The sequence below is a fragment of the Moraxella cuniculi DSM 21768 genome, from assembly GCF_900156515.1.
GTDB lineage: Bacteria > Pseudomonadota > Gammaproteobacteria > Pseudomonadales > Moraxellaceae > Moraxella > Moraxella cuniculi.
Genome location: NZ_FTNU01000001.1, coordinates 114274 through 229616 on the forward strand (window position 1 = coordinate 114274; position 115343 = coordinate 229616).

Consider the following 115343-nt stretch of genomic DNA (forward strand, 5'->3'; position numbering starts at 1 on the left):
GGTACAAAGCCAAGAGGCGTCAAGACGCACCGTCATGGAGAATATCCAGACGCAGTATCAGCAGTTCATCAGTGCCAGAGATCAGGAATTGTCCCTGACGGCAGCGGTGGCGGGTGCACAAATTGTCCTAAATTCTTATCGCCGACAATTTATTGCAGGTCGCAAAAGCTGGCTTGAGGTGCTAAATGCCGTGCGAGAGCAATCGCAATACGAGCAGCAGTTGCGGCAGGTTCAGGCACAGATGGTGGCAAATTTTTATAAACTGCAAGTGGATTTTGCCTTGATGCCATGGCAGCAGCAGGGCATTGAATTTGTGCAGCAACCTGTGGTTGAGTTTAGCCCATTTAGCTATCTAAAAAATGAATTAAGCCATTTTGTACCAAATACACCTATTGATAATTTATCAAATCAAGCAGGCGATGATGCGTCAGATGGTGCAGCCTATCCTGCTTCGGTATTGCCAACCGATGAGCCGATGATTAGACAATTACCGCTGGCAGAAGGCGAGTGGGTATTTGCCGATGAGTCAGATGAGGCATCGGCCGATTTGCCTGTGCCATCAAATGAGCTAGGCCAGCCTTATGTCGCAGGTGAGCAGCGTACAATCACCCAAACAATCAAGGCAGTGGCACAAAATCAGCAGTGTCAAAATGCAGAAATCTGCCCCAAACCTGTGTCTACAGATGACACGCCAAGCCAATGAATTTGGTGATTGTTGAGATATTTAATATTAAGTATTAATAATTTTGTAGTAAAGTTTTGATGAATTATCATCAGCCCTAAGGAAACAAACCATGTCGCTCCCATCAAATGCGGTGCAAACCAATCAAGGCAGCAACCCTCAAGAATTGGCGTATGCTGTCAGCATTCTCTTAAAAGAGCAGGGATACCCTGTGGACAAAAATCGCTTGCAGTCCAGTCTTGAGACGGTATTGACAGCCCCTACGCCAGATGCTGCTGTTTTTAATATGTTAAAGGCTCTGGGTATTGATGGTGGCATAGAGATTTTGCAAGCACCTGATGCTGCATTTATGCCATTGATTGCTCATCATAAATCCTTGGGTTTTGGGCGAATTGTACAATTTGAACAAGACAACTGGTCTTTTGTTCAGCAGGAAAATACGCATCGCTGCCGCAGTGGCGATTTTGATTTGGTGGCAAAAATTGACATTCATGCCAAGACTGATGAGCGACAAAACATCACCTTTACCAAGTTGCTACGCGAGAGTATTATTGAGCATAAGGGCATTGTCATTGAAGCGATGATTGCTTCTTTTATCATCAACTTATTGGCATTGGCGGTGTCGCTGTTTTCGATGCAGGTGTATGATCGCGTCATTCCAACACGCAGTGAATATACGCTGATTATTCTAAGCTCGGGCGTGGCGTTGATGATTTTGTTTGAGACTTTTATGAAATTTGCTCGCTCACGGGTGATGGATCGCATGGTGGTGGGCATGGATCAGGATTTGTCTCGCTCGGTGTTTGAGCGATTGCTCAAGGTTCGTGTTGATAGAATGCCAAATTCTGTTGGCTCGTTGGCGGCACAGCTAAGGGGTTATGAGCAGGTGCGAGGATTTTTTACTGCCAGCACACTGTTTACTTTGGTAGATATTCCGATGAGTTTGATATTTGTCTTTCTTATCGCTGTCATTGCCTCGCCGCTGGTTGCAGCTGTACCGCTAATTGCTGCGATTATTGGGCTGCTGCTTGGGTTTTATAGTCGCAAAAAAATCAACCAAGCCGCTCAAGAAGGTGCGCAGGCTTCTTATCTAAAAACAGGGATTTTGGTTGAGGCGGTTGAGGGCATTGAGACCATCAAGGCAGGGTCGGGCAATTGGAAATTTTTGTCCAAATGGCTAAATATCATGAATATCACCACCCAAAACGACCTAAAGATGCGTCATGCCAATGACAACCTTAACTACACAGTGCAGATGCTACAACAGATTAGCTATATCAGCATTGTTATTACAGGTGCTTATGTGGTAATGCAGGGCGATATGACCATGGGTGGCTTGATTGCATCGACCATTTTGGGCGGTCGTGTGCTGGCTCCGATTATGAATGCACCAAATATGTTGGTGCAGTATTCGCACGCCAAAGCAGCTCAAATGAATATTGAGAATTTGTTTAAGCTTGAGCAGGACAATCAGGGCGTAAGCTATCCTTTGTCGCCATCAAAAATTTATGGCAATTATCAGTGCAACCAATTGACATTTAATTATCCTGATAATGACAGACCTGCGTTACAAGTGCCAAATTTGACCATCAGAGCAGGCGAGCGAGTGGCGATTTTGGGTGCGATTGGTTCTGGCAAATCAACGCTGCTAAAATTACTATCAGGGTTGTACGCACCAAGTTCTGGGCATATCTTGCTTGACGGCTTGGACATTTCTCAAATCAGCCGTGAGAGCCTAAGTGATCAGGTTGGATATTTGCAACAAGACCATCGTCTATTTCAGGGAACGCTTCGGGATAATTTGCTTATCGGTATGCCGACTCCGTCTGATGATGTGCTGAGCCGAGCATTGCACAGAACGGGGCTGATTCGGTTGGTGTCAGGGCATTCAAGCGGTCTGGATTTGAACATCAGCGAGGGCGGCAAAGGCTTGTCAGGTGGACAAAAACAACTGGTGGCATTTACTCGGCTGGTGCTGACCCAGCCATCGGTGTGGTTGCTTGATGAACCGACCGCTTCTATGGATAATGCCCAAGAACAGCAGTGTATTCAGGTGCTGGCACAAGAGTTTCAAGATCCCCAAAAGACTTTGGTGCTATCCACGCACAAGCCTGCATTGCTTGCTTTGGTAAATCGTATTATCATCATGGACGACAGCAAAGTGGTGATGGATGGGCCAAAGCAGGCGGTGCTTGACCAACTTCGCAAAAATGAAGAAGCTGCCATTGCCAGACGACAGGCACAGCTTGAGCAGGCGAAGCAACAAGCTGCCCAGCAAGCTGATGCGGCTGATAATGACAAACAGCCACCACAGGCCTAATTTTAATTTTTGTTTTGGGATTTATAATGTCAAATTCATATCGTTATCAGCCACACAAGCCCAGCTCTAAGCGGGCACGGATTATTATTTGGACGGCACTGGTTACGGTGGTTGTGCTTTTAACTTGGGCATATTTTGCCAAGATTGATCAGGTTACTCGAGCATCAGCGACCGTCATTGCCAGCTCTCGCACGCAAGAAATCCAAGCCTCTGATGGCGGCGTTTTGTCATCAATGCTTGTCAAAGAGGGTGAAGATGTGAAGCGTGGGCAGCTTTTGCTTGTGCTAGAAGAGGAGCGTGCACAGGCAGCGGTGGATAATTCGGCGGTAAAGGTTGCTGCACTGCAAGCAAAAGTGATTCGCCTAGAGGCAGAAATCTTAAATCGCCCATTGCAATTTCCCGAAAGTGTCAAACGATATCCTGAATATGTACAGAACCAGACAGAACTGTACAATCGCCGCCGCCAAGCGATTTCGCAAGAGATTGCCTCGCTTGAGCAGATGTTGTCGCTTGCCGAGCAGGAATTGTCGCTCAATGAGCCATTGCTGGCTTATGGTGATGTCAGTCAGGCTGATGTCATTCGTCTGCGTCGCCAAGTTGCTGATATCAAGGCACAGATTACCAACAAACGCAACAAGTATTTTGAGGACGCTCAAGCCGAGATGACCAAGGCTCAAGAAGAACTGCAGTCTGAACAAGAGCAGCTTCGTGATCGCAGTCAAGTATTGCAAGAAAAACGCCTATTTGCCCCAACTGAAGGCAAAGTGAAAAATATCCGTGTTACTACCATTGGTGGTGTGGTTAAGCCCGGTGAAGTGATTTTGGAGATTTTGCCGACCGACAGTGATTTGGTTGTTGAGGCAAAAGTGCGTCCTGCCGATATTGCCTATGTTAAAGAGGGTCAAACCGCCAGCGTCAAGCTAGATGCTTATGATTATTCAATCTTTGGTGCGATGAATGGGGAAGTTTTCTACATCAGTCCAGACACTTTGACAGAGCAGACACCGCAGGGCGAGCAGCCGTATTATCGCGTGCAGATTCGTATATCGGGAGCGGAGTTTGATGGGCGTGCTGAAGATATTGTCATTCGTCCTGGTATGACTGCCAGTGTTGATATTAAGGCAATGGAGCGTAGCGTCCTGTCTTATCTGACCAAGCCAATTACCAAAACCTTGTCAGAGGGCTTGGGTGAGCGTTAAGCCATGAATGCTGTGCATCCAAAGCGGACAGTTGCCATTTTAACCACTGCCATTGTCATTGCTGGCATGGCGGTTGGTTTAAGTGCCTGTCAGCAATCTGCACCAAAATCGGCATTGTGTAATAATCAGCAGATTGAGCAAAGTTTTGCCAAGCAGCAATCAGATGTACAAGTGCGTGGCTGTGGTGTGGTAAAATCAGTGCTAAAAGACGACACAAAAGGCAGTCGCCATCAGCGATTTATTGTTCGCTTGGAGGGTGTGCAGCAAACAGTATTGATGGCACACAATATTGATTTGGCACCACGCATTGACACACTCAAACAAGGCGATTGGGTGGATTTTTATGGTGAATATGAATACACCAAACAAGGCGGTGTGGTGCATTGGACGCACAAAGACCCAGCGGCACGCCGTCAAGATGGCTACATTGATCACCAAGGACAGCGATATCAATAGTATATAAGCTGGCTTATTTGCTTTTATTTGTTGTTAATTTATTATCATAAATGTAATATAGAGTGGTTATGATGAAAATTTCACTTTCTACCTTATCAGCGTCTGTTTTGGCGGGTTTTGGCATAGTGCCGATGGCGTATGCTGTACCAAATCCGATGGGGCTGCCTACAGAGACGGTGCAAAATAAACCATTTGTTTTGCTGACAGAGCAGGCAACAAGCGAGCCTCTTGTGTCAGCTGAACAAATTGAGCAAGCACAGCAGCCAACTGCCAAGCAGACAGCTATCAGCGTGCCTGAGCCATTGGTTGAGGCGGTCAGTGCAGATGTTGGCTCGCCAGCGGATATGCAGACGATGTTGATAAATTGTGCCTCATTGACGCAAGATGCCATGCGTTTGGCGTGCTATGACACCCTGATGCAGGGCGATATACCAACTGCCACTCAAGCAAAACGACCAATCAAACTTGGCGATACGCTGTGGCAGACCATCAAGGGCAATCCGCAGGTTGTGTACAGCGAGACCGAGACGGTTACTTTGCTTGATGGGCAACAAAATGGTCAGTTGTCGGACAAGCAAACCGAGCAGCTGGAACAAATTGCCAAAAAATTCACGCCACTAAGCTTGGCATTTGACCTTGATCGCAACAATACACCATTGTGGACAACGCGTCCGCATAACCCCATGTATATTTTGCCATTATATTTAAATGCCAAACCAAACCGAGACCCCAGCACGCCAACACAAAGCACTCAACATTTTAGCACCAATGATATGCGAGCCATGGAACTAAAATTCCAGCTGTCGTTTAAGGTTAAGGCGGCAGAGGATTTGTTGGGTACAGATGCTGATTTGTGGTTTGGTTACACCCAGCAATCGCATTGGCAGGTGTATAATGAGGATAACTCGCGACCATTTCGCTCTCATGATTACCAGCCAGAGCTGTTTTTGACACAGCCTGTGTACTCCAATCTGCCTTTTGGGGGTAAGCTGCGTATGCTGGGTGTTGGTGGCGTGCATCACTCAAATGGTGAGGACAATCCATTGTCCCGCTCGTGGAATCGTGCTTATCTGATGGCGGGTATGGAGTGGGGTAAATTGACTGTCATGCCACGCCTTTGGGCTCGCGTTGCCAAAGGCAGTGATGGACAAGTTGATGACAATCCAGATATCTTGGATTATTATGGCTATGGCGATGTTAGATTCTTGTATCAATTGCCAAATAAGAGCAATATCTCAGGCTTGATGCGTTATAACCCATCAACCAGCAAAGGTGCATTGCAGCTTGACTATGTGCGTCCACTGGGCAAAGGTGTCAGTGGCTATGTGCAGTTGTTCAAGGGCTATGGACAGTCGCTGATTGATTACAATCATAACGCAACCAGCATTGGCATAGGCTTGATGTTAAATGACTGGATGGGCTTGTAATTTGATATAACCTAAACAAAGGCGGCTTGCATGATGGATTATAAAAGCCCAATTTGGCAAAAATCTGCACCAGACAACCCTGTGGTTTGGACGGTGCAGTATGTGCATTATCAAATGGCGGTTTGGCTACACAGACTGCATCGTCATTGCAGTATCTGTGGTCAGCGTCAGTCTGTAGCTCAGCTGATTTGTCAGCATTGCATGGCACGGATTGCCACCAAACTTGCTCCAGAATCCATACCGCTTGACATGGTTGGTGATTTGGACGGTCGGCCATCTGCCAATCAATCTGACAATGTTGCGGCGACATGGCTGCGAGTTTATCCCATCAGTTATTATCAATATCCTATCAATTTTCTTATTAAAAAATTTAAAGAAAATGAGCAATTAACCGCCTTATTGGCACTGTATGGGCTGATTATGACTCTGCCCAAGCCAATCGGGTGCCATGCAAAAAACACAGTCATTTTGCCCATACCTACCACCACAAGCCGCATTCGTAGGCGTGGATTCAACCCTGTGCTGACACTTGCCAAATGTCTGGCAAAACACTGGGGCCTACCGATTTGGCAAGGCGTAGCACGGCATGACGATAGCCAAAGCCAGCGAGGGCTGGATCGCAAGCAGCGACTAAATAACACAATGGATTTTTATTTGTGCCAAGCAATTCCTGCTTGTCAGGTGATTATCTTTGATGATGTATTAACCACAGGGGCGACGATGGCGTCTGTTGCACGACTGCTTCGTGGGCAAAATGACAAGGTTCGCCTGCTTGGAGTTTGTTTGGCACATGGCACGCCCAAGCATGGAGCCAAGCGATGAGTGCAAGAATTTATCAGCAAATCTACAAAAAATCGGCAGGCAGCAGTTTGCTTGAGATGCTGATGGCTTTGTTGTTATTGTCTGTGGTGGCTTTGGGGCTGTTGTTGGTTCAGGGTAGGTTGTTGATTAGTAGCAGCTCGGCGGACTTACAAGCTCAAGCAGTGCAGTTGATTAGCAATGATTATCATGCGTTGCGTAATTTTGACGATAATCAAAAACGCAGTTATCGGCTTGCCCTGTCGCAAATTGCCAGCAGTGCCACGACATTGCAAGAATATCGCAGGGCAGCACAAGCACCTCGCATGGATTGTTATCAGGGCTGCTCGGCTGATGCCTATGCTCAATCATTGGCAATTCAGACTGCCAATGCCGCTGCACAAGCCAATGTGGTCATCACAGCGATAACCTGCCCTTCGGGCTATTGTTGGGTGGCGATGTGGGGCAGTGCCGCTTTTACTGGGTATGATTGTCAAGCTCGTCTGGCGAGTACAGCCAGTGCAGATTGCTTAATCATGGGTGGCTTATGAATGCTGAACGAGGACTGACACTGCTTGAGTTGGTTGTGGCTTTGGCGATTGGCACATTGGTGGTGCTGACGGCAGCAGCAATGTATGCACAGAGCCTAAAAATTGCCACTAGGACTGATAACACTGCCATATTAATGGATAAGCAGCTTTATGGAGTAGCAGGTTTGGTTGAGCAGCTGCGTTTGGCAGGGCTTGGCATAGATGATGATTATGCCCAAGCTGTGCTGATAGACCCTGCACAGCTGACAGGGCTGACACAGGGCGGCAGTGCATTGTCCACACGATTTTTGACCCAATCCAATCATGGGCAGGCAACCCAAGGCATGACGGCATCGGATAAGCTGACGATACGCTATGTTGCACCGATGGATATGTATGATTGCGAGGGTGATTTGGTGCTTGGGCCAAGACGGGTGCGATTAACCAATGGTGAGCTTGTGATGGTTGATGGGCAGGTGGTTATCGAGCGTTATTTTGTCAGCAGCGATGATGATGGCTTGGCATTGCGTTGTGATGCGGCTCGCTATATCACCGATTCAATTGAGAGAGATGGCAGTCGGGATAGGCGTGGCAGTATGTATACCAATGCGGTGATTGATGAGCAGGTAAAAAGCCACCTAAAAAATCAGCCAGCGATACGCAAACCCTATCAACTCAAAGGTGCTGGCACACAAAATAGAGCAGGCACGGTGATTATGTCAGATATTGATGGTTTTTGGGTGCAGTTATTAACCATGCAAGCGGGGCAAATTCGCCAAATGTCCATTGATGATTATCGCAATCAACCAACCAAAACTCCTATTATTGGGATAAAATTTGCCATCATCAGCCGTGCCAGGAGTGATTTATCTGTTGATCAATCAAGCAAGTTGGTGCAGATTTTTGCCAAGCCTGTTCGCTTGCCAGCAGATGGTATCGCACGCCGCTTACATACAGCAGATGTAATGTTTGTCAATGTCAAACAGCAGGTGCCATGATGGGATATTATCAGAAGCAATCGGGGTTTGTACTGCTCGTTGTGCTGATTGTCTTGCTGCTCATGAGCGTGCTGGCAACTTGGCTTATCAATCAAAATGCTGTAAATACAAGCAGTGCTTGGTTAAATTGGCGTCAGCAGTCGCTATTTGTCAGTGCTGATACGATGGTTCAGAGTTTTTGGCGATTATCACCAGATGAGTTGGTCAATGAGGCGAAAAGTCCGCAAACTTGGCTAAATGCCATTATCACGACCGATGATGAAATGGTTGAGATGACCTCGTGCGATGGGCTGTTGAATTTTGGCAGTAGGCAGGTGGACATACGGCAGAATTTGACTGGTCAGCAGTCGGCACCTTGTGGCGGTGATACGGTAATAACAAAGCAATGGCTATATGCCAAGAGACTGCCGCAGACGCATTTTTTGGTTCGGCAGTGGCAGGCTGCCAATATAACACCGCCAACAGCCGAACAGCCTGATGATATCACAGCCCAGCCAAGCACATGGCAATATATCCATGTTCAGCTGTTTGTGGTGGCAATGCCAGCAAACAACGGGCGGTTTTGCCAAACGCAGCCCATGTATCAGCACCAAGCGATAAAATGCCTAACGGACAACAGTGTCGCCAATGCAGCATCGACTGCCGAATGGCTTATGGTGGTGCAGGCTGATAATAGTGATTCAGAGCCTGCTACTGATAGTGCCTTATTTATCAAGCCATTACGCAGTTATGATATTCGTCTGGTGCGAGAATAGCTGGCATGAACCAAGCATTCACAAAAAATCGGCTGACTGGCTGGATTTTTTGCCAAATTATGGTAAAATGCCACAGTTTTTGGTTGAATTGTGGGCGTTGCGGTGAAATTGTAATAAATTGTAACAATACTCACAGCAATTTGTCTGATAGAAAAATGATTGAACAATAAGCAATCATTTTTTACACAATTACATAAAAATACCATAAAAACACTGGTGCATTGAGCGAGCAATCGTATTAAAATGTAACCATCAATAACAAGATGTGCCTTCGGTACATCGTTTTAGGAGAAAGCAAATGAAAGCTGTAAAATTGTCTGTAATTTCTGCTGCAGTACTACTATCAACTTCTGCGATGGCAAATGTTATCACTAACACTGGCACCGCTGTTGCTAATGGTACTCGCACAGTTTTCAAAACACTAACCAAGCCAGCAGCAGTAAGTGCTGAAGTTGGTACTTTGGGTTATGGTGCAAACATCGCTTGGGCGGTAAACGACACTACCGAACTACAAGCTGGTTGGGCAGGTGGCGATATCGCCAAAAGCATCAACGACAACTTTGATGCGAACGGTGTAAACTACCAACTTGACACTGATTTTTCAAACCCATACATCGGCGTACAAATGCGTCCTGCAGCCAACTGGTTCACCGTTGGTGCTGGTATCATCGTACCTGATAACGACATCAAAGTTCGTGCAAATTCTTATGACCAAGGCGTATATCGTGTTGGCGGTAAAGAGTACAATCAAGCAGATGTGGGCGTACTAGAAGGTACTTTGGAGCATCGCAACAAGCTAGCACCTTACCTAACCATCGGTTTCCGTCCAAACATCAACAACAACTGGGGTGTATTCGGTGAAATCGGTGCAACTTACCTAGGTAAAGTTGATGCTCAAATCACTGCTGACGAAACTGGTTTGGTTAGAGCGACTGATGGCACTGTAACCAGCAAGCGTGCAATCGCTGTGCAAGCTGAACGCGACATCGAAGCGAAAAAATATGCAAACTGGTTCCCAATTGCAAAAGTTGGCGTAACTTATCGCTTCTAATCGCTAAATCAGAAATCTTCTGATAAATAGCAAAGGCAGTGCAATCGCACTGTCTTTTTTTTGGCTTTGTGCAAGCTCTTAATGGCAATGGCATTGATTGTATTTTGGTGCGATATTTACTGATTAAGCTGTAAAAATTTATAGATAAATTAAGAATTATCATCAGGCAAAGTAGTATGGCAAATGGCAGTTATATTGCCATCAAGCAGTCAATTTTAGAATAAAAAAGCAAAATAAGATAAATATTAAAAAATAATTAAGATATTTTTAATAAAAACACCAATTAATATTAATCAAAGGCGACATTATCATCGGCAAAAATCGCATTCAGCTGCAATCTGGGCTGATGATAAACCCAATGCCCAGCTGCTACACTTGTCCGCACCAGTTGTAACTGCGTGCTGGTATCAGGCAAAGTCATTGCCGAAAAATCAACACCAAGACCTGCGTGCAAGCGACCGTGATACAGTTTAATCCAACATTCTTTGATTCGCCATAATGCAGCAATCAGTGATTGTTTGGCGATGGCTTGGTTGATGAGCATAAGCTCATTGGGGTGATAATAGCGATTGGCAATGGCAGGGCTGACTGGGTGGATTTCGATATCAATGGCACAGGGCGTGGGGCTAATAATAAGTGCGACCTGATTGCCAGAATGGCTAAAGCTCACAAAACCATGCCGACCGCCGATAAGCCGATAGGGCAGATGCGTGTCTTGCAGCTTGGCGGTGATATTAAATTTGCATAAAGTTTTTGATAATAAAGCACGCACGCAAGCAGATTGTTGGCGTTTGTGTTGTGCTTTGTTGGTGTTTGGTGTGGCGATATAGGCATGGGCGATAATGACTGCCTTGTCATGCAACAAGGTAAAGGTAGGGTTGTGCAAACTACACGCAGTCATGCAGAGCGGTAGCCAAATTTATGCAGATACTTGCTCGATGGATATGCCACCAAGCAAGTATTGCGTTAGCTGTTTAGTATGATAGCTCGGCACGGCGGTTTTGCGACCATGCTTCTTCGGTTGAGCCAGTGGCAACGGGGCGTTCTTCGCCAAAGCTGACAATCTCAACATTGGCATCGCTGACCCCTTTGCTGGTCAAATAGCTACGCACGGCAGCAGCACGACGCTCACCCAACGACATATTGTACTCACGACCACCTCGCTCATCGGTATGACCTGCAACCAACACACGAGCGGTTTGATTGGCGGTTAATAGCTTAATATGCTCATCTAGGATTGCTGCAGCTTGTGGCTTGATGACATCAGAGTCAAAATCAAAATGCACAAGGCTTGGCAGGGCTGCTGCTGCAGTTTTAACCGCTTCGCTATTTTCGACCAAAGGTTTGCTTGGGTTGTATACAGCACCTGTATAGCCTGTTGGGGCGTTTGGTGCAACAACGACATTGCCAGTTGGCTTATGGGCACAACCTGTGCTTGTCATCACGGCCACCAAGGCAAGGCCTGCAAGAGCAAATTTTAAATGTGGCATAAAAACACCTTTTGTATTTATTAACAAATATTAATCGTTATACGCACAATTGTGCAAAGTTGTTTCAGATGGCTATATAATGACAAATTTATAACAAATTTACAAGATATTTTTGCATTTGTGAGACTTTGATTGTGGTGATTTTATATTTTTAGTGATTCGTCCATTTGTTGCCGAAATTTCAAAAGTCTGTTACCATAGGTCATTTGGCACATAATCGTGTCAAAATCACTGTTTATTGATAAATTTTATTAAATTATATATTTATAAATTGGATAACACTATGAGTCAAGCAACCACACCCCAAAAAATCTACCTAAAGGATTATACGCCACCTGCCTATGCGGTTAAGAAAGTGGATTTGGACATTTGTCTATATGAGCAACAGGCGATTGTTAGTAGTCGCCTTGAGATGACAAGGCAGGCAGCAGGTGAGCTGGTACTGCTTGGGCGAGATTTGCAATTGCAGCAGGTTTCGGTCAATGGTGAGGTGCTTAGTTCTGCACAGTTTCGCTTGGATTCGGAGAGTTTGACTCTGATTGATGCTCCCGATAGAGCGATTGTTGAGACCAAAGTTATCATCAAGCCACAGACCAACACCACGCTTGAGGGTTTGTATCAGTCAGGCTTAGATGATGAGATGATGTTTGTTACACAATGTGAGCCTGAAGGGTTTCGAAAGATTACCTTTTTTCCAGATCGCCCCGATGTGCTAAGCGAGTATACCACGCGTCTAGAAGCACCAAAAACATTCAAAACCTTGTTGGCGAACGGCAATCTGGTGGAGGCAGGCGAGGTTGGCGATGACCGCCATTATACCATCTGGCATGATCCAACCAAAAAACCAAGTTATTTATTTGCAGCGGTGATTGCCAATTTGCAGGTGCTACAAGACCATTATACAACCAGCGAGGGTCGCAAGGTCTTGCTGGAACTTTATGCGGTTTCTCAGGATATTGACAAGTGTCATGTTGCCATGCAAGCACTCAAAGATTCGATGAAGTGGGATGAGGATAATTATGGGCGTGCCTATGATTTGGATCGCTATATGATTGTGGCGACCAGCCAGTTTAATATGGGGGCGATGGAAAATAAGGGCTTGAATATTTTCAATACCAGCTGCGTGTTATCAAGCCCTGAGACAGCAACCGATGAACGAAGCTTTAATGTCAAAGCGGTGATTGCTCATGAATATTTCCACAACTGGACGGGCAATCGTATCACTTGCCGCGATTGGTTTCAGCTGTGCCTAAAAGAAGGCTTTACGGTTTTTCGTGATCAGAGTTTTTCGGGGGATTTTCGCTCAAAGGCGGTGCAACGCATTGAAGATGTGGCGATATTGCGTTCGGCACAGTTTGCCGAAGATGCTGGCACATTGGCTCACCCTGTGCGCCCAGAGAGCTTTGTGGAGATTAATAATTTTTATACCGCGACGGTCTATGAAAAAGGTGCAGAGATTGTGCGTATGCTTGCCAATTTGCTGGGCAAAGAAAAATTCAGACAAGGCACCGATGAGTATTTTGCCCGTTATGATGGACAAGCGGTAACTGTGGAGGATTTTTTGTCGGCGTTGTCGGTGGCGGACGAGCGAGTTTTGGCATTTATGCCGTGGTATCGCCAGCCAGGTACGCCAGTGCTGTCAGGTGGTGTGCAATATGAGCAAGATAAGGTGGTGGTTCGTCTTGCCCAAAAAACTCGCCATGTACCAAATTATGACGCACCAGTTGCCTTGCCAATTCCTGTGGATACGGCAATTTTTGACAGCAATACAGGGCAGTTGCTTGCCGAAAAAATGTTGCTACTGACCACCGATAGTGCTGAGTTTGTCTTTGATGGGATACAGCTGTCCGAAGGTGGCCACCCTGTCGTGTCTGTTTTGCGTAATTTTTCCGCACCTGTACGACTGGAGTTTGATTATAGTGATGAGGATTTGGTGCGTTTGGTGTCGTTTGAAACCGAAGGATTTAACCGTTGGCAAGCCATGCAAACTCTGGTAAATCGTTGGTTGTTTGGCAGCTTTGATAATGTTGATAGCATTGCAGGGCTGTTAAAAACGGTAACAGATGAACTGCTTGATTGTGATCCGATGTTGGCAGCCAGATTGTTTGATGTGCCAAGTCAAAAAGAGTTGGCGATGGCATATGACAGCGATTATGATCCTGTGGCGGTCAAGGCTCGCCGTGATGAATTTATTAAATTGATTGCGTGTGCGTTGGCGGATAAGACGACAACATGGTATCAAGCCTTGCCAATACAGGCCTACGAAGACACACCATTGGCACGAGGTCGCCGTCTGTTACGCAATGTGTTGCTTGATTTGCGTCTGCTGGCAGGCGATGCTGCCGCTGAACAAGATGTCTATTACCAATATGATAATGCAACTTGCATGAGTGAGCGACTGGGGGCGTTTACCGCCATCATCAATCATGATTTGGGCAAAAAATCGCTATACATTGCTAATTTTTATGAAAAATTTGCCAATGAGGACTTGGTGATTGATGCTTGGTTTAATGCACAGGCGTTGTCAAGCCGTACCAGCATTGATGATATTGCTGCCTTGATGCAGCGTCAAGATTATGACTGGAATACGCCAAACCGTGTGCGTACCACTTTGGGAGCATTGGCTGCCAAACCTGTGCAGTTATGGACACAGCAGGGCATGGCGTTATACCTATCGGCGGTTGAGCGGCTTGATGGTTCAAATCCACTTTTGGCGGCACGATTGTTGTCGGCACTGGCTCGCTGGTATACGCTTGGTGATGATACCAAGGCAATGGCACAGTCCAATCTTGAGCAATTAAAACAAAAAGTACAGTCAAAAAATGTACTGGAATTTTTGGATAATATGCTGACCGTTTGATGTGTTTTTATTGATAATCAACAAGTGGCAAACTCGCTTGTTGATTATTATTTGTTGCATAAATTTTAATTTTTCCAATTTTTCTGATTTTTCTGATTTTTCTGATTTTTCTGATTTTTCTGATTTTTCTGATTTTTCTGATTTTTCTGATTTTTCTGATTTTTCTGATTTTTAAAATATATTATCTATCTATATATTTTTAATTAATTATTGGGCAAGTTTAAAGAAAAATGCTACAATTGCTTTTTTGTCAAACTTTGGAGCGTCCATGTCAATCGCCACCAAGCCACCTGTGTATTATCGTGCTGCCATTGCGATGTTATCTCCCCTGTATCGCCTGTGGGTTGCATATAAATCCAAATCACGATTGACACGCCAAAGGGAGCTTGATGAGCGATTTGCGGTGCGGTATTTGCCTGCCCCTGTGGCTGATAAGGGGGTGATTTGGTGCCATGCGGTCTCTTTGGGCGAGCTAAATACGGCATATCCGCTTTTGGTGAAGTTGCTGGAGCATGGTTTTGGGCTGTGGATTAGCAGCACAACGCAGACAGGATTTGAGCGTGCTAAGCGGTTGTTTGCTGAGCAGATAGCAGCAGGTAGTGTGTCGCACAGTTTTGTTCCTGTGGATAGACCTGTGATACTGGAGCGATTTTTGGCACATACAAATCCTGTTGTCGCACTGTTTGTTGAGACCGAGCTGTGGGCAAATACACTGTATGCTTGCCGCCGCCGTGGTATCGCAACTGTGATGATAAATGCTCGCTTGACCGAAAAATCATATCAAGGCTATGCCAAATTTGCCCAAGTAAGCAAGACCATGATGGCAAATCTGGACAGTGTAATCGCACAAGATAAGGATTCTGCCGAGCGATTTTTGGCACTGGGAGCCAAGAAAGTGGCGGTGGCTGATTCTTTAAAATGGGCAAGTGTCAGTCAGCTGACCTATGCCCAGCAGCTGCTTGCCGAACAAAAAGCACAGGAGTTTGGGCGTGCTGGCAAGACGCATATTTGGGTAATGGCAAGTACGCATGAGGGTGAGGAGGCGTTGGCGATTGCCGCCCATCAAGCACTCATCAAACAATTGCCCAATGCTTTGTTGATTTTGGTGCCACGCCACCCAGAGCGATTTGAGGCGGTGTATCAGCTGTGCCAGCAATCAGGGGTTGAAACGATACGCCGATCGCAGCAGGCAAGCATCAATGAGCATACGCAGGTCTATTTGGCAGATAGTATGGGCGAGCTTTTGGCTTGGTATCAACTTGCAGATATTGCCGTTGTTGGCGGCTCGTTTGTGCCGATGGGTGGGCATAATCCGATAGAGCCAGCCAGCCTTGGCAAGCCTGTGATTATTGGCAGTTATGATACCAATTGCTATGAATTGGTGAGGGCATTAAAACGCGTTGGTGCGTTGGCACAGCTTGATGCAACAGATGATAAAGTGGCGATAAGGCTGTTTGAGGCAATCATGCAAGCGTATCTGTATCGCTGGACGGGAGAGAGCGGAGCGGAGTTGGTTGCAAGCAAGCAACAAGCGGTCTTCGAGCAACTGTCCTTGGTGCTACAAGCCATAAAAGAGCAAGGCAATGATGATTGATATTTTCGCCCAACGAATAAGCTGCGTTGTTAATTTATGAATGTTATTTTATTAAACTCTGAAAATTTTATTAATAAAAATGCAGAAAACACTTACCAGCCACAGGCTTGTATTTATGATGAAAAAATCATTCATCATGTCATCTCGGTGCTGGGGGCTAAGGCTGGTGATGAGCTAAAAGTTGGTGAAATTGGTGGCAATCTGGGTGTGGCAACAATTGAGCGAATTGATAATAAGCAATTGATTTTAAAAGATATTTATCTTGACACACCACCTCCACCAAAACTTGAGATGACTGTTGTTTTGGCACTGCCACGCCCCAAGGTATTAAGGCGGTTGATGATGGATATGGCGGCGATTGGCGTTCGGCATATTGTGCTGGTTAATAGCTTTCGCACTGACAAATCCTACTGGTCATCGCCACATTTGGCACGGCTTGATGAGTATCTTATCGAGGGGCTGCAGCAAGGTGTGGATACGGTATTGCCAACTTTGACACTGGCTAGGCGATTCAAGCCTTTTGTGGAGGATCAATTGCCTGCCTTGATTGGTGATGGGCAGGCGGTGGTGGCACATCCGTATGCACAGGTTGGTTTTGGGCAGTTTGTCAGTTCTTGTGTGCCGAGCGTTATATTGGTTGGGGCTGAAGGGGGATTTATCCCTTATGAGATTGAGCTGCTTGCCAGTGTTGGGGTGGTGGCTGCAAGTTTGGGCAGGCGTATTTTACGCACCGAGGCGGCGGTAAATGCTTTGCTGGGGCGGTTTTTGTCAGCTTGTTAATCTACTTTATAAGCGGTTATGATTTATGTAAAAAACGGCAATTGCTATGTGCAACTGCCGTTTTTTGAGATTATTTATTATCCAGTTGGCGATAGTTGATGTAGGGAACTGGCTGAATGGTTTTGTTGTTTGGCGTGGTGTATGACAGTGCCTTGATGTCCTCTGCCAGCTGATTGCCCAGCTCGCTGTAACCCTTGTGGGTAAAATGCACGCCGTCTTTGGCAGCTTTGCCACTGCGAATCCAGTTCATCATTGAGCAGCTACCTCCCATTGCTGCTTGCCAATCCCAAAACAAAGTTTGTTCATCTTGGGCGGTTTGTCGCTGAATCTGCTGAATGGCAGACAATCCACTTGGGCGTGTGCCACAGCCACCACCAGTGCTTCGCAGTGCTTCGGGTGCAGAGACAATCATGATGGCTGCATTGGGTGCGGCGCGGCGAATTTGGCGAATGCGTTCGCTTAGCACCGCTTGCACACGCTCTGCTGATACGCTGTTGTAGCCTTCGTTGGTGCCATAGGCTAAAATAATCAAATCAGGGGCAATTTCTCCCAATTCATTTTGCCAAGCGGTGTCATTCCAACGATTCCAGTGGGACAGTTCAGCTCCGTTAATGCCCAGTGCTGATACGATGGCTCCTGTTTGGGTTTTTGATTTGCCCCACCAGCCACCGATGGCAGTGCCAGAGACGCTGCCTTGTGCAGTGATGGTAAAGGGTAATTTGGCATCAAAACTGACCTGTTGCCAAGTGCTATTTTTGATGGGAGCGGCGATACTAAAGTGGTTGCCATCGCTGTCAATACCAATAAGCTCACCATCATTGGCTGCTTGGCGAATGCTGACTGTCATGGTTTGGGTTGGTTCATAGCCCTTGGACTTAATGGTTAGGCTGCTGCCTGTGTGATTGGGCTTGGCAATCAGACCGCCAAGTGTGTAATTTTCGTTTTGATTGCGGCGACTAGAAATGGCTGTCCATTGGTTGTTGTCATAGCCATAGCGAGCCAATCTTTGACCACTAAAGTACATGGGCATTGCCCAGCCCATGCCACCATTGCCATAGCGTTCCTGAAGATTGTTGCGTAGAGCGTCCGTCATGCTATCGCCTGCAGTATGCGAGTCGCCAAGCTGGACGATGTGGATATTATTGCTTGCCAGTGCGTTCAATAATTTGTTGGTATTTGGCTCATTATAGTTGGTCAAAAAACCACCCCAAGCAGCCATATTTGTCAGCGATAAGGCACAAAGTGCAAACAGTTTTTTCATAAATTTACTCGGTTAATCTGTGATAATGGTCAGCTCATCTTGTAGGGCTTTTGCAATCAGTTTTTGCCCTTGTACGCTAAAATGAATGCCATCGGAGCTACGCATTTTAATTGATTTTCCATCTTTTACAAGATAATCATTGTAAATATCGTTGCTGGTACCTAACAGTTCGCGTGCGTCCAAAACCTTGACATCGTGGCGTTGCAGCTCGGTTTTCATGACGGCAGTTAAATAAATCATCTGTTCATTTAGTTTTGCTTTTTTCATATTTGGTGGTGTGATCCAGATGACTTTTACGCCGTAGTTTTTGGCAGTATTAAGAATGCTTGCCATGCGAGCTTGATAGCCCGCTTCCCATTGTGGGGTCTGAAATTTCAACTGACCGCCATTGGTTAGGTCGGGCATATCCCATGGATCATTTGGCCCCAAAAATACCGCCAAAATCTTGATATTGGCATTATTTGCCAAAGTTTCTTCGATGGTTTTTGGCCAGTTAAATAGGCTTGGATAAGCAAGTCCTGTGCTTTGTTTGGATAGATTTACTGATTTTATATTGTAATTTTTTTGAAGATATTGCTGCACATGCGGTGCAACGCCTTGCATCATAGAGTCTCCAGCAAAAAAGATTTCATCACCAGTCCGCAGAATATACGCATCTGTAGTGGATGCTTGTATGTTAGATGCTTGGTCTTGTGCTTTGGGGGCTTGATTGGACTGTATCAGCTGCTGCTTGGCAAGATATTGCGGAGTATAGGCAAAATTTTTATTAAAATAATCAACCACTTGTTGATTTTTATTCACGATATTATCGGTGAGTTGACCATGCCAAGCGTATAATTGATTGCCGATTTCGCCGCCTTTTTTCCATGCGTTAAATTTGTTTAGGTACAACAAGGGGCTGTCTTTGTGGTAGGTTTGCAGATAATAGGCATTGACCGAGTTTTGCATGACCCATAGGCACAATGCCGCAAAAAAGCACAGCACCGCCAAAAGATAGCTGTAGCTTTTTGAGTGCATATAATCCACAGGATAGTCATCTAGATTGATATGCTTGGCTGTGGGGTATGTTGGCAGATTGTTGTCCGTTGATGGTTGCTTAGAAATTGGCATAAATAAACCCCGGAATCCCTGATGGTGCAAAGATAATGACTGTTAATAACCCAATGAGCAATAGGCCGATGATGACAACCTTTGGCAGGTAGGAGAAAAAACGCACAATGGCAGGCGTGTGGCGTGTGTACCACGGATAAATAAGCCACGCAACCACAAAAATCGCCAGCATATACAAAGGATTGGCACTCCATGCGATGTTTTGACAATTAAATGCCAATGCCTGAAAAATCTGCGTAGCGTCATTCCAGCTGCTTGCTCGAAAAAACACAAAGCAAAATGCCACAAAATTGATGGTGAAAAAAATACCCAGCATTTTGCCCAGCCAGCCTTGCCGATAAAGGGCATTGCGTGCGGTTTTTGGGGTGCTTTTGTAGAGGATTTGGTGCAGCTTGTCGGTGCAGTTTAGCAGTACAATCGCCAAGCCGTGCAACAATCCCCACAGCAAAAAATTAATGCTTGAGCCGTGCCAAATGCCAGATAATCCCATGGCAATCATCAGATTGATTTGTGTTTTGGCAAAGCCGCCACGGCTACCACCCAAGGGAATATAAATATAATCACGAATCCATGTGGATAGACTGATGTGCCATCTGTCCCAAAAAACACGAATATTATGGGCGATGAGTGGCGCTTTGAAGTTTATGGGCAAACGAAAACCGAGCAATAAACCAAACGCCACCATCATCTCGCTATAGCCCGAAAAGTCCAAAAATAACTGCAAAGTGTAGGCATAAATCGCCACCAGTACTTCTAGGCTATGGTATTGCATGGGGTTGGCAAAGATTGGATTGACCCAATTGTCAGCCAACCAACCTGCCAGCCACCATTTTTTGATTAATGCCAACAAAATCAGTGCCAGAGCCACAGTCGGCAACAAAATCCGCCGTGGTGCGATGGTGCGGATTTGTTCGCTCATGCCACAGGGTTTGCCCTGTATGTCGGTCAATCCTGCTGCTGATTTGGCACGAGCGATGGGGCCTGCACTGATGGTGGCAAAAAATGACAAATGCTGTAGCAGCTCCATAAAGCCAAAGCGTGGCGTTTGTTCGTCCTGCTGATAGCGACCGACCATGTAGCTTATGCCCTGAAATGAATAATAAGAAATGCCCAGCGGAAAGATGATATTTGCCATCAAGCCTGACGAATCAAGCTGCAGGGCATCTAGGCTTAGCTGAATTGTTTGTTTGAAAAAATCATAATATTTAAATACGCTAAGGTTGAGTAGGGTGAAAATTACACCAAGGGCGAGCCATCGCTTTTTAAACTGACTGCGATCCATCATGTTGGTGATAAAAAATACCAAAACGGTGTAGATAAATAATATTAAGACGGCTTGCCAGCCTGCCATCAGATAGACAATCAAGTAACTTAGGCAGCTAAGTAGCAGATTTTGGTATTTGGGTCTATGGCGAAACAACCAATAAATCGCCAAAAAACCAATAAATAATAACGAAAATTCTATGGATAGAAATGAAAACATGGGTTGATTTCACTCCGCATCAGAGCGTATAAATATGGATAAATTTTGAACTATTTTATCATATTGTTGTTTTATTGTTAATATGTATGGTTTAAAAATTGCACGCATTTTGAGCAACTTTTTAATATTTTATCAATATAATTTTTATTTATTAACAATAAAAAAGCAGGCAAAACCTGCTTGATGATCGGATTGATAAGACTGGCTAATCACTAAGTTTATTTGCCAGTAAATGCAAATACCGACCCATTTGCCGAAATGGCATCATGCGTGCGTATTTTAGCTCCATTTGCACCACAGCATCAGGGTTATTCAGTCCACCTCGTTTTAGCGGTGCATAATCAGAAAAAACACGAATCCCTGAACACAGTATGATTTGATAGCCATGTTGATTTAGCCAGTTTTCGACAGTGTCGGCAGCCACAGGGTGATTGGGTGTGAGGCTTTTGTTGTCGGCTGGGCGTGGCGTATCCAGCTGATAAAAATTCCCCATCACCAGATTGCGATAAATTTTACTGGCAGGGTTATAAAAGCACAGCGAAAGTATGCCATCTTTTGCCAAAAATTGATCAAAAAATGCCATGATTTTTTCGGGTTCGCCAAGCCACTCAAGCAAGGCATGGCACAAGATTAGGTCAAATTTTTCACCTGCAAGTTGCTCGCTTAGCTGCTGATAGGGGCAGTTAATGATACGCAGTTTTTGCTCAACGCCGAGTGCTTTGGCGTTATCTTTTGCCATCTGGAGCATATTGGCAGAGATGTCGTTGATGGTAACTTGATGATTTTTGGCGAGCATGAGGCTCAATTGTGCCAATCCTGCTCCGACATCCAGTACACGCAGGCTATCTTTTGGGTGGTTGGTGATGGCTTCGTCAATATCCTGCCAAAGTACGGCAAGGCGAATGCGGCCTTTGATGCCGCCATAGACTTTTTTGGCAAAATGCTCACTGATGTCGTCAAAATTTCTATCGCTGATGTGCTTGGTCATGTTAATCTTTTGTAAAAGTTGAACGGATAAATGTATCTGTGCATTTTGTTGGGTTTATTTTGATTATTTGTTGGCTAAGCTGTGCTATAATGAGCTGGTTTATCAAGTAGATTAATGCCTTATTATAGCACAGCCAGATGAGTATGGGCTTATTTTATGGCTGACATAAGGGCAGGTTGCTTGAACAGAAAAACTAAATAGCGATGAGTATCACGATGAAAAAATCTACCATCAAAGTTATTGGCGTGTCAGCAGCATTGGCATGGGCATTGGCAGGTTGTGATGAGCAGCCAAAAACACAAGATGTCGCAGTTGCTGAACCTGTGGTGCAAAAGCTGGATTCGGTATGCGAGGACAGTGCCTTAAAGAGTCGATTGGATTTGTCTATCAAAAATGCCATCTTGTCAGCGGCAATGAATCGTTTGGTAGGGTTATCGCCAGAGCAAAATTTGGCAACCCAAACCGCATTAAATCAGCGACTAAATACAGTGCGTATTGACAGTCAAAATCCGACAAATTTTGCTGACAGTTGCATGGTTGATGTTGCAATTGCCATTGATAATCAAGATTTGGTCGCAGCGGAGTATGCTTTTGCTCAGTCAGGGGCGACTTTGTTGCAACGAGCCACTCAAGATCAGGTTGAGTTAAATAATGGCACAATTGTCGCCAAGCAAGTTACTTATCAGCTGGTTGGTGGCGATGTGGTTATGTATAACAACAATCACAATGCCATTAATTTGATTGCTGATATTTTGTTGGCAGCGGTGGGCAATACGCAGGTTGATATGAGCAATGCGACTTATGGCGTAAGCAAGCCTCAGGTGGTTGAGCGTATGCCATCGCAACCAGCACAGATAAACAGTGATGCTCAAATCACCACTCGAATCGAACGCCAAAACTCTGCTGCAGATGCAGCTCATGACAATCAAGCGGTACGCACGCCAACAGGCAATCGCACGCCATCACATGAGTTGCCCAGAACCAGACAGCCAGAACAAAAAGCACCTGCCAAAGTAGCCGAGCCTACCGAGTCCGCCAAGGCTCAAGCGAGCAACCAGCAGCCAGCAATTATCAGCAAACGCAGCACTCAAGCTCAGGCTCAGATAAACTCTGCCAAAACAGCAGAGGCTGCCGAAAAAGCACAAGCCAAGCCAAAGCCTGCCGAAGCTCGCTCTGCCGATACATCGTCTGCCAAATCACCAGCCGAGCCAAAGCAAACCGAACAAACAAGCGATGGTATTACCATTGTTGAGACCAATGAAACCTACTAAGTTTGTCAAAGTGTGGTGATGTCAAATAAAGCCTTGTAAAGGGGCTTTATTTGTTTTGTTACAGTATTATCAAAAATACCCCTTTTTGTTGATTTTGTGTTACAATCAGGTGATATTTAATCATTGATGATTTGGAGACTGTGATGAATTTGCCCCGTAATAAGTTTGCTCAAGTGATGCCAGCGATGATTGCAGTGGCGTTGATGGGCTGTAATGATTCTGCTAAGAGTACCGATACTGCTGAAAAATCCAGCAATCAGGCGGTCAAAACCCAAGAAAAAGCCAACAAAAAGGTGGCAATTTCGGCAATTGTTGAGCATCCTTCGCTAAACGATATTCGCTTGGGTGTGATTGATGGTTTGGCGAGTTTGGGCTATAAAACTGGCGAAAATCTGACAATTAATTTTCAGTCTGCACAGGGCAGTATGGCAACCGCAGGACAGATTGCCAAGCAGTTTGTCGCTGACAATCCTGATGCAATCGTTGCCATCACCACACCAACTGCCCAAAGTCTTGCGGCAGCAACCAGCAGCATTCCTTTGGTTTATACGGCGGTATCAGACCCTGTGGCTGCCAAATTGATTGATGAAAATAATCAAGCCAAGCAAGCCAACATTACAGGTCTGTCAAGCCAATTACCTCTGGAGCCACAGATTGAATTGTTCAGCAAAGTCAAGCCAGAAGCCAAACGCATTGGCTTTGTATATAGCCCAGGCGAGGCAAATTCGGTGGCAATAAAAAATCAGCTGCTTGAGCTTTTGCCAAAATACGGCATGACTTTGGTGGATGTGCCAGCAAATCGCTCAAGCGATGTTGGTGATGCGACCCGTTCTTTGGCTGGCAAGGTTGATTTGCTATACACATCACTGGATAATGGCGTAGCATCAGCGATGGAATCAATGGTGCAGGTGGCAAATGAGCTAAAAATTCCTGTCATCACCTCTGATGAATTTTCGGTGCGTCGTGGAGCAACGGCTGCTTTGGGCGTGAATGATTATGACTTTGGTTTGGCAACCGCTAAGTTGGTCGCCCAAGTATTAGATGGCAAAAAAGCCAATGAAATCAGCCCAGCGGTAATGAACGAGCTGACCTTGTTTATCAGCCCAAAACACGCTGCAGCACAAGGGGTTACTGTTGATTTAACCAAACTGCAAGACAGTATTAATGTAGATACCATGCCTGCTCGCCAAGCACAAAACTAACCGCCAATCAGTGGGTTAGCCAGCCCAAAGCAGGCTTGGTGTTTTGGTGTGATTGTAAATATCACTCACCACAAACAAAGCAAGTCTGCCTAGGTGATTAATTGTATATTAAGAGAGTATTATGAAAAAGTTATTAAAAACCACTTTATGTGCCAGCCTTGCAGCACTGCTGCTAAGTGCCTGTGGCGATAAGACCACCAACGAAACCGCCGACAAGGCAGCTGATGATGCCAAGCGTGTTGCCATTACCGCCATTGTTGAGCATCCTGCTTTGGACGCGGCTCGTCAAGGTGCGTTGGAGCAGCTGGCTGCCGAAGGCTTTAAAGAAGGCGAAAACTTAACGGTGAATTTCCAGTCAGCACAGGGCAACATGGCAACTGCAGGACAAATTGCCAAGCAGTTTGTCGCTGACAATCCTGATGCGATTTATGCCATCGCCACACCATCAGCCCAAGCGATCGCCGCTGCCACTTCAACGATTCCTGTGGTATTTTCGGCGGTTACCGACCCTGTGGAGGCAAAGCTGGTGAATAATTTACAATCATCTGGCAATAACATTACAGGTGCTTCTGATGTTTTGCCTTATGAGCCACAAATTGAGCTGATTCGTCAGCTGATTCCAACGGTAAAAAATGTTGGCTATGTTTATAGCCCAGGCGAGGTTAATTCAACCGTTGTCTTAAAAAATCTCAAAGAAAAACTTGCTCCGCTTGGCATTGCAGTTATCGAGGCACCAGCCCAAAAATCCAGCGACATTACACAGGCGGCAAACAGCTTGGTTGGCAAGGTTGATGTTATCTATACCTCAACTGACAATAATGTCATCAATGCTTATGAGGCACTGTATCAAGTGGCAAAACAGGCAAAAATCCCCTTGATTTCGGCGGATACCAGCACTGTTGAGCGAGGGGCGGTGGCAGCCATGGGTGTGAACTATACTGATTTGGGCAAACAGGCGGGCAAAATCATCGCTCGTGTGCTAAAGGGTGAAAAACCTGCCGATATTCCTGTCTATATTTCAGAGAATTTGGATTTGTACATTAGCAAAAAACACGCCGCCGAACAAGGCGTACAGTTGCCACAAGAAGTGCTGGACAGAGCAACCAAAGTCATTGATTGATTTTGTCGTGTGGATTTTTGGTTAATTTTGTGGCATATTTTCTTTTGTGCTACAAACTTCAAGCCCAAGCGGTATCAACTGCTTGGGTTTTGTACAAATGATAATTCTATTGTGCCAGTGATTTTGGTATAATAAGCATTTTTTGATGGCGAGTAATGCCCATGAGTTTGATTGCGTTATTTGGGGCGCTAGAAAGCGGTCTGATTTATGCCTTGATGGCACTTGGTGTGCTGATTTCTTTTCGGATTTTGGATTTTCCAGATTTGACAGCGGACGGCAGTTTTCCTTTGGGGGGTGCGGTTGCAGGCGTGGCGATTATTGCTGGATTTAATCCGTGGCTTGCCTGTCTGTTTGGCATGGTGGCAGGCATGGTGGCAGGCATGATAACTGCTTGGCTGCATGTCAAATTGGGTATCTTGCATCTTTTGGCAGGTATTTTGATGATGACTGCCTTGTATTCAATTAATCTTAGAATCATGAACGCTCCCAATTTATCACTGCTTGGCGAGCCGACCGTATTTGATGCAGTGTCGCAATTTGGTACGCCTGCCAAAATTGCCGTGGTCGTTGCCATTGTGATTGTTGTCAAACTGCTTTTGGACTGGTTTTTTTCAACCGAGACAGGGCTTGCGATGCGTGCTACAGGCTCAAACTTACGCATGGCACAGGCTCAAGGCATCAACACTTCAGGGATTATTATTCTGGGCATGGCAATCTCCAATGGACTGATTGCGTTGTCAGGTGCGTTATTTGTGCAGACGCAGGGCTTTGCTGATGTGTCTATGGGTATCGGAACCATCATCATCGGTCTGGCGGCGGTGATTATTGGCGAGGCGGTATTGTCAGCCAAACGCATTTTTTGGATTACTTTGTCGGTATTATTAGGTTCGGTGATTTATAAGTTGTTTGTGCAATTGGCGATGTCTAGCGAGCTGTTGCGTGATGTGGGCTTTCGCTCGCAAGATTTGAATCTCATCACTGCTATTTTGGTGATTATTCTGCTTGTGTTGTCAGGTTATAAGCACAAGCTGGTTGGCAAACGCAAGACAAAACAATAGGAGTGCCACTTATGATGCAAGCAACTGATTTACGCCTGACATTTAATGCAGGTACACCAATTGAAAACCCTGCCTTGCAAGGACTGTCTTTATCAATCGCCAAAGGGGAATTTGTTACCGTCATTGGCACCAATGGTGCGGGCAAATCCACTTTTTTAAACGCCATCAGTGGTGCGGTGCGTGTTGATAGTGGCAGCATAAAAATCGACGGGCAAGAGGTGAGTCATTTGCCCACCCATCGCCGTGCAGGGCAAGTGGCACGAGTATTCCAAGACCCGATGGCTGGCACTTGCGAGGCTCTCACCATCGAAGAAAATATGGCATTGGCATTTAAGCGTGGCGGTGTGCGTGGCGTGTCAGGAGCATTAAATGCCAAAAATCGCGAGCTGTTCCGTGAAAAATTAGCCATCTTAAAACTCGGTCTAGAAAATCGCCTCACCGACCGCATGGGGCTGCTGTCAGGAGGCCAAAGGCAGGCGGTGAGCTTATTGATGGCAAGTTTGCAACCATCAAAGATTTTGTTGCTTGATGAGCATACAGCGGCACTCGACCCAAAGACGGCAGCTTTTGTGCTGGATTTGACCGACCGAATCATCAGTCAGGGGCAGCTGACCGCAATGATGGTAACGCATTCAATGCAGCAGGCATTGGCACACGGCACACGCACTGTGATGCTGCATCAAGGCAAGGTGCTGCTTGATGTCTCAGGCGAGGCTCGTAAGGGCATGACGGTGCAGGATTTGTTAGACTTATTTACTCAAACTCGTGGCGAAAAGATTAGTGATGATAGTTTGATACTGGGCTGATATCCATAGCCCATCAAGCACTTAGGCAAAAGCTTAAGTGCTTTTTTATTATTAAGAAAATTTGTTTTGTCAAAAATTTTTGTTGCTATGGGGTATTTTTTATAAATTACAAGGAAAGAAAATAAATTTAAATTTTTATAATAAAAACAATATCTTACAAATAAATATTGAGACAAATTTGTTTTTTTATTGAAAAATTATCCAATGCCTACCATATAATCGCTAACAATGCAATAAGATAATTTTAAGTATTAATTTTTAATTAAACTTAATAAATTATCTGACAAAAATTTTGAGGACGATAATGAATTTTGACAAATACACACGCACATTGCAAGAGCTGTTGCAAAAAGCTCAGAGCTTGGCTGGCGATCAGCAGCATACAGCGATTGCCCCTGTGCATTTATTAACGGTGGCGAGTGAGCATCAGACGGCAGTGGCGATATTGCAGGCGGCACAGGCGAATATGCCAGTGCTAAGCAATCAAGCCAAAACATTGTTATCGCACCAAGCCATCATTACTGGTGCAGCACAAGTGGGCATTTCGCCCGAGACCGTAAGAGTGTTGGAGGCAGCCGAAAAATACGCAGCCGAAGCAGGCGATGATTATGTGGCGGTTGAATGGTTGCTGCTTGCGTTGTTCTATGACAAAACAACGCACAAAGCACTGGTGGCAGCAGAGGTGAATGAGCAGCAGTTAAAACAAACAATTATGAAAATCAGAGGAGATGAAACAGTGAATAATCAAAACAGCGAACAAAACAGACAAGCACTCGAAAAATACACCATTAACTTGACCGAGCGAGCGGCAGCTGGCAAACTTGACCCTGTTATTGGTCGTGATGACGAGATTCGCCGTACGGTGCAGGTGCTTTCACGCCGTACCAAAAACAATCCTGTATTGATTGGCGAGGCAGGTGTTGGTAAGACCGCCATTGTTGAGGGCTTGGCACAACGCATCGTCAATGGTGAAGTGCCAGAGAGCCTACGAAACAAGACGGTACTGTCTTTGGACATGGGGTCGCTCATCGCAGGGGCAAAATATCATGGCGAGTTTGAGGAGCGGCTAAAAGCTGTGCTAAATGAGCTATCTAAGCAAGACGGCAATGTGATTTTGTTCATTGATGAGCTGCACACCATGGTTGGTGCGGGCAAAACCAGCGGTGCGATGGACGCGGGCAATATGTTAAAGCCTGCCTTGGCACGAGGTGAATTACGCTGTGTGGGTGCGACAACGCTTGACGAATATCGCCAATATATTGAAAAAGATCCAGCACTGGAGCGTAGATTTCAAAAGGTATTGGTTGATGAGCCGAGTGTTGAGGACACCATTGCGATTTTGCGTGGTTTAAAAGAGCGTTATGAGCTGCATCATGGGGTGAAAATTCTGGATTCGGCAATCATCGCTGCTGCCAGGATGAGTCATCGTTATATTACCGATCGCCAATTGCCAGATAAGGCAATTGATTTGATTGATGAGGCTGCCAGCCGCATCAAGATGGAGCTAGACAGCAAGCCTGAAAGTCTGGATAAATTAGATCGCCGTATCATTGCTCTAAAAATGCAGTTAGAAGCGGTAAAGCACGAACAAGACGCAGGGGCAAAATCGCAAGTAAATTCATTGCAGGCACAGATTGACGATGCCCAAAAGCAGTACGATGAGCTTGAGCAAGTCTGGCGAGCCGAAAAAGCAGGCGTGGAAAAAAGCAAGACTTTGCAAGCCAAACTTGATGCAGCACGCATCACGCTGGATAAGGCACTAAGAGAGGGTGATTATGCTCGAGCGTCCCAGTTGCAGTACGGTGAAATTATTGAGCTGCAAAAACAGTTAGAAGAGCAAAGTGATGAAGGTCAGACGCCAAAATTGTTACGCAACAAAGTCAGCGATAACGAAATTGCTGAAGTGGTATCGGCAGCGACAGGCATTCCTGTTGCCAAAATGCTGCAAGGTGAGCGTGATAAATTGTTGGCAATGGAAGCGGTGCTGCATGAGCGAGTGATTGGGCAAAATGAGGCGGTCGTTGCCGTGGCGAATGCCGTTCGCCGCAGTCGCTCTGGTCTGTCAGACCCGAATAAACCAAGCGGATCGTTCTTATTTTTGGGGCCGACTGGCGTTGGCAAGACCGAACTTACCAAAGCACTTGCCAATTTCTTATTTGACTCCGAAGAGGCGATGGTGCGTATTGACATGAGTGAGTTTATGGAAAAGCATAGCGTTTCTCGTCTTGTGGGTGCGCCTCCGGGCTATGTGGGCTATGAAGAGGGTGGTATCTTGACCGAAGCGGTACGCCGCAAGCCATACAGTGTGGTATTGTTTGACGAGGTGGAAAAGGCACACCCAGATGTGTTTAATATCTTGTTGCAGGTGCTTGATGATGGCCGTCTGACTGACAGTCAGGGTCGTGTGGTGAATTTCAAAAACACCGTCATCATCATGACTAGCAATTTGGGTAGCCAAGCAATCTCTGCAGCACCTGATGCTCCTTATCAGACGCTAAAATCAGCGGTCATGGAGTCGGTAACGGCACATTTTCGCCCAGAATTTATCAATCGCATTGATGAGATTGTTGTATTTCATGGCTTGGGTCAGGAGCAGATGGCTGGCATTGCAGAGATTCAGCTGGAAAGATTACGCAGTCGCCTAAAAGAGCGTGAGCTTGGGCTGGTGCTAAGCGATGAGGCGATGCAACACTTGGTGGCGGTGGGCTATGATCCTGTATTTGGTGCCAGACCGCTCAAGCGTGCCATCACCCAAGAAATCGAAAATCCACTGGCACAGCTTTTGTTGTCAGGTGCATTCGTGGCAGGCGAGGTGATTTCTGTTGAATGGCGTGAGGGCAAATTCGCTTTTGAGAAGTTGCGTTTTAGCTGATTTGATAGCTGGACATGACTTCCCGTGTGATGGGTTTTGCCCGCTCAAGCGTGCAAAACGGAGAAACCATTATGGTAGAGATTTTACCATGAACGGTTTTTCCTAATTGCAAGGCTTCGTAGGAAGCTGTTAAGCTGCTCATTGATGGGCAGCTTTTTTCCGTTATTTGCTAATAATAACCAACAACGGTTGATATGCCAATCCCAGCAAAATGAGCTAGGGTGAGATTGCAAAAGTTATGCTTGTGAAAAGCACATTTTATTTGGCATAAACTGCTCATGATGCTAATCTAAGATACGCAGTGTTGGTTTATTATCAGTGGGCTTGTCGTTATCTTTGGGTGAGGGCTGATATCCGTCATATTCACTGGGGTCAAAAAATGTGATTTGTTCAGAATTTTCCTTGGGATAAATAGCCATAACCGCCTGCATGGGAATCCACAATTTGTGCGAAACGCCACCAAAGCGAGCCTCAAAGCTGATGGCATCATTGTCAATGTGTAGATTTTGGGTGGCTGCATAAGAGATTGCCAGCACCAAGCGTTCATCAATTGCATACTCAAGCGGTGCCACAAGCTCGGCATGGCTAGCATCAACCAAGAGATAAGCGGTATAATCGTTATCCTCAATCCATTCGTGCATGGCTCGTATGATGTAAGGGCGTTTTGGAGTCATGATATGTCCTCAAAATTGATACTGGATAAAAAACTTTTGCGAGAAAATTGCTCGGTCTGATAGTCAAGTAGTGGCTTAACCAAATGCGTGGGCAGGCTGATGTTCATTTGTGGCAATCGCCAAAGCAGCGGCAAGAGCAATACATCGCACCAGCCAAAATCATCTGACATAAAATAAGGCCGATAACCAAACAAGGGGGCGAGAGTTACCAAAGAATCGCACAGGGATTTTTTGGCATGGTGTGCCTGTATTTCATCAAAGCTATCAGGGTGGGTAAGTAGCGTATACCCCTGACTGAGCCAATCTTTTTGGATTCGCCAAGCCAATTGCCGCATTTTGGCACGCTCACTGGGCATGGCAGGCAACAAGCGAGGTGCTTGATGGCGTTCTTCCAAATATTCAAAAATAACATTAATTTCATACAAAGCGACATCGCGATTGACCAAAATCGGCAAAGTATGATAGGGATTGAGTTCAATCAGCTCTTCGGGTCGTTCGTCTTCGATAACAATCAACCGATAATCCAGCTGTTTTTCTTCAAGCAATAAGCGAACCACATGGCTGTTTAGCCCATGGTCGGCATAGAGTGTAAATTGTGTTGAGAAACAATGTGCTGAATTTGCCATGATGATTCATGATATGGTTTAAGTTACTAGTTTAGCAAAATTTTTATTTAAAGTCTGTATTTTCTTAAAAAAATCCAAATCTTAAAATTGTGTGATTGATGGCAAAATGTCAAGCTGCATTGGTGCTGCACTAAGGTCAATAAAAATGACCGATGGTTGGCATCGGTCATTAATGGTACGGCTTGGCAATTTATTTGACATCTTTCCAGAATTCTTTGTTGAGCAGATAAACTGGAATCAACAAGATTAGTAGAAATAAGATGACATATGCACCATAGATTTTGCGTTGATGACGCACAGGCTCAGCCATCCATGCCATGAAGTTTACCAAGTCGCCAACGCGTGATTCGTACTCTTGTTTGCCCAACTCTTGTTGCAAATTCATCAGCACATGAGGCATGGCAGCGTTTGCAAGGACAAGGTTGTTTGCTCCCCAAGGACGGCTTGGGTCTTCATAAAAAGACAGCAAGTAGGTATATACCCAATCATCACCACGCAGACGAGTCTCAAGCGACAAATCTGGCGGAGCTGCACCGAACCACTGCCCTTGTACTTCAGGGTCAATGCCAGCGGTGATGTGATCGCCAATTGACTTGCTGGTAACCATCAAGTATTTTTCGACCAATTCAGGTGGAATGTCCAAATCTTTGGCGATGCGTGAATGACGAACATATTGTGCTGAATGGCAGCCTGCACAATAGTTCATGAACATTGCTGCACCTCGTTGTAGCGAGCCTTTGTTGGTCAAATCAATCGGTGCTTTGCTACATTCTAGGGTAACGGTTGTGCCATCAGCTTCGGTATAAGTGCCACAGCCTTTGGCAGCGGCAGCCATGGCATTGGTGCTAGCAAAAGCACCAGCGGCGACCAATACTGCACCTGCACCAAATTTAATCAAAGAATTAAGTGCTTTCATTAGTGGCCTCCTGTAACGCGTTCTGGTGGTTGTTTGCATTTTTCAATTGATGTATAAATCGGCATCAATAAGAAATACAAGAAGTACAGTATTGTACAGATACGACCAATAATGGTTGCTGTTGGGGTAGAGGCTGTACCGCCCAAGTAACCCAGAATGATAAAGCTAATAACAAAGATGGCCAAAGCGATTTTTGACAAAATGCCCTTGTAGCGGATTGAGCGAACAGGCGAACGATCAAGCCATGGCAGGACAAATAGTACGGCAATCGCTGCACCCATTGCAATGACTCCACCCAGTTTGTGCGGTACGGCACGCAAGATTGCATAAAATGGCATATAGTACCACACAGGGGCAATCAGGGGCGGTGTTTTTAGAGCATTGGCAACTTCAAAGTTTGGTTTTTCTAAGAAATAGCCACCGCCTTCAGGGACGAAAAATACCACAGCAAAGAAGCAGATAAAGAATACCACGATACCAACCATATCATGTACGGTGTAGTAAGGGTGGAATGGTACGCCGTCAAGTGGTACGCCGTTTTTGTCTTTGAGTTTTTTGATGTCAATGCCGTCAGGGTTGTTTGAGCCAACATGGTGCAAGGCAACCAAATGCATAAATACCAAACCAACCAACACCAGCGGAATGGCAATGACATGCAGAGCAAAGAAACGGTTCAGAGTAATGCCAGAGATTAGATAATCACCACGCACCCATTCTGACAGACCATCACCGATAAACGGAATGGCAGCAGGTAGGTTTAGGATAACTTGAGCACCCCAAAACGACATATTGCCCCAAGGTAGCAAGTAGCCAAAGAAGCCTTCTGCCATCAAGCATAGATAGATGGCCATACCAATAAGCCAAACTAACTCACGCGGCTTTTTGTATGAGCCATACATCAGACCACGGAACATATGTAGGTAAACTACGATAAAAAACGCCGAAGCACCTGTTGAGTGCATATAGCGAATTAACCAACCACCTTGAACATCACGCATGATATACTCAAGCGAAGCAAATGCCCCTTCGGCACTTGGGTTGAACATCATGGTCAGCCAGATACCTGTTACCAGCTGGTTTACCAAAACGACCATCGACAGCACACCGAAAAAATACCAAAAATTGAAATTTTTTGGTGCGTAGTATTTGGACATATGGTATTCATAAGTTTCGGTTGCAGGGTAGCGTGCATCCACCCAGCTCATGAACTTTTTCGCGATACTCATGATTAAGCCTCCCCAACGGTCAAGATTGTACCTTCGATGCTATAGATTGGCACTGGTAGGTTTGTAGGGGCAGGTACGCCACTATAAACGCGTCCAGCCAAGTCATATAGCGAGCCATGGCAAGGACAAAAGAAGCCACCAAACCAGTCAGCACCGCCCAAATCTGCCGCACCGACCTCAGGGCGGAATGTTGGTGCACAACCAAGATGCGTACACACACCCTCTACAACCAAGATTTCAGGTTGGATTGAGCGAGTTTCATTTTTGCAGTCTTCGGGCTGAACGGAGGCTTCAGAATTTGGATCGCTAAGTTTGGGTGTAACTTTGCTTAGATTTGCCACCATTTCTTCGGTGCGTTTGACGACAAAGATTGGCTTGCCACGATATTTTAGGGTAACCATTTGACCTTGCTCAATGCCAGCGATGTCTTGGGTAACAGCTGCACCCGCTGCTTCGGCTTTGGCACTTGGGTACCAAGATTTGACAAATGGAGTGGCAATCGCACCAACACCAACCGCACCGATGGCGGCGGTGGTTGCGATAAGGACTCTACGGCGTTTCACATTCACGCCTTCGGCATGGCTCATTAAAATTTCCTCCAGAGAAAGAATGGGGATATTCCCATACTGGGTGTGTGGCTATTATGAGAAACAATTTATCACAACAACCACATTTGCTGTGCCTATGTTTATTTAATATGACTATTTTAAGCTATTTTTGTAATAAAAGAAATTGTTCAGCGACAAAGTTGGCAAAAAAAGTCATAAAATTTTTGTTGATTTGATAAAAAAGTCAATTTTATAAAATAATATTAACTTATCAATTTATAAAATCTATAAAAAGCAACTATTTTGCTAAAAATTTATCGCTACAATGTTACCATATTTTAAGAAATTTTTCTGCATTGTTTGATGAAAAATTGCACAAAAGTACAAAATTTTCTTAGAATATTAGCTAGGCTTGGCGGAAGTGATAAGGTGCTATTTAAATTGTGAGGGTGATTGGTGTAATAAAGAGGGCGGTGAGGCTTGTGTGTTTTGATTAAAAAAACAAAAACCCTCAAATGAGGGCTTTTGTACAACCAAAACGGTATTAACGCTTTGAGAACTGTGGACGACGGCGTGCTTTGCGTAGACCAAGTTTTTTACGCTCAACTTCACGAGCATCACGAGTAACGAAGCCAGCTGCTTTTAGTGCAGGTTTGTAGCTTTCGTCAGACTCAATCAATGCACGAGTGATACCGTGGCGAATTGCACCTGCTTGACCGTTAATACCACCACCAACAACAGTGATATACAAATCAACACTGTTGGTTAGTTCAAGTAGCTCTAGTGGCTGACGAACAACCATGCGAGAAGTTTCGCGACCGAAGTATTCGTCCAATGATTTACCGTTTACAACAATGTTACCTGTGCCTTTAGACAAGAAAACACGAGCGGTAGAAGTCTTGCGGCGACCAGTGCCGTAATTGCGTTCCATAATGTCTCCTTAGATGTCTAGTACTTGAGGTTGCTGAGCTGTGTGCGGGTGTTCGCTACCTGCATACAGTTTTAGCTTTTTAATCATTGCATAACCCAAAGGACCTTTTGGTAGCATACCTTTGACGGCTTTGAACAATACATCTTCAGGCTTGTGAGCAAGCAGTTTGGTGAAATTGGTTTCTTTGATGCCGCCTGGGTAGCCAGTGTGGCGATAGTATTTTTTGTCCTGAGCTTTTTTGCCAGTTACAGCAATTTTGTCAGCGTTGATAACAACGATATAATCGCCAGTATCTACATGCGGTGTGTATGATGGCTTGTGTTTGCCACGCAGACGAGAAGCAATTTCAGAAGCTAGGCGACCTAGAGTTTTGCCTTCAGCGTCCACGACATACCAGTCATGTACAACTTCAGCAGGCTTGGCACTGATAGTAGTAGTCATATAAAACCTATTTAGTTGAGTTTGAGAGTAATACAAATAAAAATCTCAAGCATGGCTTGATTTTATTTGTTTTTGGAGTTGGGAAACGAAGGGCTCTCAAAAAACAGCGACCATTTTACCAAATTATGCTGGCATTGTGCAACTGTTTTTTAAATTTTTAAAATTGACTGCTATTTTATTATTGGCAGGGCAATCACAATCGGCAAGCTGGTGAGTTCAAATAATCCTTGTGTGCGGTGGATTATTCTTTGTCGTTTTCTTTTTTGTCTTGCTTGTCTTTTTTGCCTGTGATGGCTTTGCCGACAGCGATGCCGCCTTTGACGACACCTTTGGTGGTTTTGTAGGCGATTTTGGCAGGGGTGGTAACAACTTTATGCACGCAGGCAGACAGCAATAAACAGGTGGCTGTGATAATAAGCAGGCGAATAATTTTCATGATAATATCAATAAGCAAAAGACTTATAATAAGCGATAATGACAAAAAATGCAATTGGCAAGGTTTGTTTATCAGTGGGCGAATTTGTCATAAAACTGTGCTAAAATAACGCCAAATTTATTTGGCTTTATGTCGCTGACAAATTTAACAAGCGATAAAAATCGGAAATCTTGAATGAATACAAGCACTTATACTTATCCTAAGACTTATGATGTGATTGTCATTGGTGGTGGTCATGCTGGCACGGAGGCGGCACTTGCAGCAGCTCGCATGGGCGTGGCGACTTTGCTAATTACGCATAATATTGAAACTTTGGGTCAGATGAGCTGCAACCCTGCCATTGGCGGCATTGGCAAATCGCATTTGGTGCGTGAGGTTGATGCCTTGGGAGGTGCGATGGCACTGGCAACGGACAAGGCAGGCATTCAGTTTCGTGTGTTAAATAGCCGAAAAGGAGCAGCGGTGCGTGCCACACGGGCTCAAGCCGACCGTATTTTGTACAAGGCAGCAATTCGCCATGTGCTAGAAAATCAACCAAATCTGGATCTGTTTCAACAAGCGGTTGATGATGTCATTGTCGAAAATGGCCGAGCGGTCGCTGTGGTAACTGCAACTGGCGTGCGTTTTAACACGCATACGGTGGTGCTGACTTCTGGGACTTTTTTGGGTGGGGTGATTCATATTGGCTTGCAGCACCAAAGCGGCGGTCGGGCAGGGGATATGCCAGCGATTCGCTTGGCAGATCGTTTGCGTGAGTTAAAGCTGCCAGTCGGTCGGCTAAAGACGGGCACGCCAGCACGCATTGATGCACGCACGGTGGATTTTTCGGTCATGCAAGTCCAAGAGGGCGATACGCCTTTGCCTGTGATGAGTTATTTGGGTGATGTATCCATGCACCCTAGACAAATTCCTTGTTATATTACGCACACCAATGAGCGTACGCATGAGATTATCCGTGCCAATTTGGACAGAAGTCCGATGTTTAGTGGCAAAATCGAAGGCGTTGGACCAAGATATTGTCCTTCTATTGAGGATAAGATTCACCGCTTTGCTGACAAAGATAGCCATCAGATTTTTATTGAGCCTGAAGGGCTGACAACGCATGAATTGTACCCAAATGGCATCTCAACAAGCCTGCCATTTGATGTGCAGGTGGCATTTATCCGTAGTATGCGTGGGCTTGAAAATGCTCATATCACAAGACCGGGTTATGCCATTGAATATGATTATTTTGATCCACAAAATCTCAAGCCAACACTTGAGACCAAATCAATTGATGGGCTGTATTTTGCAGGGCAAATCAATGGCACAACAGGTTATGAAGAGGCGGCAGCACAGGGTTTGTTGGCTGGGGCGAATGCAGCCTTGGCGGTGCAGCAAAAAGAGGCATGGACACCAAAACGACACGAGGCTTATTTGGGCGTGTTGGTTGATGATTTAATCACGCATGGCACCAATGAACCATACCGTATGTTTACCAGCCGTGCCGAGCATCGCCTGCTGTTGCGTGAGGATAATGCCGATGAGCGTCTGACAGCCATCGGATACAAATTGGGTCTGGTGGATGAAATACGCTGGGCAAAATTTAACCAAAAAATGGAAGATATTGCCAGCGAAACTGCTCGCTTGACAGAGATTTGGGCAACGCCAAACAACGCCATCGGCAAGGCGTTCATGGCAAATACAGGCGAGATGCTAAGCAAAGAAAATACACTGCTGGATTTATTAAAGCGTCCAAATATCGGCTTTGCTGACATTGCCAAAGTGTCAGACAGCACGGTTGCTGCCGAAGTTGGTGAGCAAATTGAGATTGCTGTAAAATATGCAGGATACATTGAGCGGCAAAATGACGAAATTGAGCAAATCAAACGCCTTGAAAACACGCCTTTGCCGATGGATTTTGATTATCAGGCAGTATCTGGGCTTTCTAATGAAATTGTCCAAAAACTTAGCCATATCAGACCTGCCACACTTGGGCAGGCAAGCCGTATCAGTGGCGTTACCCCTGCGGCGGTGAGCCTGCTTGCCATGACGATTAAGAAGTTACAAAAAATGCAAGCCTTAAAATAATCAGTCATGTTGCTTGCTTTGATTGACTTGAATTGGTAGTTTATTTGGGGTATTGTTATGTTGGCGGCCGTCATCTTTGCTGTATCAATCACCATGCCAAACTTGCTATTAATGGCTTTGGGATTTTTTATGCAAAGACGAATGCAAGTCAGCGATGGTTTTGTTGAGACAGCCTCAAACCTTGTTTTTAATTACTGTTTGCCTTGTTTGCTGTTTTTTAGCGTCATTGGCAGCGAGGCACAAATTGCCAGCCAATCGGTGCTATTAACCGCAGGGACGATTAGCACTTTGCTGTTGTTTATTTTGGCAGAATTGTACGCCAAATGCTTCGTGCCAAATGTTGCTGATAAAGGGGTGTTTGTGCAGGGCGTATTTCGCTCCAACATGGCAATCATTAGTCTGGCAACCGTTGCCAATGCTTATGGCAAAACAGGGCTTGGCATCGGTGCGGTTTATATGGGCGTGATTACCATTTTGTATAATGTGCTGGCGGTGATTACGCTATCACGCACCAAAAAAACCACAGGCGGTCTGATGGTGCAAATAAAAAATATCGCCATAACCATCGCCAAAAATCCTTTAATCATCGCTTTGGTTGCTGCGTTTATTTATAAGGGGCTTGCTCTGCCAGCTTTGCCAGAATTTATCCAAAAAACAGGCAGTCTGCTCGGGGCGGTGGCATTGCCATTGGCGTTGATTTGTGCAGGGGCAACTTTGGATATGAAATCGATGCTCAGTCCATCAGGGTTGTCGATGCAGGCAAGTCTTGGGCGAATTGTTATCGCTCCTTTGACGGCGGTGCTGATTGGTTGGCTATTTGCTTTATCGCCAATGCAAATGGGCGTGCTGTTTTTGATGGTGGCAAGTCCTGCAGCGGCAGCAAGCTATGTCATGGCAAAAGCAATGGGCGGCAACGATGTGTTGGCGGCAAATATTTTGGGTTTTACCACCGTTTTTGGCATGATTGGCATGGCGGTGGGTATGGCGGTCTTAAGAATGCTTGGCTGGGCATAAATTGATTGATAGACGCTGCCTAGCTTTGCCCGCCACTTATCACAATCTACAAACGCCAGCACCAGAGAGCGTACTGTTACCACCTGCCTGTTTTTCTACGGTAATTTCGGTATCAATGCGCTCTTTTAGGCTGGCAACATGGCTAATGATGCCGATGCTTTTGCCACTTTGTTGCAGCTCAAACAAGGTATTTAGTGCCAAATCAAGTGCTGCCTCGTCCAGCGTACCAAATCCTTCGTCCAAAAACAGCGATTCAATTTGTACATTTTGGCTATTTATTTGTGCCAGACCCAGTGCCAACGCCAGCGAGATGATAAAACTTTCGCCGCCAGAGAGGTTTTTGCTGCTACGCACCGCATCGCCTTGATGTTTGTCAATCACCAGAATTTCCAATGACTTACTATGGTCGCCGTCAAAACTAAGTAGATAGCGATCGGTCATTTTACTCAAGACAATATTGGCATGGTGCAGCACCATATCAAGCGTCAGCCCTTGTACAAAATTGCGATATTTCTTGCCATCGGCTGAGCCAATCAGCAGATCTAATTTTTCCCAAATACTGTTTTCTTGTTGCTGATTGTTAATCTTTAATAATAAATCTTGTTGTTGATTTCGGTTTTTATTTTCCAGTTCTTGGCTTGCAAGCAGCGTGCCGATTTGCTGGTTGGTAATGGCAAGATGCTGTTGAATTTCTTGTATTTTTTCTTGAATATTATTAATGTTTAATTTATCAATATGCGGATAATCCTGTTTGATTTTTGATAGCTTTTCTGTGTTATCTGCCAAAAATATCTCCGCTTGATTCAATTGATTGTGCAGATTTTCTGAATGGTTTTGTAATGATAGTAACTCTGTATCGGGTAATTGCGCTGCCAAAAACGCATTCTCGTCAGTCAGCTGTAGCTGATTTAATGCTTCAGCAAATCGCTGCTTGGTGTCATGAAGTTTTGTACCAAGGTCTGTCAGTGCCTTTTCGTTGCTGCTGATGTACGCCTGATTTGCCTGTAGGTTTGTGGTATCGTGATGTAGCTTTTGTAAAATCTGCTCTTTTTCGCTGCGTTTATTGTTAATTTTTGATTGATAATCATCGTCCACCTTGTCAGCATTTTGAGCATTTAATAATTGCTTTCGCTGCTCAATAAGCACAGTTAGATTCTGAGCGGTAGAATTAACAAGCAATTGATGTTTGTCATAAGTTGATTTGCTTACAGCTAATTGATTTTCTAGTGTTTTTATCTTAGCATTTAGATAACTTAGCTTATTTTTTTGTTGGTTTAGTAGTTGATTTAATGTTTCGGAATCTACGAGCTTGGCATTAAGTTCGGCATGGGTTTTTTCAAAATATTGTTTTGTTTTACTTAATAAATAATTATCAATATCCGAAGGTAGGTTAATGATATCAGACAGCGGCTGATTGGGTGATATTGTATCGATATCAACTGGCAAATCCTTAGGCGTGATGTCATTTAGATGTATCTTTAGTGCTTGTAGTAGCTCGGTGGAATCGTTTTTTTCTGCCTGATGTTCGTGGTGAAATTGCCAAATTTGTTGCACAAGTTGCAACAAGCTCGGCATTGTGTTATTGCTAAGCTCAAAGTGGTTTTGATTGGTTTGCTTAAGCAACATATCAGTATCTTGCTTAAGCGTTTCACCATTTTGCTGAATATTTGCCAGATTTGTCAGCAGTTTTGTCAGTTCGTTATTTTGCTCATAGAGTTCATCAAAGTGCATTTTTGCCTTATTGAGCATCAATTCGGTTTGTTTGATGTCATTGCTTGTTTGTTCAAGTAGTCGCTCAATACCATCTTTGTCCGCCTGATGTTTCGTTGTAAATTGCTGATGAATTTTCTCCCAAATTTTATCACTTTCTTGGGTGCTTGTTGTTAGTTTATTGATTAGATTTTCTAATTTATTATAATTATTTTCTAGGTGGATTGTGATGCTGTGCAACTCTTGAGATTGTTCGCCATGCAGCGTGCTGATTTCCTCAAATTCTCTGGTGTGTGCGTGTAATTGCTGCTCGGCAACTTCGGCTTTTAAGTCATTAACACGCTCTGGCTGTGATTTGTAAGGGTGATCGGTGCTACCGCACAAAGGGCAACGATCCCCTTGCTTTAGCTGTTCAAGCTGCTTTTTCATTGCCAGAATTTGCTTGCAAAGGTCAAAATTTGCTTGGCTCATCTGCCATAACTCTTTGGATTTTTTTAATTTTTCCTTACTTACAGCCAAAGCATTGGTAATCTCTTGCTCCTTTTGCTTTAGTCTTGTTTGTTCTAGCTTGGCTTGATTGATTTCATCTTGCATGCTTGCTTGCTGTTGATACAGTTGATAAATTTGCTCAAGCAGGTATAGCTTGTGAGTGCTTGTCTTAAGCTCTTCTTGTTTTTCTGTGAATATTTGGCGCAGCTTACCATCTGCGTAGTCCTTATTATTAAGTTTTAGTAAATTAATGATTTTTGTTTTTGTTTGATGACTTTGTTCAAGCTGGCCTAGTTTTGCTTGCTTGGTTTTTTGATAATCGCTGCGTAATTGATTTAACTTGGCTAGATTTTCTTGCAGTTTTTTGCGATCAATGAGCTGCTGCGTATGCGTGTGTTGCAAGGTATTAATTAAAGTGGTGTATTGAGAGCGATATTGATTGTAAGTATTTAATTTTTCTGATAAATTTTCTGATTGCAGTTGGTTAATTTGCTGTTTGGTATCTTGTGTTTTTTCTGTCAGTTGGGCTTGCTCTGCCAGTGCTTGCTGCAATTGGTCGTCAATATTTGTTTGCTGATATTGATAATCTGTTAAGATTTTTTGTTGGCTGGCTTGCTCATGCTGTAGTGCTGTTATCTCTTTATCCAGTGAGCGAGCCTGTGCCAGCATGGGTTTGGCTTGTTCGTATGCTGCCATTAGCTGTGCGAGCTGTTGCTGGCTGTTTTGGTAATCTTGCTGATTTTTGTTTAGATTTTCTTGTAAGTTTTTTAGTTCATTATTAAGAATAATAAGTTCAGCATTTTTTTGCTCGCACGCTTGTTGGTATTCTTGCAATGCTTGATAGATTGGCGTATATTCCTTAACTTTTTTGGCAAGGTTGAGCCTTGATTGATTGGGAGAAAATTCCTCAAGCTCTTGCTGAATTTTATTAACTTTATCTTTATAAACCGCCACTTGATTTTGTAAATTGTCATATTCTTCGACAAGTTTTAACGAATCGCTTAGCTTGCTTAATTCTGCCTCAAGTTTGCTTTTATTTTGCTGATTTTCTTGCAGGGCGTTACTGAGCTTTTGATACTCTTCTTCGCTCAAAATATCAATATCGCCAAGTTTTTCTTGTAGATTTTTTAAAATATTTACTTGCTGTTTGTGTTTTTCAAAGGCGGCTTGACTGATTTTGGCATAGATTTGAGTGCCAGTGATTTGCTCAAGAATCTGCCCTCGTTCACTGGCATCGGATTGCAAAAATGCAGCAAACTCTCCTTGTACCAGCATGACAGAGCGGGTGAATTGCATTTTATTCATGCCCAAAATCTGTTCAATTTTTTTGCCAACCAGACTTGCTCTTTCTTCTAAAATTTTGCCCTTGTTGTCTTGACTGTGGCTTAACTCACTGATTTCACGATGGATATTTTGCAGCTTGCCATCGCTTTTTTGTTTGGCACGACGCTGCGACCAGCTGGCTTGGTAGATTTTGCCATTGGCACGAAAAATTACCGTGCTTGAGGCTGTGGCAGTACCGATGCTCATCAGTTCATTTTGGTTTGCTGAGATATTCAGGCGAGGGGTTTCGCCATATAGAGCAAGGCAGATTGCGTCCAAGATGGTGGTTTTGCCAGCACCTGTCGGCCCTGTGATGGCAAATAAAGCATGGTTGTTGAAGGCTTCATCTTCAAAATCGATTTGCCATTTGCCTTTTATTGAGTTGATATTCTCAAAAATTAATTTTAAAATTTTCATCAATAACCACCAGTGTCAAGCATTTCCGTCTTGTTCGTGTAATGATTTTAGTAAACTTTGATAAGCTAAAATTAACTGTTCTTTGTCTTCATTTGTTATTTTTTCTTTATTAAGTCGCTTAAGAAAAATATCCATTTCATCGAGATTTTTTGGGTTATCAATCCATACTGCTGCTTGTAAGCTGCCTTGGTGGCGTGCTTTATTTTTTATGCTGATGGCAACCAGTTTGCTATCATCAAGCAGGGTATCAATTTGTTGCTTTAGGTTGCCGATTAATGTTTCGCCTGTATATTCTATCTCCAGCCAAACCTCTTGCTGGGTGGCTTTTAGCTTATCAAGACAGTTTTGGATAAAGGTCATATCACCTGCAATTTTGGCAAGTCCCTGAAAAATTGGCACGGGCAAGCTGTTTATAGATAGTTGTTTTTTATCATTATTTTCTTTATGTATGTCAATAATTAAAACTTGTTTTTGCCGACCAATTTCACCAAAACCCATCGCAATCGGCGAGCCGCAATAGCGGATACGCTCCTGCTTGCCAACTTTTTGGGCGGCGTGAATATGTCCAAGTGCCACATAGTCTATTGTATCGTCAAAGATGCTAGCACTGATTTGTCCCAATGTGCCAATCTGAATATCTCTCATACCATCATCAGCCGATGAGACCGATGCACCTGCGGCATACAGATGACCTGTGGCGATGATTGGTACGGATATTTGATAAGTTTTTTTTAATTCATCTTGTCTTTTTTTGGCAAGTTTTGCTAATGAATGATAATAATCAGCAACCGCAGATAGGAGTAATTTATCATGATGTTCGACTTGCTCAGGGTCGATGCTGCCACGCACATCACGATCCCTAAGATAAGGAACTGTCATCACAATGGCAAGTGGCGTGTCATCATCGTACAGAGTGATGATATCGTCCGCCATGTTTTGACTGATACTGCCAACAACATGGGTATTTAACACACCCAAGACTTCTTTGGTTTTTTGTAGGCTGGTCGGTGAATCGTGATTGCCAGCGACAATAATTATGTGCTTAATGTGTCTTTTAAAGGCAGTTGCCAAAAACTGATGATACAGATGCTCGGCACGATTGCTTGGGGCCATGGTGTCAAAAATATCACCAGCAACAATCAGAACATCAACCTCGAACTCCACCAAGGAATCTTGTAGCCAATCTAAAAAATTGGCAAATTCATGATAACGGGGCTGATTGTATAATAATTTGCCCAAATGCCAATCTGAAGTGTGCAAAATACGCAGTGCATCTTTGGGCTTGGGTGGTAAAGCTGGCGTTTGGCTTTGTTGAACGAGGTGGGTTTTAAAGACATTCATAATGGTAAAAAAGACCGCATAAACACGGTCTTGACTTGATTTTAAACAACGGTACGCACGGTTTTTGCTTTGTCCAAAGCGGTGTATAAGCGATTGACCTCATCGGCAGATTGCAAGTGTAGATTGACTCGTAGCGAGTGAAATCTGCCCGTACGAGAGGGGCGGACTTGAATGGTTGCATGGTCAAAGCTGGGGAAAATCTCTGCCAGAATCAGTTTGACTTCATTAAGCAAATCTTCATGATGACCCTCATGACCGATAATGCTCATTGGATAGTCCATCGGAAAATGCCACAGTTCTGGATTTTGGATTTCGGTGCGTGTTGGCACGGCGGTATTGTTATCTTGCATAAATATTCCTAGCTGTTTGTGAGTGCCAAAACTGGCAAAGTTATCGGTTAAATGGGGTGGATTTTTGGAATTTAAAGAGCCTTGCTTAGTTAAGTAAAAATTCAATGACCGCCTTTGAGCCAATAAAACCAACCGCCAGCAAAACAAAGCCGTACATGGCAAAATTCGCCGCACGCTTGCCACGCCAGCCATAGCGATAATGCCCAAAAATCAACACGCCAAAAACCAACCAGCTGGCAATGCTAAATGACAGCTTGTGTGCCAAATGCTGATTTAAAATATCATAAGTTGCCACAAAGCCCAGCCCTAAAGCAATGCTTAGGATAACAAAACCTGTCAGCACCATATCAAACAGCAAACTTTCCATGCTTTGCAATGAAGGCAGGCGACTTACCCAAAAACGGTGAATGCTTTGATGCTTTAGTTCGCGGATTTGCAAACGCAGCAACAAACCCTGTACTGCCGCCATCAAAAGCACGCAATAAGCAGCAAATGACAATAAAATATGCACCTGCAAACTGGTGGATAAATTGGTCAAAGGCTCATAGGCAACTTTGCCAAAATAACCCAAACTCACCCCCGCCAACGCAGCAGGCACTGCCAAAATCCCAAGGCTTAAAATCGGACGATATAAAGCAAATAACACATAAAACAGCACAAAGAATAAGCCAGTCAGGCTAAGCGTATTAAACAGGTTAAAATTTAGCCCATAAAGCGTGATAATCTCTGGATACAGCACATAGCCATGTAACAAAATGGCAACGACAAGCAGTCCCAGTATGCCTTGGTGAATCGGCGTGTCCTGAATCAGTGCATGAGCCAAATATAAGCCAACACCTGTATAAATACCAAGACACAGTAAAAAAATCAGCAGCACAATCGCCCCTTTGGTTGTGAAATGATGGCAAGAACAGCAAGCAACATGATAAAATAACTCAATTAATAACCAGTTATGGTTAAAATAAAGATTTTTGTCAGCAATCATGCAATTAAATTGGAATATTTGCCTAATTTAGCATAAAATAGCAGGTATTTGTAGCCAAGTTTTGTCAAATGCGATAAGTTTTTGTCAATTATCTCAAAAACCGCAATCAATTTGACAAATCATCAAACTTATTATCATGGAAAAATTATGTTTGACACTTTAACCGAACGACTTTCGACCAGCCTTCGTAATATCGCAGGCACAGGGCAGCTGACCGAGGATAATATCAAAGATACCTTGCGTGAGGTGCGTATGGCACTGCTTGAGGCGGATGTTGCCTTGCCAGTTGCACGAGATTTTGTGGCAAAGGTTAAGCAAGAGGCTTTGGGGCAGCAAGTGCTAAAAGAATTGGCACCCGGTCAGGCATTTGTCAAAATCGTCTATGATGAGCTAAGCGAAATGATGGGCAGTGCCAATCAGAGCCTTGAAATGACAGCCAAGCCACCGATGGTATATCTGTTGGCAGGCCTACAAGGAGCGGGTAAAACAACCACAGCAGGTAAGTTGGCGAAGTTTTTGCAAGACAAGCACAACAAAAAGGTGATGTTGGTATCGGCTGATATTTATCGTCCTGCAGCAATCAAGCAGTTGGAGCAAGTGGCGGTGCAAGTCGGAGCAAGTTTTGTACCATCGCAAAGTGATGAAAATCCGCTTGATATCGCTCGCCGTGCCATTGAACAGGCGAGGCTACAATATCAGGATATTTTGATTATTGATACGGCAGGTCGCCTGCACATCGATGATGAGATGATGGCAGAGATTAAGGCATTGACAGCAGCGGTAGAGCCTGTTGAGACCTTATTTGTGGTTGATAGTATGACAGGTCAAGATGCGGCAAATACCGCCAAGGCGTTCAATGATGCTTTGCCTTTGACAGGGGTAATTTTGACCAAAACTGACGGCGATGCTCGTGGCGGTGCGGCGTTGTCGGTGCGTGCAATCACAGGCAAGCCGATTAAATTTTTGGGTCGTGGCGAGAAGCTAGACGCTTTGGAGCTGTTCCACCCTGAACGCATTGCCCAGCGAATCCTTGGCATGGGTGATGTGCTAAGTTTGGTTGAGGAAGTTGAGCAAAAAATTGACCGCGAACAAGCCGAAAAAATGGCGAAAAAAATCCAAAAAGGCGGGGAATTTGACCTTGAGGATTTGTTAAACCAATTTCAGCAAATGAAAAATTTGGGCGGCATGGCAGGATTTTTGGACAAAATGCCGGGGCTTGGCGGCGCGGATATCCAAAAAGCCATGCAAGAGGCGAAGCCTGAAGAGAAGGTTAAGGAAATGGAGGCACTGATTCACTCAATGACTCCGTTTGAGCGACAAAATCCTGACAAAATCACCCCAAGCCGCAAACGCCGCATTGCTGCAGGCTCTGGCAAGCAGATTCAAGATGTCAATCGTCTGCTCAAGCAGCACAAACAGATGGCAAAAATGATGAAAATGATCAGCCGCCCTGATGGTATCAGCAAAATGATGAAAGCGGTGCAGGGCTTGGCAAAAGGTATGTCAGGCGGCCCATTATTTGGTAACAAAGATGCCACAGCGACCGATATGGCACAGATGCAACAGTCAATGCAGCAAATGGGGCTGGATCCAAATAATTTGCCAAGTATGGAAGAAATGCAACAAAAAATGCAGCAGCTACAAGGGCAAATGCCGCCAAATTTTAAAAAACGATTCTAAGTATTATCAGAATAAGTTAATAAATCTGTATTTTGATTTGTCGTTGTGCGAGTAATTGGCGGAAATTATGGCGATTTTTATGGCATTTGACACGGTCTTTGGGCAGTGTTCTGTGGCAATTTGTGATGATGAGCAGGTGTTGTACCAACAGACACTGCCAACAGATCGTGGGCAGACAGAGGTGATTTTGCCGATGATAGAGGCTGCACTTTCTGCCACGGGTTTATCTTTGTCAGCGATTGATTGCTTGGCATTTAATCGTGGGCCGGGGGCGTTTAGCGGCATTCGCATTAACACAGCGGTGGTGCAGGCATTGTCTGTGGCAGCACAGTTGCCATGCGTTGGTGTTTCAAGCCTTGCCGTGCTTGCTGATACGGCACAACAAGCAGCAAGTTATGCTGACGGCAGTCGTATTGTGGCACTGATTGATGCACGACAAAATCAGCTCTATGCTGGACAGTTTATTATCCAAGATGGCAAAATCAATGCCATAAACGAGGATAACAACCCGCATGGCAACGAGTATTTATTGGATTATGGCGAACAGGTAGCGGCTGATGTCATTGTTGGTGATGGTGGCGAGTTGGTGCGTGCCGATGCACAGCGTGTCAGCATTCACCCAACCGCAGTAGATATCGCTCGCCAAGCTGTTGGCATTTATCAACAAGGTGGTGCAACCACTGCTGCACAAGCCTTGCCTGTCTATCTTCGGGACAATGCTTGGAAAACACTAACCGAGCAGGGCAAAGTGTAGTTTTTTGCGGCAATCACAGCATGATGGCATAAGCCAGTGCGAGCAATAAAAGGTGTTTATGGATATTGTATTACTCATCAAAACCATTATTATGGGCATCGTTGAAGGTGTGGCAGAATTTTTGCCCATCTCAAGCACTGGCTATTTGATTTTGTCAGCTGATTTGATGAATTTTTTGCAGGGTGATTTGCGTAATTTGTTCATCGTATTTATTCAGCTGGGTGCGATTTTGGCGGTAATTTATGACTACTGGGGTAGGCTGTGGCATGCTTTTATGGGACTGCTTACTGGGCGTGCCGAAGGGCTTGCCAATCCCAGACAGCTTGGCATATCGCTGATAATCGCAACCATTCCTGTGATGTTGGTGGGGTTTTTGGCGGCTGATTTTATCACCAAAACATTGTTTCATCCGTTGGTGGTGGCGGCCATGCTGATTATCGGGGCATTGATTATCATCTATGCAGAAAAAAACCCTCGCATCGTTCGTGCAGCCGAAGCAGAAAATATCAGCTTTAAGACTGCATTGGCAATCGGCTTGTGTCAATGTTTGGCATTGATACCTGGCACTTCTCGTTCTGGTGCTACCATCATTGGTGCATTGCTGCTTGGTGCATCTCGCAAGGCAGCAACAGAGTTTTCGTTCTTTTTGGGTGTTCCTGTAATCATCGGGGCGGCTTTGATTGACTTGTTAAAATACAAAGACAGCTTGACCAGTACCAGTGATTGGGTGGTGCTGGGCTTGGGAACGGTGGTGTCTTTTGTGGTTGCTTTGCTGTGTATTCGCCTGATGGTATCGTGGGTCAGTCGCAAAGGTTTTATGATTTTTGCTTATTTGCGTATCTTGACGGGCGTGGTGGTGCTCGTTGCGTTTTTTGGCTTTAATTATCAAATTCAAAGCTGAGAAGCTGCTTAGAAGATACGACCGTGTTGATACCTATTATTACCAACGAGCATTGTGCTGCCATTGATACATTGTGGCAGTTGAATGATAAGCACGCACTGGGATTGCAGTTGGGCGTTGAGAGGGTTGATAATATTAAGATTAATGATAAAATATTATCAAGATATTATGAAAATTATAACACGCCTTTTCTTGCTATTATCAAAAATACACCAATGCTGATTAAAAGTGCTGATGGTGAGGTTGTCAAATCATCGCTCAATTGGCAGTCATTGACGCATCGCATTGTCAGTGCTGGACGCAAATCAGAATTGCTGCTACAAGCGTGCAAGATAACACAGCAGATGAGCGTGCTTGATGGCACGGCAGGTTTTGGGCATGATGGTTTGCTATTGGCAAGTGCGGCGGCACGGACTACTTTGTGCGAATCACACCCTGTGATGGCGTTGCTGCTTCTTTATGAATATCATCTGATGCTGGCGGTACAAAATTGGCAAGGGCTACTTGGTCGCATTCAGATCATTCACCAAGACAGCACACAGCTATCGGGTGAGTATGATTGCGTGTATCTTGACCCCATGTTCCCAAAGGACAGCTACAAAGCAAAAGTCGGCAAGCAAATGCAGCTTCTGCACGATTTGGCAAAACCGCCGACAGCCGATGATGAAGAAGTGCTATTTTGTCGTGCCATGCAGCAGTTGTCGGCAACGGGTCGCTTGATTGTCAAACGCCCAATCCATGCACCGTATTTGGCAGGGCGAACGCCAACCCAAAGCGTACAAAATGCAGCAATCCGCTTTGATAGATATGAATCATCATGCTGCTGATGGGGCGATGGGTGCTGATATGATAAGTTTATTGAAAACATAAAAAAGGTGATTAATGAATAATTGGATTATCTGGGCATATCTTGTCGTAACTTTATTGATTTTATTGCAAAATTTTAGCTATAAAAAACGCATTCGCAAACTTGAAGATAGCTTATTTGCTCTAAAAAAAGACGAATGGCTGCCTTTTGCCAAAGCACAATTGCATCTGCCAAAAATCCAAGCGATTAAGCAAATCCGTCAGCAGTACCCTGAGCTAAGCCTACAGCAGGCAATGCAACTGTATCTGTTGGCTGCTGGTAAATAGTATGAAAAATCACCATACCAAGCTGCCGATGAGCCTGCAAGAGAAATGTGTGGCGTGGTTGCAGCTGATTCGCTTTGACAAGCCTGTTGGCACGGAGCTGTTGTTATATCCGACGCTGTGGGCGGTGATTTTGGCATTTGTTGGTATTGGTAGGGTGCCTGATGTTAAGATTGTGCTGATTTTTGCCTTGGGGGCGGTACTGATGCGTGCTGCAGGCTGTGCCATCAATGATTTTGCCGATCGCAAGGTTGATGGCAAGGTTAAACGAACGCTAGGCAGACCATTGGCTGATGGGCGACTGGCGGCAACAACGGCAGTATATACTTTTGTTGCTTTGTCATTGCTGGCGGCTTGTTTGCTGGTATTTTTGCCAGTGGCGGTTTTTTATTGGGCATTGGTGGCGGTGCTGTTGGCATTTGTTTATCCTTTTGTAAAACGCTTTAGTAATCTGCCACAATTGGTGCTGGCGGCGGCTTTTGGCTGGGCGATACCGATGGCCTATGTGGCAGTGCAAGGACATACAGATGCTAATACTTGGCTGCTGTTTATTGCATATATGTGCTGGACGGTGGCGTATGATACCGCCTATGCCATGTGCGATCGCGATGATGACGAAAAAATTGGCGTCAAATCCACGGCAATTTTGTTTGGTCGCCATGATGTATTAATCATTGTGCTATTAAATACTGCGTTTGTGGTGCTGATGACCGTGGTATTTTGGCGGTATTTTGCAGGCATTATCAGCAAGCTGCAGTTGCTGTGGCTGATGGTACCTCTGATGCTGATGTTTTTTGGGCAGTATCGCGCAATTGCCACTCGTGAGCGGCTGGCGTGTTTTCGTGCCTTTCGCCAAAATGCTTGGGTGGGGCGATATGTTTTTTGTGTTACGCTGATATTGCTGATTAAATGGCTGTTGCAAAATTAATTAATAAAACTTACCTTTAGCCACGCACAAGAAAACTTTTGTAACTGTGGCAAAATGTCATTAAACTGTCATATTGCCAACTTATAATTGGCACAAAACCAATCATGTCAGCTGTGTTTTGGGTTTGATGATTACAGTTGGCTTTTTATAAACTTTGGCGGATTTATGGTAAATTCAACAAAACAAACAACACCGATGGCGGCAAATGCTTTTTTTGCATTGCTGCTGATTGGTATGAGTATTTATTTTATTCAGTGGGGACTTGGTTATACGCTATACCAACAAGTTGGGCTGTTTATGGTCGCCAGCTTTTTTGGTATTTTTATGGCGTTTAACATTGGCGGTAATGATGTTGCCAACTCATTTGGCACTTCTGTTGGTGCAGGCACTCTGACCGTTACGCAAGCACTGGCGATTGCAGCTATTTTTGAGGTTTCAGGAGCGGTGCTGGCAGGTGCGGCGGTAACAGATACTATCCGTAGTGGCATTGTTGATATCGGCAAGCTGGGTGTTTCGCCGAGTCAGTTTATCTACCTGATGTTGTCAGCATTGATTGCGGCGGCATTTTGGTTATTATTCGCAACCAAGCGTGGTCTGCCTGTATCCACCACACACGCCATCATTGGCGGCATTGTCGGCAGCTCAATCGTACTGGGGATTAGTATCGGCGGTACCGAGCTTGCTTTTTCGACCGTCAAATGGTCAAAAATCCGTGATATTGCCATCTCTTGGGTGGTCTCTCCTGTGCTGGGCGGTGCATTGTCTTATGTGCTGTATAGCATTATCAAGAAAAATATCTTGGCGTACAATGATAAGGTTGAGGTGGTTGTCAAGGCGATTAAAGCCCAGAAAAAAAATCTCAAGCGTGAACAAAAAGAGTATTTTGAAAAATTGGGCGAGGTGGAAAAACTGCCATATACCAATGCCATGCTACGAGATCAGGAAGTTTACAAAGACAGCGATTGTCAGCGTGAGGATTTGGAAACCGAATACTACCGCTCATTGTATGATTTGGAGCGTAAGCGAGAAAATATTGACACCCTAAAAGCACTAAAAACATGGGTGCCATTGATTGCGGCTTTGGGTGCTGTGATTATGACTGCGATGGTGGTGTTTAAGGGCTTGGCAAATACAGGGCTGACATTATCAACCTTGCAAGCAGGGCTGGTGATGGGTATGCTGGGTGCGATGGTATGGCTGACGGCATTTATCTATACCAAGACCATTCGTGGCAAGCACAAAGAAGATTTGGGCAAGGCAACATTTGTGATGTTTAGCTGGATGCAGGTATTTACTGCGTGTGCATTTGCGTTCAGCCATGGTTCAAATGACATTGCCAACGCTGTCGGCCCCTTTGTTGCCATCATGGATGTCATCAAAAATAATGCCATTGAGGCACAAGCGAGTGTACCCGGCCCTGTGATGGTAACTTTTGGCGTGGCATTGATTGTTGGTCTGTGGTTTATTGGCAAAGAGGTCATTCAGACGGTTGGCACCAACCTGACCGAAATGCACCCAGCATCAGGGTTTGCTGCCGAGCTTGCCGCCGCTGCGGTGGTGATGGGAGCCTCAAGTCTGGGCATTCCTGTATCAAGTACCCATATTTTGGTTGGGGCGGTACTGGGCATTGGCTTGGTGAACAAAAATACCAACTGGCGACTGATGCGACCCATTGGCTTGGCGTGGGTTATCACCTTGCCAGCTGCCGCAGGTATCAGTGCGATTTCATTTATGCTTCTGACCAAATTTTTATAAATGGTTTGTGATAAAAGCTCTGAAAATCAGGGCTTTTATTTTGCGTCAAGAAAAGTTATGTATGGTAGGTGGGCTTGAGTCAGACGGATAATTTTATCACTATTTATGACAAGCAATCATCAATAAATAAAAACACGCTCAAATCAATGACTTGAGCGTGTCTGGAATAGTGGCATCCCATAGGGGATTCGAACCCCTGTTACCGCCGTGAAAGGGCGGTGTCCTAGGCCTCTAGACGAATGGGACACAGTATGTAAAGTCAATTGCTTGCTTTACCAACTTTCGACGCTTTCACCGTTTAACCGAAAGTGGCGTTATTATAGCAAATTTTTAAAAATCGTCAAGCAGCTAAAGAAAAAAATCAACAAAAATATTATAAGTCATTGAATTTAAATAATTTTTATATCATTGCTGCTTGGCGTTTTAGTCTTTAAAATTATTAAATTGCAACGGCACGCCAAACTGTTTTTGTTTTAATAATGCCATCGCAAGTTGCAGATTGTCTTTTTTCTTATCGCTAACACGCACTTTGTCGCCTTGAATGCTGGTAGCAACCTTCAAATCAGATTCTTTGAGGGCTTTGGCAATCTTTTTGGCACTGTCAGCATCCAGACCGTCTTTTAGATTAATCAGTTGCTTGATGTGTTTGCCTGATTGGGTTTTTTCTTGTGGGTCAAGCGATTGCAAATCTACATTGCGTTTGATGAGCTGCTTTTCTAAGATGGCATACACATTATCTGCCTGCAAGTCATTATCAGTGGTGATGGTGATGGTTTTTGCTTTTTCGTTCAGCTCAATTTGAATATCGCTGCCCTTAAAATCAAAGCGAGTGGCGATTTCTTTTTCGGCATTTTGTACGGCGTGCTTGACTTCAAAGGTCTGTAATTCTGATACAACATCAAAAGATGGCATGGTTATCTCCTTGGTGCTGCTACATGGCAGCGGTATCGTTGGTTTGTTCGGATAAATTGTCTGCTATGGGTAATAGGGTGCTGTGATTGACAATGTGGCAAAATAATTCAGCGGTTTTTTGGGTGTCGTAGACTGCCGAATGTGCATGACTGTTGTCAAATTCAATGCCTGCCATCATGCAGCTGCGTGCCAGCACCGTATGCCCATACGCCAAAGCGGCAAAACTTGCGGTATCCAGCACGCTAAAGGCATGAAAGGGTGAGTGGTTTTTGCTGTTGGTGCGTGTAATGGCAGCATTCAAAAAACCCAAATCAAAATGTGCGTTATGCCCCACCAAAATACACTGACGGCAGCCGTGTTGTTTTTTGATGGCTTTTAATGCCTTAAAAATACGGCGTAAGGCAGTTTTTTCGTCCTCGCTGATTGCTTTGCGAATGGGGCTGTCTGGATTGATGCCTGTGAATTTTAAGGCGGCAGGCTCAAGGTTCGCCCCTGCAAATGGTTCAATATGGGCATTTAGCACCTCGCCTTGATACAGTTTGCCTGTCTCGTCCATCAAAATCGGCACGCAAGCAATCTCAAGCAGGGCATCAGTTTGGGCGTTAAATCCCGCGGTTTCGACATCGACAACCACAGGCAAAAATCCACGAAAACGATTGGCGATGCCAAGGGGGGCTGTGTCATTCATTGGGCAACCTGCCAAGCAATTGTTTCACCTGCAAGCAGTGGCGTGAGCGTCTGAGTCTCCAGATATGGATAGCTTGCCGCAATGGTTTGTGGTTTTTTGATTAGGGTGATGGTGCTGGTGTTTGTTGGTAAGCCGTAGAATTTGGCACCATAAACACTGGCAAAGTTCTCTAGCTTATCAAGTGCGTCTACGCTCTCAAAAGCAGCTGCATACAGCGGCAGTGCGTGCGTGGCGGTATAGCAACCAGCACAACCGCAAGCGGCTTCTTTGGTGCTGGTGGCGTGTGGTGCTGAATCTGTGCCTAAGAAAAATTTCGGATTGCCACTGGTGGCAACTTCCAGCAGTCGTTTTTGGTGCACGGCACGCTTTAAAATAGGCAAGCAGTAATAATGAGGCTTAACACCGCCAACAAGCAGATGATTGCGATTAAACAATAAATGCTGCGGTGTAATGGTGGCAGCAATATGATTACCCTGAGCCAGACAAAAGTCCGCTGCATCAGCGGTTGTGATATGCTCCATGACAATTCTTAGCTCGGCAAAAGTGCTGATGATTTTTTGTAGCACTTCGTCCAAAAAACGCTTTTCGCGATCAAAAATATCTATGGATTCGCGGGTGATTTCACCGTGTACCAGCAGCGGCAGTCCGTGTTTTTGCATGGCGTCAAAAACTTCTGCCCGTGCCAGAATATCAGTTACCCCATCGGCTGAATTGGTGGTTGCACCAGCAGGATAGAGCTTGACGGCGGAGATAATGCCTGTGGCGACAGCATCGTCAATATCACTTGCGGTTGTATGATCGGTCAGATACAGCACCATGCGTGGATCAAAAGCTGCTTTGCGTGCCTTGTCAATATCACTGTCTGCCAAAGCCTGCATAATGCGTTCACGATAAGAGATGGCTTGGGCGGCGGTTTTGACAGGGGGTGTAAGATTTGGCATACAAATCACACGGTTAAAGCTTGTCGCCGCATGCGGTACTGTGGTGGCAAGTGCAGCACCATCACGCAGATGAATATGCCAATCATCTGGCTGAATGATTGTTAATGTGGTTGTCATGAGTAAACTTGTTCCAAGATAAATAAATCAATTGCCAAGTCCTTAATTATTCTAGCAATTGCCATCTTTGTCAAGTGCCGATGATGATTTGTTGGCTTGATACTGCCCCTTACCATGCCGATTTGATTGGCATGATGATAATAAATAAGGGGCAAACCAAGCCCAAGCGTTGTATTTTTAAAAATTACCGCAAAGCCAAATTTATAAATTTATTCAGCTCAAATCACCATTAAAATAAATTTAAATTTCAAAAAATTTTAATAAAATTATCATTATTGCAAAAATCTTAAATACCGCACAGTCAGTGATTTGTGCAATTATTGTCATTTTGGGCTGTATGCTATTATTTTTGTATAAACTTAATAATTTGCACAAAAAAATTCCCAATCGGTTGATTGGGAATGTGGCATGGGTTTATTTGTTGTTTTGTTCAAGTCTTGGCACGGTATTGCCTTCGCCAAGCCCCAGCAGCCCTGATTGAGCATACAGCCCAAGTTTTTGGCGAGTGTCTGCAATGTCAAGATTACGCATGGTAAGCTGACCGATACGATCAAGCGGTGTAAAGGCAGCATCTTCCACTTTTTCCATAGACAGACGATCGGCTTCGTAAGTTAGGTTTGGTGATTCGGTGTTTAGAATGCTGTAGTCATTGCCACGACGCAACTCAAGCGTAACCGTACCTGTGATGGCACGAGCCACCCAACGCTGAGAAGTTTCACGCAGCATTAGGGCTTGAGAATCAAACCAGCGACCTTGATACAGCAAGCGACCCAAACGCAGGCCATTGATGCGATATTGCTCAATGGTATCTTCATTATGAATGCCTGTTACCAATCGCTCATAGCAGATGTGCAGCAGTGCCATGCCGGGGGCTTCATAGATGCCGCGAGATTTTGCCTCAATGATGCGATTTTCGATTTGATCTGTCATGCCAAGTCCATGACGACCACCGATTTCGTTGGCCTTTAAAATCAACGCCACCAAATCATCAAAACGCTCACCATTGATGGCGACAGGCATGCCTTCTTCAAAACTTAGGCTGACGGTTTCGGCTGCAATTGCGACCGATTCGTCCCAATAACGCACGCCCATGATTGGCTCAACGATTTTATGGCTGGCATCCAGATGCTCCAAATCTTTTGCTTCGTGAGTTGCACCGAGCATATTAGAATCGGTTGAGTAGGCTTTTTCTTTGCTCATTTTATAATCAAAGCCATTGTCAATCAAAAATTGACTCATCTCGGCACGACCACCCAATTCATCAATAAAGGTCTGATCCAGCCAAGGTTTGTAGATTTTTAATTCAGGATTGGCGAGCAAGCCATAGCGATAGAATCGCTCAATGTCATTGCCTTTGTAGGTTGAGCCATCGCCCCAGATGTGGACATCATCTTCACGCATTGCCGATACCAGCATCGTGCCTGTTACCGCACGACCAAGAGGCGTGGTGTTAAAATATGGCATACCGCCTGTGCTGACATGAAACGCACCGCATTGAATGGCGGCAATGCCTTCTTGGGCAAGTTGTTGGCGACAGTCAATTAACCGTGCTTTTACCGCACCGTATGCTGTGGCTTTGGCTGGAATGGCATTGTAATCATCTTCATCTGGCTGACCCAAATTGGCAGTATAGGCGTAGGGGGCGGCACCTTTTTGTTTCATCCATAAAAGGGCGGCAGAAGTATCCAAACCGCCAGAGAAAGCGATGCCAACTTTTTTGCCGACAGGTAAGTGTTGCAAGATGGTTGCGTTTGTCATGATATACCCTTGATTAACAATGAAAATAAATATCGCAAATTATAGCATTTTTTGGCCACTTGTCATGAGTTTGCGTGGATATTTTATAAAAAATGCAATAATAAAGACAGGAGCTAACAATTTTTTGCACCCAACTGCTGATTTTGCTATACTATTATTTATTAAATGAATGATAGTTATAATTCTGACAAATTGACAAAATCACGCAGGGTTGGAGTGCCATCAGCTATTTTTGGCCGCGTTTATGCGGTATATACGACTGGCATGGTTGATGGCATTTGGTGATTTTGGCAGTTTTGGCTTATCGGTGAAATCATGACGCAGACAATAACGACTGAGCAAGCACAGCTGATTGTTGATTGCCAAGCTCAGACTTTGCAATTGTGGCAAAACCAGCAATTGGTACGAACTTTTAGCATCTCAACCGCCAAAAACGGCACAGGGCAACTGTCAGGATCGGGCTGTACGCCACTTGGACGGCATAAAATAAGTGAAAAATTTGGTGAAGGCTTGCCGATAAATGCGGTATTTGTTGCACGGCAGTTCACAGGTGAGTTATATGATGAGGCGTTGGCAGAGCGATTTGCCAATCGTGATTGGATTTTGGCTCGAATATTGTGGCTGGAGGGCTTGGAGGAAGGGTATAATCGCGGTGAGAATGCACAAGGGATTTGTGTTGATAGTAAGTCTCGTTATATTTATATTCATGGTACGCCAGATACAGAGCCAATGGGCGTGCCATTATCACATGGCTGTATCAGAATGCGTAACCAAGAGATACTTTGGCTGTTTGAGCAAGTTGAAGTTGGTACGCAGGTTGTGATTCGCTAAGCTGTGCAATAACATGACCATGAATTACCAAGCGGTGTTATTTTGTCAAGCAAAGCTGTTTTTGTTGTTGATGAAAATTTATACTACTGTACTTTGTGTGGTTTTGGGTTATTTGCCAGATGGCTGATTGGGTGGGGTGTGTTTATGAATTTGCAAAAAGTTGATTTGAATTTATTGTTTTATCTTGATGTTTTGTTGCGTGAAAAAAATGTAACACGAGCGTCAGAGCAATTGGGCATTACTCAGCCTGCGATGAGTAATATTTTGCGGCGATTGCGATCGCTGTTTAATGATCCGCTGTTGGTGCGTTCATCAGAGGGTATGACGCCGACCGAACGAGCATTTGAGCTACAGCCTCGTATTCGTGAAGTGTTGTCGGATATCAGTGTACTGCTTGAGCCACGCACCGAATTTCGCCCTTATAGCACCTCAAGGGTGTTTCGCATCATGACCAGTGATTATGCCGAAGCAACTTTGGTGCCTCGTTTGGTGAAGGCGTTGCGTAGCGAGGCACCGAATGTGATTTTGGATTTTTTGACACCTTCGGATGTTTCGTATCGCGATATGGAGCAAGGTAGGGTGGATTTGGCGATTAATCGCTTTAATGAAATTCCGCAGAGTTTTCATCAGGTGCTGGTTTGGCGTGATACTTTTAGCTGCTTGTTGTCCGCCGAAAGTCCTTATGCACACAGATTTAACCTAAAAAACTACCTAAAAGCACAGCATGTCTGGGTGTCAAAAACAGGCATGGGGGTGGGCTTTGGGGTCAATCCCGAAAAATCAGGCGGGCTTGGTTCAATCGATCAGGCATTGCAGCGATTGGGACAAAAACGGCAAATCAGCGTATTTACTCGCCATTATCAGATGCCTGCCATGCTTGCTGCGAATAAAGATTTGATTGCAACCTTGCCTACGCGTGTGGCACGCCTACAGGCGGATAATAACTCACAAATCATTGTCAAAGAACCGCCATTTTTTATCCCAGAGTTTGAGCTGACGATGGCTTGGTCGCCACTGCTACAGCACCACCCCGCCCATCGCTGGTTGCGGCAGTTAATTCTGCATGTGGCTCGTCAAGTGATTGCCGAAGAAGAGCAAGTAACAAGGGCAGAGCAGGCATCAATCATATAAATGGCGATTGTATCGTTCAGCTTGCGGCGGATTATGATGATATAATCCGCCATTATTTTATCAGCGGTTGCTATTACGGCAGTAAGAGTGATAGGTATTGTGTGGCGGATTTGAAGTGAAAATCAAGGGGGTTATCCCTTGATTATTGATGTTCTACAATATTTCTGGTAGGGACATTTTACTGTGTTCCTGCTGATATAATTCCAGAATTTTCCCTTTTTGCTCATCACTATAAAAGTGTTCACTAGTATTAGATTGAAGTTTCAAATATCTTAATGCTTCTACAATCTCATATTCTGAATTTTCATCATATTTTTCAATCATATAAGTAATAAATTGCTTTAAGATATTAAATGCTTCATAACTTTCCAAAACCTTAATATGTTCATCTATAAAATTAGACATATACCATTCATCGGTAACTGGATTGTTATTTAAATCATCTAAAAAAGCATCAAATTCATCAAAGAACATAACTAATCCTTAAGTTTAAAATCTGTTTTTTCACCAGTTTTGGTATTTTCAATATAATGTATCTCAACACCATTCACATTTTGAACACGCTTAACCCAACCGTCCTTTGCAAACCAACCATTTTTTGCATCAGACATTGCGGGCATTCTTGCAGGTGTAGTACCGCGTGGATTGGCTTTAACTTCTTCCATTGCCAATTTTTCTTTTAAATTCTTTGGCACAGTTCTACCAGTAGATTTTTCAGAATTTGGCTTTGTAGCTTGGGTTTGAGGTGCTGTTGTTGTAACTTTTGGCGTTTTAGGCGTTGTTTTCTTTGGTGGTACTGCGACAACAGTTGTTGCCAAAGAAAATAGGGCTAAAAACCACAAATAAATTGACAAAAAACTTTTTTATAATCAATTATCCTAAATATTTTCCCCATTCTAACTACTTTTTTTAAGCAAAAACAAGCTAGTTTTTAACAATTTGCCATCTGGGCTGATGTATGGCTGACTTTTTTGATGATTATTTGCCAGCGTTTTGTGATGTGGCAGATGATGGTCTTTTGTCTCGCTGGTCGGGCAAGTTATTTTGAGTGGCATTAAAACTTGTCAATGGCAAAAAGACAATGTTGTTTTTTGGTAGATTTTCGGGCTGGAGCAGTCGCCAGTTGTGCGTACCAGCATTGCTGACTTGTAGATAATATTTGGCAGGCGTGGCATCTAGCACCACCTTGCCTGTGTAGCGATTGGCGGTTTGGTGTGTGATGACAAAATCGCGGTCTTTTGATTTATCAGTGGCGTGCGAGATGCTAACACTTAGGGTTTTTGGGTAATTAAGCGGCGTGCCATCACTAAGTTTGCCACTTGCCAAAGACTCTTTTGGATAGTTAAGCTCAAAAACCACCTGCGTGCTATCACCGCTTTTATTTAGTCGCATGACCCCTGATACACCTAAGTCATAAGCCAGCTGGTCTCGTGAGGCATCTTGGTAGAGCGTTTTGCCGTCCATGTACCAATCATCACGCACGGTCGCATCTTGAATTTTGATAGAATAAAACACAAAAAAAATGCAAGCAATCACCACAAATGCAGGCAGACCAATGACAAAAATTAGCATCAATGGGTTGGTGTACCAAGTGTCGTGGGATTGTTGGTTGTTGTGCGGTGGTGTTGTGTTGCTCATGATGATAAAAAGATAACCAAGATTGACCCTCATTGTATCACAAGAGGGTCGTCTTTTTAAGGCAATAACTGGGTTATTTTTGCTCTTTTGCTTCGTAGATGAACATATTTTGTGCAGAAGTGCTGTATTTGCCATCGGTGCTGTACACGGTAATGGTAATAGGCGTGCTGCCTGCCTTGATGATGGCTGGGTCGCCAATGACACTGACGGGTAGGTCGTATGGCTCATTGGCCTGTAGTGGCAATTGCTTAAAGCGAGAGCGTAGTGTCAGCCCTTTGGTGTCGCCGTCCAGACGCACTTTGTAGATTTGTTTTTCGTTGGTTTTATTGACGATTTTTAGCACATAGCTGTTTTCAACCATGCCATCACGGCCAATGCTGGAGAGCTGTTTGCGGTCGTGGCGAATCTCAAGCTCAAGTGGCGAGCGTCCAACAACAATCAAGGCTGCCGCCACGATACAAGCACTAAGCACGCCAATATAGGCAAAAATACGCCAGCCGATGATTTTGGTTTTTTGTTTATCAACCAGCTGTCTTTCGGTGGTGTAGCGAATCAAGCCACGCGGCGAGCCGACCTTGTCCATGATTTCATTACAAGCATCAATACAGGCAGCACACTGAATACATTCAACTTGCAAACCATCACGGATATCGATGCCTGTTGGGCAAACTTGTACGCACAAAGTACAATCAACGCAATCGCCATATTGATGAGTGTTGTCTTTTTTGCGAGCACCTCGTGGCTCACCTCGCTCATAATCATAAGATACAATTAAGGTATCCTTATCAAACATAACCGATTGAAAGCGACCATAGGGGCAGATATAGACACACATATGCTCACGCATATAACCGCCATTGGTCTGGGTAACAAAAGTGATGAGTAGGAAAAAAATCCAAGTCATCTTGCCCCAACCCATAAAAAATAACGGCTCGCCATTAAAGAATAAATAATCAGTACCAACAATAAAGGCGATAAAAGTCAGAGCGGTAACGGCAGAAAAAATTCCCCAAATGCTATGGACCGCCAAGGTTTTTAGAATTTTTTCGGCATTCCAAGGGGCTTTGTCAAATTTGATGCGTTTATTGCGATCGCCAATGATTATTTTTTCTACATATTGATATAAATGAACATAAATTGTTTGTGGACAAGCATAACCACACCAAACCCGCCCTGCATAGACCGTTACCATAAAAAGTAGCAAAGCGGCAATGATAAACACAAAAGCAAAAAAGTAAAAATCCTGCGGCATAAATACCGCACCAAAAATATAAAACTTCGGTTCAATAACATCAAACAATAAAGCCTGACGAGAATCCCAACGCAACCATGGTGCGAGCAAAAAGCCCAGCAAAATCGTGTACATACTTATCAGGCGAATTTTTTGATATTTGCCTTTGGCAAATCTGGGGTGGACACGCTGTTTGGTTGCGTCCATATCTTTGGAATGTGGAATGATTTTTTCGGGAGCTGGACGGGGTTTTTTTGGTTTTTGTTGTTCTGACATGGCAGATACCTTGGCTGATTGCTTGCAACAAGATGGTACAAGCGATGGCTTGGTCTTTTATTGGTTAAACTTTGGCTGATTGAACAAATACCATAGAGTTTAATTTTGCTGATTATATTACCATGATTTGTAGGGTTTTGGTATGGGCAGTTTGTGTTAATTTATGCACGCTTGAGTTTATTTGGCAAACCAGCCATCAGTCTAATGGCTGGCGAGGCGGGAATTAAAATTCAGTCATTGCCAAAATTTGCTTAAATAATGCTTTTTGTTCTTGGCTTGGTTTGGCAGATTGCAGTGCCATCACCTGTGTCATGTCGCCATCAATGCGAATTTTGCCGAGCATAAATGCCTCAATGGCATGATTGATGTCGCCATCTGTGATGATTTGTTGCAAGGTGGTGCGATCGATGGTCAGCGTGGTTGTGGCAGTATCAATCAAGCCTTGTGCGATTTTGCCTGCCTGCAAGTGCAAAGCGGTGTCGGTTTCGCCTGTGATTTTAGCATTTAAGGTAACATTGGCAAGATTGGGTGGTAGGTTTAGTTCACCTGCGGCGTTGTTTAGTTTGCTTACTTCATCAAACCATGCCGAGCTTAAAAATTGTGCCATAAGATTCCTTAGGATAAGCTATGATAATGTGGCATGACCATCGTTGCCAAAGTTGTGGCAGTCTGTCGGTCATTGCAGTTCTTATTATAAGGGATAAAGCAGGCTTTGTCGATTGTAACAAGGCATTAGCGATATAATTGAATAATTTTTGATAAGAAATATTAATATTTTTAAAATAAAGCCATCAAATCTATAGAATATTACCAAAAAATTTCAAGATTTTTACAAAATATACCCAAAAATTACATTTGTGTTGTATAATAAAGGGGAGAGACCGCTGGCAATACCATATTGTCAGTAAGGATATAGATGGTGTGCTTAAGCCACGCCATCAACGCAAGCCAAGCACTGTAGCAAGCCAAGCTAGCATGGAATAAAGCACCAAATATACAAATTTGCTGGTATTCCATAGAAAAAATAAGGATTTTTTCGTTTTTGCTGGTCTGACTTGATGATATTTGCCCGACTTTGCGTTACAATAGACATAAAATATCAAAGCAAGTGTGGTTTTTTATGCGTTATTTGCATCAGACCGCATTGCGACATAAATCAGGCTGCACAGGAAATATCCAATGATTAGTCTAAATAAATCAGCAGTAGCCCCAGTTTCTGTCGATCATGAATATGAAATCACCATTGTGAGATTTTTCACCATCATGACGGTTGTATGGGGCATTATTGGCATGACTGTTGGTGTATTGATTGCATCGCAGTTGGCATGGCCAGCATTGAATTTTGACACCTCGTGGTTGTCTTTTGGGCGACTAAGACCATTGCACACCAATGCGGTGATTTTTGCATTTGGCGGCTCGGCACTTTTTGCCACTTCTTATTATATTGTCCAGCGTACTTGTAAGACCAGATTATTCGCTCCATATTTGGCATGGTTTACTTTTTGGGGTTGGCAGGCAATTATTGTTGCGGCGGTAATCACGCTGCCGCTTGGGCTAACTTCAGCTAAAGAATATGCCGAATTAGAATGGCCGATTGATATCGCCATTGCTTTGGTGTGGGTATCTTATGCCATCGTATTTTTTGGTACGATTATCAAGCGTAAGACCTCGCATATCTATGTGGCGAACTGGTTCTTTGCGGCATTTATCATCACCATTGCATTGCTACACATTGTCAATAGCCTTGCAATTCCTGTTAGTGCGATGAAATCATACTCACTGTTTGGTGGTGCAACCGATGCCATGGTTCAGTGGTGGTATGGACATAATGCTGTTGGATTTTATCTTACTGCTGCCTTTTTGGGCATGATGTATTATTTCATTCCTGTGCAAGTAGGTCGTCCTGTATATTCATATCGTCTGTCAATTGTTCACTTTTGGGCATTGATTGCCTCGTATATGTGGGCAGGCGGGCATCATCTGCACTATTCAGCACTGCCTGATTGGACTCAATCTTTGGGCATGGTATTCTCGTTGATTTTGTTTGCACCTTCTTGGGGTGGTATGATTAACGGCGTACTGACTTTGTCAGGCAGCTGGGATAAGTTGCGTACAGACCCGATTATCCGCTTCTTGATTGTTGCCTTGTCGTTCTATGCGATGAGTACCTTTGAAGGACCAATGCTGTCAATCAAAGCTGTGAACGCCATCAGTCATAACACAGACTGGACAGTTGGCCATGTGCATTCAGGTGCATTGGGCTGGGTTGGTATGATTACCATTGGTTCGGTGTATGTGCTGTTGCCACGCATCTGGAATAAGGCAAAAATGTACTCAACAGGATTAATCACTGTGCATTTTTGGTTGGCAACCACAGGTACGGTACTGTATATTGTGGCGTTGTGGATTTCTGGTATTACGCAGGGTATGATGTGGCGTGCCACCAACCCAGACGGTACTTTGGCTTATGACTTTATTCAGACAGTTGTTGTATCGCATTGGCCATATGTTGTGCGTACACTGGGTGGGGCGTTGTATGTGGCAGGTATGTTTGTGATGGCGTATAACTGCTATCGCACCATCAAGATGCCAAGTGTGCCTGAGCATATCGCTGAGCCAGATGAAGTGAATACTGGCAGCGATCAGGTTACAGCACAAGCATAAGGGGTAAACTCATGTCAAAAATCACTCATGAATTAGTAGAAAAAAACACGGGTTTGCTCGTCATTTTTATCGTGATTGCAATCAGCTTTGCAACTTTGGTGGAGATTGTGCCATTGATTTATGATGGCACAGCTGCCGAAGATGGTGGTGTGAATAAACCACTGCCAAATATGCGTCCATGGACAGCACTTGAGCTTGAGGGTCGTGATATTTATATCCGTGAAGGTTGTCATGTTTGCCATACCCAAATGGTTCGTCCGTTGCGTGCCGAGGTGGAGCGTTATGGACCATATAGCCGTGCAGCTGAATCAGCTTGGGATCATCCGTTTTTGTGGGGCTCTAAGCGTACAGGTCCAGACTTGGCACGCGTTGGTGGGCGTTACTCGGATCAGTGGCATGTGGATCACTTGACCAACCCTCGCTCTGTCGTGCCAGAATCGGTAATGCCAGCCTATCCTTGGCTTGCCAAAAATGAAGTTGATGGCACAAAAGTACAACAAAAAATGCGTCTATTCAGAGATCGTTTTGGTCTGCCATATACTGAAGAAGACATTGCAGCAGCACCTGACCAAGTTCAGGGTGCGACCGAAATGGACGCACTGGTTGCTTATTTGCAACAGCTGGGCATTGCAATGCAAGGTCAGCGATAATGGATTGGGGTTTTTTGCATAGCGTCGCAACCGTATCAGCCGTTTTGGCATTTATTGCGATTGCATGGTGGGCATATTCACCAAAAAACAAAAAACGCTTTGAAGATGATGCACAACTTGCGCTAGATGATAAGCAACAAACGCTATCATCACATGAGCGCACTAAGGATACACAATGAGCTTTTTTTGGGGTTCTTGGATTACCATCTTGTCATTGGGCTGCTGGCTATTCATTTTTGCGGTGCTGGTTTGGACATTGAGATCTAAGCCAGTATTGGACGAAGATGAGACAACAGGGCATTCTTATGACGGCATCCGAGAGTTTGACAAACCGCTACCAAAGTGGTGGCTGGTGATTTTCTTTGGCACGATGATTTGGGGCTTGGGCTATTTTGTGCTTTTCCCAGCCATTCAGCCAAATGTCTGGAAGGGTGTTACAACGGTTGAAGTGGACGGTCAGCAAGTACCGTGGACTTCTGCCAATGAGCTAAACAGCCAGCTACAAGCAAACAATCGTGTTTTTATTGAGAATTTTGAACAAAATATTTTGGCAAATGCAGGTGCCAGTGAGGCAACAGCAATTTTGGCAAAATTGAGCGATTTGCAAGCACAACGCAAGACAAATGAAAAAAATGAAGATTTGCAAAAACAAATTGATGAGCAAATCACCTTGCTTGCTCCTTATGTAGATAAACTGGCTGCCGACCCTGAAGCACAAAAGGCTGGCAACCGCTTGTTTTTGCAAAACTGTGCTTTGTGCCATGGCTCTAATGCCAAAGGTTCGGTCGGTTATCCTAATTTGACGGACAATGACTGGCTCTATGGCGGTACGGCAGATCAGATCTTACTTACCATTCATAATGGTCGAGTGGGTGCGATGGCAGCATGGCAAAAGCAATTGGGTGAATCAGGTGTGCGAGCTGCTGCCGAATATGTGCTAAAAATCTCTGGCAATCAAAATGATTATACGCTTGATGAAGCAAAAGTGGCTCAAGGTAAAGCAATTTTTGAACAAAACTGCGTCCTGTGCCATGGTGCTGATGCCAAGGGCTTGACTGCAATGGGTGCACCAAATCTAACCGATGATATTTGGTTGTTTGGTGGCGATCGCGAAACCATTCGCACAACCATTCGTCATGGTCGCTCTGGTGTGATGCCAGAATGGCAGAGTAAGCTGGGCAATGAGCGAGTCATGCTACTTGCTGCCTATGTGCGTTCATTATCGCAATCTGCTGAATAATGTTTTTAGACCAAAGAGCTGCCAAGTTGGTGGCTCTTTTTTCATGCCATGATGCAGCCATTGGTATGTTATTGGTTAAATAAAGCAATTTCTGCCTTAAAAATTAACCCAAATTAAAAAGCACCAGCAATTTGTGATGATGATAAAGAAAGCCCACTCAACATATTGCCAATCACAAACTTGACGCATAAGAAGAGCAAAACGCACAAGATGATGCCTTAATGACAAGAAAAAATTTGCCCAACCCCCTATATTTTTTTGACGATTTTTAGTAAAATTTGACTTTACCAGCAACCGATTTGATTATTATGACGACTAAATTTATCTTTGTAACTGGCGGTGTTGTATCATCACTTGGCAAGGGCATCGCTGCAGCTTCTCTTGCCGCTGTCTTGGAGGCTCGTGGGCTAAAAGTAACCATGACCAAGATGGATCCTTATATCAATGTCGATCCGGGCACGATGAGTCCATTTCAGCATGGTGAGGTGTTTGTTACCGAAGATGGTGCAGAAACCGACCTTGATTTGGGGTATTATGAGCGGTTTTTGCGTCGCTCAAAGATGAGCAAGGCAAATAATTTTACCAGTGGTCGCATTTATCAAACTGTGCTTGCCAAAGAACGCCGTGGTGATTATTTGGGCGGTACGGTGCAGGTGATTCCGCACATTACTGATGAAATCAAGCACAAAATCCGTGCCAGTGGCGAAGGTTATGACATTGCCATTATTGAGATTGGTGGCACAGTGGGCGATATTGAGAGCCTGCCATTCATGGAAGCGGTGCGTCAATTGCAAGTTGAGCTGGGGCGTAGCAATTCGCTATTAATGCATTTAACACTGGTGCCATACATTGCCTCGGCTGGCGAATCAAAAACCAAGCCAACGCAGCATTCGGTCAAGGAGTTGCGTTCTATTGGTTTGCAGCCAGATGTATTAATCTGTCGTTCGGAACAAACCATTTCTGAAGAAAATCGCCAAAAAATCGCTCTGTTTACCAATGTTGAGACTCGTGGTGTGATTTTGTGCGAAGATGCCAAATCCATTTATCAGATTCCACGCCGTTTTTATGAGCAAGATTTGGACGATTTGATTTGTGAGCGATTTGGGCTGACCGTCCCAGAGGCGGATTTGTCCGACTGGGATTTGGTGGTGCAAGATTTGTTCAATGCACAAGGCGAAGTTGTTGTGGCGATGGTTGGTAAATATGTTGAGCTGCCAGATGCCTATAAGTCGGTTAATGAAGCCTTGTTGCACGCAGGTATCCACAACAAAACCAAAGTGCGTATCAATTATATCAATGCCGAGACGCTAGAACATGACAATGCTGCCTTTGATGAATTGAAGCAAGCCGATGCCATTTTGGTGCCGGGGGGATTTGGTGAGCGAGGCACGCTTGGCAAGATGAAGGCGATTGAATATGCTCGCACGCATAACAAGCCATTTTTAGGCATATGTCTAGGTATGCAGTTGGCGGTGATTGAGTTTGCTCGCAATGTTCTGGGGCTTCAAGCAAATTCAACGGAATTTGACCGCAAGACTGCCCACCCGATTATCGGCCTGATTACCGAATGGTTTGATGAAAAAGGTGAATTGCAGATTCGCTCTGATGATAGTGATTTGGGTGGCACGATGCGACTTGGGGCACAGCAAGCAGAGCTGGTTGCAGGCTCAAAACTTGCCAAAATCTACGGTGCCAATAACATCACCGAACGCCATCGCCATCGCTATGAAATGAACAATCGCTATATTGAGCCACTGGAGCAAGCGGGCATGAAAATTTCTGGCTATTCTGCCAAGCAGCACTTGGTTGAGGCGATAGAAATTGATCATCACCCATGGTTCGTGGCAGTGCAGTATCACCCAGAGTTTACCAGTTCGCCACGCGGTGGGCATCCGCTATTTAATAGCTTTATTAAAGCAGCGATGGCTGATAGCTAGCACAAACAGCACATCAAGCAAGTTTGGTGTGCTTTTTATTTTCAGTGTTTTTGTTGCTTGGTTGAGATATAATAACAAAAACACATTTATTTAAGCCAAATTGACTTAGGTCTAAGGATATTAAGATGACGCAGCCGCAAGCAACTGCACAATCAGTGATTAATATTGCAGGGATTGAAATTGCCAATGATAAGCCATTTGTGCTGTTTGGTGGCATGAATGTGCTTGAAAGTCGCGAGTTGGCTTTTGAGATTGCCGAGCAATATATTGCCATTTGCCAAAAATTACAGATAGGCTATGTGTTTAAGGCAAGTTTTGACAAGGCAAATCGCTCAAGCCTGCATTCTTTTCGTGGCCCAAGTCTCGAGACGGGGCTGACTTGGCTAAATGACATCAAAGAGGCGTACAATGTGCCGATTATTACCGATGTGCATGAGCCATATCAAGCAGCACCAGTTGCCAAAGTTGCCGATGTTTTGCAGCTGCCTGCGTTTTTGTCGCGTCAGACAGACTTGGTCAATGCCATTGCTCGTACAGGCAAGGTGGTTAATATCAAAAAAGCACAATTTTTGGCACCGCATGAGATGCGTCATATCATTAACAAATGCCTAGAATCTGGCAATGATCAGGTGATATTGTGCGAAAGGGGTTCTGCCTTTGGTTATAACAACTTGGTGGTTGATATGCTTGGTTTTGACACCATGAAGGCGATGAATGTTCCTGTGTTTTTTGATGTAACGCACGCTTTGCAAGAACCGGGGGCAAGGGCGGATAGTGCAGGTGGTCGCCGTCATCAGATTGCCACTTTGGCTCGTGCTGGCATGGCAACAGGATTGGCAGGGCTGTTTTTGGAAGCTCATCCAGACCCTGATAAGGCAAAATGCGATGGGCCAAGTGCCTTGCGACTTGACCAGCTTGAACCATTTTTAACCCAAATAAAACAGCTTGACACATTGGTGAAGGGCTTTTCGGTGCTGGATACGCATTAAGTAGCAGAGATATTTATTAAATAAATTTAAGACTGTTTGTTTTTAAGATAAAAAGGAGTGATTATGTACGCTGAAGATACCAAAAATGTTGTAGAAATTAAAGACATTGTTGCACGCGAGATTTTGGACTCTCGTGGCAACCCAACCATTGAGGCTGATGTTATTTTGGCAAATGGTATTTGTGGTCGTGCTGCTGCACCAAGTGGGGCATCTACTGGTTCACGCGAAGCGTTGGAGCTGCGTGATGGCGATGCCACCCGTTATCTAGGCAAAGGGGTAAAAAAAGCCGTTGCCAATGCCAACAGCCAAATTCGCAGCGTATTGCTTGATAAAGATGTTACGCAGCAAGCTGAGATTGACAAATTGTTGATAGAGCTTGATGGTACTGAAAATAAAGCAAATATGGGTGCAAATGCCATGCTGGCGGTATCTTTGGCAGCTGCCAAGGCGGCAGCACAGTCGCAATCATTGCCACTTCATCAATATATCGCCAATTTGCGTGGACAAACTTCTTTGACCATGCCTGTGCCGATGATGAACATTCTAAATGGTGGAGCCCATGCGGACAACACGGTTGATATTCAGGAATTTATGATTGAGCCAGTTGGCTTTTCGTCATTTTCAGAAAGTCTGCGCGCAGGGACGGAGATTTTTCATGCACTAAAATCAGTGCTAAAATCGCAAGGCTTGAATACAGCGGTTGGTGATGAAGGTGGTTTTGCACCAAATTTACGCTCAAACGAAGAAGCAATCACTGTTATCATGCAGGCAATCGAAAAAGCAGGTTATCAGGCTGGTAAGGATATTTTCTTGGCACTGGACTGTGCTTCGTCAGAGTTTTATAAAAATGGTCAATATGTGCTGGCTGGCGAGGGCAATAAGGCGTTTGACAGTCAAGGATTTAGTGATTATCTGACCGCTTTGTGCAAGCAATATCCAATCATCTCAATTGAAGATGGTCTTGATGAGAGCGATTGGGAAGGCTGGGCGTATCTAACCAAGCAATTGGGCGATAAGGTGCAGTTGGTTGGCGATGATTTGTTCGTAACCAATCCAAAAATTTTGCAAGAAGGCATTGATAAGCATATCGCCAATGCGATTTTGATTAAGTTTAATCAAATTGGCACATTGACAGAAACGCTTGATGCGATTTATTTGGCAAAACAGCATGGCTATGCGACAATCATCAGCCATCGCTCGGGCGAGACTGAAGATTCTACCATTGCTGATTTGGCGGTGGGTACGGCTGCAGGTCAGATTAAGACAGGGTCATTGTGCCGCTCTGACCGTGTTGCCAAATACAACCAACTGCTGCGTATCGAACAACAAGTGCGTGCCGCATATCGTGGTCGTGAAGAATTCATCGGCTTGCGTGGCTGAGGCTATGGCAGTTTTGGCTTTGGAGATGGGCTGTGGCAAGCGATAAAATAACCAAATTAAAACCATATCGGTTGTATGTAGTTGCGATCGCATTTGCTACAGTGGTGCTATTGTTGATGCAATATCAATATTGGTATGGCGAATATGGTCATGGCAACTTTGTACAGGTACAAAAGCAGCTGCAAGAACAAAGTAAACTCAATGAAGAACAGTCTTACAAAAACGCCATTTTGCTTGCCGATGTCAAGGACTTAAAATCAGGCTTGTCTGCCATTGAAGAGCATGCACGGCTGGATTTGGGTTTGATTAAGGCTGGCGAGACTTTTGTTCAATTGTCCAACGCACCCATCACCTATTCACGCTCCATGCTAACTGATGATGAGCAGGTGGTGGAGACGGTTGATGCCGTGCCTGAACCTTCCGCCCAGTAACAAAGCCATTGTGATAAAATCGCCCAGTTTATCGACTGTGGCGATTTTTATTTATGTGTTATTTTGATGGCAATCCAATGCCCAAATGTACTACAATTAACCAACAAGAACATCAAAAATCACTTAAAAATAGCGGCAGATACAGCATGATGGCGGCTTTGTGGTTTGTTATTAAGTATTGCGATTTGCTGTAACTGTAGATTGTGCTTTTTAAGCTTAAAAAAGGGTTGTGGCAATAAGAAGTAAGCTGGAGAAAGAAATGCAATTGCCTGAATGGCTTAAAATATGCGATACTATAGCAGGATAAGCGGTGATTGCCAGTATTGATGGGATTTTGTCAGTCTGCAATCTGGCGGCTGCTTGCATTGTCCGCTTTATATAAATACAAATAACAAGAGGTCGTTGTGATTTATCCAATGATTGTTGCTGCAGGGGTGGGTAGGCGTTTTGGGGCGGCAACGCCCAAGCAGTACTTGACAGTGGTAGGCAAAACCATACTTGAGCATAGTGCAGCTTGCCTTGTTCACCCTGCTTTTGCCACACTTACCTTGGTGGTGGCGAGAACGGATTCGTATATCGATGAGCTGCTGCCACGCTTAACCACTCTGCACCCAACAATATATCGTGCTGTCGGTGGCGATGAGCGGTGGCAATCGGTGCTTTCTGGCATTGAGGAGATTTGCAGGCAGGGTGGTCAAGATGATGACTGGGTGCTGATTCATGATGCGGCACGACCTTGCTTGCCAAGAGCAGATCTGGATAAGTTGCTTGATCATCTACAGACAACCCAAGCATCGGCGGTGATTTTGGCAACAGCGGTGGTGGATACGCTCAAATATGCCACATCGGGGCAAATCAATCATACCGTCAGCCGTGAGAATCTCTGGCAAGCCTTGACACCGCAGGCATTTCGTATCGGCGTGCTAAAGCGTGCTTTTGCTCATGCCAGCCAGCAGAATCTTAGCATCACCGATGAGGCCACTGTGTGCGAGGCATTGGGCATACCAGTGCAAATTATCCCAGCCTCACGCAGTAATATCAAGCTGACCCATGCTGATGACTTGCCTTTGATTGAGCGGTTGATTGTGGATTTGGATTGACAAAAGACAATAGGGAAGGAGCTTAAGGGAATAAGATGGCAGCGTGGCTATTTGCAATTGTCAGTCTGGTGGTGCTGGTATTGCTTGGCAGTGTTGAGCAGTTCATAATTGGCGAAGGCCTAAGTGCTTGGCTGTCCGTGGCGTGGCTTGCACCGCTGTTGTCGGTTGCTTTGGTGGTATCATTGTTGCTGTGGTTATTTACCCCTGTGGTAAGTCGCCATCGTGCCTATATCCTATCGCTACAGATGGTAAGTTTTGTGGCGATTGTTGCGTTGTTTGTTATCAAGAGCTTGTATGCTTATCATCAGCTTGAGCGACAAACGCCCCAATCACGCACGCTTATTAATGCAACCGCAACAATATATCAAATCAGCGACAGTGTCTATGATAAAGTTTTGGCGACGCCATTTCGCCAAGTGGCTGTCTTGTCAAACATAGAGCCGCTTAATCCGAAGCAAAATTCCCGCCTGATTCACAATCCTTTTGCCAATGATGATGACTTTGCTGCTGGTCAGGCGGTAGATTTGCAATCGTTTGAGGGCATGACGGTGCTATTAACCGCAGACCCAAAGTTTGCCAAAAGCGATTTGCAGGCACTTGAGTCGGCACAACCTGCCAGTATTTTGCAGGTTCAGTTATTGCTAGAGCCAATTAAGGATGGGGCTTTGGCATCAGGGTTTGACAACAAGGCTTGGTTGCGTACTCGCCAAGTGCAGGCGACGGCACAAATTTTGGCGGCAACACACATTGGCACAGCACAGGCTGACACATGGGCGCAGCAATTTAGGCTACAGCTTGAGCGATTGCGTTGGCAGTTGCGGCAGCATTTTTATAAAAACTGGCACACGCTTGATGGCAAGCAGGCACAGGCAAGGGCGGTAACGCTTAGCTTGCTCACAGGCGATAGAGCATTGATAGATAGGGATACTAAAGATCTGTACCAGCTGGCAGGGATTTCGCATTTGTTGGCAATATCAGGCACTCATGTGTTGTTTTTGGCGATTGTGCTGGCAGCGATGATTACTGCCATTACCGACAGATTTGCGTTGCTTATTTATCAAAAAATCCCCCGTTGGCAAATTCGCATGGCAATCATGGTGGCTGCTGCGTTGATTTATGCGGTATTTACAGGGTTTGAGGTGCCTGCGGTGCGTACAGTATATATGCTGATGGCGGCTTGGCTGATTCGTTATTTTGCCTTACCAACCTCTATCATCTCAGCGTTATTTGTTGTGGCATTATTGATGGTGTGGGCTGACCCTTATGTGTTGTGGCAGGCGGGATTTTGGTTGTCATTTGTTGCGGTGGTTTTGTTGATTCGCTACGAAAACAGCCATGTGCAAGCAGCAGACCTGCATATTTATGGGTGGCTTGGCAGATTGTGGCAAAAATTATCAGCGACAGTGTCATTGCAGTTGTGGTTGTTTTTGACCATGTTGCCTGTGTCAATTTTGCTGTTTGGCAAAGTCTCTTTGTGGGGATTATTGGTAAATTTATTTGCCATTGGGCTGTTTGGTTTTGTTGTTGTGCCAATAAACTTGTTGGCAGGCGTGGTTTTTTGGGTATCGCCTTGGCTTGCTGATTTGCTCTGGAGTATTTCTGTCGCGATATTGTATGGATTGCATCAATCACTGTCGGTTACATTGACAACAAAATTGCCAGCAGTCTCGGCATGGCTATACGCACCATTTGGCATGGCGGGTTTTGTCTTGGCGTTTTTGTTGGTGATTTGGTTGATATTGCCCAAAGTGCTGCCAAGATTTCTGCTGTTGTTGCCGATTATGGCATTGATTTTTTTAACAAAGCCTGTTAAAAACCCTCGCCTTGAGATTGTGTCGTTGCCCAGCGATACGCCCAATGTCAGCCAATTATTATTAACCCAATACGGCAAAGATGGCACAAGCCACTGGCTGATTTTAAATGATTTGGGGGTAAAATCACTCAGAAAAAATCATGCACAGATTTTGACAGACCAGCTGTATCGGCGTGGGGTTGCTGCCATGGGGCTTGATGGGGTGATTGTGCAGACACCGAGCGATATTTTTATTCCGATGGTTGGGCAATTGGCAGACAATTTACCCATTTCTCGCTACTGGCAAGCGGGCAATCATCAACAGCTTGTCAGCATACGCCAACAAAGTTGTCGTGCTGGCATGGCTTGGCAGCAGGAAGGCTTTGTAATCCGAGCATTGACAGGGTGGAGCGAGATTAATGATGAGCGTGTGCAATATTGTGCCATTGAGGTGTTAAGCGACTATCCATTTTCTTGGCAGGGTAATGCAGCACAGACGACTGAAGCGGACGCTGTCGATGATTGGGCTGATGATGACAGTCAGCCATCAGACAGTAAGCCATCAACGAAAGCCAAGAGTCAGCTGGTCATCAGCACCAGTGCCGAACCGCTGCTTTGGCAGCTGTGGCAGAGTTTGTGCGTATCGAACAATCGCCTTGATGTGCTTGCCAAAGAAGGGTATTATCCTGTCTGGCTAACTTCGTGGCGTGCCGATGAGGCGACAGTTGCCAAACAGCGATTATCACCTGCCAAGATATATATGCTTGATGAGTGATTGCTTGCACGGTTGCCAAAGGAGAAATTTTGCTGGCGAAATTAGGCACTGTGCCATGCTTGTGCTGTGGTCGCATTGTATTCATAGGCACATTCATTAGCGAATGATTGCTGATTGTGGTGATAAATATGATTTTAAAAACCATCAGACTTGATTAGTTGATAATGTTAAAGCACTGCACCATTATGCCAGTATGTCGGCAGAAAATAAGCAAAGCATGATTTTTGCTATCACTTGGCTTGATTTTCAGGTAGAATAGGGGGCTGTTTTTATACACAAAGGACAAAAACCATGGCATGGCCACCAAACCCCAACAAAGCACCCAGCTCACCAAATCCACAGTCGCAGGTCAATACACCACCTTCGGATCAAAGCTGGCGTGTTATCGAAAAAACCTTGCTTGCCAGCATTGAGGAACAAAAATCCTCTCGCCGCTGGTCTATCTTTTTTAAGCTTTTAACCTTTGCATATCTGCTGATGATGTTTGTGGCATTTGGCTATGGTTGTAGCGACAGTGTCTCATCGCAGCGTATCGGTAGCAGCCAGCCGCATATTGCTGTGGTGAATGTGGCAGGCGTGATTGCGGCAAATACAGATACCAATGCCGAAAACATCAGCGACTCGCTCATCGATGCTTTTGATAATGCCAATGCCCAAGCTGTGGTGCTGAATATCAACTCGCCCGGCGGTTCGCCTGTGCAGTCAGATGAGATTTGGCAGACGGCAATGATGCTAAAACAACAATACCCCGACAAAAAACTCTATGCTATCATCGGTGATATCGGAGCGTCAGGGGCGTATTATATCGCTTCGGCTGCCGATGAAATTTGGGTCAATCCATCAAGTCTGGTCGGCTCAATCGGTGTGATTATGTCGGGATATAATATTGAAGAGTTGCTAAAGAAAATCGGCGTCAAAGACCGCACCATGACCTCAGGAGAATATAAGGATATCTTGAGCATGAATCGTGAAATGACCGCCAGTGAGCAGGCTCATGTACAAAGATTGCTAGACACCACGCACCAAAATTTTATCGATGCGGTAAAAAAAGGTCGTGGCGATAAACTAAAAAATACCGAACAAAATCAGATATTTAGCGGATTATTCTGGACAGGTAAAGATGCGTTGGCATTGGGTTTGGCGGATAAAACAGGCGGTATTATCCAGCTAAAAAAACAGCTAGACCTACCAACGGTGGATTATACCTATAACGACCCGATGAACAAGATTTTTGATAGATTTGGTGTGCAAGTCGGCAAAGGTTTGGGAGAAGGTGTTAAGTTTGGCTTAACAGATAGCACCAGCACCCGCTTGCAATAATGATGTTTTGATTTCATACCCAAACTCGATGATAATGAAGTTTGGGTATTTTTTGGGTTTTTAAAAACACTTAGATGATGATTTTGGATTGGCTTAGTCCAAATCGCATTTTTGATTAACATCGGTCAATGCTTCATCGATGATTTTTTGGCTTACGCCTTTTTTGCGTAATTTTTCGATAAACAGCACATCTTGAGCTAGGCTATAGTTGCAGTTATCACGATCCAGTCCTTGTCTTACATATAGGCGAATCAATCCTTGAATGCGTTCAAAGCCATGTGCTTTAGCGGTTTCTTCCAAATGCTCGATAATCTCTTCAGACAGACGCAGATGCACAGGACGCATGATGGTCTGTGGGTGGTTGAGATAGCGATTTTTTAGGCGTGGCGGTATCATGACTGTCTATCCAATGAGAATGTAGGTAGATTATAGCATGACAGCTTGCGTTGTCAAATCCAAGATGCAGCGGAGATGGCATGGTATTTTTTATAAAATAAAAACCCCTGCGATTAAACAGGGGTTTTTGAATTTGGCTCCCCAACCTGGGCTCGAACCAGGGACACACGGATTAACAGTCCGATGCTCTACCGACTGAGCTATTGGGGAATGGTGGTGGGTCGTGCAGGATTCGAACCTGCGACCAATTGATTAAAAGTCAACTGCTCTACCAACTGAGCTAACGACCCTTAGCGATACTTAATAAGCTGTGGATAAATGGTGGGTCGTGCAGGATTCGAACCTGCGACCAATTGATTAAAAGTCAACTGCTCTACCAACTGAGCTAACGACCCATCTATCCTAGGATACGGTATCCCATATCGCTAATGTGGTGCATATTATACGCAAAAATTTTATAATTGCAAGCGTTTATTTGCAAATTTTGCAAATTTTTGCTGAAAAAATCACTGCCAGCATGATGACTGTGCAATTATTGAGCAGTTTTATTAATATTGCCAAATTTGTTTGGCAAGCAAGAATGTCTGACAGTGGGCGGTGATGATGTCGCCAAGATTGGGGCTATAACCACCGCCCATGACAACCACAACAGGTATGCCGTGCTGATGTGCGGTGCGTAATACGATTTCATCTCGGCGTTCACAGCCTGCCATGCTAAGCGATAATTTACCCAAAGCATCTGTGGCAAGCACATCAACACCTGCTTGATAAAATATCATATCAGGACAAAATGAATCAATAATCGTAGGCAGGGTGTGGCTTAGCTGATGCAGATAAGTGGTATCATCTGTACCATCATCAAGCTCAATATCTAGGTCTGATGGTGGTTTGATAAAAGGGTAGTTTTTCTTGCCGTGCATACTAAACACAAAGACTTTGGGATTGTCTGCCATGATGGCAGCGTTGCCATTGCCTTGATGCACATCTAGGTCGATGATTAAAATTCGCTCAGCTTGCTTGCGATGAATGAGCAGGTTGCTGGCGATACAGATGTCATTTAGAATACAAAATCCTTCACCATGCCCAGCAAAAGCATGGTGCGTACCGCCTGAGGTTGAAAGTGAGATGCCGTAATTTTTGGCATATAAGGCACATTCATAAGTGCCATGGGCAATGTAGCGTTCTCGCTTAATGAGTTCGGCAGACATCGGCAGTCCGATTTTGCGTGCGTCTTTGGCAGCAAGTGTGAGCGTCTTTAATTCGTGCCAATATTTGGCGGTATGGGTGCTTAGAATTTCTGCCTCACTTGCCAAAATGGGGTGAAACAGATTGTCATGACAAATCACGCCTTGGCTTATGAGCCGTTCGGGGATTTGTTGATATTTTGCCATCGGAAAGCGATGATTGGCAGGCAAAGGGTGGCAAAATAGGGGTGAATGGGCGATTTTTAGCATGATGATTGATTTGGCTTGGCTGTATTTTGGCGTGATTATTGGTATTGCTCGGTCGGCACAAAAAAGCTGTCCTGCTTGCCATCATCAGTAGCGGTCAAATCGTTATAATGTAAATAATCAAGCAAAATTGGGCTTGGTTCGCTTTCGTTCATGACTTCATCATAGAGATTCTGGGCAAGCTCGCTTAAGGTTGTCGCTGCGTGTAAATAACAATCAAGCAGTCTGTCCGTCAGTGGTGCAAACTCGACATCAAAACTTAGTTTGGCGTGTATGATGCCATCTGCTGGGCTGAACTCAATACTGCCAAAATCCACGCCGCGATTGGCATTGGCAATTGCCATAATCATCGGTGCAAAATGACTGTGCGGCACAATGTCTGGCAAGATGGCAAAAAGCCCAACAAGCTGATTTTTTTCATTTATCCGAAATATACAAGTCCATTCTCGCTGTCTGTCGGTTAGATTCAGTGAAATATGATGCAGCTCATGCAGAGCTTGTTCGTTGTTGGCGGGGTGATATTCATACTGCCATTTGCGAGCGTCCAGATAGTGCATGATTTGTCGGCTAATTGGAGCTGGTTCGTCCGTGGCGGTTTGGTGATTTTTGCTGAATAGATTTTTGAGTTTGCTTAGCAGTTTCATCGTTGTGCCGAACTTGGTTTTAATTTTATGTATTGTAACACCAAATGATGATTTTTGAAAAATTTTGCAAAGTTTGTGCCAATAAAAATGGGTAATTTGCTACTTTTGTGCAAAAGGTGCGTTGTGTTGGCTTGGATTTTGGTGCGTTTTGTAATTTGTTTCGGTAAATGTGGCGAAATTTTGGTATGATATGACAAATTTAACCGATTAAGATTGCATGGGTATAGATGTAAGAATGATGGGAAATGCCGATTGCACAGATAGCACGCACACACAGCTGATATTCACCGCACAAGGGGTGAATGTGCAGCGAGGGGAGTTTTTGTTGTGCCAAGGGGTGGATTTGGCATTGCGTGCTGGTGATGTGTGCCATCTGATTGGTGAGAATGGCTTGGGCAAGACCACGCTTATTTTGCAGATTGCAGGACTGTTGCCTGTGATGACAGGGCGGATTACCTGTAAAACTGGCATGGTGTATGTGTCGCATCAGTTGGGCATTAGCAGTGCATTGACCGTGCAGCAGAATTTGCAGTTTTTGCTGGCATTGCATGGCGTGGCGGCAGATGATGAGCTGATAAGTATGGCATTGGAAAAGGTGGGGCTTGATGGTTTGCAAGATGTGCCAGCAGCACAGCTGTCAGCAGGGCAGATGCGGCGAGTTGGCTTGGCGAAACTGTTCGTGCTAACGCCAGCACAGGCAGGATTTTGGTTGCTTGATGAGCCATTGACAGCACTGGATATGCAGATGGTTGATTTGCTTGAGCGGCAGATTGCGACATTTGCAGCTGCAGGCGGTGCGGTGCTGATGACCAGTCATCAGGCGATAAATGTGGCAAATTGCCAGTTGGATTTGGCGGAGTATGCGGTATGAATCATGCGTTCTTGACCATGCTTAAGCGAGAGTGGCAAATCAAGTGGCAGGGAGCGGTGTCATGGCTGTATCCTTTGGTGCTGTTTTTGTTGATTATCACCTTGTTTCCGCTGGCGATTGGCAGCGAGCCAAATTTATTGTTGCGACTGGCACCATCGGCGGTATGGATTGCAGCACTGTTGGCGTTGGTTATTGGTGTTGATGATTTGTTCCGCAGTGAGTTTGATAATGGTGTGCTGGCACAGTTGGTGGCAACCAAAGCACCGCTGATTCTCTGGGTGCTGGCACGGTTGCTGGTGCATTGGTTGTTCAGTGCGGGTATGGTGGCGTTGTTGTCGCTGCTGGTGGTGGTGCTGTTTGCTATGCCGATGGCAGATGCTCTGATGTTGATGTTGTCTATCTTGGTGGGGTCGCCACTGCTTTTGGCACTGTCGGCGATTGCCAGTAGCCTGACTTTGACGCTCAAAAATGGTGCAGTGCTGGTGCCATTGATTGCCTTGCCAATGCAGCTGCCTGTGCTGATTTTTGCCACGGGTGCGGTGGATTTACAAACGACAGGGCTAAATGGCCTGCCGACCTTGGCACTGTTGGCGGCAGGCAGTATCATTGCCATCTTGGCAACACCTTGGGTGGTGGCAGCGGTGCTACAGATGGCATGGGCGGAGTAGTTTAGTAACCAAGTGCTGTAAGCTTTTTATATTCATCGCAGCCTTGTCGGTCGCCATTATCGCAGGCTTTGCCATGCCATTGCTTAGCAAGACTGTAATTTTGGGGCATGCCTAGACCATCATAATGCATGACACCAAGAGCAAATTGGGCATTTGCATAACCCTGTGCTGCTGCTTTTTCAAACCAATATTTGGCTTGGGTATAATCCTGTCTGACACCTTTACCTTCGATATACATTACACCAAGGTTGAATTGAGCCTTTGCCGAGCCTTGTTTGGCAGCCTTTTCGTACCAATATTTTGCTTTGATATAGTCTTGTTTGACGCCATAACCATTATCATACATTATGCCAAGATTAAATTGAGCGGCCGCATCGCCTTGTGCTGCTGCTTTCTCAAACCAATATTTGGCTTGATTGTAATTTTGGGGTATGCCTAGACCGTCATAATATATCACACCAAGATTGAACTTAGCATCTGCACTGCCTTGCATTGCTGCTTTTTCAAACCAATATTTCGCCTGCGTATAATCTTGAGGCTTGCCATTTTCCCCAAAATAATAATTGACAGCAGTATTAAAATAATCCGCTGTCGCTGCTTTTGCTGCACCAGTTGTGGGATTGGCTGGGCTATTGCTGCTTGCTACATTTGCCATCAAGGCAGAGGATAATAGGGCGACGGCAAGTGATTGGGCAAGGGTTTTATTGTTCATGGGAGTTTCTGTGTGCGATTTGATGTTGTAAAATTAAAGATGGTTGTTGTATTAAAAAGTGTATCATCAGCTCAAGCGATGGCAGTCAAAAATCGGCAAGTTTTGACGAATTTGTCGCTGCTCGCTTGGGGTGTAATTGGCATAGACAATCTGATACTCTCCAGTCATCTCACCTGTAGTTGCCACCACCTGCCCGTTGGCATCAGCAATAAGCGAATGCCCCCAAGTCTCACGCACACGGCTGCCGATATGGTGCATGCCGCCTTGGGCTGACCCTATCACCATGCATTGACTGTCCAACGCCCGAGCCTGTAGCAGTAGCTGCCAGTGAGCCTGTCCAGTTCGCTGGGTGAATGCTGCTGGCACGGTCAGAATGTCCGCCCCTTGTTGTCGCAGTTGCTGGGCAAGTGCAGGAAATCTGACATCAAAACAAATCATCATGCCAACATTCACCGCCACACCGTCAATCATGCAGTTGGCAATCACCACCTCATCACCCGCCTCAAAAGTCTGACTCTCGTCATAGCGACCTGTGCTGTCATTGACCATCGCACGAAACAGATGAATCTTGTCATAGCGTGCCTTGATGTTGCCTGCGGGGTCAATCATCAGACTGGTTTGGCGAAATCTACCGCCACCGACCTTGCTACCATCTGGGCGATTGGGGCAGGGCAGTGTGCCTGCAACCAGATGAATCTGCTGCTTTTGTGCCAGCGTTTGATAAAACTGACAAATCTCATCAAAGCGTATCGCCAGCTCATCTTGGCGACCCATGGCACAGGCATTCTCTGGCAGTACGATGAGTTTGGCACCAGCTTGGGCGGCTTCATTGACGGCATGGCTGATGATTCGAAGGTTGTTATCGATGCTGGTCTGGCTATTTAATCCAATACTGGCAATGGCAAAGCTCATCATAATCTCCTTGTAGATGATGGTGATAATTGTGGCTGGGTATCGTGCGTGTCAGTGGTGATTGTTGTCAGATTGCTTAAGTGGCGTCTGTTTGGCAAAATCACTTGCAAAAAATCGCAAACTGTGCGATAGTGGCAAAGTACCCAATGCAGTCTCTAACAGGCATTTGATTGCATTGGGTATTTTTTAGCCACCGCCAACCGCTTGCACCACTTCGATACGCATATTTGGCAGTAGGGCGGTCTGCTCTAGGCGTGATTTTGGCAACAGTACGCCGTCAATCTCCACCGCAAAACGACCTTGAGTCAGCTGATGCTTCTCCAGCAGCTGTAGAACGGTATCGCTGTCATCGCTGATGGGCTGACCGTTTAGGATAATTTGCTTGGGCATCGTCTCTCCTTGTTGATGGTTATGATGATTTTGTTTTGCCACTGCCAAAGACAATCAGCAGCCATGCAAGGATAAATAGTACGCCACCGATGGGGGTGATTGCCCCTAGCCACTTGGGCAGACCCAGTGCAATGGCGTACAAACTGCCACTGAATAACACAATGCCAAGCTGCATGGCAAAAGCAGCAACTGTGGCACGATGGGTGCTGACAGCGTGCAGCACGCCGATGGCAAGCAGTCCCAATGCGTGTACAAACAAATACATGGTTGCTGTTTGCCAAATTTGCACAGCATAATCACTCATGCCCTGCAGTCCATGGGCTCCGAATGCTCCCAGTGCCACGCCGATGGCAAGGTTGATGGCGGCGATTTTTAACCAAGTCATAAGCTACCTTTGTGTAGAGTGTGGACAAAGTCAAAATTTGGGCCTTGTCCGCTTATTTAGTTTGTTACCAATCCTTAATCGTCCAAAATCATGCGATCTAAGGTGATGGCTTCTTTGATTTTATCCATGGCATTTTTTTCGATTTGGCGTACTCGTTCGGCAGAGATGTTGTACACAGCTGCCAAATCGTGCAAGGTGGATTTTTGGTCAGCAAGCCATCTTTGGGTGATGATGTCGCGTGAGCGGTCATCTAGGCTGTCCATGGCGTCTTTTAGGGCGGTAGTGGTGTTTTCTTCCCAGTCTGCCTCTTCAACCACATCGGCAGGATTGACAGCATCTTCTAAGAACAGCTGCGGTGCATAACGCCCCTCGTCATCATCAGAATCCTGTGCCTCAAAGCTGGCATCATAGCTGGTTAGGCGAGATTCCATTTCTAGCACTTGCTTTACCGTTACATTCAAATCTTCGGCGATGGCGGTGGCTTCTTCTAGTGTCAGCTGGTTGTTGGATTTTTTTAAGCTGCGTAAATTAAAAAACAGCTTGCGATGTGCTTTGGTGGTGGCAACTTTGACAATCCGCCAATTTTTGATGACAAATTCGTGAATCTCTGCTTTAATCCAATGTACAGCAAAACTTACCAATCGTACGCCTTTATTTGGGTCAAAGCGTTTGACGGCTTTCATCAGTCCCAGATTGCCTTCTTGAATCAGGTCAGCCTGTGGTAAGCCGTAGCCAGAATAGCTACGAGCGATATGAATGACAAAACGCAAATGCGACATCACCAACAGTTGTGCTGCCTCAAGGTCGCCTTCGTTATAGTAGCGTTCGGCAAGTTCGCGTTCTTGCTCAGGGCTTAAAATGGGGATTTGATGCACTGTATTAATGTACGCACCCAAATTCACTCCCGGGGCTGCCAAATGTGTAGGCATGGCAGGCACAAGGTCTTTGGTGGCGACATTGTGCGACACAGCAGGCGAGGTTGGCAGGTTGTCTGAGTACTTGTCAAGCATTTGGGTGTATTCATCATCGCCGAAGTCTTTGTCATTAAAGTCTTCAAGCTCATGAATCAAATCATCGCTCAAATCCTCATCAAGCTCATCATCTGGATAGTAATCCTCATAACCATCATCGTGGTCGTAATCATTATCGTGGCTGCGTTTGGACATTGTACTCTTGGCTTAGGTTGTCAATAGGATTTTACTATTGTACGGCAAATGTTGTTAATTGGCTAGTATTCACTGCCGAAAACACATAATTTTTACAAATTGCAACTTTTGGCTTGGAATTAGTGCCAATTAGGACTTCGCTTTGCTTGGCAATTGCCCAAATCACATGGCGATTGCATTTTACCTTTTGGAATAATACCATCGTTTGTTTATGGATTGTTTGCTTAAAAGGGTGGATTTGTCCAAGTCTGCTAAGCGGCTGATTGATTTGATACGCTTGGTGTCTGCATGAAACTTTACGGAGAATGTTGCACAGCCATTTGGGCAAATTTATAACAACAAATCATCAGCTGGCACCAGATAGCTTAATAATTTTAAAATGAAATTTATTTTATATTAAAAATACACATTTATCCCAAGCCAAATAGACAAGATGGCTGATGGATAACCGATTAGGCAGTTTTTAGCAGGATAAAATGATAGATGGTCGCCGTGCCATCTGGTGCATCACTGTGCCAACTGTGGGCGGTGAGGGCGTTTTTTTGGCAGTAGGCAAGTAGGTCGGTTTGTGAATTTTTGTCGGTGGCAATCAGATACAGTGCTTGATTGGCATTGATGCTACGAAGGGTAATTTTTGCTTTTAGTAGCGGCATCGGGCAGGGCAAATTGCGTGCATCAAAAAATGCCACAACAGTATCAGGGCTAAGCGATAGCTTATCAAGCTGGTTTGCGAGCTCTTGATAAAAAAACGACTGCTCTGTTTGCTCTAAAGTGCCAAAAAAATTCATCATATAATTGTCAAAATCGATATCAGCTGGGAAAAACGCCCCAAAGCTGGGGCGTTGTAGGTTTAGACAGCGGCGTGCAAGCAAGCAACTTGGTGGCTGTCTGTGCCTTCTAAGACGGGCTTGGTCTTGGCACATTCATCGGTTGCCAATGGGCAACGGGTGCGAAACACACAGCCTGAAGGCGGGTTGATAGGGCTTGGCAAATCACCCTCAAGCAGTTGTACGGTTTTGTTGCGTTCAGCTTCTGGGTCTGGCAGTGGTACAGCAGACATCAGTGCTTGGGTATAGGGGTGAGTTGGCTTGTCATAGACAGCGGTATCAGTACCCAGCTCAACAGCATTGCCCAGATACATGACCAGTACTCTGTCAGAGATATGCTTGACAACAGACAAGTCGTGAGCGATAAAAATCAACGCCAAGCCCATCTCTTCTTGCACTTCTTGCAATAGGTTAATTACCTGTGCTTGAATTGACACATCAAGTGCCGATACTGGTTCATCGCAGATAATCAGCTTGGGACGCAAAATCAACGCACGAGCAATCCCGATACGCTGACACTGACCGCCCGAAAACTCATGCGGATAGCGGTTGATTAGGTTTGGCAACAGTCCAACCTTTTTCATCATCTCACGCACTTGCTGCTGAATCTCTTCGTTTTTTAGCTCAGGGTGGTGCGTCCGCAGTGGCTCAGCAATGATTTCGCCAACGGTCATGCGTGGGTTTAGTGATGCCAGCGGATCTTGGAAAATCATTTGGATTTCTTGGCGTTTGGTTTTCCATGCTTTTTCAGGCAGCCCAACCAGCTCTTCACCATTGAATAAAATGCTGCCTGATTTTGCTTTGACCAAACCGATGATGGTGCGTGCCAGCGTGGATTTGCCACAGCCTGACTCGCCGACCACGCCCAAGGTTTCGCCTGCTTTTAGCTCAAATGATACGCCGTTTACTGCCTTTAAGGTGGCGGGCTTTTGCCAAAAGAACGCCCCTTTTTTATGAATATCAAAATGCGTCTGCACATTGCGAACTTGTAATAATGGAGTCGTCATGACATCATTCTCCTACAGGTAGATTTGGGTGCTGCCAGTGGCAAGCACGCTGGCGTTCATTTGGCAAAAATTTCAGCTCTGGTGGCTGGTTTTGGCAAATATCCATCGCATATTCACAGCGTTCAACAAATGGGCAACCAACAGGCAGGTTTAGCAAGTTTGGTGGGTTGCCGGGAATGGTGGTTAATCGCTCGCTTTCGCCATCTAGGCGTGGAATCGCTCCAAGCAAGCCAATGGTATAAGGGTGGGTTGGGTTATAAAAAATCTCTTCGGTCTTGCCGTATGCCATCGTACGACCTGCATACATGACCAAGATGCGATCACAAGTACCTGCCACCACGCCCAAATCATGGGTAATCATGATAATGGTGGTGTCAAAATCGCGTTTTAAGTCATTAAGTAGTGCCATGATTTGTGCTTGTACGGTAACATCAAGTGCCGTGGTTGGCTCGTCTGCAATCAATAGCTTGGGTCTGCAAAGTAGTGCCATTGCAATCATCACACGCTGACGCATACCGCCCGAAAACTCGTGCGGATACATACCAATACGCTTGCGAGCTTCGGGGATTTTTACCGCATCAAGCATGCGAATGGACTCTTCCCAAGCCTCTGCCTTGCTCATACCCTTGTGCAAAATCAATACTTCCGTCAGCTGATCGCCTACTTTCATAAAAGGATTTAGGCTGGTCATCGGATCTTGGAAGATGATGGCAATTTCGTTGGCACGGATTTTGTTAAGTTCTTTTTGTGATAATCCAACCAATTCTTTATCACGAAATTTGATCGAGCCTTCGGTATAGCCATTTTTGGCAAGCAAACCAAGAATTGAGAAAGCGGTTTGTGATTTGCCAGAACCAGACTCACCAACGATACCAAGCGTTTCGCCTTGATTTAGGTTGAAATTGAGACCATTGACAGCAGTTACCAAGCCGTCTTCGGTTTTGAATTTTACCTTTAAGTCCTTTACTTCTAATAAAGCCATATTGTTCTCCTAGGCGTGCAGAATACACGCCTGTTATCTTTATAATTAGCGGTCTTTTGGATCTAGAGCATCACGCAGACCATCGCCGATGAAGTTAAAGCAGAACAGCGTTACCACCAAAAATACCGATGGTACAAGCAGCTGCCAAGGCGTTACCTGCATGGTTTGGGCACCTTCTTGGAGCAAAGCACCCCAGCTGGTCATTGGCTCTTGCACGCCCAGACCCAAGAAACTCAAGAAAGATTCAAACATAATCATACCGGGCACCAGCAGTGATGCATAGACCACAACTACGCCCAACACATTGGGTACGATATGGCGAGTAACGATTTTCCAGCCAGAAACACCGCCAACATGAGCCGCCTCAATAAATTCTTTGTTTTTTAGGCTCAAGGTTTGACCGCGAACAATACGGGCAATGTCAAGCCATGAAACCAGACCAATCGCCACAAAGATAAAGATAATGTTGCGACCAAACAAAGTTACCAACAAAATCACAAAGAACATGAAGGGAAAAGCGTTCAATACCTCAACAAAACGCATCATCAGCATATCTACCTTGCCGCCCAAATAGCCAGAGACTGCACCATAGATTGTGCCAAATAGGACGGCAACCAGCGAGCCTGCGATACCAACCATCAGCGAGATACGACCACCGACAGCAGTACGCACAAGCAAATCGCGACCCAAATTGTCTGTACCAAAATAGTGCTTGGTTTCAATTGAGGGGGCGGAGGCCATATTTGCCCAATCTGTATCGGCATAGCCAAACGGTGCAAACATTGGCACAAATACAACAAATAAAGTGATGAGTAGTAAAATAAAACCACTGATCAATGCTGCTTTATTATGAGAAAAGCGACGCCACGCATCTTGCCACAGGCTGCGTCCTTTGACTTCTTTGGCGGCAGTCGGTGCAATTGTCGTTGAAACTTGATTTGACATAAAAATCCCTTATCCGTCCTAGTATTTGATTTTTGGATCGATGATAGCATACAAAATATCAACGATGGCATTAAATAAGATGGTTAATGCACCAACCAAGATGGTCAGGCTAAGCACCAAGCTATAATCACGGTTCAATGCACCATTAACAAACAGCTGACCAATACCGGGCAGACCAAAAATCGTCTCAATGATGATAGAGCCTGTGATGATACCAACAAATGCAGGGCCAAGATAAGAAATAATTGGCAGCATGGCAGGACGCAAGGCATGACGAGTTACGATACGAGAAAGCGGCAAGCCTTTGGCACGAGCGGTGCGGATAAATTGTGAGTTCATCGTCTCAATCATCGAGCCACGAGTAATACGAGCAATGCTGGCAATATAGCTTAATGACAATGCAGTAACTGGCAACACAAGGTTCATAAATGCACCATTGTTCCAACCACCTGCTGGGAACCATTTTAAAATAACGGCAAATACCAAAACCATCAGCGGTGCTTTAACAAAACTTGGCACAGCAACACCTGCCATCGCAAGCGTCATCAGAGAGTAATCCAGCCAGCTGTTTTGTTTTAAGGCGGCGATGATACCCAGAGTAATACCAAGCACAACCGCGATGACGAAGGCATACAGACCAATCTCAACCGAAATTGGCAGCTGTTGGGCAAGTAGCTCATTGATGGTATGGTCTTTGTATTTAAAAGACGGACCAAAATCGCCTTGCAGCAGTTGTTTTAGGTAGTTGAGATATTGTAGCCAAAGTGGGTCATTAAGATTGTATTTGGCTTCGATGTTTGCCATGACAGCAGGTGGCAAGTTACGCTCACCAGTAAAAGGGCTGCCAGGTGCTAGACGCATCATAAAAAAGGAAATGGTAATCAAAAACAGCAGCGTTGGAATCGCTTCGAGCGTACGCCGTAAGATGAGTTTGAACATAAAAATAACCTTTTGTTTTGCCTATGGCAAAATCTTCCATGGGGTTGTTTGCCATCCGCTTGATTGATGGGTTTGGCTGATTTAAAAAATCGCTGAACTCTAGCTGGCTTGGCTTATTGTATCGGTGGTAATCCACACAGTTGGTTGCAAAATACAACAATCGTCAGATAATGCAAAAAGCACCTGCAACCATAAGCTCCTTTATATCAGAGTTACCCCTATTATAACAAATGGGTGAAAAATTCCCATAGTTTTTTATTTTTTTTGTAAAAAATATTGCTTATTTTTGCAAATTTTTGGCAAATAACGCTCTACTAAGTATTTTATTGCCGAATGAATTGTATGCCGAATTGGCATATTTATCAAAAAATTGATTAAAAATCAAACATACCATATTATTTTAAGATTTTGCAACTTGGCTTTTGGTGGTTATTGACAGGGTGTTTTTGACCGTACTAGGCGAGATTTGTTTTATTAATTAATCAATTAGTATAGATAAAATTAATAATTGATAGTAGCTTGTGGATTGTGGAGAAATAAAAGCGGCATCTGTATAAGACAAATGCCGCTTTGTGGTTATTTATTTACCGACCAATATTTGGCGTGCCACTGATCTAGAGGATCTTTGTTGGAATAGCCTTGAATATAAGGTTTTACCAAGCGTACATTGCTGTAGTAAAAAATATTGATTTGGCTGGCATCTTGATCCATGAGACTTTCGGCAGTTTCGTAGAGCTTGATTCTGGCAGCATCATCAACATTGGCGGTGAGCGTTTGGAGCATGACCTCGTCATACTTTGGGTTATTGTAGCGTGTCCAGTTGTTGGTATTGTTGGATTTACGCAGATTTAAGAAAGTGGAGGCTTCGTTATAATCGCCACACCATCTGGCACGAGCCATTTGATAATTACCATTGCGGCGACTGTCCAGATAGGTTTTCCACTCTTGATTAACCAAATTAACATTGACAAAGCCTAGAGAGTCTTTCCAAAGGCTACTTGCTGCCACGGCAATCTTTTTGTGGCTTTCGTTGGTGTCATAGAGCAGGTCGAAGTTCAGTGGATTTTTCTCATTGTAGCCAGCTTCGGCAAGGAGCTTTTTGGCTTCTTCGATGCGTTTTGCCTTGTCCCAAGATTTCCATGCAGGCGTGTAGCTGACACCACCTTTGATGGCAGTTGGGGTGAATTGATAAGCACTGATTTGTCCTTGACCCATCACCTTGTCAGCAATGGCTTCACGATCCATCGCCAAAGTCAGTGCTTGGCGAACTTTTGGATTGTCAAAAGGTGCTTTGCTGTGATTTAAGTCATAATAATAAGTGCATAGGGTTGGTGCATTTTTTAGCTCATCACCAAGTTTGGCTTTTAAGTCGTTAAATTGCTCTGGTGGCAATTCGCTGGCAGTAATATCAATCTCACCTGCTTGATAACGCATGACATCGGTGGTTGCTTGCGAGATTGGCAAGATGGTCAGTTGCGGCAATTTGACAATGCTGGCGTTGTAATAAGCTGGGTTTGGCTCAAGTACGATTTTTTCGTTGACGATCCACTGTGTTGGCTTGAATGGGCCATTGACCACAATATTGGCAGGGTCTGTCCACTTGTCGCCGAATTTTTCAACGGTGGCTTGATGTACAGGTTGCACCGATGAATGAATCATCATATCAGGAAAATAAGGCACAGGCTCAACCAGTGTGATTTTTAGGGTTTTGTCATCTACCGCTTCAACACCGAGCTTATCAACTGGCATTTTGCCATCAATGACGGCTTGGGCATTGGCAACTTTGGCATCTTCTAGGTAGCTGGCATAGTATGAGCCTGTTGCAGGATCGACCAGACGGCGGAAGCTATAAACAAAATCTTGAGCAGTTACAGGGTCGCCATTTGACCACTTAGCATCACGCAGTTTAAAAATCCAAGTTTTGTTGTCTTCGCTGCTCCATTCGCTTGCCATACCAGCGACCAAATTGCCATCATTATCAGTGCTGACCAAACCTTCGGAAAATTGGCGAATGATATTGGCCTCTTACACACCCTGAGCCAGTTGTGGGTCAAGTGTTTCTGGTTCACTGGCATTATTGATGGTAATGCCTGCCGTTGTTGTCGTTGTGCTGGAGCTGGCTGGCTTGTCGGCTGGCTTTGAGCAGGCACTTAGCAGGGCAACAAGGCTGACTGCCAGCAGGGTGGGCTTAAATAAAGTGGTCATAAATTCCCTCTTGGATAATGATGAAAATTGGCATTTTTTACAAAACACTATCTGAATAATACCTAAAAACTACACAGCTGGCAAGCGTTTTATTATTTGCTGTTAAAAATTGCTGTCCATCAAGGCGGATTTGGTTCGTTTGCACCAAAACACAAAAATGAGCAAGTTTGTAGGGCGTTATTGTTGGTTGATGGTTTTTAAGTTGATGACTTTGTCAGACTGGCTAAGCAAACAGCTCTATCATTTTGTACCAAAATCAAGTGGTGCATGGTGCTTGACTTGACCATTTAAGCATAAAAGGATAATAAAAATCCAAGCGTCTTGCTTGGATTTTGTTGGTTTGGTGGGGTTGGAATAGATGGCAAGTGATGTTTATTACTGGGTGTTTTTTAGCAACAAATCCCTCCCTGCAAACTCATTACCTGACAATTCTAGGGCAAAACGCTCATGGTCAGCCTTACGCACTTGATCGCAAATATCTTCTGCTTGTAGCTCATCTGCTCCCAGCTGCTTGATGGTTTCATTGCCCATTAGCATGGCAGCCTCAAAGGTCTCACGAATCACAAAATCGGCGTCCGCCTGCACCAAATGCAAGGCATGCTCACGGTCATTGGCACGCACGATTACTTTGACGGTTGGGCAATGGTGCTTGATATTCTCGACAATGCGAGTTGTTGCTTCACTGTCGTTGATGCACACCAAAACACACTTGGCCTGATATGCCCCTGCAGCGTGCAGAACATCTTCACGAGAGCCATCGCCGTAATAGACTTTGAAGCCATATTTTGCTGCTCCTCGAACCACATCGGGATTACTATCAATGATAGAAATGTCAGCACCGTAAGCAATCGGTGCTTGGCTGGCAATTTGTCCCACACGCCCAAAGCCAATAATCAGCACATTGCCTTTGAGTTTTTTGTCGCCAGCTTCTAGATTGTCCACGCCGTCCATTGAGGCTTGGGCGGCTTTGGCAAAGCGTTGGTGCAACATAATCATCACAGGTGTAATTGCCATAGATAGCACGACAACGGCGGTCATGTTGGCATTGATTGTTGCGGTAATCACGCCCTGAGATGCCGCTGCCGAAAACAGCACAAAAGCAAACTCGCCACCTTGAGCCATCATCACGGCACGGTTTAGTGCGTCAGCGTGATTGCTTTTGGCAATGCGAGCCACGACATAAATCACCACTGCTTTGGCGGTCATCAGAGCAATTACGCCAGATAGAATTAATTTGTAGTTGGCAGCCACGACATTTAAATCAAGTGCCATGCCAACCCCTAGAAAAAACAAACCGAGCAGCAAGCCACGAAACGGCTCAATATCCGCCTCTAGCTGATGGCGGAAGCTGGATTCTGACAGCAACACGCCTGCAACAAATGCCCCCATCGCCATTGACAGTCCGCCCATCTCCATGAGCAATGCCGCTCCCAAAACCACCAATAAGGCAGCAGCGGTCATCACTTCACGGGCTTTGGTTTTTGCCAAAATTCTAAACAAAGGATTGAGCAAATATAAACCCGCTATCACCAGTGCCGCCAAAGAAAGCAATGCCAGTCCCAGTTGCTTTAGCACAGAAGTGTCGCCTGCTACATGACTTGGGTCGGCTGGAGCCAAAAATGCCACAATCGCAAGCAGTGGCACAATCAGCAAATCCTCAAACAATAAGATGGACACCATGCGTTGTCCGCTGGGGCTATTAAGTTCGTTGCGTTCGCCCAGCACCTGCATGACAATGGCGGTGGAAGTGAGGACAAAACCTGCCGCACCAACAAAGGCTATCTGCCATGCAAAACCAAATGCCATGCCTACAAGCGTCAGTATAAAGGCTGCCAAAATCACCTGCATACTACCCAAGCCAAAGATTTGATGACGCAAACTCCACAGGTGTGATGGCTTCATCTCAAGTCCAATCACAAATAAAAACATCACCACGCCAAACTCTGCCACATGGATAATAGCCTGTGGATCATGAAACAGCCCCAAGCCAAACGGCCCGATTGCAAGTCCTGCTGCCAAATAACCAAGCACCGAACCCAGCCCCAGTCGTTTAAATAAAGGTATCGCAACGACCGCAGCTCCTAATAAAGCCGCGACAGAGCCAAGCTGGCTTGCACCTTCTGCCGCCATAAATCACTCCAAAAATACAAAAAGCTGATTATTATATCCCAAAAACAAAGTAGCAGCAAACACTGTTGCTGCTACTTTGTTGGTTGTTAAACGCTTATTGTTTGGCGATTTTTAGGTTTTTCACCTGCCAATAGTTCAAAGGATCGTTGCCTGAGAAGCCTTTGACATAAGGTTTCACCAAACGAGGTGCAACATATTGATAAACAAAGATGTTGGCTGCATCTTTATCCAAAACCGCTTCTGCTTGGTTGTACAACTCTGCACGCTGTTCCTCTGTAACATCGGCACCGAATGCTTTATTCAACAGAGCATCAAATTCTGGATTGTTGTATTTGCCGTAGTTGTTTGAGTTTTCTGATTTTAGCGTGTTTAGGAAGGTTGACGCTTCGTTATAATCAGCACACCAGCCACCGCGTGCCATTTGGTACTGTTGTTTGCGGCGTGTTTCTAGGTAGGTTTTCCACTCTTGGTTGTTAAGGGTGATATCAACAAAGCCTAAGTTTTCCTTCCAGAATGAGCTTGCTGCCACAGCGAGCTGTTTGTGCTGGTCGTTGGTGTTATACAGCAGTTCAAATTTCAGCGGATTGTTCTCATTGTAACCAGCTTCGGCAAGGAGCTTTTTGGCTTCTTCGATGCGTTTTGCCTTATCCCAAGATTTCCATTCAGGCGTGTAGTTTTTGATGCCTTGGATTGCCTCTGGGCTGAACTGATAGGCAACTTTTTGACCTTGCTTTAAGATACTATCCACGATGATATCGCGATCAAGCGTCAAAGACAGTGCCTTACGCACACGCACATCATTAAACGGTGCCTTGGTGTGGTTAAACTCGTAATAATAAGTACATAGTTTTGGCGGTACAATGACTTGCGATCCAAACTCATTTTTCAGCTGTACAAACTGCTCTGATGGTAGCGACTCGCCAGTTACATCAACATCACCTGCTTTATAACGCTGTACATCGGTAGTAGGCTGCGGTATAGCCAGTAGCGTTACTTTGTTGATGGTGGTGTTGGCATCGTCATAATACACTGGGTTGCGTTCTAGTACGATGCGTTCATTGACCTGCCATTGAGACAGTTTATAAGGGCCATTGACCACGATATTTTCAGGCGAAGTCCACTTGTCGCCGAATTTCTCAACGGTGGCTTGGTGTACAGGCTTAACCGAAGTGTGAATCATCATTGATGGGAAATATGGCACGGGTGCAGATAAGGTTATTTCCAGTGTCTTATCGTCAAGTGCTTTTATGCCCAATGTGTCCATTGCAGCCTTGCCATCAATAATCTCTTGAGCATTGACAATTTTGGCATCTGCCAGATAAGAAGAATAGGGCGAAGCAATTTCTGGATCGACCAGACGGCGGAAACTATAAACAAAATCTTGAGCGGTTACAGGGTCGCCATTTGACCACTTGGCATCACGCAGTTTAAAAATCCAAGTTTTGTTGTCGGTACTTTCCCAAGATTCGGCCATGCCGGGGATGGTATTGCCGTCCATATCAACAGAAGTTAATCCAACAAACATCTGACGCAAAATGCTAGACTCTGGCACGCCAGATACTTTGTGCGGATCAAGCGATTCTGGCTCGGCACCATTATTGATGGTGATTTCTTGAGTCTGTGCCAGTTCGATATTGGCAAGATCTTCTTTTGCGGTAGCTGTATCAGCTTTTGCGGCTGCTGTATCGGTGGCTTGCTCTTTGTTGCCACCACAGGCAACGAGTAAGGTGCTAAGTCCAAGTGCGACTGCCAAACGAGCTGGCGTGAAAACTGTATTCATAAGACGATATCCTTAATTGTCAAAAGTGTACAACCATCAACCTGCCCATCTCGGGGTTTGGCAAATTGCCTTAAGACCGAAAATTTGTCATGGCAACCGCTGCCTGCAGGTTTATTGTTACCAAAATTCTGCGATGGTTGGTTTATATTGACAAAATGTAACTAAGATGTCAATAGAATTAACAAAAATTGTTAATGTTTTAAGTAATTGAGCAATTTTGCGGTACAATCAATGTATAAGTATGGCGTGGCAATCTGTAGTTGGCGGATTGGGTTTGTTTAAAAAACGAGGTGGGCTGTGGCTTTATTGACAAAATATCAACAAGTGGCATTGTGTGCTGGGCTGCTTATGTGCCAAGCTGCACTGGCAGATGGTCAGACGCTTGGTTATCAGTTGCCGAGCATGGCAGATGGGCAGGGCTTTTATGATAAGCATCGCAATGAGCAGATTGCTGCGTGGTCGTTGCGTCAGATTCATGCAAGCCTGCCTGTGATTGATGATGCGTGGACAAATCAGCTGATTGCCCAAATGAGTGCCGAGATGAATGCTTCGGTACGCAACACGCCTTTGTACACCACAGTGCTTGTCAATGATAACAATATTAATGCCTTTGCCGTACCTGGTGGGCTAATTGGCATGAACACAGGCACGATATTATCCGCCCAGAGCATGGACGAGCTTGCCAGCGTCATGGCACACGAGGTGGCACATATCAGCCAGCGACACTATGAACATCGGCAGGATAATAACAAAAAACTTTTGGCATTGCAGCTGGGCGGTTTGTTGGCTGCCATTGCTGCTTCGGCATCTGGCAGTGGTGATGCGGCATTGATGGCGATGGCAGGCTCTCAAGCATCGGCAGCAGAGGTTGCAGCCAGCCACAGCCGAGAAAATGAAAGAGAGGCTGACAGGGTAGGTATGCAGATTTTGGCACAGGTGGGCTATGACACGCAAGCAATGCCGAAGTTTTTTGGCAGAATGCAGCGACAATTAAGCCTAAACCAAGCCAAAAATGCTTTTGTGCCAAGTTTTGTGCAATCGCACCCATTTACCGCCGAGCGACTCTCTGAGGCAAATGCACGCAGCCAAACCTATCCAAGAGCTTCACAGACTCGCCTAAAGCAACACGCAGTCATCTTTGACCAACTATACTGGCGTGTCAAATACCTAAGTAAGCAAACCACCTATGCTGAGCTTATCGCCAGTTCGGCATATAGCGAAGGGGCAAAGTTGGCATTGGCAATGTATCTGGCGGACAATGGGCAATTTGCCAAAGCCGAAACAACTTGGCTTGAGGTTTCATTGGGCAAGCAAGACCCTTTGATGTGCCTAACTGGTGCTTTTGTGTTTACTGCCAACAAGCAATACGAGCGTGCTAAGACGCTTTTGGCACAATGCCAGCTGTTGTATCCTGAACGGCGAGATTTGCGATTGGCATTGGCAGAGGTTGAATTGTCGCTGAATCAACCAAATGCAGCACTGGCATTATTGACGCCATTGGTGCAAGATGGGTCATCTGATGTTGTTGCTTGGCAGCTGGCTTATCGTGCTTATGATAAGCGGTCGCAGGCAAGTGATGATACCACCACCAAGACCATTGCCACAATCCATGCCTTGCGTTCACGCAGTCAGCTGGAGCTATGGCGTGGTCAGTACACGGGAGCATTGCAGTCATTGGCACAGGCAGAACAGCTTGCCAAGCAGTTGCCACAAGCATCAAGCCTGTTATCAATGCTTGATAAAGACAAGCAGCAGGTGATTGTGGCACGAGATTTTAAGCCCAGATGAGATTGGTGGATTGTTTTGGGCTAAGATTTTGGTTATTGATTTTGGTTGGTAAATCAACCAAGCCAAATAAAAAAGTGGCTGGCGGCTGCATATTTGCAAATCCGCTATGGGTGGAATAATTGAAAAATCACGATTGCTTTGATGCTAAAAAGCACAGAAAATAAACCTTCTGTGCTTGATGATTGTGCCAAGATTAAGGTTGCTGGGTAATTGATTCTAGCCCCTGTGGACGGATTTGGCTTAGGTGTTTTTTGATGGTGGCGATTGGCAGACCTTGTTTTTCTAGGCGTTTTGGGATAATTTGACTGCCTTTTTGACCTTTCATATCAAACATCATAAACAAAAACTCATCTGTCTCGTCCCAGCTGCTGATTGCCGACCAAGGAATTGTGGCTGATTGTGTTGTGCCAGCACGCAGCTGCATACCACGCATTTGTGGCGTGTTCGTCAAGGCAGGTGCAGGCATTGCCATTACCAGCCCGTGCGATTGTACGCCCAGTTGCAGTTGCTCAAATTGCTCAGGCATCTGACTGCTGGCGACTTGTTTTTGGTATTCGCGCTGCATATACCACCGCAGACCCAAAGTGCGTGCCAGCAGATAAACTGCCACGAGCACAAGCATCACCCAAAAAATAATCGTTGAATAACCATTAACCAGCACCAGACCTGCTATCGCTGCAATAACAGTCAAGGCAATGACGATCCATTCGGTGCGTTTGATGGCTTTTAATGAGGTGGCATTGGCACTTTTGTTAAACAATGCCAATTGAGCTTGGCGAAACTCTTGCTCGCTCATATTCAGTGCGATGGGCTTGAGCGTATAAGGGTACAGGGCTTGTGTCATGTTGTTATTCCTATGAGTTAATCTGTCTATATTACCCATTTTGCACGCAAAAATAAACCAAAACTTATAATTTAAGAAAAAAAATTCATTTTTGTGAGCTTTGATGGTCAAATTGGCTTAATTTTAAGGGTAAAATTTGCTATGATATAGTCATATTTTTTCATTGCTTAGATTATTGATATTTTTATAAATAAAATTTAATCTAAAATAAACATAAAAGAGCGAAGTTATCAAAAGGTGTGCTTATGCTAGACCCAAAAATTTTGCGTGGTGAACTGGACGAGTTGGCGGCTAGGCTTGCAACGCGTGGTTATCAGCTTGATGTTAAGTTTTGGCAAGATATTGAACAGCAACGAAAATCACTTCAAGTAACCACAGAAGAACTGCAGGCCAAGAAAAACGCAGGGGCAAAGCAAGTTGGCGAACTAAAGCGTCAAGGTCTGGATACCAGCGAACTGATGGCACAAATGCAGGAAGTGAGCGAGGCGATGAAAACCGCTGAGAATCAGCTGCGAGAATTGCAAGATAAGATTACAACCGCAAGTCTACAGATTCCTAATTTGCCTGCCGATGGCGTACCTGTGGGTGCTGATGAGGCGGATAATGTTCAAGTGCGTCAGTGGGGGCAGCCACGCCAGTTTGACTTTGCCATCAAAGACCATACTGATGTAGCAGAGGGCTTGGGTTTGCTGGATTTTGAGATGGCGGCAAAACTGACAGGTTCTCGTTTTAGTGTGTTAAAGGGTGATTTGGCACGCCTAAATCGTGCCTTGGTGCAGTTTATGCTCGATACACATACCCAAAAAGGCTACACAGAGATGTATGTGCCCTATATGGTAAATGCAGACAGTCTGACTGGTACGGGGCAATTACCAAAGTTTGAAGAGGATTTGTTCAAATTACGAGGCGACAAAGAATATTACCTAATCCCCACCTCTGAAGTGCCACTAACCAACAGCGTGCGTGATGTTATCCTAAGTGCTACAGATTTGCCAATTAAGCTGACTGCCCATACGCCATGTTTTCGTTCTGAGGCAGGCAGTGCAGGGCGTGATACGCGTGGCTTGATTCGTCAGCATCAGTTTGAAAAGGTTGAGATGGTGCAGATTGTGCAAGCGGATACTTCTATGCAAGCACTTGAAGAGATGACCGCACAGGCGGAGAGTATTTTGCAGTCGCTTGAGTTGCCTTATCGTGTGGTGCAGTTATGCACAGGCGATATGGGATTTAGTGCTGTTAAGACTTATGATATTGAAGTTTGGTTGCCATCGCAGAATACTTATCGTGAGATTTCTAGCTGCTCAAATTGTGGTGATTTTCAGGCACGGCGTATGGCTGCCCGTATCAAAGATGGCAAAAAAACCGAGCTTGTACATACTTTGAATGGCTCGGGGCTTGCTGTTGGTCGCACCTTGCTTGCGATTTTGGAAAATCATCAAAACGCCGATGGCAGTGTCAATATTCCAAAAGCACTACAGCCATACATGGGTGGGCAGACACAACTTGCCTAATGCCGAGTCAAACTTGGCTGGTTGCTTGATTTGTTTTTATTTTACCAGCCGATTATTTATTATATCTTAATACATTCATAAAAATTAGGTGGATTTATGCCAACCCAACTTAATCAACGACACAATGCCAATGCCATTCGCATACTTGCGATGGATGCTGTTCAAAAAGCCAATTCAGGCCACCCAGGTGCACCGATGGGCATGGCAGATATTGCCGAAGTATTGTGGCGTGAGTTTTTAAACCACAACCCAAAAAATGCCAAATGGGCAAATCGCGACAGATTTGTACTATCCAATGGGCATGGCTCAATGTTGCTGTACGCACTGCTGCATTTGACAGGCTATGATTTGTCGATTGATGACATAAAAAACTTCCGCCAATTGCACTCAAAAACCGCAGGGCATCCAGAGCATGGCTATGCAGACGGTATCGAGACCACCACAGGTCCTTTGGGTCAGGGCATTGCCAATGCGGTAGGTTTTGCACTTGCCGAAAAAACTTTGGCAGCACAGTTTAACCGTGAAAATCATGAGATTATCAACCATTATACTTATGCGTTTTTGGGCGATGGTTGTTTGATGGAAGGGGTGAGTCATGAGGCTTGCTCGCTTGCTGGTACTTTGGGATTGGGCAAGCTGATTGCTTATTATGACGATAATGGCATTTCAATTGATGGCGAGGTGGAAGGTTGGTTCAGTGATGACACTGCCAAACGCTTCGAGGCATACGGCTGGCAGGTGCTAAGCGTTGATGGCCATGATGCCGAGGCAATTTACAAGGCAACCCAAGCAGCCAAAGCCGAGACGGACAAGCCAAGTTTGCTTATCTGCAAAACAATCATCGGTCTAGGCTCGCCAAACAAACAAGGCAAAGAAGACTGCCATGGTGCACCGCTTGGGGCTGATGAGATTGCCTTGACGCGTGCAGAGCTTGGCTGGGCTGATGATACGCCATTTGCCATCCCTCAGGAGATTTATCAGGCTTGGGACGCAACCGAAAAAGGAGCGGCTTTGGAGGCTCTTTGGAATGAGCAATTTGCCAAATATCAAGCGGCATATCCTGAATTGGCAGCGGAACTTCAGCGTCGTTTGGCTGGGGATTTGCCAAGCAATTTTGAGCAAATTGCTGATGATTTCATTAAGCTATGCAACCAAAAAGGCGAAAATATCGCCACACGCAAAGCCAGCCAAAACACCATCGCTGCTTTTGCACCGCATTTGCCAGAGATTTTGGGCGGCTCGGCAGATTTGGCAGGTTCAAACTTGACGCTATGGTCAGGGGCAAAAGGCGTGCAGCAACACGCAGATGGCAACTATGTGCATTATGGTGTGCGTGAGTTTGGCATGACCGCCATTGCCAATGGCGTGGCGTTACATGGCGGCTTTATCCCTTATACTGCAACTTTCTTGATGTTTATGGAATATGCCAGAAATGCCGTGCGTATGTCTGCATTAATGAAACAGCGTGTGATTAATGTCTATACGCATGATTCGATTGGTTTGGGTGAAGATGGTCCAACCCATCAGCCAGTTGAGCAGATTGCCAGTTTGCGTAATACTCCGAATCATTTTACTTGGCGTCCTTGTGATACGACCGAGACAGCAGTTGCGTGGAAAATGGCATTAACCACAGCCCACGCACCAACCTCGCTAATCCTATCTCGACAAAATCTACCATTTCAGGCACGCACTGATGAGCAGCTTGCCAATATTGAAAAAGGTGCTTATGTGCTTGCCCATGAAAAAGGCGAGCTAAAAGCGATCATCATCGCCACAGGTTCGGAGGTTGATTTGGCGATGCAGGCACACAGCCAGCTTGAGGGCGTGCGTGTGGTTTCTATGCCTTGTGCTGAGAAATTCATGGAGCAGGACGATGCTTATCGTGAGAGCGTGCTGCCAGCTGGCGTGCGTGCAAGAGTTGCTGTCGAGGCAGGCATCACTGACTATTGGTATAAGTTTGTCGGCCTTGATGGTAAGATTGTCGGCATGAATAGTTTTGGTGAATCAGCCCCTGCCAAAGATTTGTTCGCTCACTTTGGCATCACAGCAGATGCGGTAGTCGCTGCGGTGAAATCTTTGATTTGATACAGCAGGCTGATGAATGGCATACTATTTTGGTATGCCATTTTTTATGCCATGATGATGGTAGGATTAATCTGTCAGTCGCTGATATGTTTTAATGTTATTGATATATTTAAATAATAAAAATAAATATTATTAAATAATTTAATGAATTAATTTTAAAGTCAAAATTATCTTAACTTATATTTTCTTGTACAATTAGCTCAATTGATAATTATTTATTATAAATTTTATAATAAATATTTATAAAATAAAATTGCTCAAGATGGTTAAATGATGGCTTTGCCATTGTTGGCATGGTATATCTGCTTTTATCAGCTGTTTGTCAGCCCAATTGCCAATGGAGGTGGCGATAAGCAAAGTTGGCTTGGTGCTATCAAAAAAGAATAAATTATGCTAAAATTGGAAAAATTTTTTATGAAAAGTATAAGGCATGGCAGATTTGGGGGCATTATGTCTGATAAAAATCCACAATTTTCTCGTATTTTGTTAAAACTGTCAGGTGAGGCACTTGCTGGTGGTCGCGAGATGGGCATTGATGCTTCAATCTTAGATCAGATGAGTCTGTCCATTGCTCACTTGCGAGGCTTGGGTGTGCAGGTTGGTATCGTTGTTGGTGGTGGCAATCTGTATCGTGGCTCAACCCTACAAAAAGAAGGGTTGGTAGGGCGTGTAACAGGCGACCAGATGGGCATGCTGGCAACTGTGATGAATGGTCTTGCCATGCGAGATGCTCTGGTGCGTCGCAATATCAAAACTCGTCTGATGTCAGCGATTGCCATTGATACGGTGGTGGAGTCTTATTCTAGTCGTGATGCCATTCGCCATTTGAACAATGGTGAGGTGTGTATTTTTGTGGCAGGTACAGGCAATCCGTTTTTTACCACAGATACGGCGGCGTGCTTGCGAGGCATTGAAATTGAAGCTGGCTTGATTTTAAAAGCAACAAAAGTTGATGGGGTGTATGACAAAGACCCAACCACCCACGATGATGCGGTGAAGTTTGACAGCCTAAGTTTTGATGAAGTGCTTGAAAAAAAGCTGGGCGTGATGGATTTGACCGCCATTGCTCTGTGTCGCGAGCATAATGTGCCACTTCAGGTATTTGACATGAACAAACCCAATGCTTTGTTAAATGTCGTGATGGGCGAGGCAGAAGGCACACGCGTGTATCATTGATATTCATGCCAAGATTTGTGTAATTTTATAAAGCTAAAGGAACTGTTATGATTAATGAAATTAAAAAAGACGGTGAAACTCGTATGCAAAAAGCCATTGAGGCTCTAGAAGGGGCGTTTGGCAAGTTGCGTACTGGTCGAGCTCACCCCGGTGTACTCTCTGGCGTGATGGTGAATTACTATGGTTCAGAAACACCACTAAACCAAGTGGCAAGCATTAATGTTGAGGACAGTCGCATGCTGTTGGTGCAGCCGTTTGATCGCTCGATGGTGCAAGCGGTGGATAAGGCAATCCGTGAGGCGGATTTGGGTCTTAATCCAATGACTGCTGATGTCATTCGTGTGCCAATGCCAGCTTTGACCGAAGAGACACGCCGTGATATGCAAAAAATCGCTCGTGGCGATGCCGAACAAGCTCGCATTTCGGTGCGTAATATTCGCCGTGATATGCTTGGCGATATTAAGGAGCTATTAAAAGACAAGCAAATCTCCGAAGATGATGAACGCCGTGCTGCCGATGATATCCAAAAACTCACTGATAAATTCATCACCACCATCGATGCTCGCCTAGAGAAAAAAGAAAGCGAGCTGATGGAAGTATAATCTTGCCATCTAAAACAACACGGACAATGGGCGTTGTCCGTGTCTTTATCAATCAACACCTGTTTGCATGGCTGTTTGACAGGTCTAATATTGCGATACATATAACATGACAAACACCCAAGATATCAGCACAGACAATATCCCCAAGCATATTGCCATCATTATGGACGGCAATAATCGCTTTGGCAAAGCCAAGCAGTTGGCGATGGGGGCTGGGCATATCGCAGGCAAAGATGCACTGGATCCGATTGTTGAGCATTGTCTGGCAAAAGGCGTGCAGGTGCTGACTGTGTTTGCTTTTTCAAGCGAAAATTGGTCAAGACCAAAATCAGAGGTGGATTTGTTAATGCAGCTGCTTACAAACAGCATTCATGAACAAATACCAAGAATGGATAAGTATCGCATTCGCCTACGGTTCATTGGCGAACGCAGTCAATTATCACCTCAGTTGCAACAGCTTTTGGCTGATGCCGAAGCAAAAACAGCACATTTTGATGCGATGACTTTGGTGATAGCCATCAGCTATGGCGGACAATGGGATATTGCCAATGCTGCTAAGGCACTGGCTCAACAGGTTGCTAAAGGGCAGCTGTCGCCAGAGCAGATTGACCAAGATACTGTTGCTGGGCAGTTGGCTTTGGCGGATTTGCCAATGGTAGATATGCTGATTCGCACAGGTGGCGAATATCGCATCTCAAATTTTCTGCTGTGGCAGGCGGCGTATGCGGAGCTGTTTTTTACAACAACCTTATGGCCTGAATTCACAACCGATGAGCTTGATGAGATGATTGCAGCATTTGCCAAGCGTGAGCGTCGCTTTGGGCGTACCAGTGAGCAGCTACAAAAGTTGCACCAATAAGTCAAGGAGTGATTCATGTGGCAGCGGATTAAAACAGCAATTGTACTGATTGGGATTGTTGGTTTTGCATTATTTGCAAGCTCAATGCCGATTTTTGTTATACCATTATTGGCAATAGCGGTGCTAATCGCCGCCCATGAGTGGACGAAGCTGATGCCAAAGTGGAAACAGCCAGCACAGTTTATTGTCGTGGTGCTGTTTTTGACGCTTTCATCAATTCTTGTACCTGCCAGTTGGGTTTTTTGGTGGCTGGCTTCACTTGTGATTTGGGGCATGGCAGCTGCATGGGTCAGACAGTATCCGAATAAGGAACGCTGGTATGGCAAGCGGCTGGTGTATATGGGCATGGTGATTTTGACCGCTGCCATCACAGCAATGTATGGACTGTGGCACATTTCCCCTTGGTGGCTGATGTATGTGTTTTTGTTGGTGTGGTGTGCTGACAGTGGGGCGTATTTTGTTGGACGCAAATTTGGCAAACGCAAACTCGCTCCCAATGTTTCACCAAACAAAAGCGTCGAGGGTTTGATTGGCGGTATGTTGGTTGCAGGATTGGTTACAGGAATTGTTGGACAATGGCTGCAATTATCAGGGGCGGAATTGGTGCTATTTTTGTTGTTGTCATGCCTGACAGTCTTGGCAAGCGTGCTGGGTGATTTGTTTGAATCTATGCTAAAACGCCGTGCAGGCATCAAAGATTCTGGCAATATTTTGCCCGGTCATGGTGGTGTGCTTGACCGCATTGACTCGCTCTTGTCTGCCACCCCAGTATTTGCCTTTGGGTTTTGGGCATTGTCAAAATTAAACATATTTACCAAGCTGGGTGTGCAATTGCCCTTTTAAGCCACTTTTTACTATACCAATTATTTTTTCATGATGACAATAACAACGCCACAAAAACTCTCGGTACTGGGTGCAACAGGCTCGATCGGTGATAGCACACTGGCACTGGTGCGAGCTTATCCCAATCGCTATCAAATCTATGGCTTGTCAGGCTATGGGCAGGTGGATAAGTTATTTGCCTTGGTGAGAGAATTTTTGCCAAAAAAAGTCTGCACTTCGCCTGAAAATTATCGAATTTTGTGCGAAAAAATACAGCAAGCAGGGCTGGACACCGTGGTGCTGGCAGGCGATGAGGGCTTGATTGAGCTGGCTTGTGATGATGAAGTTGATACGGTGGTTGCTGCCATTGTTGGGGCGGCAGGATTGTCATCAACTTTGGCGGCGGTTTGTGCTTGTAAGCGAGTTTTGCTTGCCAACAAAGAATCATTGGTGATGGCAGGCGAGCTGGTGATGGATGCAGCACAGCAGCATGGTGCGACCATTTTGCCAATTGACTCAGAGCATAATGCCATTTATCAATGCTTGCCACAAGCGGTGCAGCATAATCGTGTGGCAATTCATGATGAGCAATATGGCATTAAAAGGCTGTGGCTAACCGCTTCAGGTGGCGGATTTTTGTACAAATCTATCGAACAAATGCAGCAGGCCACGATACGCGAGGCGGTCAATCACCCCAATTGGTCAATGGGTCAAAAAATCTCTATCGACTCGGCAACCATGATGAATAAAGGGCTGGAGCTGATTGAAGCGTGTCATTTGTTTAATTTGGACGAAAGTCAGATTTCGGTGGTGATTCACCCAAACAGCGTGGTGCATTCGCTGGTAGAATATACCGATGGTAGTTTTTTGGCACAACTGGGTAGCCCTGACATGAAAACGCCCATTGCTCATGCACTGGCCTATCCTGAACGCATTGATGCACAAGTGGTAGGGCTTGATTTGTACCAATTGGCTGAATTGAAGTTTTTGCCACCAGATTTACAAAAATTCCCTTGCTTGACTTTGGCACGCGAGGCGGCAAAACAAGGCACAAAGGCGTGCATCACCTTAAACGCTGCCAATGAAGTTGCTGTGGCGGCGTTTTTGGCAGGGCAAATTCGCCTGACTGATATTGCACGCGTTGTTGAGCTGTGCTTGGCTGATGATGGCGGTACTTTAAATTATCAAAAAAATTCTACCGATGTCAAAGCAGCACTGTCGCAGATTTTGGCACTGGATGAGCAAGTGCGTGCCATCGCCAAAGATAAAATTGCCATGATACAAAAAGGTGTGCGATGAATGCTTTATACATGATACTGGCAGCGATTTGTGTGCTTGGCCCACTGGTGGCGTTGCATGAATTTGGTCATTATATTGTCGCTCGCTGGTGCGGTGTGCAGGTGCAGGTTTATTCGATTGGTTTTGGGCCTCGTTTGTTCTCTTGGCAGAGTCGCCGTTCGGGCATTCGTTATCAAATCGCCGCCATTCCACTGGGTGGTTATGTCAAAATGCTCGATGAACGCAACGAAAAAGTTGCAGAACAAAGCAGGCATAAAGCGTTTAATAATCAGCATCCGCTTAAAAAAATCGCCATCGTTGCAGCAGGTCCTGTGATGAATTTGTTGATTGCAGTGGCGTTGTTTTGGTTGGTGTTTTTGTTCCCAAGTGAGGAGTTAAATACTCGCATTGGTAAAATTTTACCCAACTCACCTGCTGCCAGCAGTGCATTGATGGTTGATGATCAGATTATCAGCATTAATAACAAGCCTACACAAACTTGGCAGCAAGCAGCCTATGCACTGGCTGATGTGATGGGTGAGACAACCAAAGTCGCCGTTGAGATTCGCCGTGATAATGCTACCACCATGCAGGTGGCAGTGCCAGTGGTTGATTTTATGCAGGGCAACTCGGAGACTAAGCAGCCCAAAGATCCTTTAAGTGGTTTTGGCGTGCTGCCTTATCAAGTAAAAATTGAGCCAGTCATTGATGAGGTGCTGCCAGACGGTGCAGGGGCAATGATGGGCTTGCAGGCAGGCGATCGCTTTGTGAGTATTGATGGTGTTATGGTTGATGATTGGCTTGCTGCTGCTCAAATTATCCAAGACAGCCCCGGTAAGATGCTCAATGTTGTTATCATGCGACAAGGCAAGGAGCAAGTGCTAAAGCTAATGCCACGCACAGTAAAAACCAAGCACGGCAAAGTAGGGCAGCTGGGCATCAAGCCTAAGATTGGTGATGAGTTAATACCCCAAAAGTATCGCATTACCATTGAGAATACACCAAGCCAAGCATTCGATCAGGCGATTAAACGCACTTATGATTTGTCCAAAATGACACTGTCAGCGATTGCCAAAATGATCACAGGGCTAATTGGTATCGAGAATCTTTCTGGGCCGATTAGCATTGCTGAAGTCTCAAAGACGAGTTTTGAGCTGGGACTAAAAGAGGTGCTATCTACTGCAGCAATTATCAGCCTTAGCCTTGCGGTGCTGAATTTGTTACCAATCCCTGTGCTTGATGGCGGTCATTTGTTGTTTTATACTTATGAATTGATCGTTGGCAAACCTGTGTCAGAGACGCTACAGGCGGTGGCATTTCGGTTGGGGGCGTTATTGCTTTTATGTTTCATGCTGCTTGCAATTAGTAACGATATCATGCGGTTATTTGGCTAAATGGTATCATATCGCCATAATTAACAAAAAAATTGCGGTTTTTGTGTAGAAACACTTGCCAAATTTGATTTTTTGGCTTACCTTTACACTTAATAAAACTTGGCTGGGGCTTTGCCCTTTGTTGTGGTTTGTAATATTTTTATAAATTTTAAAAATTAAGTTTGGATTAACTTATGCGTAACTCATCTATAAAAGGCTTTAAAATGAAAACAATCGCCGCTGTTGTCGGAATTTTGATGACAGCGACCGCTCAGGCTGCCGAGGTGGTGGCGAGTGATATTGCCATCACAGGTCTTCAGCGTGTTACTGCCGATAGCTTGCAGGCAGTGTTGCCATTTCGCTTAGGTCAGGTGGTCAATGACGAAGCACTGGCAAAAGGCGTGCAAGCCTTGTACGACACGGGCAATTTTTCTGATGTGCAAGTGTATCAACAAGATGGACGCATTGTTTATCAAGTCAAGGAACGCCCCATCATTGCCGAGATTAATTTTGAGGGCAATCGCCTGATTCCAAAAGAAGGCTTGGAGGCAGGTCTAAAAAGCACAGGTTTGGCAGTTGGACAACCGCTAAAGCAAGCCACAGTGCAGATGGTTGAGTCAGAGCTTGCCAATCAATATATGCTACAAGGCTACTACAATAGTGAAATCACCGTCAAGCAGACCGAGCTGGACGGCAACCGTGTTAAGTTGGATTTGACTTTTGCTGAGGGCAAGCCTGCTCGTGTGGTTGATATTAACATTATTGGCAATCGTTATTTTAATGATAAAGAGCTGATTGATGAACTTGCTATCAAAGATCGCACCCTAAATCCACTCTCAAAAGCCAATCGCTATACCCAAGAAAAACTGGCGGCAAGCCTTGAGAATTTGCGAGCCAAATATCTAAATGCAGGCTTTGTGCGTTTTGAGGTAAAAGATGCCAAATTAAATATTGATGAAGAGAAAAATAAAGTCTTTATTGAAATTGCCATCAATGAAGGCGAGCAATATCGTTTTGGACAAACGCAATTTTTGGGCGAAGTTACTTATCCTGTGGCAGAGCTAGAAAAGCTACAGATCTTTAAGGCGGGTGAGGGTTATTCGCAGGCCAAACTGGACGATACCGCCAGAGAAATCAGCAGTAAATTTGGCGATGATGGTTATTATTATGCTCAAATTCGCCCCGTAACACGCATCAATGACACAACAAGAGTGGTTGATGTTGATTATTATATTGACCCTGTGCGTCCTGTTTATGTTCGCCGCATTAATTTTAGTGGCAACTTTAAAACCAAAGATGAGGTGCTACGCCGTGAAATGCGTCAGCTAGAAGGGGCGTTGGCTTCTAATCAAAAAATCCAATTATCACGAGCTCGTTTGATGCGAACTGGATTTTTTAAGAATGTTACCGTTGATACTCGCCCTGTGCCAAACTCACCAGACCAGATTGATGTTAATTTTGTTGTTGAAGAACAGCCTTCTGGCTCATCAACCATCGCTGCAGGTTATTCGCAAAGTGGTGGGGTAACTTTCCAGTTTGATGTTTCACAAAATAACTTTATGGGTACAGGCAACCGCGTGAATGCTTCGTTTTCTCGTTCAGAGACTCGCGAGGTGTACAACCTTGGCATGACCAATCCATATTTCACCGTCAATGGTGTTTCACAGGGCATTAATGCCTACTACCGCAAAACCAAGTATGACGACAAAAATATCAGCAACTATGTCTTGGATTCTTATGGAGCATCTTTGACTTATGGTTATCCGATTGATGAAAACCAGCGAATCAGTGCTGGGCTAAATGTCGATAATACCACCGTTCGTGGCGGTCGTTATATGGGGATTAGCAATGTCAAGCAACTGCTTGATGATGGCGGCTCATTGTCTGTTGATAGCAATGGTATCCCTGAATTTAAACATGATTATACCACCTATAATGCAACTTTGGGCTGGAGTTACTCAAGCCTTGACAAGCCAGTATTCCCCACAAAAGGCATGAGCCATACGGTGGACTTGACTTTGGGTTTTGGTGATAAGACTTATCAAAAGGCGGTATATCAGGGCAATATTTATAAACCATTCATCAAAAATAGCGTATTGCGTGGCTATGCTCGTTTGGGCTATGGTAATAATTTGCCATTTTATGAGAACTTCTATGCAGGTGGCTATGGCTCGGTGCGTGGCTATGATCAATCAACGCTTGGGCCTCGTTCGCAGCCGTATATCGCCGCTCGTTCAGGTCAGGCCTATCAGCTTGGTGAAGTGGTGGGCGGTAATGCGTTGGCAACCTTTGGCGGTGAGCTGATTTTACCAATGCCGTTTAAGGGTGATTGGGTGGATCAGGTGCGTCCTGTGTTATTTATAGAAGGTGGTCAAGTATTTGACACCACAAACATGGATACACAAACCATTGATTTGACCCAATATAATGATCCAAATGCCACAGCAACCAATTATCCGCTATTAACACAGGACAAAGAATTCCGCTACAGTGCAGGCATTGGGGCGACTTGGTACACGCCAATTGGGCCGTTGTCAATCAGCTATTCTAAGCCCATCAATAGCAAGGCAGATGACAAGACTGATAAGATTCAATTCCAGATTGGTAGCGTATTCTGATGACGACGCTTGATTGTATTATCAACGCCATCGAAGCTCGTCAGGCGGTGGCAAATAAAACCAGTTTGCAAACAAACATCAAGATTGATGGCGTGGCAAGTTTGGTGGCAGCCCAGCCTAACCAGTTGGCTTTTTTGGCACAGGCAAAATACCTAGGCGAGCTTGAGCACACAAAAGCAGGCGTGGTGCTGGTATCTGACAAATTTGCCAATATGCTAAAGGCACCGACTGCCACCCAGATTGTCTTGGTAAAAGACGCTTATTTGGCGTATGCCTGTGTCAGTACACTATTTACCCCTGCTGTGTTGGCAACTGTGCATCCATCAGCTGTTATTGATTCATCGTCGACACTTGGACAGGCGGTCAGTGTGGGTGCGTATGCCGTTATCGGTGCAGGTGCAGTGATTGGCGATGGCGTGCATATCGGTGCAGGTGCAGTGATTGGCGATGGCGTGCATATCGGTGCTGGCAGTGATATTGCTGCTATGGTGCATATCGGTGCAGATTGCCATATTGGTGAACAGGTGCGTATCCACAGCCATGCCAGTATCGGCTCAGAGGGTTTTGGCTTTGCACCGTTTGCTGGTGATGGTGGTGTGCGTTGGCAACGCATTGCTCAGCTAGGACGCGTGGTGATTGGCAATCGGGTGCGTATCGGCAGCAATACTTGTATTGACAGAGGTGCGGTAGATGATACCATCATTGCTGACGATGTGATTATTGATAATTTGGTACAAATTGCTCACAATGTGCACATTGGCCAAGGTACAGCAATTGCTGCTAAGGTCGGCATTGCTGGCAGTACGAAGATTGGTAAGAACTGCATTATTGGTGGTGCAGTGGGTATCAATGGGCATCTAAGCATTGCTGATAATGTTACCTTAACAGGCATGAGCATGGTAATCAGCGACATTACCGAGTCTGGTACTTATTCATCGGGCACGGTGGCAATGCCACAAGCCAACTGGCGGCGAGCAGCGGTCAAATTCCGCAAACTTGGCGAAAAATAATTTACATAAGGAAAATTTATGTCAGTTTCACTGATTGATTATGAGCTGCTCAATGAAGCAGATATACAAGAATTGCATGAGCGTGGCGTTGTTTTACCACTTCGCTATGACCAAATTAAACACTACCTACCACATCGCTATCCATTTATGCTGATTGACCGTGTAACCGCTTGCCGTCCAAATGAATGGATCACAGGTTATAAGAATATCAGCATTAATGAAGAATTATTTAATGGTCATTTTCCAGACAATCCAATCATGCCGGGCGTGTTGATGGTGGAGGCGATGGCACAATTGTCGGGGATTTTGGGCTTTATCAGTGCCTCACAAACTTCTGATGATGGGTATTTGTACTTATTTGCTGGTGTTGATAAGGTGCGTTTTAAAAAACTGGTTATGCCGGGCGATCAATTGGTGATTCGCTCAAAAACACTGATGAATAAGCGAGATATTTATAAATTTGAATGCACTGCTCATGTTGATGGGCAATTGGCGTGTAGTGCAGAGATTATGATTGCTCGTCAAAAAGTTGGCAACAACTAAGTTTATTATAGCAAAAAGGACAATCATGACAATCCATCATACTGCCATCATCGATCCGACTGCTGTGATTGACGAAACAGCAACCATCGGGCCTTATTGCATTATTGGCAAAAACAGCACGATTGGTGCCCATACTGTATTACGCCGCCATGTTGTCGTTGGCGAAAATACCACCATTAGCAAGCATAATGATATTTATCAATTTGCCAGCATTGGCGAAAATCCCCAAGATTTAAAATACGCAGGCGAACAAACCTATCTTGAAATCGGTGATTATAACCGCATTCGTGAGGCTTGCACCATTCATCGTGGCACAGCTCAAGACAACAGCATGACCAAAATCGGCAGCCATAATCTTTTTATGGTCAATGTGCATATTGCCCATGATTGTGTGGTTGGGGATTATAATGTCTTGGCGAATAATGTCGGTGTGGCAGGCCATGCTTATATTGGCAATTATGTTATTGTTGGCGGTCAGTCAGGCGTGCATCAATTTTGTCGCATTGAGGATTATAGCATGATTGGCGGGGCAAGCCTGATTGTCAAAGATGTTGCGGCGTTTGTTACTGTTTCTGGCAATCCTGCCAAAGTGCATGGGCTTAATAAAGAGGGTATGCGTCGCAAGGGCTGGTCGGCGGACACCATTAAAGCAATCGATGAGGCGTATCGTGTGATTTTTCGTTCAGGGTTATTAAAACAAGAGGCTTTGGTGCAGTTACAAGCTCTGGCAGATGCTGAGCCAAAGGTTCAACTCTTGATTGACTCAATCAATAACAGCAAGCGAGGCTTGATTCGCTAAGCGTGTCATTTGCCAAATCCTGATACCTGCAATGATTTGTTGCAGGTTTTTTGCATTATAAATATTATTTGTTTGACATTTTTTACTCATTAATTCAAACTATAATAGTCCTTTTCTCACTGGATAATTTGTCTGACTGCTGGCAAGAAGTGCTAAATACCGCCAGCTGTCTGGCAAAACAGTGAAAAGCTAAGCAATAACTTTGGGCATTTTCATAAATAAACAAGAAAATCGCCAAATGTGCTTTGGGTGCGGTGTGTTGATTATTTAAATTTTATAAAAATAATTTATAAATAAATCAAATAATAACACGCCGTAGAAAATAATAACGCACCGAAGGATTTTCGGTAAAACTTGGAGAGCTTTTATGGCGACACAACGAGAGAGTTGGTCAGCACGCTCTGGCTTTATTTTGGCAGCGATTGGTTCGGCTGTGGGTTTGGGTAATATTTGGCGTTTTCCGTATGTATCCTATGAAAACGGTGGCGGTGCTTTCTTTTTGCCATATTTGATTGCACTGATTACCGCAGGATTTCCGCTGTTGTTTTTGGATTATGTGGTTGGTCAAAAGTACAAAGGTGCACCACCGACCGCTTATCGGCGTATGGTAAAATCAGCCGAAGGCATTGGCTGGTGGCAGGTGGCTGTTTGTACGGTGATTGGTATTTATTATGCTTCGGTGCTAAGCTGGGCGGGTAATTATACCTTGTTTGCTGTCAATCAGGCATGGGGTGAAGATCCGCAGACTTTCTTTTTTGAAGAGTATTTGCATAATGCCAGTGAATTAAGCCTGTCATTTGCACCGAATCTATTCATCTCACTGCTTGTTGTGTGGGTGGTGGTGTTGTTTATTATGTATGGCGGTATCCGTAAGGGTGTTGAGCTGTCAAACAAAATCTTTATTCCGCTGCTTGTGGTGCTGTTTGGTGTGATGGTTGCTAAGGCAATCACTTTGCCGGGGGCAAGCGTTGGCATGGAGACATTTTTTACTCCTAATTGGCAGGCGATGACAGATCCCAAAGTATGGCTTGCTGCTTATGGCCATGTCTTTTTCTCAATGTCTATTGGCTTTGGGATTATGGTAACTTATGCTTCATATCTGCAAAAAAATGCCAATTTGACTGGCTCTGGCTTGGTGGTTGGTTTTGCCAATTCATCATTTGAGCTGCTGGCAGGCATTGGTATTTTTTCGGTGCTGGGCTTTATGGCTCAAGCCTCAGGCGTACCTGTATCTGAAGTGGTCAAGGGTGGTATTGGTCTTGCTTTCATTGCTTTCCCAAAAATCATCTCAACCATGGGCGATGCTGGCACAATCATTGGCGTGTTGTTTTTTGCCTCGTTGTTTATCGCAGGTCTAACCTCGATGGCAAGTATCTTGCAAGTGCCAATTTCGGCATGCCAAGACAAATTTGGCTGGTCAAAAAACAAATCAGTAACCATCGTTGGTGGTGTCAGTGCCATCATTTCTATCGCAATGTTCTCATCGTATAACGCCATCACTTTTGTTGATGTTATCGATCATTTTGCCAATAATATTGGCGTGGTTGTTGGTGCGATTTTGTCAATCATCTGGGTAACTTGGTTGCATAGACAGTTGTTGCCAAAATTAATCAGCCATATCAATGGCATCTCAAGTTTTAAAGTTGGTGCGATCTGGAGTGTGATGCTGACCATCATTACGCCGATTTCATTAATTATTGCCTTGGTGCTTTCGCTAAAAGACCTATTGAGCAAAAACTATGGCGATTATAGCAGCATGACTTTGTTGATTTTTGGCTGGGGCGTGGTTGCTATTTTTGCATTGACCGCCTTGATTTTGCCACGAATCAAAAGCCACCCAAGCCACACTGACTCAACTCAAGGAGAGCATGAATGAACACAACTGCATTGATTGTGATGATTATTGCAATGACGCTAATCTGGGGCGGGTTGATTGCCTCGGTGGTGCATTTGATAAAAAATCCTGACATTGAAATGGACAAAGTGCCGAATAATTAATCAGTTAAAAACACGCCAAATGCTGGCGTGTTTTTTTTTGAGCCCAAGGCAGCGACTGCTACATTTGCCAAATATTGATTGGCTTGGCAAATTGTCTATGGCTTTTATAAAAGTTGTTCGTTATAATAATGCTTTGTCTATCTGACAACGCAAGGACTGGGTTGCTACTTGTGTATCTGATGACAAGTTATTGTCTTGGAGAGAATGACTTGGTCTCATAAAGGATTTGGTATGATTACCGAATATCTGGTCGATGTATCACGGCTGCAATTTGCCGCTACCGCACTGTTTCACTTTTTGTTTGTTCCTTTGACGCTTGGCATGACTTGGCTATTGGTCATCATGGAGGCGGTTTATCTGACGACAGGCAAAGAAATCTGGAAGGACATGACCCGCTTTTGGGGTAAGTTGTTCGGCATTAACTTTGTGCTGGGCGTTACCACAGGCATCACCATGGAGTTTCAGTTTGGGACGAACTGGTCGTATTATTCGCAATATGTTGGTGATGTTTTTGGTGCACCGCTCGCCATTGAGGGTCTGATGGCGTTTTTCTTAGAATCAACCATGGTGGGCTTGTTTTTCTTTGGTTGGGATAGAATGTCGCGGTTGCAGCATTTTGCTACCACACTGCTTATGGCACTGGGTACAAGTTTGTCAGCGTTGTGGATTTTGGTGGCAAATGGCTGGATGCAAAATCCTGTCGGTGCGGAGTTTAATTATGACACCATGCGTATGGAGATGGTGAGCTTTGCCCAGATTTTCTTAAATCCTGATGCACAAAATAAATTTGTCCATACCGTCTCGGCAGGCTATGTAACAGGTGCTTCTTTTGTTTTGGGGGTGTCGGCATGGTATTTGCTAAAAGGTCGTGATATTGCTTTTGCCAAACGGAGTTTTCATGTGGCGGCAGCTTTTGGTTTTGCGGCGATTTGTAGTGCTATTGTGCTTGGTGATGAATCAGGGTATTCAATAGGGCAGGCTCAACAAACCAAGCTGGCAACCATGGAGGCAATGTGGGAGACAGAGCCTGCACCTGCTGGTTTTAATATCATTGCCAGTATTAATGAAG

The 115343-nt window shown here is 44.9% G+C and carries 104 protein-coding genes and 4 tRNA genes (2 of these 108 only partly in view); 59 read left to right on the forward strand and 49 right to left on the reverse strand.

From position 1 onward, the window contains the following. The 10 genes from BW928_RS00550 to BW928_RS00595 form a co-directional block, all read left to right on the forward strand. Positions 1-703, forward strand: the final stretch of a protein-coding gene (locus BW928_RS00550) for a TolC family protein (RefSeq protein WP_078309862.1). 986 nt of this gene lie to the left of the window's left edge; only the last 703 of its 1689 coding nucleotides appear in the window; the start codon falls outside the window, past its left edge; the stop codon is at positions 701-703. A 91-nt stretch (positions 704-794) separates the two neighbouring features. Beyond that, entirely contained in the window at positions 795-3002 is a 2208-nt protein-coding gene (locus BW928_RS00555; RefSeq protein WP_076554282.1) for a type I secretion system permease/ATPase, read from the forward strand. Between the two features lie 26 nt (positions 3003-3028). Further along, positions 3029-4201, forward strand: coding sequence for an HlyD family type I secretion periplasmic adaptor subunit (locus tag BW928_RS00560; RefSeq protein ID WP_076554284.1), 1173 nt, complete (start codon positions 3029-3031; stop codon positions 4199-4201). Positions 4202-4204: 3 nt separating this feature from the next. Further along, a complete protein-coding gene (locus BW928_RS00565; protein ID WP_076554286.1) occupies positions 4205-4657 on the forward strand; it encodes a DUF3465 domain-containing protein in 453 nt (150 codons plus the stop codon). 68 nt (positions 4658-4725) lie between these two features. After that, the gene (locus BW928_RS00570; protein ID WP_227516514.1) at positions 4726-6084 is read left to right on the forward strand and encodes a phospholipase A; all 1359 of its coding nucleotides are present in this window, start codon (positions 4726-4728) and stop codon (positions 6082-6084) included. Between the two features lie 30 nt (positions 6085-6114). Further along, complete coding sequence (locus BW928_RS11245; protein ID WP_078309864.1) at positions 6115-6906, forward strand: ComF family protein; 792 nt, start codon at positions 6115-6117, stop codon at positions 6904-6906. Continuing rightward, on the forward strand, positions 6903-7433 hold the full coding sequence (locus tag BW928_RS00580; RefSeq protein WP_076554290.1) for a prepilin-type N-terminal cleavage/methylation domain-containing protein: 531 nt from the start codon (positions 6903-6905) through the stop codon (positions 7431-7433). The genes BW928_RS11245 and BW928_RS00580 overlap by 4 nt, the downstream gene beginning before the upstream one ends. Continuing rightward, positions 7430-8410, forward strand: a complete 981-nt coding sequence (locus tag BW928_RS00585; protein WP_076554292.1) for a PilW family protein — start codon at positions 7430-7432, stop codon at positions 8408-8410. The genes BW928_RS00580 and BW928_RS00585 overlap by 4 nt, the downstream gene beginning before the upstream one ends. Next, positions 8410-9165 carry a hypothetical protein gene (locus BW928_RS00590; protein ID WP_143821435.1) on the forward strand — a complete coding sequence of 252 codons (756 nt, stop codon included), beginning with the start codon at positions 8410-8412 and terminating at the stop codon, positions 9163-9165. The genes BW928_RS00585 and BW928_RS00590 overlap by 1 nt, the downstream gene beginning before the upstream one ends. 298 nt (positions 9166-9463) lie before the next feature. Continuing rightward, the gene (locus tag BW928_RS00595) at positions 9464-10216 is read left to right on the forward strand and encodes a hypothetical protein (protein WP_076554296.1); all 753 of its coding nucleotides are present in this window, start codon (positions 9464-9466) and stop codon (positions 10214-10216) included. Between the two features lie 289 nt (positions 10217-10505). Here the strand turns inward: BW928_RS00595 and BW928_RS00600 are convergent, their stop codons facing one another. Together BW928_RS00600 and pal are read right to left on the reverse strand one after the other, a co-directional pair. Then, the gene (locus tag BW928_RS00600) at positions 10506-11117 is read right to left on the reverse strand and encodes a 4'-phosphopantetheinyl transferase family protein (protein ID WP_076554298.1); all 612 of its coding nucleotides are present in this window, start codon (positions 11115-11117) and stop codon (positions 10506-10508) included. Positions 11118-11190: 73 nt separating this feature from the next. Next, on the reverse strand, positions 11191-11706 hold the full coding sequence (gene pal / locus BW928_RS00605; protein ID WP_076554300.1) for a peptidoglycan-associated lipoprotein Pal: 516 nt from the start codon (positions 11704-11706) through the stop codon (positions 11191-11193). Positions 11707-11989: 283 nt separating this feature from the next. Here pal and pepN point away from each other — a divergent pair, with 283 nt between their 5' ends. The 3 genes from pepN to BW928_RS00620 all read left to right on the forward strand — a co-directional run bounded on the left by pepN (position 11990) and on the right by BW928_RS00620 (position 16940). Beyond that, on the forward strand, positions 11990-14566 hold the full coding sequence (gene pepN, locus BW928_RS00610; protein WP_076554302.1) for an aminopeptidase N: 2577 nt from the start codon (positions 11990-11992) through the stop codon (positions 14564-14566). Between the two features lie 268 nt (positions 14567-14834). Next, positions 14835-16160 (forward strand): 3-deoxy-D-manno-octulosonic acid transferase, encoded by a 1326-nt coding sequence (locus BW928_RS00615; RefSeq protein WP_076554304.1) that lies wholly within the window; start codon positions 14835-14837, stop codon positions 16158-16160. A gap of 36 nt (positions 16161-16196) precedes the next feature. Further along, positions 16197-16940, forward strand: a complete 744-nt coding sequence (locus BW928_RS00620; protein WP_076554306.1) for a 16S rRNA (uracil(1498)-N(3))-methyltransferase — start codon at positions 16197-16199, stop codon at positions 16938-16940. 70 nt (positions 16941-17010) lie between these two features. On the opposite strand, the gene BW928_RS00625 is transcribed toward BW928_RS00620, so the two are convergent. The 4 genes from BW928_RS00625 to BW928_RS00640 form a co-directional block, all read right to left on the reverse strand. Further along, a complete protein-coding gene (locus BW928_RS00625; protein ID WP_076554308.1) occupies positions 17011-18201 on the reverse strand; it encodes an SGNH/GDSL hydrolase family protein in 1191 nt (396 codons plus the stop codon). Positions 18202-18213: 12 nt separating this feature from the next. After that, positions 18214-19311, reverse strand: a complete 1098-nt coding sequence (locus tag BW928_RS00630) for an SGNH/GDSL hydrolase family protein (RefSeq protein ID WP_076554310.1) — start codon at positions 19309-19311, stop codon at positions 18214-18216. Then, positions 19298-20794: an MBOAT family O-acyltransferase gene (locus BW928_RS00635; protein WP_076554312.1), complete on the reverse strand. Its 1497-nt coding sequence runs from the start codon at positions 20792-20794 to the stop codon at positions 19298-19300. The genes BW928_RS00630 and BW928_RS00635 overlap by 14 nt, the downstream gene beginning before the upstream one ends. 205 nt (positions 20795-20999) lie before the next feature. Further along, positions 21000-21782, reverse strand: coding sequence for a methyltransferase domain-containing protein (locus BW928_RS00640; RefSeq protein ID WP_078309866.1), 783 nt, complete (start codon positions 21780-21782; stop codon positions 21000-21002). Positions 21783-21997: 215 nt separating this feature from the next. Between BW928_RS00640 and BW928_RS00645 the strand changes: the two genes are divergently transcribed. From BW928_RS00645 to clpB, 6 genes are all read left to right on the forward strand, one after another. Continuing rightward, positions 21998-23053 carry a hypothetical protein gene (locus BW928_RS00645; protein WP_076554318.1) on the forward strand — a complete coding sequence of 352 codons (1056 nt, stop codon included), beginning with the start codon at positions 21998-22000 and terminating at the stop codon, positions 23051-23053. Positions 23054-23196: 143 nt separating this feature from the next. Next, positions 23197-24255 (forward strand): ABC transporter substrate-binding protein, encoded by a 1059-nt coding sequence (locus BW928_RS00650; RefSeq protein ID WP_076554319.1) that lies wholly within the window; start codon positions 23197-23199, stop codon positions 24253-24255. A 121-nt stretch (positions 24256-24376) separates the two neighbouring features. Then, positions 24377-25375 carry an ABC transporter substrate-binding protein gene (locus BW928_RS00655; RefSeq protein ID WP_076554320.1) on the forward strand — a complete coding sequence of 333 codons (999 nt, stop codon included), beginning with the start codon at positions 24377-24379 and terminating at the stop codon, positions 25373-25375. Positions 25376-25536: 161 nt separating this feature from the next. Continuing rightward, complete coding sequence (locus BW928_RS00660) at positions 25537-26433, forward strand: ABC transporter permease (RefSeq protein WP_076554484.1); 897 nt, start codon at positions 25537-25539, stop codon at positions 26431-26433. An 11-nt stretch (positions 26434-26444) separates the two neighbouring features. Continuing rightward, entirely contained in the window at positions 26445-27239 is a 795-nt protein-coding gene (locus BW928_RS00665) for an ABC transporter ATP-binding protein (RefSeq protein ID WP_076554321.1), read from the forward strand. A 304-nt stretch (positions 27240-27543) separates the two neighbouring features. Continuing rightward, positions 27544-30111: an ATP-dependent chaperone ClpB gene (clpB, locus tag BW928_RS00670; protein WP_076554322.1), complete on the forward strand. Its 2568-nt coding sequence runs from the start codon at positions 27544-27546 to the stop codon at positions 30109-30111. 284 nt (positions 30112-30395) lie between these two features. Here clpB and BW928_RS00675 read toward each other — a convergent pair whose 3' ends face one another. The 8 genes from BW928_RS00675 to BW928_RS00710 all read right to left on the reverse strand — a co-directional run bounded on the left by BW928_RS00675 (position 30396) and on the right by BW928_RS00710 (position 35909). Next, complete coding sequence (locus BW928_RS00675) at positions 30396-30785, reverse strand: stringent starvation protein B (RefSeq protein WP_076554323.1); 390 nt, start codon at positions 30783-30785, stop codon at positions 30396-30398. After that, entirely contained in the window at positions 30782-31411 is a 630-nt protein-coding gene (locus BW928_RS00680; protein ID WP_076554324.1) for a glutathione S-transferase N-terminal domain-containing protein, read from the reverse strand. Before BW928_RS00680 ends, BW928_RS00675 begins: the two co-directional genes overlap by 4 nt. Positions 31412-31601: 190 nt before the next feature. Next, positions 31602-32327: a cytochrome c1 gene (locus BW928_RS00685; RefSeq protein WP_076554325.1), complete on the reverse strand. Its 726-nt coding sequence runs from the start codon at positions 32325-32327 to the stop codon at positions 31602-31604. After that, positions 32327-33532 (reverse strand): cytochrome b, encoded by a 1206-nt coding sequence (locus BW928_RS00690; RefSeq protein ID WP_197719011.1) that lies wholly within the window; start codon positions 33530-33532, stop codon positions 32327-32329. Before BW928_RS00690 ends, BW928_RS00685 begins: the two co-directional genes overlap by 1 nt. Positions 33533-33555: 23 nt before the next feature. Then, the gene (gene petA / locus BW928_RS00695; protein ID WP_076554327.1) at positions 33556-34140 is read right to left on the reverse strand and encodes a ubiquinol-cytochrome c reductase iron-sulfur subunit; all 585 of its coding nucleotides are present in this window, start codon (positions 34138-34140) and stop codon (positions 33556-33558) included. 505 nt (positions 34141-34645) lie between these two features. Further along, a complete protein-coding gene (rpsI, locus tag BW928_RS00700) occupies positions 34646-35032 on the reverse strand; it encodes a 30S ribosomal protein S9 (RefSeq protein WP_076554328.1) in 387 nt (128 codons plus the stop codon). A 9-nt stretch (positions 35033-35041) separates the two neighbouring features. Then, on the reverse strand, positions 35042-35473 hold the full coding sequence (gene rplM, locus BW928_RS00705; protein ID WP_076554329.1) for a 50S ribosomal protein L13: 432 nt from the start codon (positions 35471-35473) through the stop codon (positions 35042-35044). Between the two features lie 241 nt (positions 35474-35714). After that, on the reverse strand, positions 35715-35909 hold the full coding sequence (locus BW928_RS00710) for an NF038104 family lipoprotein (RefSeq protein ID WP_076554330.1): 195 nt from the start codon (positions 35907-35909) through the stop codon (positions 35715-35717). Between the two features lie 174 nt (positions 35910-36083). Between BW928_RS00710 and mnmG the strand changes: the two genes are divergently transcribed. Together mnmG and BW928_RS00720 are read left to right on the forward strand one after the other, a co-directional pair. Beyond that, positions 36084-37979 (forward strand): tRNA uridine-5-carboxymethylaminomethyl(34) synthesis enzyme MnmG, encoded by a 1896-nt coding sequence (gene mnmG, locus BW928_RS00715; RefSeq protein ID WP_076554331.1) that lies wholly within the window; start codon positions 36084-36086, stop codon positions 37977-37979. 57 nt (positions 37980-38036) lie between these two features. Continuing rightward, complete coding sequence (locus BW928_RS00720) at positions 38037-38993, forward strand: AEC family transporter (RefSeq protein ID WP_076554332.1); 957 nt, start codon at positions 38037-38039, stop codon at positions 38991-38993. A 39-nt stretch (positions 38994-39032) separates the two neighbouring features. Here the strand turns inward: BW928_RS00720 and BW928_RS00725 are convergent, their stop codons facing one another. The 4 genes from BW928_RS00725 to BW928_RS00740 all read right to left on the reverse strand — a co-directional run bounded on the left by BW928_RS00725 (position 39033) and on the right by BW928_RS00740 (position 45500). Further along, a complete protein-coding gene (locus tag BW928_RS00725; protein WP_076554333.1) occupies positions 39033-42932 on the reverse strand; it encodes an SbcC/MukB-like Walker B domain-containing protein in 3900 nt (1299 codons plus the stop codon). 15 nt (positions 42933-42947) lie between these two features. Continuing rightward, complete coding sequence (locus tag BW928_RS00730; protein WP_078309867.1) at positions 42948-44273, reverse strand: exonuclease SbcCD subunit D C-terminal domain-containing protein; 1326 nt, start codon at positions 44271-44273, stop codon at positions 42948-42950. Between the two features lie 41 nt (positions 44274-44314). Beyond that, positions 44315-44623 (reverse strand): YbeD family protein, encoded by a 309-nt coding sequence (locus BW928_RS00735; protein WP_076554334.1) that lies wholly within the window; start codon positions 44621-44623, stop codon positions 44315-44317. An 85-nt stretch (positions 44624-44708) separates the two neighbouring features. Then, positions 44709-45500, reverse strand: coding sequence for a cytochrome C assembly family protein (locus tag BW928_RS00740; RefSeq protein ID WP_076554486.1), 792 nt, complete (start codon positions 45498-45500; stop codon positions 44709-44711). 255 nt (positions 45501-45755) lie between these two features. Between BW928_RS00740 and ffh the strand changes: the two genes are divergently transcribed. The 7 genes from ffh to BW928_RS00775 all read left to right on the forward strand — a co-directional run bounded on the left by ffh (position 45756) and on the right by BW928_RS00775 (position 52757). After that, the gene (gene ffh, locus BW928_RS00745; RefSeq protein WP_076554335.1) at positions 45756-47288 is read left to right on the forward strand and encodes a signal recognition particle protein; all 1533 of its coding nucleotides are present in this window, start codon (positions 45756-45758) and stop codon (positions 47286-47288) included. 79 nt (positions 47289-47367) lie between these two features. Then, positions 47368-48042, forward strand: coding sequence for a tRNA (adenosine(37)-N6)-threonylcarbamoyltransferase complex dimerization subunit type 1 TsaB (gene tsaB, locus BW928_RS00750; RefSeq protein ID WP_227516515.1), 675 nt, complete (start codon positions 47368-47370; stop codon positions 48040-48042). A gap of 58 nt (positions 48043-48100) precedes the next feature. Further along, positions 48101-48943 carry an undecaprenyl-diphosphate phosphatase gene (locus BW928_RS00755; RefSeq protein WP_076554337.1) on the forward strand — a complete coding sequence of 281 codons (843 nt, stop codon included), beginning with the start codon at positions 48101-48103 and terminating at the stop codon, positions 48941-48943. A 23-nt stretch (positions 48944-48966) separates the two neighbouring features. Further along, on the forward strand, positions 48967-49770 hold the full coding sequence (locus BW928_RS00760) for a class I SAM-dependent methyltransferase (protein WP_076554338.1): 804 nt from the start codon (positions 48967-48969) through the stop codon (positions 49768-49770). 55 nt (positions 49771-49825) lie between these two features. After that, positions 49826-50077 carry a hypothetical protein gene (locus tag BW928_RS00765; protein WP_076554339.1) on the forward strand — a complete coding sequence of 84 codons (252 nt, stop codon included), beginning with the start codon at positions 49826-49828 and terminating at the stop codon, positions 50075-50077. Position 50078: 1 nt separating this feature from the next. Further along, complete coding sequence (ubiA, locus tag BW928_RS00770; protein WP_076554340.1) at positions 50079-51002, forward strand: 4-hydroxybenzoate octaprenyltransferase; 924 nt, start codon at positions 50079-50081, stop codon at positions 51000-51002. Between the two features lie 165 nt (positions 51003-51167). Beyond that, positions 51168-52757 carry an inorganic phosphate transporter gene (locus BW928_RS00775; protein WP_076554487.1) on the forward strand — a complete coding sequence of 530 codons (1590 nt, stop codon included), beginning with the start codon at positions 51168-51170 and terminating at the stop codon, positions 52755-52757. A gap of 170 nt (positions 52758-52927) precedes the next feature. On the opposite strand, the gene BW928_RS00780 is transcribed toward BW928_RS00775, so the two are convergent. From BW928_RS00780 to argG, 5 genes are all read right to left on the reverse strand, one after another. Continuing rightward, positions 52928-53003 (reverse strand) — tRNA-Glu (locus BW928_RS00780). A 177-nt stretch (positions 53004-53180) separates the two neighbouring features. Next, a complete protein-coding gene (locus BW928_RS00785; protein WP_076554341.1) occupies positions 53181-53669 on the reverse strand; it encodes a YajQ family cyclic di-GMP-binding protein in 489 nt (162 codons plus the stop codon). Between the two features lie 19 nt (positions 53670-53688). Next, entirely contained in the window at positions 53689-54357 is a 669-nt protein-coding gene (rnt, locus tag BW928_RS00790) for a ribonuclease T (RefSeq protein ID WP_076554342.1), read from the reverse strand. Beyond that, positions 54354-55415, reverse strand: coding sequence for a dihydroorotase (gene pyrC, locus BW928_RS00795; protein ID WP_076554343.1), 1062 nt, complete (start codon positions 55413-55415; stop codon positions 54354-54356). Before pyrC ends, rnt begins: the two co-directional genes overlap by 4 nt. A gap of 414 nt (positions 55416-55829) precedes the next feature. Beyond that, positions 55830-57176, reverse strand: coding sequence for an argininosuccinate synthase (gene argG / locus BW928_RS00800; RefSeq protein WP_143821436.1), 1347 nt, complete (start codon positions 57174-57176; stop codon positions 55830-55832). Positions 57177-57488: 312 nt separating this feature from the next. Here argG and BW928_RS00805 point away from each other — a divergent pair, with 312 nt between their 5' ends. Both BW928_RS00805 and BW928_RS00810 read left to right on the forward strand, forming a co-directional pair. After that, positions 57489-58004, forward strand: coding sequence for a L,D-transpeptidase (locus tag BW928_RS00805; protein WP_076554345.1), 516 nt, complete (start codon positions 57489-57491; stop codon positions 58002-58004). Positions 58005-58148: 144 nt separating this feature from the next. Continuing rightward, on the forward strand, positions 58149-59135 hold the full coding sequence (locus BW928_RS00810) for a LysR family transcriptional regulator (protein ID WP_076554346.1): 987 nt from the start codon (positions 58149-58151) through the stop codon (positions 59133-59135). A gap of 153 nt (positions 59136-59288) precedes the next feature. On the opposite strand, the gene BW928_RS00815 is transcribed toward BW928_RS00810, so the two are convergent. The 5 genes from BW928_RS00815 to BW928_RS00835 form a co-directional block, all read right to left on the reverse strand. Beyond that, positions 59289-59609, reverse strand: coding sequence for a hypothetical protein (locus BW928_RS00815; protein ID WP_076554347.1), 321 nt, complete (start codon positions 59607-59609; stop codon positions 59289-59291). Between the two features lie 2 nt (positions 59610-59611). Further along, on the reverse strand, positions 59612-59953 hold the full coding sequence (locus BW928_RS11885; protein ID WP_227516516.1) for a hypothetical protein: 342 nt from the start codon (positions 59951-59953) through the stop codon (positions 59612-59614). Positions 59954-60113: 160 nt separating this feature from the next. Continuing rightward, the gene (locus BW928_RS00825; RefSeq protein WP_076554348.1) at positions 60114-60773 is read right to left on the reverse strand and encodes a FixH family protein; all 660 of its coding nucleotides are present in this window, start codon (positions 60771-60773) and stop codon (positions 60114-60116) included. Positions 60774-60846: 73 nt separating this feature from the next. Next, positions 60847-62280, reverse strand: coding sequence for a cytochrome c oxidase accessory protein CcoG (ccoG, locus tag BW928_RS00830; RefSeq protein WP_076554349.1), 1434 nt, complete (start codon positions 62278-62280; stop codon positions 60847-60849). Between the two features lie 223 nt (positions 62281-62503). Beyond that, positions 62504-62887, reverse strand: coding sequence for an SCP2 sterol-binding domain-containing protein (locus tag BW928_RS00835; RefSeq protein ID WP_076554350.1), 384 nt, complete (start codon positions 62885-62887; stop codon positions 62504-62506). Between the two features lie 575 nt (positions 62888-63462). Between BW928_RS00835 and ccoN the strand changes: the two genes are divergently transcribed. From ccoN to sppA, 11 genes are all read left to right on the forward strand, one after another. Further along, positions 63463-64944, forward strand: coding sequence for a cytochrome-c oxidase, cbb3-type subunit I (ccoN, locus tag BW928_RS00840; protein WP_076554489.1), 1482 nt, complete (start codon positions 63463-63465; stop codon positions 64942-64944). A gap of 11 nt (positions 64945-64955) precedes the next feature. Further along, positions 64956-65594, forward strand: a complete 639-nt coding sequence (gene ccoO / locus BW928_RS00845) for a cytochrome-c oxidase, cbb3-type subunit II (protein WP_076554351.1) — start codon at positions 64956-64958, stop codon at positions 65592-65594. Beyond that, positions 65594-65773 (forward strand): cbb3-type cytochrome oxidase subunit 3, encoded by a 180-nt coding sequence (locus BW928_RS00850; RefSeq protein WP_076554352.1) that lies wholly within the window; start codon positions 65594-65596, stop codon positions 65771-65773. The genes ccoO and BW928_RS00850 overlap by 1 nt, the downstream gene beginning before the upstream one ends. Continuing rightward, positions 65770-66834 carry a cytochrome-c oxidase, cbb3-type subunit III gene (gene ccoP, locus BW928_RS00855; RefSeq protein WP_076554353.1) on the forward strand — a complete coding sequence of 355 codons (1065 nt, stop codon included), beginning with the start codon at positions 65770-65772 and terminating at the stop codon, positions 66832-66834. Before BW928_RS00850 ends, ccoP begins: the two co-directional genes overlap by 4 nt. A gap of 308 nt (positions 66835-67142) precedes the next feature. Further along, on the forward strand, positions 67143-68771 hold the full coding sequence (gene pyrG, locus BW928_RS00860) for a CTP synthase (RefSeq protein WP_076554354.1): 1629 nt from the start codon (positions 67143-67145) through the stop codon (positions 68769-68771). A 125-nt stretch (positions 68772-68896) separates the two neighbouring features. Further along, the gene (gene kdsA / locus BW928_RS00865; protein WP_076554355.1) at positions 68897-69760 is read left to right on the forward strand and encodes a 3-deoxy-8-phosphooctulonate synthase; all 864 of its coding nucleotides are present in this window, start codon (positions 68897-68899) and stop codon (positions 69758-69760) included. A gap of 63 nt (positions 69761-69823) precedes the next feature. After that, positions 69824-71140: a phosphopyruvate hydratase gene (eno, locus tag BW928_RS00870; protein ID WP_076554356.1), complete on the forward strand. Its 1317-nt coding sequence runs from the start codon at positions 69824-69826 to the stop codon at positions 71138-71140. 116 nt (positions 71141-71256) lie between these two features. Further along, positions 71257-71571, forward strand: a complete 315-nt coding sequence (locus BW928_RS00875) for a septum formation initiator family protein (protein WP_078309906.1) — start codon at positions 71257-71259, stop codon at positions 71569-71571. Between the two features lie 404 nt (positions 71572-71975). Next, positions 71976-72671 (forward strand): 2-C-methyl-D-erythritol 4-phosphate cytidylyltransferase, encoded by a 696-nt coding sequence (gene ispD, locus BW928_RS00880; RefSeq protein ID WP_227516517.1) that lies wholly within the window; start codon positions 71976-71978, stop codon positions 72669-72671. Between the two features lie 35 nt (positions 72672-72706). Next, entirely contained in the window at positions 72707-75238 is a 2532-nt protein-coding gene (locus BW928_RS00885; protein ID WP_076554357.1) for a ComEC/Rec2 family competence protein, read from the forward strand. A 291-nt stretch (positions 75239-75529) separates the two neighbouring features. Next, positions 75530-76558: a signal peptide peptidase SppA gene (gene sppA / locus BW928_RS00890; RefSeq protein ID WP_076554358.1), complete on the forward strand. Its 1029-nt coding sequence runs from the start codon at positions 75530-75532 to the stop codon at positions 76556-76558. Positions 76559-76651: 93 nt separating this feature from the next. On the opposite strand, the gene BW928_RS00895 is transcribed toward sppA, so the two are convergent. The 6 genes from BW928_RS00895 to BW928_RS00920 all read right to left on the reverse strand — a co-directional run bounded on the left by BW928_RS00895 (position 76652) and on the right by BW928_RS00920 (position 79049). Then, positions 76652-76954 carry a CopG family transcriptional regulator gene (locus BW928_RS00895; RefSeq protein ID WP_076554359.1) on the reverse strand — a complete coding sequence of 101 codons (303 nt, stop codon included), beginning with the start codon at positions 76952-76954 and terminating at the stop codon, positions 76652-76654. 134 nt (positions 76955-77088) lie between these two features. Beyond that, positions 77089-77164 (reverse strand) — tRNA-Asn (locus BW928_RS00900). A gap of 4 nt (positions 77165-77168) precedes the next feature. Continuing rightward, positions 77169-77244, reverse strand: a tRNA-Lys gene (locus tag BW928_RS00905). Positions 77245-77273: 29 nt separating this feature from the next. Further along, positions 77274-77349 (reverse strand) — tRNA-Lys (locus BW928_RS00910). Positions 77350-77502: 153 nt separating this feature from the next. Further along, on the reverse strand, positions 77503-78408 hold the full coding sequence (locus BW928_RS00915; protein WP_076554360.1) for a histone deacetylase family protein: 906 nt from the start codon (positions 78406-78408) through the stop codon (positions 77503-77505). Between the two features lie 35 nt (positions 78409-78443). Continuing rightward, positions 78444-79049: a type III secretion system chaperone family protein gene (locus BW928_RS00920; RefSeq protein WP_076554361.1), complete on the reverse strand. Its 606-nt coding sequence runs from the start codon at positions 79047-79049 to the stop codon at positions 78444-78446. Between the two features lie 238 nt (positions 79050-79287). Between BW928_RS00920 and ccmA the strand changes: the two genes are divergently transcribed. Then, the gene (ccmA, locus tag BW928_RS00930) at positions 79288-79920 is read left to right on the forward strand and encodes a heme ABC exporter ATP-binding protein CcmA (RefSeq protein ID WP_076554363.1); all 633 of its coding nucleotides are present in this window, start codon (positions 79288-79290) and stop codon (positions 79918-79920) included. Next, positions 79917-80588: a heme exporter protein CcmB gene (locus BW928_RS00935; RefSeq protein ID WP_076554364.1), complete on the forward strand. Its 672-nt coding sequence runs from the start codon at positions 79917-79919 to the stop codon at positions 80586-80588. Before ccmA ends, BW928_RS00935 begins: the two co-directional genes overlap by 4 nt. A gap of 1 nt (position 80589) precedes the next feature. Here BW928_RS00935 and BW928_RS00940 read toward each other — a convergent pair whose 3' ends face one another. The 14 genes from BW928_RS00940 to BW928_RS01000 all read right to left on the reverse strand — a co-directional run bounded on the left by BW928_RS00940 (position 80590) and on the right by BW928_RS01000 (position 94968). Beyond that, complete coding sequence (locus BW928_RS00940) at positions 80590-81300, reverse strand: tetratricopeptide repeat protein (RefSeq protein ID WP_076554365.1); 711 nt, start codon at positions 81298-81300, stop codon at positions 80590-80592. 66 nt (positions 81301-81366) lie between these two features. Next, entirely contained in the window at positions 81367-82212 is an 846-nt protein-coding gene (locus BW928_RS00945) for a carbon-nitrogen hydrolase family protein (protein ID WP_076554366.1), read from the reverse strand. A gap of 186 nt (positions 82213-82398) precedes the next feature. After that, positions 82399-82602, reverse strand: coding sequence for a sulfur carrier protein ThiS (thiS, locus tag BW928_RS00950; protein ID WP_076554367.1), 204 nt, complete (start codon positions 82600-82602; stop codon positions 82399-82401). Positions 82603-82621: 19 nt separating this feature from the next. Beyond that, the gene (locus BW928_RS00955) at positions 82622-82987 is read right to left on the reverse strand and encodes a DUF423 domain-containing protein (RefSeq protein WP_076554368.1); all 366 of its coding nucleotides are present in this window, start codon (positions 82985-82987) and stop codon (positions 82622-82624) included. A gap of 74 nt (positions 82988-83061) precedes the next feature. Further along, positions 83062-83916, reverse strand: coding sequence for an RNA polymerase sigma factor RpoH (rpoH, locus tag BW928_RS00960; RefSeq protein WP_200800821.1), 855 nt, complete (start codon positions 83914-83916; stop codon positions 83062-83064). A gap of 689 nt (positions 83917-84605) precedes the next feature. Further along, entirely contained in the window at positions 84606-85025 is a 420-nt protein-coding gene (locus BW928_RS00965; protein ID WP_227516518.1) for a sulfurtransferase TusA family protein, read from the reverse strand. After that, complete coding sequence (gene oppF, locus BW928_RS00970) at positions 85004-85987, reverse strand: murein tripeptide/oligopeptide ABC transporter ATP binding protein OppF (RefSeq protein ID WP_076554370.1); 984 nt, start codon at positions 85985-85987, stop codon at positions 85004-85006. Before oppF ends, BW928_RS00965 begins: the two co-directional genes overlap by 22 nt. Before the next feature lie 4 nt (positions 85988-85991). Further along, positions 85992-86969 (reverse strand): oligopeptide ABC transporter ATP-binding protein OppD, encoded by a 978-nt coding sequence (gene oppD, locus BW928_RS00975; RefSeq protein WP_076554371.1) that lies wholly within the window; start codon positions 86967-86969, stop codon positions 85992-85994. 45 nt (positions 86970-87014) lie between these two features. Continuing rightward, positions 87015-87914, reverse strand: coding sequence for an oligopeptide ABC transporter permease OppC (gene oppC, locus BW928_RS00980; protein ID WP_076554372.1), 900 nt, complete (start codon positions 87912-87914; stop codon positions 87015-87017). An 18-nt stretch (positions 87915-87932) separates the two neighbouring features. Next, positions 87933-88853, reverse strand: coding sequence for an oligopeptide ABC transporter permease OppB (gene oppB / locus BW928_RS00985; protein WP_076554373.1), 921 nt, complete (start codon positions 88851-88853; stop codon positions 87933-87935). Between the two features lie 576 nt (positions 88854-89429). After that, positions 89430-90806 (reverse strand): ABC transporter substrate-binding protein, encoded by a 1377-nt coding sequence (locus tag BW928_RS00990; protein WP_227516519.1) that lies wholly within the window; start codon positions 90804-90806, stop codon positions 89430-89432. 72 nt (positions 90807-90878) lie between these two features. Next, complete coding sequence (locus BW928_RS11890) at positions 90879-91058, reverse strand: hypothetical protein (RefSeq protein ID WP_227516520.1); 180 nt, start codon at positions 91056-91058, stop codon at positions 90879-90881. A 375-nt stretch (positions 91059-91433) separates the two neighbouring features. Further along, positions 91434-93188 carry a monovalent cation:proton antiporter-2 (CPA2) family protein gene (locus tag BW928_RS00995; RefSeq protein WP_076554374.1) on the reverse strand — a complete coding sequence of 585 codons (1755 nt, stop codon included), beginning with the start codon at positions 93186-93188 and terminating at the stop codon, positions 91434-91436. Positions 93189-93282: 94 nt separating this feature from the next. Continuing rightward, positions 93283-94968, reverse strand: a complete 1686-nt coding sequence (locus BW928_RS01000) for an ABC transporter substrate-binding protein (RefSeq protein ID WP_076554375.1) — start codon at positions 94966-94968, stop codon at positions 93283-93285. 297 nt (positions 94969-95265) lie between these two features. Between BW928_RS01000 and BW928_RS01005 the strand changes: the two genes are divergently transcribed. After that, on the forward strand, positions 95266-96756 hold the full coding sequence (locus BW928_RS01005; protein WP_076554376.1) for a M48 family metalloprotease: 1491 nt from the start codon (positions 95266-95268) through the stop codon (positions 96754-96756). Positions 96757-96949: 193 nt separating this feature from the next. On the opposite strand, the gene BW928_RS01010 is transcribed toward BW928_RS01005, so the two are convergent. Continuing rightward, positions 96950-97600, reverse strand: a complete 651-nt coding sequence (locus BW928_RS01010) for a YcxB family protein (protein ID WP_076554377.1) — start codon at positions 97598-97600, stop codon at positions 96950-96952. A 245-nt stretch (positions 97601-97845) separates the two neighbouring features. Here BW928_RS01010 and serS point away from each other — a divergent pair, with 245 nt between their 5' ends. The 15 genes from serS to BW928_RS01085 all read left to right on the forward strand — a co-directional run. Further along, positions 97846-99111, forward strand: a complete 1266-nt coding sequence (serS, locus tag BW928_RS01015; protein ID WP_076554378.1) for a serine--tRNA ligase — start codon at positions 97846-97848, stop codon at positions 99109-99111. A 96-nt stretch (positions 99112-99207) separates the two neighbouring features. Further along, positions 99208-101196, forward strand: a complete 1989-nt coding sequence (tkt, locus tag BW928_RS01020; RefSeq protein WP_076554379.1) for a transketolase — start codon at positions 99208-99210, stop codon at positions 101194-101196. 450 nt (positions 101197-101646) lie between these two features. Beyond that, the gene (pyrH, locus tag BW928_RS01025) at positions 101647-102372 is read left to right on the forward strand and encodes a UMP kinase (protein ID WP_076554493.1); all 726 of its coding nucleotides are present in this window, start codon (positions 101647-101649) and stop codon (positions 102370-102372) included. Positions 102373-102419: 47 nt separating this feature from the next. Further along, on the forward strand, positions 102420-102974 hold the full coding sequence (frr, locus tag BW928_RS01030) for a ribosome recycling factor (RefSeq protein ID WP_076554380.1): 555 nt from the start codon (positions 102420-102422) through the stop codon (positions 102972-102974). Between the two features lie 106 nt (positions 102975-103080). Further along, a complete protein-coding gene (gene uppS, locus BW928_RS01035; RefSeq protein ID WP_076554381.1) occupies positions 103081-103833 on the forward strand; it encodes a polyprenyl diphosphate synthase in 753 nt (250 codons plus the stop codon). 15 nt (positions 103834-103848) lie between these two features. Beyond that, on the forward strand, positions 103849-104676 hold the full coding sequence (locus BW928_RS01040) for a phosphatidate cytidylyltransferase (RefSeq protein WP_076554382.1): 828 nt from the start codon (positions 103849-103851) through the stop codon (positions 104674-104676). A gap of 30 nt (positions 104677-104706) precedes the next feature. After that, positions 104707-105954 (forward strand): 1-deoxy-D-xylulose-5-phosphate reductoisomerase, encoded by a 1248-nt coding sequence (gene dxr / locus BW928_RS01045; RefSeq protein ID WP_227516521.1) that lies wholly within the window; start codon positions 104707-104709, stop codon positions 105952-105954. After that, positions 105951-107327, forward strand: coding sequence for an RIP metalloprotease RseP (rseP, locus tag BW928_RS01050; RefSeq protein WP_076554383.1), 1377 nt, complete (start codon positions 105951-105953; stop codon positions 107325-107327). Before dxr ends, rseP begins: the two co-directional genes overlap by 4 nt. Positions 107328-107500: 173 nt before the next feature. Then, entirely contained in the window at positions 107501-109924 is a 2424-nt protein-coding gene (gene bamA, locus BW928_RS01055) for an outer membrane protein assembly factor BamA (protein WP_076554384.1), read from the forward strand. Beyond that, on the forward strand, positions 109924-110934 hold the full coding sequence (gene lpxD / locus BW928_RS01060; RefSeq protein WP_076554385.1) for a UDP-3-O-(3-hydroxymyristoyl)glucosamine N-acyltransferase: 1011 nt from the start codon (positions 109924-109926) through the stop codon (positions 110932-110934). The genes bamA and lpxD overlap by 1 nt, the downstream gene beginning before the upstream one ends. A gap of 18 nt (positions 110935-110952) precedes the next feature. Further along, positions 110953-111477, forward strand: a complete 525-nt coding sequence (gene fabZ / locus BW928_RS01065) for a 3-hydroxyacyl-ACP dehydratase FabZ (RefSeq protein ID WP_076554386.1) — start codon at positions 110953-110955, stop codon at positions 111475-111477. Between the two features lie 25 nt (positions 111478-111502). Beyond that, positions 111503-112276 (forward strand): acyl-ACP--UDP-N-acetylglucosamine O-acyltransferase, encoded by a 774-nt coding sequence (gene lpxA, locus BW928_RS01070; RefSeq protein WP_076554387.1) that lies wholly within the window; start codon positions 111503-111505, stop codon positions 112274-112276. 367 nt (positions 112277-112643) lie between these two features. Beyond that, positions 112644-114152: a sodium-dependent transporter gene (locus BW928_RS01075; RefSeq protein WP_076554388.1), complete on the forward strand. Its 1509-nt coding sequence runs from the start codon at positions 112644-112646 to the stop codon at positions 114150-114152. Continuing rightward, complete coding sequence (locus tag BW928_RS01080; protein WP_076554389.1) at positions 114149-114274, forward strand: methionine/alanine import family NSS transporter small subunit; 126 nt, start codon at positions 114149-114151, stop codon at positions 114272-114274. The genes BW928_RS01075 and BW928_RS01080 overlap by 4 nt, the downstream gene beginning before the upstream one ends. A gap of 231 nt (positions 114275-114505) precedes the next feature. Further along, on the forward strand, positions 114506-115343 hold the 5' portion of the coding sequence (locus tag BW928_RS01085) for a cytochrome ubiquinol oxidase subunit I (protein ID WP_076554390.1). 767 nt of this gene lie beyond the right edge of the window; 838 of the gene's 1605 nt are visible here — the first part of the coding sequence; its start codon is at positions 114506-114508; the stop codon falls past the right edge of the window.

What these genes read in the sequence shown, in the direction of transcription:
- BW928_RS00555 (WP_076554282.1), top strand. Translation starts at nt 795, where the DNA reads ATGTCGCTCCCATCAAATGCGGTGCAAACCAATCAAGGCAGCAACCCT.
- BW928_RS00560 (WP_076554284.1), top strand. Translation starts at nt 3,029, where the DNA reads ATGTCAAATTCATATCGTTATCAGCCACACAAGCCCAGCTCTAAGCGG.
- BW928_RS00565 (WP_076554286.1), top strand. Translation starts at nt 4,205, where the DNA reads ATGAATGCTGTGCATCCAAAGCGGACAGTTGCCATTTTAACCACTGCC.
- BW928_RS00570 (WP_227516514.1), top strand. Translation starts at nt 4,726, where the DNA reads ATGATGAAAATTTCACTTTCTACCTTATCAGCGTCTGTTTTGGCGGGT.
- BW928_RS11245 (WP_078309864.1), top strand. Translation starts at nt 6,115, where the DNA reads ATGATGGATTATAAAAGCCCAATTTGGCAAAAATCTGCACCAGACAAC.
- BW928_RS00580 (WP_076554290.1), top strand. Translation starts at nt 6,903, where the DNA reads ATGAGTGCAAGAATTTATCAGCAAATCTACAAAAAATCGGCAGGCAGC.
- BW928_RS00585 (WP_076554292.1), top strand. Translation starts at nt 7,430, where the DNA reads ATGAATGCTGAACGAGGACTGACACTGCTTGAGTTGGTTGTGGCTTTG.
- BW928_RS00590 (WP_143821435.1), top strand. Translation starts at nt 8,410, where the DNA reads ATGGGATATTATCAGAAGCAATCGGGGTTTGTACTGCTCGTTGTGCTG.
- BW928_RS00595 (WP_076554296.1), top strand. Translation starts at nt 9,464, where the DNA reads ATGAAAGCTGTAAAATTGTCTGTAATTTCTGCTGCAGTACTACTATCA.
- BW928_RS00600 (WP_076554298.1), bottom strand. Translation starts at nt 11,117, where the DNA reads ATGACTGCGTGTAGTTTGCACAACCCTACCTTTACCTTGTTGCATGAC.
- pal (WP_076554300.1), bottom strand. Translation starts at nt 11,706, where the DNA reads ATGCCACATTTAAAATTTGCTCTTGCAGGCCTTGCCTTGGTGGCCGTG.
- pepN (WP_076554302.1), top strand. Translation starts at nt 11,990, where the DNA reads ATGAGTCAAGCAACCACACCCCAAAAAATCTACCTAAAGGATTATACG.
- BW928_RS00615 (WP_076554304.1), top strand. Translation starts at nt 14,835, where the DNA reads ATGTCAATCGCCACCAAGCCACCTGTGTATTATCGTGCTGCCATTGCG.
- BW928_RS00620 (WP_076554306.1), top strand. Translation starts at nt 16,197, where the DNA reads ATGAATGTTATTTTATTAAACTCTGAAAATTTTATTAATAAAAATGCA.
- BW928_RS00625 (WP_076554308.1), bottom strand. Translation starts at nt 18,201, where the DNA reads ATGAAAAAACTGTTTGCACTTTGTGCCTTATCGCTGACAAATATGGCT.
- BW928_RS00630 (WP_076554310.1), bottom strand. Translation starts at nt 19,311, where the DNA reads ATGCCAATTTCTAAGCAACCATCAACGGACAACAATCTGCCAACATAC.
- BW928_RS00635 (WP_076554312.1), bottom strand. Translation starts at nt 20,794, where the DNA reads ATGTTTTCATTTCTATCCATAGAATTTTCGTTATTATTTATTGGTTTT.
- BW928_RS00640 (WP_078309866.1), bottom strand. Translation starts at nt 21,782, where the DNA reads ATGACCAAGCACATCAGCGATAGAAATTTTGACGACATCAGTGAGCAT.
- BW928_RS00645 (WP_076554318.1), top strand. Translation starts at nt 21,998, where the DNA reads ATGAAAAAATCTACCATCAAAGTTATTGGCGTGTCAGCAGCATTGGCA.
- BW928_RS00650 (WP_076554319.1), top strand. Translation starts at nt 23,197, where the DNA reads ATGAATTTGCCCCGTAATAAGTTTGCTCAAGTGATGCCAGCGATGATT.
- BW928_RS00655 (WP_076554320.1), top strand. Translation starts at nt 24,377, where the DNA reads ATGAAAAAGTTATTAAAAACCACTTTATGTGCCAGCCTTGCAGCACTG.
- BW928_RS00660 (WP_076554484.1), top strand. Translation starts at nt 25,537, where the DNA reads ATGAGTTTGATTGCGTTATTTGGGGCGCTAGAAAGCGGTCTGATTTAT.
- BW928_RS00665 (WP_076554321.1), top strand. Translation starts at nt 26,445, where the DNA reads ATGATGCAAGCAACTGATTTACGCCTGACATTTAATGCAGGTACACCA.
- clpB (WP_076554322.1), top strand. Translation starts at nt 27,544, where the DNA reads ATGAATTTTGACAAATACACACGCACATTGCAAGAGCTGTTGCAAAAA.
- BW928_RS00675 (WP_076554323.1), bottom strand. Translation starts at nt 30,785, where the DNA reads ATGACTCCAAAACGCCCTTACATCATACGAGCCATGCACGAATGGATT.
- BW928_RS00680 (WP_076554324.1), bottom strand. Translation starts at nt 31,411, where the DNA reads ATGGCAAATTCAGCACATTGTTTCTCAACACAATTTACACTCTATGCC.
- BW928_RS00685 (WP_076554325.1), bottom strand. Translation starts at nt 32,327, where the DNA reads ATGAAAGCACTTAATTCTTTGATTAAATTTGGTGCAGGTGCAGTATTG.
- BW928_RS00690 (WP_197719011.1), bottom strand. Translation starts at nt 33,532, where the DNA reads ATGAGCTGGGTGGATGCACGCTACCCTGCAACCGAAACTTATGAATAC.
- petA (WP_076554327.1), bottom strand. Translation starts at nt 34,140, where the DNA reads ATGAGCCATGCCGAAGGCGTGAATGTGAAACGCCGTAGAGTCCTTATC.
- rpsI (WP_076554328.1), bottom strand. Translation starts at nt 35,032, where the DNA reads ATGGAACGCAATTACGGCACTGGTCGCCGCAAGACTTCTACCGCTCGT.
- rplM (WP_076554329.1), bottom strand. Translation starts at nt 35,473, where the DNA reads ATGACTACTACTATCAGTGCCAAGCCTGCTGAAGTTGTACATGACTGG.
- BW928_RS00710 (WP_076554330.1), bottom strand. Translation starts at nt 35,909, where the DNA reads ATGAAAATTATTCGCCTGCTTATTATCACAGCCACCTGTTTATTGCTG.
- mnmG (WP_076554331.1), top strand. Translation starts at nt 36,084, where the DNA reads ATGAATACAAGCACTTATACTTATCCTAAGACTTATGATGTGATTGTC.
- BW928_RS00720 (WP_076554332.1), top strand. Translation starts at nt 38,037, where the DNA reads ATGTTGGCGGCCGTCATCTTTGCTGTATCAATCACCATGCCAAACTTG.
- BW928_RS00725 (WP_076554333.1), bottom strand. Translation starts at nt 42,932, where the DNA reads ATGAAAATTTTAAAATTAATTTTTGAGAATATCAACTCAATAAAAGGC.
- BW928_RS00730 (WP_078309867.1), bottom strand. Translation starts at nt 44,273, where the DNA reads ATGAATGTCTTTAAAACCCACCTCGTTCAACAAAGCCAAACGCCAGCT.
- BW928_RS00735 (WP_076554334.1), bottom strand. Translation starts at nt 44,623, where the DNA reads ATGCAAGATAACAATACCGCCGTGCCAACACGCACCGAAATCCAAAAT.
- ffh (WP_076554335.1), top strand. Translation starts at nt 45,756, where the DNA reads ATGTTTGACACTTTAACCGAACGACTTTCGACCAGCCTTCGTAATATC.
- tsaB (WP_227516515.1), top strand. Translation starts at nt 47,368, where the DNA reads ATGGCATTTGACACGGTCTTTGGGCAGTGTTCTGTGGCAATTTGTGAT.
- BW928_RS00755 (WP_076554337.1), top strand. Translation starts at nt 48,101, where the DNA reads ATGGATATTGTATTACTCATCAAAACCATTATTATGGGCATCGTTGAA.
- BW928_RS00765 (WP_076554339.1), top strand. Translation starts at nt 49,826, where the DNA reads ATGAATAATTGGATTATCTGGGCATATCTTGTCGTAACTTTATTGATT.
- ubiA (WP_076554340.1), top strand. Translation starts at nt 50,079, where the DNA reads ATGAAAAATCACCATACCAAGCTGCCGATGAGCCTGCAAGAGAAATGT.
- BW928_RS00775 (WP_076554487.1), top strand. Translation starts at nt 51,168, where the DNA reads ATGGTAAATTCAACAAAACAAACAACACCGATGGCGGCAAATGCTTTT.
- BW928_RS00785 (WP_076554341.1), bottom strand. Translation starts at nt 53,669, where the DNA reads ATGCCATCTTTTGATGTTGTATCAGAATTACAGACCTTTGAAGTCAAG.
- rnt (WP_076554342.1), bottom strand. Translation starts at nt 54,357, where the DNA reads ATGAATGACACAGCCCCCCTTGGCATCGCCAATCGTTTTCGTGGATTT.
- pyrC (WP_076554343.1), bottom strand. Translation starts at nt 55,415, where the DNA reads ATGACAACCACATTAACAATCATTCAGCCAGATGATTGGCATATTCAT.
- BW928_RS00805 (WP_076554345.1), top strand. Translation starts at nt 57,489, where the DNA reads ATGACGCAGACAATAACGACTGAGCAAGCACAGCTGATTGTTGATTGC.
- BW928_RS00810 (WP_076554346.1), top strand. Translation starts at nt 58,149, where the DNA reads ATGAATTTGCAAAAAGTTGATTTGAATTTATTGTTTTATCTTGATGTT.
- BW928_RS00815 (WP_076554347.1), bottom strand. Translation starts at nt 59,609, where the DNA reads ATGTTCTTTGATGAATTTGATGCTTTTTTAGATGATTTAAATAACAAT.
- BW928_RS00825 (WP_076554348.1), bottom strand. Translation starts at nt 60,773, where the DNA reads ATGAGCAACACAACACCACCGCACAACAACCAACAATCCCACGACACT.
- ccoG (WP_076554349.1), bottom strand. Translation starts at nt 62,280, where the DNA reads ATGTCAGAACAACAAAAACCAAAAAAACCCCGTCCAGCTCCCGAAAAA.
- BW928_RS00835 (WP_076554350.1), bottom strand. Translation starts at nt 62,887, where the DNA reads ATGGCACAATTTTTAAGCTCGGCATGGTTTGATGAAGTAAGCAAACTA.
- ccoO (WP_076554351.1), top strand. Translation starts at nt 64,956, where the DNA reads ATGTCAAAAATCACTCATGAATTAGTAGAAAAAAACACGGGTTTGCTC.
- BW928_RS00850 (WP_076554352.1), top strand. Translation starts at nt 65,594, where the DNA reads ATGGATTGGGGTTTTTTGCATAGCGTCGCAACCGTATCAGCCGTTTTG.
- ccoP (WP_076554353.1), top strand. Translation starts at nt 65,770, where the DNA reads ATGAGCTTTTTTTGGGGTTCTTGGATTACCATCTTGTCATTGGGCTGC.
- pyrG (WP_076554354.1), top strand. Translation starts at nt 67,143, where the DNA reads ATGACGACTAAATTTATCTTTGTAACTGGCGGTGTTGTATCATCACTT.
- kdsA (WP_076554355.1), top strand. Translation starts at nt 68,897, where the DNA reads ATGACGCAGCCGCAAGCAACTGCACAATCAGTGATTAATATTGCAGGG.
- eno (WP_076554356.1), top strand. Translation starts at nt 69,824, where the DNA reads ATGTACGCTGAAGATACCAAAAATGTTGTAGAAATTAAAGACATTGTT.
- BW928_RS00875 (WP_078309906.1), top strand. Translation starts at nt 71,257, where the DNA reads ATGCAATATCAATATTGGTATGGCGAATATGGTCATGGCAACTTTGTA.
- BW928_RS00885 (WP_076554357.1), top strand. Translation starts at nt 72,707, where the DNA reads ATGGCAGCGTGGCTATTTGCAATTGTCAGTCTGGTGGTGCTGGTATTG.
- sppA (WP_076554358.1), top strand. Translation starts at nt 75,530, where the DNA reads ATGGCATGGCCACCAAACCCCAACAAAGCACCCAGCTCACCAAATCCA.
- BW928_RS00895 (WP_076554359.1), bottom strand. Translation starts at nt 76,954, where the DNA reads ATGATACCGCCACGCCTAAAAAATCGCTATCTCAACCACCCACAGACC.
- BW928_RS00915 (WP_076554360.1), bottom strand. Translation starts at nt 78,408, where the DNA reads ATGCTAAAAATCGCCCATTCACCCCTATTTTGCCACCCTTTGCCTGCC.
- BW928_RS00920 (WP_076554361.1), bottom strand. Translation starts at nt 79,049, where the DNA reads ATGAAACTGCTAAGCAAACTCAAAAATCTATTCAGCAAAAATCACCAA.
- ccmA (WP_076554363.1), top strand. Translation starts at nt 79,288, where the DNA reads ATGGGAAATGCCGATTGCACAGATAGCACGCACACACAGCTGATATTC.
- BW928_RS00935 (WP_076554364.1), top strand. Translation starts at nt 79,917, where the DNA reads ATGAATCATGCGTTCTTGACCATGCTTAAGCGAGAGTGGCAAATCAAG.
- BW928_RS00940 (WP_076554365.1), bottom strand. Translation starts at nt 81,300, where the DNA reads ATGAACAATAAAACCCTTGCCCAATCACTTGCCGTCGCCCTATTATCC.
- BW928_RS00945 (WP_076554366.1), bottom strand. Translation starts at nt 82,212, where the DNA reads ATGAGCTTTGCCATTGCCAGTATTGGATTAAATAGCCAGACCAGCATC.
- thiS (WP_076554367.1), bottom strand. Translation starts at nt 82,602, where the DNA reads ATGCCCAAGCAAATTATCCTAAACGGTCAGCCCATCAGCGATGACAGC.
- BW928_RS00955 (WP_076554368.1), bottom strand. Translation starts at nt 82,987, where the DNA reads ATGACTTGGTTAAAAATCGCCGCCATCAACCTTGCCATCGGCGTGGCA.
- rpoH (WP_200800821.1), bottom strand. Translation starts at nt 83,916, where the DNA reads ATGCCTACACATTTGGCAGCCCCGGGAGTGAATTTGGGTGCGTACATT.
- oppF (WP_076554370.1), bottom strand. Translation starts at nt 85,987, where the DNA reads ATGACGACTCCATTATTACAAGTTCGCAATGTGCAGACGCATTTTGAT.
- oppD (WP_076554371.1), bottom strand. Translation starts at nt 86,969, where the DNA reads ATGGCTTTATTAGAAGTAAAGGACTTAAAGGTAAAATTCAAAACCGAA.
- oppC (WP_076554372.1), bottom strand. Translation starts at nt 87,914, where the DNA reads ATGTCAAATCAAGTTTCAACGACAATTGCACCGACTGCCGCCAAAGAA.
- oppB (WP_076554373.1), bottom strand. Translation starts at nt 88,853, where the DNA reads ATGTTCAAACTCATCTTACGGCGTACGCTCGAAGCGATTCCAACGCTG.
- BW928_RS00990 (WP_227516519.1), bottom strand. Translation starts at nt 90,806, where the DNA reads ATGGCAAGCGAATGGAGCAGCGAAGACAACAAAACTTGGATTTTTAAA.
- BW928_RS11890 (WP_227516520.1), bottom strand. Translation starts at nt 91,058, where the DNA reads ATGACCACTTTATTTAAGCCCACCCTGCTGGCAGTCAGCCTTGTTGCC.
- BW928_RS00995 (WP_076554374.1), bottom strand. Translation starts at nt 93,188, where the DNA reads ATGGCGGCAGAAGGTGCAAGCCAGCTTGGCTCTGTCGCGGCTTTATTA.
- BW928_RS01000 (WP_076554375.1), bottom strand. Translation starts at nt 94,968, where the DNA reads ATGAATACAGTTTTCACGCCAGCTCGTTTGGCAGTCGCACTTGGACTT.
- BW928_RS01010 (WP_076554377.1), bottom strand. Translation starts at nt 97,600, where the DNA reads ATGACACAAGCCCTGTACCCTTATACGCTCAAGCCCATCGCACTGAAT.
- serS (WP_076554378.1), top strand. Translation starts at nt 97,846, where the DNA reads ATGCTAGACCCAAAAATTTTGCGTGGTGAACTGGACGAGTTGGCGGCT.
- tkt (WP_076554379.1), top strand. Translation starts at nt 99,208, where the DNA reads ATGCCAACCCAACTTAATCAACGACACAATGCCAATGCCATTCGCATA.
- pyrH (WP_076554493.1), top strand. Translation starts at nt 101,647, where the DNA reads ATGTCTGATAAAAATCCACAATTTTCTCGTATTTTGTTAAAACTGTCA.
- frr (WP_076554380.1), top strand. Translation starts at nt 102,420, where the DNA reads ATGATTAATGAAATTAAAAAAGACGGTGAAACTCGTATGCAAAAAGCC.
- uppS (WP_076554381.1), top strand. Translation starts at nt 103,081, where the DNA reads ATGACAAACACCCAAGATATCAGCACAGACAATATCCCCAAGCATATT.
- BW928_RS01040 (WP_076554382.1), top strand. Translation starts at nt 103,849, where the DNA reads ATGTGGCAGCGGATTAAAACAGCAATTGTACTGATTGGGATTGTTGGT.
- dxr (WP_227516521.1), top strand. Translation starts at nt 104,707, where the DNA reads ATGATGACAATAACAACGCCACAAAAACTCTCGGTACTGGGTGCAACA.
- rseP (WP_076554383.1), top strand. Translation starts at nt 105,951, where the DNA reads ATGAATGCTTTATACATGATACTGGCAGCGATTTGTGTGCTTGGCCCA.
- bamA (WP_076554384.1), top strand. Translation starts at nt 107,501, where the DNA reads ATGCGTAACTCATCTATAAAAGGCTTTAAAATGAAAACAATCGCCGCT.
- lpxD (WP_076554385.1), top strand. Translation starts at nt 109,924, where the DNA reads ATGACGACGCTTGATTGTATTATCAACGCCATCGAAGCTCGTCAGGCG.
- fabZ (WP_076554386.1), top strand. Translation starts at nt 110,953, where the DNA reads ATGTCAGTTTCACTGATTGATTATGAGCTGCTCAATGAAGCAGATATA.
- lpxA (WP_076554387.1), top strand. Translation starts at nt 111,503, where the DNA reads ATGACAATCCATCATACTGCCATCATCGATCCGACTGCTGTGATTGAC.
- BW928_RS01075 (WP_076554388.1), top strand. Translation starts at nt 112,644, where the DNA reads ATGGCGACACAACGAGAGAGTTGGTCAGCACGCTCTGGCTTTATTTTG.
- BW928_RS01080 (WP_076554389.1), top strand. Translation starts at nt 114,149, where the DNA reads ATGAACACAACTGCATTGATTGTGATGATTATTGCAATGACGCTAATC.